Here is a 109,186-nt window from a genome sequence, read left to right on the forward strand (position 1 = left end):
ACCCGCAGCGGCCAGTTCTTGGTTAGATTGCGGGCGGCAAAGAAGCTCAGCGGCACCGCGAAGATGAAACCGATGATCGTCGAAACGAGCGCGACGTTGATCGTGATGATCATCAGCTCGAAATATTCAGGAATGTAATAGTCGCCGAAAACATAGACCCGGCCCTTGGCGAAGTTGAACTCCTCGCCGCCCTTGTCGTTCGGGCTCGCCAGATCGAACAGCGCGCGCCAGACGTCGTGCCAGTCCTTCGGGATCAGCCAGCTCAGGAAGTCGAAGAGATGCGGAAGGCGGTCGAAGAAGTGACCCGCATTGCTTTCGTCGGCGAAGCGCACCGAGCTGACGAAGGCGATCAGAAGCAGGATCAGGCCGATGCCGGTATAGAGGCGGCGGCGCGCCACCATGCGGCCCCAGGCATCGCCAATCTCTCGGCTGCTCTGCTGGGTTTCGTGCGCGTGGATCCGGGAATCGGCAAGGGTCATGGCGTGTCCGCTTCTTCGCAGGAAAAAGGGCGGCCAGTGACGGCCGCCCCCAATGAATGCCGGTCGATCAGCCGCCGATGGCAGCCTTACGAACGTCTACAACGGCGTTGTAGAATTCGTGCGTGACAGGCGCGTAGCCCTTGTAGTCGCCGCCTTCGATGGCGGTGAAGCACTTGTGGTCCTTCTCCGGCAGAGCCGTGAAGAAGGCAGCCAGCTTCTTCTGCCACTCTTCGCCGAGCTCGTTGCGAACGACGAGCGGGCCGTTCGGGATCAGCGGCGAGCGCCAGACTTCAACCAGCTTGTTCGGGTCGACAGCGCCCTTGTCGACTTCCTTGCGGAAAGTGCCCGAGGTGTAGCCGTCCTTGAAATCGCCGAGGCCCGAGGAGTCGTCGACAGCAACATCGACCTTGCCGTCATAGGCGGCGAGAAGGTTGTTCTCGTGGCCGCCGTTGAACTGCGTGGAGGCGAAGAACTGGTCGTTCGGCATGCCTGTGTCCTTCGGAATCTGCGTCAGCGGAACGAGGTAGCCCGAGGTGGAGTCCGGATCGGCGTAGCCGAGCTTCTTGCCCTTGGCGTCGGCGATTGTCTTGATGCCGGAGGACTTCAGGGCGAGACCGATCGAGTAGTAGCCGGTCGAGCCGTCCTTCTGCTGCGTGGTCAGGATCGGGGTAACGGCCTTTGCGTCCTTCAGGTAGACAGCTGCATAGCCGGAAGCGCCGAGTTCTGCGAAGTCGAGCGTGCCGCCGAGGAGACCCTGGATAACGCCGTCATAGTCGGCGGCCGGGAACAGCGAAACCTTTTCGAAGCCGAATTCGGTCTTCAGGTGGTCGGCGAGGCAGGCGTAGTTACGTAGGCGGTCGGTTTCGTTTTCGCCACCGAGAATGCCAACGCGGAATTCCTTGAGGTCTGCAGCATGCGAAACGCCGGAAAGCGCGAAAAGCGCCGTCGCGGCAAAGAGTGCTTTCTTCAACATGGTACTCTCCTGATTGACCGGTGTCCCCGGTGGTCTCTCTTGATACGAAGAACTGTGCCCTTGACGCGGGCTCTCGATCGCAGCCGTCTCGCTCAGAGACCGGCCAGCGCCAGCGGTTGCAGGCCGGCGGATTGATGGGCGGCAGCTGCCGCCGGAATGTTGATCGATGTCGACGTCATGGTTTCGTCGATACCGGCGCCGTCCTTGTCGGTGCCGTAGATTTCCTTGACTGCAGACGCATCGAGGTCGCCGGGCTTGCCGTCGAAGACCACGCGGCCGCCGGCCATGCCAACGATCCGTTCGCAATAGCTGCGGGCGGTGTCGAGCGTGTGCAGGTTGGTGATGACGGTGATGCCTTCGCGCTCGTTGATGTCGCGCAGCGCGTCCATGACGATCTTGGCGTTCAGCGGGTCGAGCGAGGCGATCGGCTCATCGGCGAGAACCATCTTCGGCTTCTGCATCAGCGCGCGGGCAATCGCCACGCGCTGCTGCTGGCCACCCGAAAGCGTGCCCGCAAGCTGCAGCGCCGTCTGCTCGATACCAAGGCGTTCCAGAGCGGCAATCGCATGAATGCGCTCTTCGCGGCTGAAGATGCTGAGCAGCGAGAGCATCGTCGGACGATGGTTCAGGCGGCCGAGCATCACGTTCGTCAGCACGTCGAGACGCGGCACCAGATTGAACTGCTGGAAGATCATCGCGCAGTCGCGCTGCCAGTTGCGAAGCGCCTCGCCGCGCAGCGACGAGACTTCCACGCCGCCGAAATGAATGGAGCCGGAGGTCGGCTCCTGCAGGCGGTTGATCATCCGAAGAAGAGTGGATTTGCCGGCGCCCGAGCGGCCGATAATGCCGACCATCTGTCCTTGCGGAATATCGAGCGTGACGGAATCCACTGCCAGCTTTTTGCCAAAACGGCGGGTGACATTCTTCAGCTCGAACATCATGCTCTTCCTTGCAATCCGGGACCTTCGTCTCGCAGTGCATTAGTCCCGCTTGATGAACCTCCAATGTCAGTTTTATGTAATGACTGTCACAAACGGCCCAGGCGATGGCGCTTCACGCGCCATGCCGGCTAAGGAAATCTTCCGCCGAAAGCGCGCGGAAATCGTCGAGTGCCGAACGCAGCTTCGAATGCTCCCAATCCCACCAGGCAAGCTTGTCCATGCGCTCGCCGACACCCTTGCCAAACCGCTCGCGGATGAGCTTTGCCGGAACGCCGCCGACGATCGTGTAGGGTACGACATCCTTGGAGACGACGGCACCCGCGCCGATCACGGCGCCGTTGCCGACCGTCACGCCGGGAAGGATCGTCGCGCCATGGCCGATCCAGACGTCATGGCCGATCGTGACGCGGTTGGACCGGCGCCACTCGAAGAAGTCGGTCTCCATGTCTGCATCCGGCCAGTAGTCGGTTGCGCGGTAGGTGAAGTGGTGCAGCGTCGCCCGCCATGTGGGATGGTTGGTGGCGTTGATGCGCACCGCGGCGGCGATATTGACGAACTTGCCGATCGTCGCGCACCATATCGAACCGTCCTGCATGATGTAGGAATAGTCGCCGAACTCCACTTCGCTGATCCGGCACCGTTCCGAGACCTCGGTATAGCGGCCAAGCGTGGTGTCGCTGACCGATGCTGTCTCGTGGATATAGGGCTTTTCGCCGATCTGCCGGGTCATGCCGCAATGGCCTTTCTGGGAGAGAATTTCTGGACGTCGAGAATGCGGTCGGCGGCGGCTTCGCGCACTTCCTCGTCATGGAAGATGCCAAGCAGGGCAACGCCTGCCTTCTTCTTGTCCGCGATCATGCCGACGACGACAGCGCGATTGGTGGCATCGAGCGATGCCGTCGGTTCGTCGAGCAGCAGGATGGTGTGGTCGGTGATGAAGCCGCGGGCGATGTTGACGCGCTGCTGCTCACCACCCGAGAAAGTCGCGGGCGGCAACTGCCAGAGTGCCTCAGGCAGGTTGAGCTTGGTCAGCAGGACGGCAGCCCGCTCACGTGCCTCGCTCGCCGCTACGCCGCGAGCGAGCAACGGCTCGGCAACGACGTCGAGGGCTGCAACGCGTGGCACGGTGCGCAGAAACTGGCTGACATAGCCGAGCGACCGCTTGCGCACCTCGATGATCGTGCGCGGATCGGCTGAGGCGAGATCGACGACCTTGCCCTGGTGATTGACGAGTATCTGGCCGGTATCGACGGCATAGTTGCCGTAGATCATCTTCAGGAGCGAGCTCTTGCCGATGCCCGAAGGGCCGCCGAGCACGACGCATTCGCCTGCGGCAACCGAGAAGGAGACATCCGAGACGACGGGCAGCTTGATGCCGTCGCGCAGATGCATGGTGAAGCTCTTTGCGACTTCCGAAACGACGAGTGGCGTTGCCATGGTCACACCTGCAGGATGGAGGAAACGAGAAGCTGGGTATAGGGCTCGCGCGGATCGTCGAGCACGCGGTCTGTGAGACCATGCTCGATGACATTGCCATCCTTCATCACCATCATCCGGTGAGACAGCAGGCGCGCGACCGCGAGATCGTGGGTGACGACGATCGCCGCAAGCCCGAGATCATTGACGAGACCACGGACGAGATCGAGCAGGCGGGCCTGCACCGAGACGTCCAGGCCGCCGGTCGGCTCGTCCATGAACACGAGGCGAGGGCCGGTCACCAGATTGCGGGCGATCTGCAGGCGCTGACGCATGCCGCCCGAGAAGGCGCGCGGCTGGTCGTCGATGCGCTCGGCATTTATCTCGACGCGCTCCAGCCAGTCGATGGCCGTCGAGCGGATCTTGCCGTAGTGCCGGTCGCCGATCGCCATCAGCCGCTCGCCGACATTGGCGCCGGCCGAAACCGTCATGCGCAGGCCATCGGCAGGGTTCTGGTGCACGAAGCCCCAGTCGGTGCGCATCAGGAAGCGGCGCTCGGCCTCGTTCATGCGGTAGAGATCACGGTAGCTGCCGTCGCGCATGTGATACTCGACGCTGCCGGTGGTCGGCATCAGGCGGGTCGAGATGCAGTTGAGCAGCGTCGTCTTGCCCGAACCGGATTCGCCGACGATGGCAAGCACTTCACCGGGCCAGAGATCGAAGGATACGTTCCGGCAGCCGATGCGATTGCCGTAGAATTTAGAGACGTCGTTGACTTTGAGAAGCGGTGTGTCGGTCATTCCGCAGCCTCCTTGGGCGCAAGCATTTCGCCGGCATGGCCGTGCTCGCGGCGGTCTTCGCAATGGTCGGTATCGGAGCAGACGAACATCCGCCCGCCCTTATCGTCGAGGATGACCTCGTCGAGATAGACTTCCTCGGCGCCGCAGAGCGCGCAGGGCTTGCCGAAGCGCTGGATCTCGAAGGGATAGTCCTCGAAGTCGAGGCTGACGACGTCGGTATAGGGCGGCACGGCGTAGATGCGCTTTTCGCGACCGGCGCCGAAGAGCTGCAGCGCATCCGACATGTGCATCTTCGGATTATCGAACTTCGGGGTCGGCGACGGGTCCATGACATAGCGCCCGGCAACCTTCACCGGATAGGCGTAGGTCTTCGAGATCCGGCCGTTATGGGCGATGTCCTCGTAAAGCTTCACATGCATGAGGCCGTATTCCTCCAGCGCATGCATCTTACGGGTCTCGGTCTCGCGCGGTTCGAGGAAACGCAGCGGCTCCGGGATCGGCACCTGATAGACCAGCACTTGATTGGCGCCGAGCTTCTCTTCCGGAATGCGGTGGCGCGTCTGGATGATCGTCGCATCCTTGGTATGCGTGGTGACCGCCACATTGGCGACCTTCTGGAAGAAGGCGCGGATCGAGACGGCATTGGTCGTGTCGTCGGCACCCTGGTCGATGACCTTGAGCACATCGTCAGGGCCGATGATAGAGGCCGTGACCTGCACGCCGCCGGTGCCCCAGCCATAGGGCATCGGCATTTCGCGGCTGGCGAAGGGCACCTGGTAGCCGGGTATCGCAATAGCCTTCAGGATCGCGCGGCGGATCATCCGCTTCGTTTGCTCGTCGAGATAGGCGAAGTTGTAGGTGGCGAGATCGGTCATTCGGCTGCTTCCTTCATTGCTTCGCCGTTGCGGCGGCTTGCCTCGAAGTCGCGGCGCATGCGGCGCACGAGATCGAGTTCGGCCTGGAAGTCGACGTAATGCGGCAATTTGAGATGCTCGACGAAGCCGGTCGACTGAACGTTGTCGGCATGCGAAATGACGAATTCCTCGTCCTGCGCCGGGGCAGTGACGTCTTCGCCGAGTTCGCCGGCGCGAAGCGCGCGGTCGACCAGCGACATCGACATCGCCTTTCGTTCGCTCTGGCCGAAGACCAGGCCGTAGCCACGGGTAAACTGCGGCGGCGCCTTGGCAGAGCCCTTGAACTGATTGACCATCTGGCACTCGGTTACCTGGATCGTGCCGAGCGAGACGGCAAAGCCGAGTTCGGGAACATCGAATTCGACTTCCACCTCGCCGATGCGGATTTCACCGGTGAAGGGATGGTTGCGACCGTAACCGCGCTGTGTCGAGTAGCCGAGCGCCAGGAGGAACCCTTCATCGCCCCGGGCCAGTGCCTGCAGCCGCAGATCCCGGCTCATCGGGAATTCCATCGGCTCGCGCGTCAGGTCGCCGATCTCGTGATCCTCGGGCATGTCCCCATCGCCCTCGATCAGACCTTCCTGGCCGAGGATCTCGGAAACGCGGATGACACGGCCGGTTTCGGCCTGACGCTGAGCCGGCTCTTCGACGGCTTCGTCGGTCAAAAGCGATGGGTCGAGCAGGCGGTGCGTGTAGTCGAAGGTCGGCCCGAGCAGCTGGCCGCCCGGCAGGTCCTTGTAGGTTGCCGAGATACGGCGCTCGATGGTCATGCGGCTGGTGTCGAGCGGCTGCGAATAGCCGAAGCGCGGCAGCGTCGTACGGTAGGCGCGCAGCAGGAAGATCGCCTCGATCATGTCACCGCGCGACTGGCGTACGGCGAGAGCCGCCAGCGTCCGATCGTAGAGCGAGGCCTCGGCCATGACGCGATCGACCGCGAGAGCCAGCTGGGCAACGATCTGCTCTATGCCGATGGCCGGAAGCGAGCGGTCGCCGCGGCGCCGGTCGGCGAGCAGGCGGTGAGCATTGGCGATGGCGGCTTCGCCACCTTTGACTGCAACATACATGGCTCACATCTCCGTTGCGGTAATTTTGGTGGTGCGCGGCAGGCAGAGGAAACTGCTGCCCGCCGTCAGAACGATGTCGATGCCCCTCGGGAAGAGGGTGCGGTTCTCGTTCCAGAGGCGGATGAACGTCTCCGGCAATCCCGAAGGCGCGATTTCCGTCACGGTCTTGATCCCCGGTCCCATCAGCGCCAGCGTCTTGCCGCCCTCGAGCGAAGCGATCTCGATAACAACCGTTGTCGAGCGGTCGGGATATTCCTGCGTGCCCGGTGCAAAGAGGCCGAAAGACGAAACTGCCATGCCGCTGTCGACGAAGGCGAAGCGCGCTTCGGCCTTCTCGGTCGTGACGGTCGCACCGGTATGAAAGCTCAGCCAGCCCGGCACCGCAGATTTGTTGAGCGCAGGCGAAAGCCAGACGGGCGTGTCGTGATCGCAGAGCGTCAATGCAATTGCACCGGCCGCTACGCCAAGCGGGGCCGGCGGCGCAGCATCGGGCGCCAGCGTCTGGACTGAGCCCGGGCGGGCCATCGCATCCATCATCGCCTTGAAGACGCTCTGGGCCTGGAAAACCGGCTCGGCAAAGCCGCCGGTCAATGTATCGGTCTTGAGTTCCATCAGTCTTCTCCCCGCACCATGGTGAAGAAATCGACGCGGGTCGCGGCCGTCTCGTCGGCCTTCTGCTGCGCCGCGGCGGCAATGTGCCGGGCGATCGGCTGAAGCAGCTTTTCCTCGACGAAAGCCCTGCTCGCTTCTTCCTGCCAAAGAGCATCGAAAATCGCGGCAAGCCGTGCCTTCTTGCGATCGGTGCCGAGCGACTGACCGTGACCGACGGTCCCGCTTGCCAGCCGGATCGTTGCACGGGTGACCGTCACTTCGCCGAGATTGAAGGGCGAGCCGCCGCCGCCAATACGGCCGCGAACCATCACCAGCCCAGTTTCGGGGCCGCGCACAGCCTGCACTTCCGGTTTGTCCGCAAGCGCCTCCCAGGCGTCATTCAATTCGGCAGGGTCGGAGCGGGCGAGAAGATCGACCACTCTTTTCCTGCTGTCGGCTGCCTCGATTTTCTCTGCTGCTCTCATCGCCACATCCTTCGAAATGTCTATTGATATAGACAACCATACAAGATATGGTTACGCTTAAATCGGGGACGTGACAAGCGTGTGACACGGCAGGGGTGAAATGGCTGGGCTGAAGCAGGTGCAAAGGCAGACGGGGGTGGCGCTATGGCGCCAGATAGCGGATCGAATCCGGGAGGCAATCACCCGCGGTGCCTATGATGAAACGGGCATGGTGCCACCGGAAACGATGCTCGCCGAGCAGTTCGGCGTCAATCGGCATACGGTTCGAAGCGCCCTTGCCGCTCTGGGACAGGAAGGGATCGTCCGCGCCGTGCAGGGCCGCGGCACGCTGATCGAGCGTCGGGAACGGCTGAACTTCCCGATCAGCAAGCGCACCCGTTTCACGACGGGTATCAGCGGCCAGGCAAGAGAAACGCGCGGTTTCCTGCTGGCGGCTGCCGAAGAATCTGCTGATGCGGAGGTCGCTCGCTGGCTGAAGATGCGCGTGGGCGACGCGGTCATCAGGCTGGAGACGACGAGGGAGGCCGACAAGCGCCCGGTTTCAAGGGCGACGAGCTGGTTTCCGGCCGCGCGCTTTGGCGATATCGCAGAAACCTATCGCAAGACGGAATCGATCACCAAGGCCTTCGCGCTGCTTGGCTTGCAGGACTATGTGCGCGCAACGACGGAGATTACCGCCGCGCATGCCGACGCCGGGGATATCGCCGATCTTGAGCTCACACCGGGCGCGATCCTGCTGATCACCAAGGCAATGAATACCGATCTCGACGGCGTTCCCGTTCAATATTCCATCACCCGCTTCGCTGCCGACCGGGTGCAGTTCACCATCGAAAACTAAAAAAAGCCGGGCGCTTGGCCCGGCTTAACTGATCGATGCGAATCCGGCTCAATGTGCGGCGGACATGTCGCCCAGCACTTCCTTGGAAGCGACGGTAGAGTCGGCCTTCAGCTTGTAGACCATTGGAACGCCGGTCGCGAGGTTGAGCTCCAGAACCTGTTCGCGGCTCAGGCGATCGAGAACCATGACCAGCGACCGCAGCGAGTTGCCGTGGGCCGCAACGAGAACCTTTTCGCCACGCAGAACGCGCGGCAGGATTTCCGTCAGATAGTAGGGCCAGACACGGGCACCCGTGTCGCGCAGGCTTTCGCCGCCCGGAGGCGGAACGTCGTAGGAGCGGCGCCAGATATGAACTTGCTCCTCGCCCCACTTGGCGCGGGCGTCGTCCTTGTTGAGACCGGAGAGATCGCCGTAGTCACGTTCGTTCAGCGCCTGATCCTTGATCGTCTGCAGGCCGGGCTGGCCGACCTTGTCGAGGATGAGCTTCAGCGTGTGCTGCGCGCGGGTAAGGGCCGAGGTGTAGGCGACATCGAACGTGATGCCGTAGTCGGCCAGCGCCTGGCCGCCGGTCGCGGCTTCCTGGATGCCGAGTTCGGTCAGGTCGGGGTCCTTCCAGCCGGTGAAGAGGTTCTTCAGGTTCCAGTCGCTCTGGCCATGCCGAACGAGAACGAGTGTGCCGCTCATAAAATCTGCCTCCGTCGTATTATTGTGAAGAGAGCCCGAGGACATCGAGCATGGAATAGAAACCCGGCTTCTTGTCGCGCGCCCAGAGCGCCGCCTTGATGGCCCCGCGGCCGAAGATCGAGCGGTCTGCTGCGCTATGCGACATCGAGACGGTCTCGCCTTCGCCGGCAAAGAGAACCGAATGTTCGCCGATCACGGACCCGCCGCGCAACGTCGCAAAGCCGATCGTACCCGCTTCGCGGGCGCCGGTATGACCGTCACGAACGCGGACAGACTGGGTCTTCAGGTCGACAGCGCGGCCCTTTGCAGCGGCTTCCCCGAGCAACAGCGCGGTGCCGGAGGGCGCATCGACCTTGCGCTTGTGGTGCATTTCGAGAACTTCGATATCCCAGTCTTCTGGCGAAAGCGCCCGGGCTGCCTGTTCGATGAAAACGCTGAGAAGATTGACGCCGAGGCTCATATTGCCCGACTTGACGATACGCGCATGGCGCCCAGCCGCCTGGATCTTGGCATCGTCGGCATCCGAGCATCCGGTCGTGCCGACCACATGGACGATCCGCGCCTGTGCGGCCAGTCCGGCAAATTCGACGCTCGCGGCCGGCGAGGTGAAATCGAGCACGCCCTCGGCATGGAGGAAGGCGGAAAGTGGATCATCACCGATGATCACGCCGTTCGGCCCAAGTCCGGCAAGCTCTCCCGCGTCGCGCCCGACGAAGGGCGAACCGGCGCGTTCGATGGCCGCATGAAATGTCACGCCGTCAATGGAATCGATCAGCCGGATCAGCGTCTGCCCCATGCGCCCCGCTGCCCCAACCACAACCAGTTTCATAGCAGCGTCGCTCATATCAGTCGTATTCCCGTATCAGATGGAATTCGAGGCCGCCGGCCTCTGGAGATTGTTGAGGCGAGCGTAAAGTCCGTCTTCGAGCTTCGCAAGCGTCTCGTGATTGCCTTCCTCGACAACGCGGCCCTGCTGCATGACGACGATCTTGTCGGCGCGCACCACGGTCGATAGCCGGTGCGCGATGACGACGACGGTACGGCCGGTCATTGCCTCGTCGAGTGCCTTCTGCACGGCCGCTTCCGATTCCGTATCGAGCGCTGAAGTCGCCTCGTCGAGAAGCAGGATCGGTGCATTGCGCACCAGCGCACGCGCGATCGAAAGGCGCTGCCGCTGACCACCGGAAAGCGTCACGCCATTCTCGCCGACGGCGGTATCGTAGCCGTCAGGCTGCGCCATGATGAAGTCATGGGCATAGGCGAGGCGGGCCGCTTCCTCGATCTCCGCATCCGTCGCATCCGGACGGCCATAGCGGATATTGTCGCGGATCGAGCCCTCGAACAGGTAGGGTTGTTGCGAGACATAGGCGAGCTGCTCGCGGAGCGACTGCTTGGTCACATGGGCGATGTCCTGCCCATCGACGATGATCTCACCGCTCTTCGGATCGTAGAAGCGCGGGATCAGATTGATGATAGTCGATTTGCCGGCACCCGATGGCCCCACAAGAGCCGTGGTCTTGCCGCCTTCTGCGACAAAGCTCACATCGCTCAGCACCGGGTCGTTGCCATAGGCAAAGGAAACATTGCGGAATTCGATGCGGGCCTCTGTCGCCGTCAGCGGTTTCGCATCCGGCAGATCGCGCTGCCGCGGCTCCATGTCGAGCAGTTCATAAATCATACGCGCGTTGACGGCGGCGCGCTCCATCTGCACCTGAAGCTTGGCGAGGCGGCGCAGCGGATCGTAGGCAAGCAGCAACGCGGTGATAAACGAGAAGAACGCGCCCGGAGGGACGTTGTAATAGATAGAGCGGTACGCGGCGTAGGCCAGGACACCGGCAACGGCCAGACCCGCAAAGCTCTCGGTCATCGGCGCATTGCGTTCGGAAAGGCGGGCGATCTTGTTGGCGCGCTGCTCGGCGACGCCGATGATCTGATTGACGCGTTTCTCAAGCTCGCGTTCCATGGTGAACGCCTTGACGATCGCAATGCCCTGGATCGATTCCTGCATTGCCCCGAAAGCACGGCTGTTCAGGTGAATCGATTCCTTGGTCACATCCCGAAGGCGCTTGGAAAGATAGCGAAGTCCTAGAAGCAACGGCGGCGCCATTACGAAAATGATGACGCTCAGGATCGGATCCTGATAAACCATGACCGCGACCAGCGAGACGAAGGAGAGCAGGTCGCGTGCCGTCGAGGTGATTGTCAGGTTCATTACATCGCGGATACCGCTGACGTTCTGGCTGACCTGGGCGGCGATCTGCGCCGAGCGCGTGTCGTTGTAGTAGCCGACCGACAGCGTCATCAGGTGCGCATAGATCCGTCGCTGGTAACGCGCGACGATATTATTGCCAACCTTCGACAACGCCACCGCCTGGCCATAACTGGCGAAACCGCGCGCCACGAAGGCGATGAAGATTGACAGACAGATGACCCACACGATGTCGGCCCGCCTGTTGGCAAAAGCCTCGTCGATGATCGCGCGCATGATCCAGGCGGTATAGGCCGTCGAGAGCGCGACGATGATCAGGCAGGCGATCGCGAAGACGTAGCCCATGACGTGCTCACGGCCGTTCTCGGCGATGATGCGCTTCAGTACGCTCGCGACCGTATCGCTATTCACGCTCTTGTTTGCGGGCGATTCCAAAAATTGCGCTTCCCGTTTCAGATCGTGTGCGTGGCAAGCCCGCGCACTCGCGGGGCTCTATAAAGATTTGCCAGCGGCTTGGCTAGACTGGCGCTAGCTCCGCCAGCGCCGCCCATCCGTCGAAACGCCGAAGGTCTCCGGTGCACGGGCGTAGAAGGAAAGGCCGGCGAGTGCCGCCAGCGGGTGCGTGACGACGAAGGTTGGGATGTCGCGCAGCCAGTGCGAGTGCGGCGCTTTGTCCTCGAAGGCGGCGCGGAATTCCGGTTTGCGGAGCGCCGGCAGGATTTTCTGCGAAATGCCGCCGGAGAGATAGACGCCGCCTTTCGCCATGAAAAGCATCGCGATATCGCCGGCCAGTCGGCCGAGATAGGTCGAAAACAGCGAAATGGTTTCGGCAGCAACGGGATCGGTTGCCGCAAGTGCGTGCGACGTCACATCGGCCGGATCGCCATATTTCGGCTCGATACCATCGGCAATGCAGATGGCGCGATAGAGATGCACGATCCCGCGGCCGCAAAGAATCTGCTCTGCCGAAACACGTCCCTCGATCTGTTCGATATAGGGGAAAATCTGCAGGTCGCGCTCCGAGCGCGGACCGAGATCGACATGGCCGCCTTCGCCGGGAACCGGGATCCACGAGCCGCGCGCATGAACCAGACCGCCAACGCCAAGACCCGTACCCGGCCCGAGAACGGCACGTGAAGCGATCAGGTCGCCCGAGGCGGGGCCGATCTGTTCGCGTTCATCCGGCGCGAGCGCCGAAATTGCCAGTGCCTGTGCCTCGAAGTCGTTGACGACGAGAACATCCTCGATGCCGAGGCCCGATATCATAGTATGCGGCCGCACCACCCAGTCACAGTTGGTCAGCGGAATCTCGTCGCCATTGATAGGACCGGCAACGGCAAGAATGGCCGAACGCGGCCGCAGGTCCGTCTTGGCAAAAACGCCAGCCTTGATAGCGTCGTCGATCGTCTCGAAATCCGCCGTCCGGACATTCGGAAAATTGATCGCTTCGGCCGATGCGTCGGCGAGGATCGAGAAGCGGGCATTGGTGCCGCCAATATCGCCGATCAGGATCGGGAAGGGCATCTGGGCATCGCTGGCATCAAGCATGGACATGGCCTTTTCCGCTCAAGCTTTAAGGGTCGGAATGAGTTTATCGGCGGTCGCTTCGTTCAGCGCCATCGGAATATCGTAGACAATCGCCAGCCGCATCAGCGCTTTCACATCGACATCATGCGGCATTGGCGTCAACGGATCGACGAAGAAGATCAGCGCACCGATCTCGCCCGTCGATATCAGCGCGCCGATCTGCTGGTCGCCGCCGAGCGGGCCGCTCTTCAGGCGCGTCACGTCGAGATCGGGCACGGCATCGAGAACACGGCCGCCTGTCGTGCCTGTCGCCACGATCTTCCATTGTGCGAGAAGGTCGCGGTTGCGGCGGGCAAATTCCGCCATGTCATCTTTCTTCTGGTCATGAGCAATCAATGCAAGGCACTTGCTGCCGGCCATGAGAAAGGACCTCCACCCCGGGTTTCAATCGATTTGGCCGTTTCTATACCAAGCCGGCGATTCGAAACACAAGCCTGCGCTGAGATCATTGCATCGGCTTGTCATCAGGAACCGGCCCGATCGCGGGAAGACCTTCGTCGGATACCGTGGGAGCAGCTGCCGGCGCCGTGGTCAGAGTGCTTGCCGCCGAGCCGCCGCCATAGGTTGCCGCGGCAACCGAGGAAACGGAGGGAGCAGCGAGAATAGCCGCACAGGCCTTCGGCAAGTCGGAAACCAAGCCTTCACGCGGCGGCTTCGGCGGCGGTGTGCCGGGCTTCGGCGGTGCGGGTTTTGCCCACGGTTCCTTGGTAAACCACCAGGCGAGCGACTTGTCGCAGCCGTCTCCGGCTGCAACAGGCGCCTGCGGCTTGCAGGCGGTGGCGCCCGGCGGGCACTTGATACGGATATGGAAATGCGAGTCGTGGCCATATTCCGGGCGCAGCTTGCCGAGATTGGTGCGGTCGCCGGTCCAGGTGTCGCACATCTTCTTCTTGATCGCCGGATTGACGAAAATCCGCTCGACCTGCGGGTAGCTGGCGGCAAGCATCAGAAGTTCGGCGTGCGACTGCGTCCAGATCTTCGGATCGACGGTCAGGAACTTGCCTTTCTGCAGCATCGTCGTGAACGGCAGATCTTCACGCTCCTGCGCGCTCATGCGCTGCGATGGCATCGGGGTGAGCCAGATATCGGCATCGAGGCCGACCTGATGGGAGGCGTGACCATTGAACATCGGCCCGCCGCGCGGCTGCGCGATATCGCCGACAAGCAGACCCGGCCAGCCGGCCTGCTGTTGCGCATCACGGGAGAGGCGCTCAAGAAGCGCAATCATTGCCGGATTGCCCCAGCGCCGGTTGCGCGAAAGTCGCATGGCCTGCCATGTCGGGCCGTCGGCCGGAAGGGCAACGGCACCGGACATGCAGCCCTTGGCATAGAAGCCGATCGGCTGCGCCGGCCCCTGAGAGGGAAGCGAAACCGACCCGAAGATCGCTTTTGCACTCCCCGGGCTCGGTTGCTTCTGTTGGGCACCGGCGTCAGCCGATATGAGGCCGGCGCCCAATGCGCCCGCCAAGGCGAGTTTGCCGAAAATCTTGGACGAAGCGAGGCGGAGCGTCATGCGGGTTCCCGAAATTGCCAGGTGATTTGCGGTTGAATTTACCGTGAAAAGCAATTCTGGTGAATCGATGTTTTCATCACGCTTCGCGCGAAGGCGGGCCGCTTCTGCTTAGAGATTGGCGAGGATATCGCCGGTCTTTCTGACGCGCGACAGCCGCGGCAGGATTTTCTCACACGCAAATCCGTGCATCTCCGCGGTGAAGCTCGTCATCGCGTCTTCGGCGGCAATGACCGCGTAGTTATGCGCATAGGCATCACGAATGGTCGACTCGACGCCGAAATTGGTTGCGATCCCCGCGAGGATGACGGTCCTGATACCGCGGCGGCGAAGCTGAAGATCGAGATCGGTGCCGTAGAAAGCGCTCCACTGACGCTTGACGATATGGATATCGACAGTCAGTGCCGCAATTTCCGGCGGCGCTTCGAGTGCGGCGGCGGGCAATCCGCCTTTTGGGAAGTTCGCCGGTTCGTCGGCCGGCTGATTGACGGCATCGGCATAGTCCGCAGAGAACCCGACGGTGACGAGTATGACGGTGCCGCCTTGTGATTTCAGCTGTCTGGCAATCGCCGCGGTGTTTTCAATGACCTGCTGAGCGCTGTGAGGAGCAACCGGACGGCTGGTGATAAAGGCCTGCAGGTCGATCGAGATAAGTGCGGTGGTCTTGGGATCGTAAAGGGACATGGGGGCTCCGAACGGCAGGTCAAAATTTCGCGAGATCGGCAAAAACCAAACTCTCTCCTGTTTTTCGCCGCCATTTTCCTTATTCTCGCCCGAACCGAAACAATAGGGGTTGGCGAATGGCGTTTGTGGGGTCGAAGAAAAGTCTGGTTGTTGCTCTCGTGGCACTGAGCGCGCTGGCCTTGCCCGTTAAAGCCCAGGAGCAGAACTTCCAGATCGGCACGTCGACTATCGGCGAACTCAAATACAAGCCGGGCTTCAAGCGCTTCGACTATGTCAATCCGGATGCGCCGAAGGGCGGCACGCTCAATCTGTCGACCACGGGTACCTTCGATACCTTCAATCCGCTGCTTTCGAAGGGGGAGCTGGCGGACGGTTCGCCGCTGGTGTTCGAGACGCTGACGAAATCGGCCGACGATGAGCTGCTCGCCAGCTACGGCTTGTTGGCGGAAGGCATTTCCTATCCCGCCGATTTTTCCAGCGCGACGTTCAGGCTGCATGCTGAAGCAAAATGGGCAGACGGTCAGCCGGTGACGCCTGATGATGTCATTTTCAGCCTGGACAAGGCAAAGGAGCTCAATCCACTCCTCTCGAATTACTACAAGCACGTGACGAAGGCCGAGAAGACCGGCGAACGCGATGTGACTTTCACGTTTGACGAGAAGGGCAACAAGGAGCTTCCGAATATTCTCGGCCAATTGTCGATCCTGCCGAAGCACTGGTGGGAAGGGACGGGTGCTGATGGCAAGCCGCGCGACATAGCCAAGACGACGCTTGAGCCGCCCATGGGCTCCGGGCCCTATAAGATCGCCGCCTTCACCGCCGGTTCCACAGTGCGCTATGAACTGCGCGACGACTATTGGGGCAAGGACGTCAACGTCAATGTCGGCCAGAACAATTTCCGCAACATCACCTATACGTTCTTCGGAGACCGCGACGTCGAGTTCGAGGCGTTCCGGGCAGGTAATGTGGATTACCGCCAGGAAAACCAGGCAAGCCGCTGGGCGACCGCCTATGATTTTCCGGCCGTCAAGGATGGCCGGGTAATCCGTGCTGAAGTACCGAACGCTCTGCGTTCCGTCGGCATCATGCAGGCGTTGACCCCCAATACGCGCCGCGACCAGTTCAAGGATCCGCGCGTCCGCGAGGCGCTCAATTACGCTTTCGACTTCGAGGATTTGAACAAGAACCTGGCCTATGGCGCCTTCAAGCGGATCGACAGCTACTTCTGGGGAACGGACCTTGCATCTTCGGCACTGCCGCAGGGGCGCGAGCTTGAAATCCTGCAGGGCCTAAAGGATCAGGTGCCGCCTGAGGTGTTCACCACGCCCTACACGAACCCCGTCGCAGGCGATCCGCAGAAGCTGCGCGACAACCTCAAGACGGCGATCGGGCTGTTCAAGGAAGCCGGTTACGAGCTGAAGGGCAACAAGATGGTCAACAGCAAGACCGGCCAGCCGATGAGCTTCGAGATCCTGCTCTCGAACTCGTCTTTCGAACGCTCGGTCATGCCCTTCGCCAACAATCTCAAGAAGATCGGTATCGACGCCCGCCTGCGCACGGTTGATGCCTCGCAATACACAAACCGCGTCCGAAGCTTCGACTACGACATGATCTGGTCGATCTGGGGCGAGACGATGAATCCGGGCAATGAGCAGATGGACTATTGGGGTTCCCAAGCCGCCGCCCAACAGGGCTCGCGCAATTATGCCGGTATCACCAATCCGGCGATCGACACGCTGATCAAGATGATCATTTTCGCGCCCAATCGCGACGAGCAGGTGGCGGCGATCAAGGCGATGGACCGGGTGCTGCTCGCCAACCATTATGTCGTGCCGCTCTTCTACAGCAACAACTCGCGTCTCGCCTATTGGGACAAGATCGCTCACCCGGCGGAGCTGCCGGAATATTCCATTGGCTTCCCCGATGTCTGGTGGTCGAAGGACGCGAAATAGCGGACTTGCATTGGCTGGGCCGCTGAGGTCCAAATGATCTATTCGAATCACCATGAAAAAGCCGGGCTAACCGGTGAAAGGCCTAGCGATTGACGACTTCTGACAGGATGCGCATCCCGGCGAAATTCAAGACCTGGAAGGCCGCGCGCTGATGGGAGCCTACATCCTTCGCCGCCTGCTTCTGATGATACCGACGATCATCGGCATCATGGCGATTTCGTTCACCGTCATCCAGTTCGCGCCGGGTGGTCCGGTCGAGCAGGTGATTGCGCAGCTTACCGGCCAGGCCGACAGCGCCGACCAGCGTCTTTCCGGCGGTGGCGGTGATCTTCTGGGGCAGGGTGGTGACGAGGGATCACGATATCGCGGCGCCCAGGGCCTCGACCCGGAGCTGATCGCCAAGCTCGAAAAGCAGTTCGGTTTCGACAAGCCGCCGCTCACCCGCTTCGGGGAGATGATGTGGAATTATATCCGCTTCGATTTCGGCGAGAGCTTCTTCCGCAACACTTCGGTTCTCGATCTGATCAAGGACAAGCTGCCGGTGTCGATCTCGCTCGGCGTCTGGATCATGATCTTCTCCTATACGATCTCCATCCCGCTCGGCATTCGCAAGGCGGTGAAGGACGGATCGACATTCGACGTCTGGACCTCGGGCGTGATCATCGTCGGCTATGCAGTGCCGAGCTTCCTCTTCGGCATCCTGTTGATCGTGCTCTTCGCCGGCGGATCCTTCTACGACTGGTTCCCGCTCCGTGGTCTGGTTTCCGACAATTTCGATCAACTTGCCTGGTGGCAGAAGCCGCTCGATTACTTCTGGCATCTGGCGCTGCCGCTGATCTCGCTATCGCTGGCCGCCTTCGCGACGACAACGCTGCTGACCAAGAACTCCTTCATCGAGGAGATCAAGAAGCAGTATGTCACGACCGCCCGCGCCAAGGGGCTCAATGAGCGCCAGGTTCTCTACGGGCATGTGTTCCGCAATGCCATGCTGATCGTCATCGCCGGTTTCCCCGGCGCCTTCATCTCGGCCTTCTTCACCGGCTCGCTGCTGATCGAGAACATCTTTTCGCTCGATGGTCTCGGCCGTCTCGGCTACCTCTCGGTGGTCAATCGTGACTACCCGATCGTCTTTGCAACGCTCTACATCTTCTCGCTTCTCGGCCTCTTCGTCGGCCTGGTCTCGGACCTTATCTATACCTGGATCGACCCGCGCATCGATTTCGAGCGGAGGGATGTCTGATGGATGCCGCCGCAAATCCCGCTACTGCCACACCCGTCAAACCGCCGCGCAAAGGCCTATTATCGCCGACCAATATCCGCCGCTGGCGGAATTTCCGCGCCAATGGCCGCGGCTACTGGTCCCTGTGGCTTTTCATGGTGCTGTTCATTCTCAGCCTGTTTGCCGAGTTCATCGCCAACGACAAGCCGATCATTGCCTCTTACAAGGGCGAGATCCTTTTCCCCGTCGTCGTCGATTATCCGGAAGAGAAGTTCGGCGGCTTCCTCGCCGAGACCGACTACCGCTCGGATGTCATCACTGATGAGATCAATGCCAATGGCTGGATGATCTGGCCGCCGATCCGCTATTCCTACCGCTCGGTCAATTCGAACATCCCGCATTCCGCCCCGACCGCCCCCTTCTGGCTGATGGGCGCCGAGGAACGCTGCGCCGGTTATCCTCAGGGCGTCAACGACCCGAACTGCAACTATGGCAATCTCAACTGGCTGGGCACCGACGATCAGGCGCGCGATGTGCTGGCCCGCGTCATCTACGGTTTCCGCATCTCGGTGCTCTTCGGCTTGGCGCTGACCATCTGCTCGGCCGTCGTCGGCGTCACCGCCGGCGCGGTACAGGGGTATTTCGGCGGCTGGACGGACCTGCTCCTGCAGCGCTTCATCGAGATATGGTCGTCGATGCCGGTGCTCTACATCCTGCTGATCATCGCCGCGATCCTGCCGCCCGGCTTCTTCGTGCTGCTCGGCATCATGCTGCTGTTCTCCTGGGTTGGTTTTGTCGGCATCGTCCGCGCCGAGTTCCTCCGCGCCCGAAACTTTGAATATGTGCGTGCCGCCCGCGCACTCGGCGTCAACAACCGCACCATCATGTGGCGGCACATGCTGCCGAACGCCATGGTCGCGACCCTGACCTTCCTGCCATTCATTCTCTCGGGCTCGATCACCACGCTGACCTCGCTGGACTTCCTCGGTTTCGGCATGCCGCCCGGCTCGCCGTCGCTGGGTGAGATGATCGCCCAAGGCAAGTCCAACCTGCAGGCGCCATGGCTGGGGCTCACCGCCTTCTTCGCCATGTCGATCATGCTCTCGCTGCTGATCTTCATCGGCGAGGCGGTCCGCGATGCCTTCGACCCAAGAAAGACTTTCCAATGAGCGAGAGCCCCGAAACCCTCCTCTCGGTCCGCGATCTCTCGGTTGCCTTTCATCAGGGCGGCGAAACATCGCTGGCTGTGGATCGCATTTCCTTCGATATCCGCAAGGGCGAAGTCGTGGCGCTGGTCGGTGAATCCGGCTCGGGCAAATCGGTCTCGGCCAATTCCGTCCTGCGGCTGCTTCCGTACCCCTCGGCAAGCCACCCGACGGGGCAGATCTTGTTCAAGGGCAGGGACCTGCTGAAGGCATCGGACAAGGAGCTGCGCCAAGTGCGCGGCAACGACATCACGATGATCTTCCAGGAGCCGATGACCTCGCTCAATCCGCTCCACTCGATCGAGAAGCAGATTGCCGAAATCCTCGACCTGCATCAGGGCGTCACAGGTGCTGCAGCGCGCAAGCGCGTGCTGGAGCTTCTCAACCAGGTCGGTATCCGCGAGCCGGAAAAGCGTCTCAAGGCCTATCCGCACGAGCTGTCGGGCGGCCAGCGCCAGCGCGTCATGATCGCCATGGCGCTCGCCAACCGGCCGGAACTGCTGATCGCCGACGAGCCGACGACGGCGCTCGACGTGACGGTGCAGGCGCAGATTCTTGAACTGCTGCGCAAGCTGAAGGGCGAGCATGGCATGTCCATGCTGTTCATCACCCATGACCTCGGCATTGTGCGCAAATTCGCCGACCGCGTCTGCGTCATGACCAAGGGCAAGATCGTCGAGACGGGTATGGTCGAGGAGGTCTTCACCCGGCCGCAGCACGAATATACCCGCCACCTCCTGGCCTCCGAACCGCGTGGCGAGCCGCCGCCGGCCGATCTGACGAAGCCTGTCGTCATGGAAGGCTCGGATATCCGCGTCTGGTTCCCGATCAAGGCAGGGCTGATGCGCAGCGTGGTCGATCACGTCAAGGCAGTCGACGGCATCGATCTGTCGTTGCGAGCTGGCCAGACGCTCGGCGTCGTCGGCGAATCCGGCTCGGGCAAGACAACGCTCGGTCTGGCGCTGACCCGGCTCATCTCGTCTAAGGGCCGCATCAGCTTCGTCGGCAAGGATATAGCCAGCTATTCGTTCACGCAGATGCGGCCGCTGCGCAACCAGCTGCAGGTCGTCTTCCAGGATCCCTATGGTTCGCTCAGCCCTCGCATGTCGGTTGGCGATATCATCGCCGAAGGCCTGAAGGTGCACGAGCGCTCGCTCTCGCACGAAGATCGCGACCAGCGCGTCTGCTGGGCGCTTGAAGAGGTCGGCCTCGATCCGCTGACCCGCTGGCGGTACCCGCACGAGTTCTCTGGCGGCCAGCGCCAGCGCATCGCCATTGCCCGCGCCATGGTGCTGAAGCCGCGCTTCGTCATGCTTGATGAGCCGACATCGGCGCTCGATATGAGCGTGCAGGCCCAGGTGGTCGATCTGCTGCGCGATCTCCAGAAAAAGCATGACCTCGCCTATCTCTTCATCAGCCACGACCTGAAGGTCGTCAAAGCGCTCGCCAACGATGTCATCGTCATGCGCTTCGGCAAGGTGGTGGAGCAGGGGCCGTCTGCCGAGATATTCCAAGCACCGAAGGACGATTACACCAAGGCGCTGATGGCCGCCGCGTTCAACATCGAGGCAGTGCCGACGCCTGCCGTCCAGCAGTAAAAGAAGACCATGTCCGCAAGACCGCCCGTTCTCGTCGATCTCAAATTCAATCCTGAAGGCATCGCCCGCATCCTGAAAACCGCCTTCGCGGATCGCGGCAGCATCAGCCTCGCCGATCCCACGAGCAAGGGCAGGGATCTCAGCGCCTGCGAATACGCGCTGCTCTGGAAGCCGGATGCCGATCTTTTCGACAGGGCGCCGAACCTGAAGATCATTTTCTCCGGCGGGGCCGGCGTCGACAGCATCATGACGCTGCCGGGCCTGCCCGACGTGCCGATCGTCCGCTTCGTCGATCGCAGCCTGACGGTGCGGATGAGCGAATGGGTGGTGATGCAGTGCCTGATGCATCTGCGCGATCAGCGCGGACACGACGAGCATCAGCGTGATCGTATCTGGGGCAAGATGGCGCCGCCCGAAGCTGCCGAAATTACCGTCGGCGTGATGGGCCTCGGCGTGCTCGGACAGGATGCCGTCCGCAAGCTCAAGGTCATGGGCTTCAACGTCATCGGCTGGTCGCGCACCAGAAAAGACCTCGATGGCGTCGATACATTCGATGCCGCCGAACTCGATGTCTTTCTGTCGAAGACCGACATTCTCGTCGGCCTTTTGCCGTTGACGCCTGAAACGACGGGTTTCTATAACGCCGGCCTGTTCAGGAAGCTGCGCCAGGGCGGCGCGCTCGGCAAACCTGTTTTCATCAATGCCGGGCGCGGCAAGAGCCAGGTCCAGAGCGATATCGTCGCGGCCATCGAAGGCGGTATCCTCGGCGGCGCATCGCTCGACGTCTTCGAAGTCGAGCCGCTGCCGGCTGACGATCCGCTCTGGGGTCTCGACAGCGTCTTCATCACGCCACACGACGCCGCAATCTCGGAAGAAAACGCGCTCTTCCGGCATGTCGAGCAGCAGATCGTCCGCTTCGAAAAGGGCGAGCCGCTGCAGTTTCTCGTCGATCGCGGCGCGGGATACTGACCGGCACGGCCGGGAACATTCGCCGTTTCTCTTCGTTGTTCTCACCGGAAGCTTTTGGGCAGGCCGCATTCCGGCTGTCCGCTGACCGGAAGGAGACAGGAATGGCGCATCAGATGGAAACCCGTTGGGAAAAATCGGATGGCAAGCTGCACGAGGAAGAACAGATTTCTCCGGTCAAGGCCAAACAGGGCCGGACTGGCCGCCGTGTTCTGACGGTGTTGATCGTCGCCCTTGTACTCGCCTTCATCGTCTGGATTCCAGTGGAGATCTGGGGCGGGCGTGAGGCAAACGAAGTAGCCCCTCAGCAGCCCGGCCAGCAGATGCAATCGGAACAGCCGGCAGCGCCGGCATCGCCATCGCTGCAGAACGGCACCGCGGTGCCGACGGAAACGCCCCCTGCAGGTAGCGCGCAGCCCAACGCACCGGCAACACCTTCCGCGCAATAACCGCGCATGGGTCCGGCGGTCATCGCAAGCCCTGCCGTCCAGGACGGCAGGGCTTTGTATTTGCACTGGACTTTAGCCGCTGATTTTTCGATAAGAAGGCGCACGAGCCGGTCGTCGTGTGCCGGCCGCAGAGGTGGCCCCCGACCGGATTGGTATGGGGTGGAGCATGGCCAAGACCGATATCGCAAGACGGGTTTATAACCACGCCTGGAAGCTGGACCCCATCGTCCGTAGTCTGATCGACACGGATTTCTACAAGCTTCTGATGCTGCAGATGATCTGGAAGCTCTATCCGGATGTGAATGCGACCTTCACGCTGATCAACCGCACGAAACGCGTGCATCTCGCCGAAGAGATCGACGAGGGCGAATTGCGCGAGCAGCTGGATCACGCGCGCACTTTGCGCCTTTCCAAGAAGGAGATGATCTGGCTGGCCGGCAACAGCTTCTATGGCCGCGCCCAGATCTTCGAGCCCGAGTTCCTTGCCTGGTTCTCGCATTTCCAGCTGCCGGAATATGAACTGTCGAAGAAAGACGGCCAGTATGTCCTGGATTTCCACGGCTCCTGGAAGGAAACCACGATGTGGGAAATCCCGGCGCTGGCGATCATCAACGAGCTGCGGTCGCGCTCGGCGATGAAGGCGCTCGGACCGTTCACGCTGGATGTTCTCTATGCTCGCGCCAAAGCGCGCATGTGGTCGAAGGTCGAGCGCCTGAAGGAATTACCCGGCTTGCGCATCTCCGACTTCGGCACGCGCCGCCGCCACAGCTTCCTGTGGCAGCGCTGGTGCGTTGAAGCCCTGAAGGAAGGCATCGGCCCTGCCTTTACCGGCACCAGCAACGTGCTGCTGGCGATGGACTCCGATCTCGAAGCCGTCGGCACCAACGCCCACGAGCTGCCGATGGTGGCCGCCGCCCTTGCGGAGACCGACGACGACCTGCGCAAGGCGCCCTACAAGGTTCTGCGCGATTGGAACCGGCTCTATGGCGGCAATCTTCTGATTGTTCTGCCGGACGCGTTCGGCACCGCCGCTTTCCTGCGTGATGCGCCAGAATGGGTTGCCGACTGGACGGGCTTCCGCCCGGATAGCGCGCCGCCGGTCGAAGGCGGCGAGAAGATCATCGAATGGTGGAAGAAGATGGGCCGCGATCCGCGCCAGAAGCTTCTGATTTTTTCGGATGGCATGGATGTCGATGCGATTATCGACACCTACAAGCATTTCGAGGGCCGTGTTCGCATGAGCTTCGGTTGGGGGACGAACCTCACCAACGATTTCGTGGGCTGCGCGCCCATCGATATGTCCGGCCTCGATCCGATCTCCATCGTCTGCAAGGTCAGCGACGCGAATGGCCGGCCGGCCGTCAAACTGTCCGACAATCCTCAAAAAGCCACGGGTGAACTGGGCGAGGTTGAGCGGTATCTCAAAATCTTCGGCAGCGAAGATCGAGTTGATCAGGCGGTCTTCGTTTAAGCCTGCGGCTTGCGGTTGTTCTCTTCGTCCTCGCGGATCGCATCCTGATGATACCAGCTGTCGAAAGCGGCATCGCAAATATCCGGATCGATATCCAGCGGCTGACGGGCGCCGAAGCGTTCGCCGGCGCGGCGCAATTTCACCGGAAACTGGTAGATCTTGGCGGTTTCGCCATGAACGTTTGTCGGCATCCTATTTGCCTTCCCTTATCGACATTCGTCGTTTAGTCGGACTGTCACAATAGCAGATTGCACATGAATTATGCAAATTGCACAAAATATCGTCAATTGCTGTGCTCTTCGTAAGCGATTGATAAAGTGCGCGAAATACGATGGTGCTCCTGCATCTTTTTCAGGCGTTTGCACTTTCAAAAGAAAAACGCGCCGTTATCGGCCCGGTTCCCGTCTAACCCCAAGCTTTTATTGAAAGTTAACGCCTTGTGCTGCGGTCTCCTTGCCTGCGCGTTTTGACGCACCCTCGGGCGCGTCCGCCAAACTGGCACGCCACGTGCTTGGTACTGTGCATCCGCTGGTGAAACGCACCCTCAGGATTTGTGACACGCACACGTTTGAGAGACTGGCCAATGACAAAGTATAAGCTCGAGTACATCTGGCTCGATGGGTACACTCCGGTACCGAATCTGCGCGGCAAAACGCAGGTCAAGGAATTTGCTGAATTTCCGACCCTGGAACAGCTTCCGCTCTGGGGCTTCGATGGCTCCTCGACGATGCAGGCTGAAGGCCGCAGCTCGGATTGCGTGCTGAAGCCAGTCGCTATTTATCCTGACCCGGCCCGTACCAATGGCGTCCTCGTCATGTGCGAAGTCATGATGCCCGACGGCGTCACCCCGCATCCTTCCAACAGCCGCGCAACCATCCTTGACGACGAAGATGCGTGGTTCGGTTTCGAGCAGGAATATTTCTTCTACGAGAACGGCCGTCCGCTCGGCTTCCCGGAACAGGGCTACCCGGCTCCGCAGGGTCCGTATTACTGCGGCGTCGGCTCCTCCAACGTTGGCCCGGTCGCTCGCGAAATCGTCGAAGAGCATCTCGACCAGTGCCTTGCTGCCGGCATCAACCATGAAGGCATCAACGCTGAAGTTGCCAAGGGCCAGTGGGAATTCCAGATTTTCGGTAAGGGCTCCAAGCGCGCTGCCGACCAGATTTGGATGGCTCGCTACCTGCTGCAGCGCCTGACAGAACAGTACGGCATCGATATTGAATATCACTGCAAGCCGCTCGGCGACACCGACTGGAACGGCTCGGGCATGCACTGCAACTTCTCGACCAAGTTCATGCGCGAAGTTGGCGGCAAGGCCTATTTCGAGGCTCTGATGGGTCAGTTCGAAAAGAACCTCGAAGCTCATATCGCCGTCTACGGTCCGGACAACGACAAGCGTCTGACCGGCAAGCACGAAACCGCTCCGTGGAACAAGTTCTCCTACGGCGTTGCTGACCGTGGCGCGTCGATCCGCGTTCCGCACTCCTTCGTCAAGAACGACTACAAAGGCTACCTGGAAGATCGCCGCCCGAACTCGCAGGGCTGCCCTTACCAGATCGCCTCCCAGGTTCTGAAGACGATTTCGGAAGTGCCGACCGAAAGCTACGCTTCGGCTGCTGCATAATCCAAAGAGGTTTTCCTCCCAAGGGCGCCGGCTGCTTGCAGCCGGCGTTTTCTTTTTGAAGGACCGGTTTCCTTCGGCCGCGCGACGCAGCTATAATTGCGTCCATGGCTCAAAGAGCAGGCAGCGCCGATCTTCCCCTGCATGGCGGCAGGGTTCCCAAATGGCTGGGCGACCGGATGACGAAGCTCGGTGCGGTGATCACCGAAGCGATCGTGCATCACTACGGGCGCGATGAATTCCTGCGCCGCCTCGCACATCCTTTCTGGTTCCAGTCCTTCGGCGCCGTCATGGGCATGGACTGGCATTCGTCTGGCATCACCACCAGTGTGCTCGGCGCGCTGAAACGCGGGCTGACGCCGCTCTCCGGTGAGCTCGGCCTGCATGTCTGCGGCGGTCGTGGCGCGCAATCGCGGCGCACACCGGATGAGCTTGCCGCGATCGGCAATCGCGTCGGTATCGACGGGATCTCGCTGGCGCGGACAAGCCGCCTTGTCGCCAAGGTCGATAGCGCCGCCCTGCAGGATGGTTTCGATCTCTATCTGCACGGCTTCATCGTCGCCGACGACGGCAAGTGGGTGGTCGTTCAGCAGGGCATGAACGGCGACAACAGGCAGGCCCGCCGCTATCACTGGCTATCCGAGGGGCTGGAAAGCTTCGTCAACTCGCCGCACGCGGCGATCGAGGGCCGCAGCCAGGGCAATATCGTCAATCTCGCCGACAAGCGGGCGGAACGCTCGCGTGCCGGACAGCTCGATCTCCTCGCAACGCTCGGCCCCGACCGCATCGTCCGCGAAGCCGTCGCGCTGGCGTTCAGCCCGGCAAAGCCTACCCCGTTGCCCGACCAGATGCTCTTACCGCACCTGATCATGCCCGCGCATCACGATGTCCGCGAAAAGGACGTCAACATGAAGCGGCTGCACGGCAATCTGGCCGCCGCCGCCGATCGTGGCCCTGAGGATTTCGAACAGCTTCTCCTCGTTCCCGGCGTCGGCGCCCGCACCGTCCAGGCGCTCGCTATGGTCGCCGAAGTGGTGCACGGGGCTCCCTACCGCTTTTCAGACCCCGCCCGCTTCTCGATCGCCCACGGTGGCAAGGACCGACATCCGTTCCCGGTGCCGCTGAAGGTCTATGACGAAACGATCAAGGTCATGAAATCGGCGGTTCACAAGGGCCGCCTCGGGCGCGAGGAAGAGCTTGAGGCCCTCAAGCGCCTTGACGACCAGTCCCGCCAGCTGGAGCGCTACGTGACCGGGCCTGATCTCAAGGAGATCGTTGCAGGAGAATTTAGGAACTCGCCGGAATGGGGCGGCCGCAGTGTGTTCGGCTGGGAGGGTGAGGAGAGGTAATCTGCCTCTCTGCCTCTCATGCCCCTTCATCGGGAATGTTCAGGATATGGCCGCAGGCCTTGCAATGCACTGCATCGGCATCATGGCGCTGCAACCCGCATTGCGGGCAGGGGAACGTCACTTTGAACGGACGTACGACAGCCTGAGCCAGGCGTACGAACAGCGAAATGCCGATAATCATCGTCACGATCGATGTCAGCTTGCCGAGTGTTCCCGGCAGGGTGATGTCCCCGAAACCCGTTGTCGTCACTGTCGCAACCGTAAAATAAAGAGCGTCCACGAGGCCAGCGATGCCGGGAAGGCCGCGGAAAAAGAACGTGTAGACGAAGCCTGTGACGAGAAACAGAAAGACGATGACGTTGATCGAAGCCCGCATCACATCTTCCAGATGCCGCAAACCGCAATAGCGAAGCAGAACTTTGAGAAGCGCGCTCTGGCCGATCGTCCAGATGCGGATTGCCCGCAGAAAGGCGAAGTTGAACAGCAACTCCGGCAACAGCAGCGTCAGCAGCACGAATATGTCGATCCAGGTAATCGGCCTCTTCAGCCAGTCGCCGAGATTGCGTTCGATCAGCGCCCGCGCGCAAAGCTCGAGCCCGATCCAGACCGCAATCGAATAGTCGATGATCAGGTAGGATGGGCCTGAGCGCAGATAAGGACCTAGAACGAAGAAGGCGAGAATTGCGAGATCGACGACAGCCAGAACGGCCTGAAAAGTGATCGCCTTCTTTTCGCGCCCCAGATAGAGCACGCGCAGTCTCTGGCGAAGGCTGGCAAGCCCTGATGTCTCAGGCGTTAGCGTCTCGTCATTCATCCGCAGGAACATATGCGGCGCAGCACCTGCTTCAAGCACACGTCGAGGAAACGAAAAGGAAAATGGCGGACAAGGTGGGATTCGAACCCACGGTACGCTTTCACGCACACACGCGTTCCAGGCGTGCGCCTTAAACCACTCGGCCACCTGTCCTGCTATTTCGATCTGCGTCGTCAAACACAAATCGTTGGAACGGCGCGATATATACCGATGAATTTTCGGGGATCAACCTAAATCTAACAGTTTTTTGACTTCTTCGGATAAAACTCCGCTCGCGTCATCCATTGCACTTTAGAAGGCTCGGATTTATCCTGCCTCTGAGGGTGGAAAATGGCGTGGCTGGCCGGGGTTTTCGGCATGAGTGCGCCGGAGGGTTTTATGCGTTTCTTGTTGCGTTTGAGTAGTCTTGTCGCGCTTGCCGTTGCGGTGATCGCGGGGACCGTCGATTCCATCCAGTCGGTCGCGGCCTCGGCTGTGGTGATGACGCCCATGGGGGATGCCTGGCAGGATGTCAGCCCCGCTTCGCTGGTGGCGCTGCAATCGTCGATCGCCTATTATGTTCATCCGCGCTTCTACACCTTCATTTTCCAGTGGCTGATGTTGCAGCCCGCTTTCGGCGTGTTTCTGGTGCTGGCGCTGCTGCTCTGGATGGTCGGATATAAGAAGCCCCCGGTTGCAGGCCGGTTCACGGCCTGATCACCGAAAAAGCAGTTTGTTGGCGGCTTTTGCGCAGAAATCAGCCTGATTGAACTGTTTTTCGGCATCCCCGGCAAATTTTTACCACCCGAAAAATTTCTCGTGAAATTTTCATTCAGCCATGCAAGGATGCGCGAAGCCAGGTCTCCGGGGGGAGGCCGGTGGTTCCGCAGACATGCCTCGAAGAAGGCTTGCGGGAGGACCCCAAACAAATAGCAACAACAGGGCTGCAACTCATGAAAAAAACCCTCCTTTCGCTTTTGGCCGTGGCCGCGATGTCCACGACGGCGCTCGCCGCCGACGTCAAGCCGGCTCTGGTTTACGGCACCGGCGGAAAGTTCGACAAGTCCTTCAACGAAGCTGCCTATAATGGCGCTGAGAAGTTCAAGAAGGAAACCGGTATCGCTTACCGCGACTTCGAGCCGACAGGTGATACGCAGGGCGAGCAGGCAATCCGCAACTTCGCAAGCCGCGGCTTCAATCCGGTTGTCGCCGTTTCCTTCGCCTGGACCTCGGCAATCGAAAAGGTCGCTGCAGAATTCCCGGACACCAAGTTCATCATCGTTGACGCCGTCGTCGACAAGCCGAACGTCCGTTCGGTCGTCTACAAGGAAGAAGAAGGCTCCTTCCTCGTTGGCGTTCTCGCCGGCCTGGCATCGAAGACCGGCAAGGTCGGCTTCGTTGGCGGCATGGACATCCCGCTGATCCGCAAGTTCGAATGCGGCTATGAGCAGGGCGCACGCTCGGTCAAGGCTGACGTAGAAGTGTTCCAGAACATGACCGGCACCACGGGTGCTGCATGGAACGATCCGGTTCGCGGTGGTGAGCTCACCAAGAACCAGATCGACCAGGGCGCTGACGTCGTTTACGCGGCAGCTGGCGCAACCGGTCTCGGCGTTCTCCAGACGGCTGCCGACAACAAGAAGCTGTCGATCGGCGTCGACTCCAACCAGAACTACCTGCACCCGGGCTCCGTCCTGACCTCGATGGTCAAGCGCGTCGACCTGGCTGTCTACAACGCTTATGCCGACACCAAGGCTGACAAGTTCACCGGTGGCGTTCAGGCTCTCGGCGTCAAGGAAGACGGCGTTGCGGCTGCAATCGACGACAACAACAAGGCGTTGATCACCCCGGAAATGCAGGCTGCTGTCGACAAGGCAAAGGCTGACATCATCGCAGGAACCATCAAGGTTCACGACTACACCACGGACAACGCTTGCCCGAAGTGATCCGCGATTGAGATGGGCGTATGGCGTGTTGATTTTACCGCCATACGCCCTTTTCTTATTTGGAGCCTGCTGTGACAGACACGCCCGCAATCGAACTCGTGGGCATCGATAAGAAATTCGGTGCCGTCCACGCGAACAAGGACATCAATCTTACCGTTGCCAAGGGGTCTATCCATGGCATCATCGGCGAAAACGGTGCCGGTAAGTCGACATTGATGTCGATTATCTACGGTTTCTATCATGCCGACGCCGGTGAAATCCGCGTCAATGGCACGCCGATCTCGATCCGCGACAGCCAGACGGCGATCGCGGCGGGTATCGGCATGGTGCACCAGCACTTCATGCTGGTCGATAATTTCACGGTGCTCGAGAACATCATGCTCGGCGCTGAAGGCGGAGCGCTGCTCGCCCGTGGCGTTGCTGCGGCGCGCGCCGAGCTGAAGCGGCTGGAAAAGGAATACGGCCTGGAGGTCAACCCGGATGCGCTGATCGAGCAGCTTCCCGTCGGCCTGCAGCAGCGCGTCGAAATCCTGAAAGCGATGTATAGAGGCGCCGAGATCCTGATCCTCGATGAGCCGACGGGCGTTCTGACGCCTGCCGAGGCCGATCACCTCTTCCGCATCCTCAAGGTGCTGCGCGATCAGGGCAAGACCGTTATTCTCATCACCCATAAGCTGCGCGAGATCATGGCGATCACCGATACGGTGTCGGTCATGCGCCGCGGCGAGATGGTGGCGACCCGTAAGACCTCGGAAACGACGGTCGAGGAACTCGCCGAGCTGATGGTCGGACGCCGTGTCCTGCTGCGCGTCCAGAAGGGCGAGGCCAATCCGGGCAAGGTCATCCTGTCGGTCAAGAACCTGACGGTGAAGGACAACCGAGGCGTCACCATGGTCGATAACGTCTCCTTCGACGTCCGCGCCGGAGAAATCGTCGGCATCGCCGGCGTTGCCGGCAATGGCCAGTCGGAGTTGCTGGAAGCGATCGCCGGTATCCGCAAGCCCGCCTCGGGAGAAATCCTGCTCGATGGCCAGTCCATCGAAAAGGCAGATCCCGCGCGTCTGCGCGAACTCGGTCTCGCCCATATTCCCGAAGACCGTCATCACATGGGTCTGGTTCTCAAGTTCGAGGAATATGAGAATTCGGTCCTCGGCTATCACCGCAATCCGGCCTACAGCAAAGGCCCGATTCTCGATCTCGATGCGATCCGCAAGGACGCTATGGAGAAGATCGAAAAATACGACATTCGCCCGCCGAACCCGCGGCTGAAGACCGCGAACTTTTCCGGCGGCAACCAGCAGAAGATCGTCGTTGCCCGTGAAATCGAACGTGATCCGACGGTCCTGATCATCGGTCAGCCGACCCGCGGCGTCGATATCGGCGCAATCGAGTTCATCCACCGCCGGATCATCGAGATGCGCGACGCGGGCAAGGCGATCCTGCTCGTCTCCGTCGAGCTCGATGAAATTCGCTCCCTTTCAGACCGTATCCTTGTCATGTTTGCCGGCCATGTCGTCGGCGAGAAGACGCCCGATGCCGGTGAACAGACCCTCGGCCTGATGATGGCCGGCATTGCCGCGTGAGGCCTTTATGAGCACTGCTTCAGTCCCACTGCCCAAATGGATCAATTACGGCCTGATCCCGATTCTGAATCTCCTCGTCGCCTTCCTGATCTCCGGCTTCGTTGTCTGGCTGATCGGCGAGAGCCCGCTCGACGCGCTGTCGCTGCTGATCGAGGGCGCGCTCGGGAGTGGCGAAGGCATCGGCTTCACGCTGTTCTACGCGACGAGCTTCATCTTCACCGGTCTTTCTGTCGCCGTCGCCATCCATGCGGGCCTCTTCAATATCGGCTCCGAAGGACAGGCCTATCTCGGCGGTCTCGGCTGTGCGCTGGTGGCACTCGCCCTCGATAAGTACGTGCCTTGGTACGTGACGATGCCGCTCGCCGTCATCGGCGCCGGTATTTTCGGTGCTGCATGGGCCTTCATTCCGGCCTATCTGCAGGCCAAGCGCGGCAGCCACATCGTCATCACCACCATCATGTTCAACTATATCGGCGCCGCGCTGATGGTGTACCTGCTGGTGCATGTGTTGATCGTGCCTGGCAAGATGGCGCCTGAAACCCGCACTTTCCTCGATGGTGGCCAGCTGCCTAAGCTCGGCTGGGTCATGGAAATGTTCGGCGGCAAGCTCGGCGCGGCCCCATTCAACGTCTCCTTCGTTATCGCGCTTGTCGTTGCCTGGCTGGTCTGGCTGCTGATCTGGCGCACCAAGCTCGGCTTCGAGATGCGCACGCTTGGCGTCAGTCCGACGGCTGCCGCCTACGCCGGTATTCCCTACGCACGGACCGTCATGATCGCCATGCTGCTCTCGGGTGCCTTGGCAGGCATGATGGCGCTGAACCCGGTGATGGGCGCGTCCGCGCGCCTGCAGGTCGAATTCGTGGGCGGCGCGGGCTTCGTCGGTATCGCTGTATCGCTGATGGGGCGAAACCACCCTGTCGGCATCATTCTGGCGGCAATCCTCTTTGGCATCCTCTATCAGGGCGGCGACTGGATCTCCTTCGAGATGCCGAACATCACCCGCGAGATGATCCTGGTCATCCAGGGTCTCGTCATCCTGTTTGCCGGTGCGCTCGAATACATGTTCCGCCCGGCGCTGGTCCGCATCTATCAGCAGTTCAAGGGCAAGTGAGGGCGCACGATGGATTACTATGACATCTTCATCAGCGTTCTCAGCTCGACGATCCGCCTGTCGATCCCGCTGATCTTTACCGCACTCGCCGGCCTCTTTTCCGAACGCGCCGGCGTCTTCGATATCGGCCTCGAAGGCAAGATGCTGGGCTCGGCCTTTGCCGCTGCCTGCGTCGCCTATATTACGGACTCGGCGTGGCTCGGTCTCGTGGCGGGCGTGCTCTGCTCCGTGGCGCTCAGCCTCGTCCACGGCTTTGCCTCGATCACCAATCGCGGCAACCAGATCATTTCTGGCGTCGCCATCAACTTCTTCGTCGCCGGTATCACCATCGTGCTGGGTCAGGCCTGGTTCGGGCAGGGCGGACGTACGCCGCAGCTGGCGGGCGATGCGCGCTTCACGCCGATCACGCTGCCCGGCGCCGATGCGATGCGCGAAATACCGGTCATCGGTCCGCTCTATGCCAATGTCATCTCCGGCAACAACGTCCTGACCTATTTGGCTTTCGTCGCCGTGCCGCTGTCCTGGTGGATCCTCTACCGCACGCGTTTCGGCCTTCGCCTTCGTGCTGTCGGTGAAAACCCGGGTGCGGTCGATACCGCCGGCATTTCGGTCACCTGGCTGCGCTACCGCGCCGTGATGTGCGCCGGTATTCTCTGCGGCTTCTCCGGCACCTATCTGGCCATCGCCCAGTCGGCGGCCTTCATCAAGGACATGTCGGCCGGCAAGGGCTATATCGCCCTGGCAGCACTTGTCTTCGCCAAGTGGAAGCCGGTCCCGGTCATGTTCGCCTGCCTGCTCTTCGGCTTCCTCGATGCGCTGGCAAACTTCATGCAGGGCAAGGAAGTGCCGCTGATCGGCGAAGTGCCGGTGCAGATTTTCCAGGCACTGCCCTATATCCTCACCTGCGTGCTGCTGGCCGGTTTCATCGGTGTCGCAACCCCGCCGAAGGCCGGCGGCGTGCCCTATACGAAGGAACGTTAAACCATGTCCCACGATCTGTTCGAAGCCGCACGCGGCGCCATGGCCTTCGCCCACGCCCCCTATTCGAAATTTCCCGTCGGCGCGGCAATCCGCGCCGAGGACGGCAAGGTCTATACCGGCGCCAACATCGAGAACCTGTCCTTCCCGCAGGGCTGGTGCGCCGAACCGACGGCAATCAGCGCCATGATCATGGGCGGCGCCAAGAAGATCGTCGAAATGGCCGTCATTGCCGAGAAGCTGCCGCTCTGCCCGCCCTGCGGCGGCTGCCGCCAGAAGATCTCGGAATTTGCCTCGAAGGACACGAAGATCTACCTCTGCGACGAGGTGGGCGTGAAGAAGACCATGACCATGGAGGAGCTTCTGCCCTTCAGCTTCGAGACCGAACTCGGATGAACGCGGCGATCGACCAGCTCGCCGGCAAGCTCGGCGGGCTCGTGCCGCGGCACGGGATCATTCTCGGTTCCGGCCTCGGTTCGCTCGTCGGTGAGCTGGAGAACCCGGTTCGCATTGCCTACAAGGATCTGCCCGGTTTCCCAGTGAGCGCCGTATCCGGCCATGCAGGCGAGGTTGTTGCCGGCCGCCTCGGCGGCGTCCCCGTCATCATGCTGTCCGGCCGTGTGCACTTCTATGAGAAGGGCGATGCCAATGCCATGCGGCTGCCGATCGAGGTGCTGAAAGGCCTCGGCGTCCAGTCGCTGTTTCTGACCAACTCTGCCGGTTCGCTGCGCGAGGACATGCCGCCAGGATCAGTGATGCAGATCACCGACCACATCAACTATTCCGGCATGAATCCGCTGATCGGCGAGGAGAGCGATCACCGCTTCGTCGGCATGACCAATGCCTATGATGCGGAACTCTCCATCTCGATGCGCAAGGCCGCCGAAAAGCTCGGCATCGCGCTGTCGCAGGGCGTCTATATGTGGTTCTCCGGCCCGAGCTTCGAGACGCCGGCGGAAATCCGCATGGCCCGCATTCTCGGCGCCGATGCTGTCGGCATGTCGACCGTGCCGGAAGTGATCATCGCCCGAATGTTGGGCCTCAGGGTTGCGGCAGCTTCGGTAATCACCAATTATGGGGCCGGCATGACCGGTGCCGAACTCAGCCACGACGAAACGAAAGACATGGCGCCCGTTGGCGGCGCGCGTCTCGCAGCCATCCTCAAGGAAATGGTCGCGGGTGGAGGAAGCAGCAATGACTAATCATACGCATAAGGAAACGGCCGCCGTTGCGCTGTCGCTTCTTGACCTGACGAACCTGAAGGACGACTGCACGGAAGCGCAGATCGATGCGCTTTGCGAGCGGGCGCAGACGCCGTATGGCAACAGCGCCGCGATCTGCATCTGGCCGCGTTTCGTTGCGCGTGCCCGCACCGTGCTTGGCAAGGGTCACAAGGTCAGGATCGCGACGGTCGTCAACTTCCCTTCTGGCGACATGGAAATTGCCGATGTTGCGGCCGAAACGCGCGAAGCGATCGCCGACGGCGCCGACGAGATCGATCTGGTCATCCCTTACAAGAAGTTCCTCGCGGGCAACGAAAAAGCCGTGACCGGCATGGTCGCGGCGATCCGCGCCGAATGCGGCAGCGCGCTGCTGAAGGTGATCCTCGAGACCGGTGAGATCAAGGATCCGGCGCTGATCCGCCGCGCCTCTGAGCTGGCGATCGAAGCTGGAGCGGATTTCATCAAGACATCGACCGGGAAGGTCGCCGTCAATGCGACCCTGGAAGCGGCCGATATCATGCTTCGCGCCATTCGCCAGAGCGGCCGGAAGATCGGTTTCAAGCCTGCCGGCGGTATCGGCTCCGTCGCGGATGCAGCACTCTATCTGAGCCTGGCTGAAACGATTATGACGCCCGACTGGCCGATGCCGTCGACCTTCCGGTTCGGCGCTTCTGGCGTTCTCGACGATATCCTGGCGGTGCTTGGTGGTACGCAGCCGGCGCCCGCCAAGGCCTCGAGCTACTGAGCATGATTCCGCAGGAGATCATCCGGCGCAAGCGAAACGGCGAGACGCTCTCTACCGAAGAGATCGAGGCATTCATTGCGGCCCTCGCGGCCGGACGTCTATCGGAAGGCCAGATCGGCGCTTTTGCCATGGCCGTCTGGTTCAAGGGCATGACCCGCGCCGAGACGGTGGCGCTGACGCTCTCCATGGCGCGGTCGGGCGATATGCTCGACTGGAGAGACATCGACCGGCCGATCGCCGACAAGCATTCCACAGGCGGTGTCGGCGATAACGTCTCGCTGATGCTGGCACCGATCGCTGCCGCCTGCGGTCTCGCCGTTCCAATGATATCGGGCCGCGGTCTCGGCCATACCGGCGGAACGCTCGACAAGCTGGAATCCATTCCCGGCTATGGAATTACGCCTGACGCAGCCTTGTTCCGAAAAGCCGTCAAGGATGTCGGTTGCGCGATCATCGGCCAGACCGGATCCTTGGCGCCTGCGGATGGCAGGCTTTATGCCGTGCGCGACGTAACGGCGACCGTCGATTCTGTTCCCCTGATTACCGCGTCCATCCTCTCCAAGAAGCTGGCGGCTGGACTGCAGACCCTGGTGCTCGACGTCAAGACCGGAAACGGCGCCTTCATGACCGATCATGAGGAAGCGATGATCCTCGCCGCCGCGCTGGTCGAAGTTGCCAACGGCGCCGGGGTCAAGACATCGGCGCTGATCACCGACATGAACCAGCCTCTGGCCGATGCCGCCGGTAATGCCGTCGAAATCTGGAATTGCCTCGATTTTCTCGCTGGCAAGAAGTCCGGCACGCGGTTGGAAGAGATCGTGCTTGCTTTTGCCGCAGAGATCTTGGTGAGCAGCGGCGTTTCAACCTCGTTGCCGGAAGGCGAGGCAATGGCGCGCAGCGCGCTCTCCTCGGGACGCGCCGCCGAAATATTTGGGCGCATGGTGAGCGTGCTCGGCGGCCCAGCTGACTTCGTCGAGAAACCATCCAAATATCTGAAGGCCGCCGCTGTCCAGAAAACGGTCCTGGCGCCCGAGAGCGGCTGGCTTTCCAGTTGCAACGCCAGAGACGTTGGAATTGCCGTCATCGATCTCGGAGGCGGGCGCAGACACCCTTCGGACAAGATCGACCACAGTGTCGGCTTCTCCGATCTCCTGCCGCTCGGAACACAGGTCGAGAAGGGTCAACCGATCGCCACGGTTCACGCAGCAGATGAAACCGCGGCCGCCAGGGCGGCAGCCGGTATTCTCGCCACCTATCGCATAGCCAGCGGCAAACCGGACCTGCCCACCGTCATCTCCGGCCGCGTCTGATTATTGCTTGAGGCTCAGCGAGCCGTCGGCGACCGAGTAGGACTGCAGCTTCTTCAGGAAGCTCATGCCGACAAGCGTCTGGGACAGCGCATCGTCCTTCAGCACGAAGGCTTCGACGCCCTGAACGCGAATGCCGCCGATTTCGACGCGGTCGAGCGTTACATGCGCTGCCTTCGTCTGGCCGTTGGCAGTATTGACCGCATAGCGGAAATCGAGCTGGTTGCCGCCGTAGCCGAGGCGGCGCGCCAAGCTCTCGTTCAGCGCCACATAGGTGGCGCCTGTATCGATCATACCCTGCACCGGCTTGCCATTGATCTTGAAGTCGCCATTGAAATGGCCCTGCGCGTCAGCCGGAAGGCGCATGGTGCCGCTGCCGTAAGCGGGCGCAGCAGGGGACGCGGCATCAGGCGCGGCTGAAACGTAATTGGCTGAAATGGGCTGGTTCGCAGGTTCCGGGCTCGTCGCCGTAAACAACGATGGCACCTGGGTCGCCAGCGCCGCAGCAATGCTCGCGAAAATGACCGTACGCATGAGCATGAAACAGAAATCCTTCCTGTATAAACCGCGCATCATGCGAGGCCTCATGCTTCAAGCAGCTACGCCATAATTGCTGACAAGTTGCTAACGCCTGATATCAAAAGGCCCGGATCGACTATCCGGGCCTTGTTTCTGCACTGATTTGGTAAATTCGGCGTTGAAATCACTTCGTTCCGTACATGCGGTCGCCGGCATCGCCGAGGCCAGGCATGATGTAGCCCTGCTCATTGAGATGGCTGTCGATCGAAGCGGTGAAGACCGGCACATCGGGATGCTCATCGCGGAAATTCTTCAGGCCCTCGGGGGCAGCCAGCAGGCAGAGGAAGCGGATGTTGCGCGCACCGCGTTCCTTCAGCTTGTCGATCGCCGCGATTGCCGAATTGCCGGTGGCCAACATCGGATCGACAACGATGATCAGGCGCTCGGAAATGTCTTCGGGTGCCTTGAAGAAATACTCGACCGGCTGCAGCGTTTCGTGATCGCGATAAACGCCGATATGCGAGACGCGGGCCGAGGGCACCAGGTCGAGCATGCCTTCGAGCAGGCCGTTGCCGGCGCGCAGGATCGAGGCGAAAACCAGCTTCTTGCCCTCAAGCACCGGAGACTCGATCGTCTGCAGCGGTGTCTCGATGGTTTCCATCGTCAGCTCGAGATCGCGCGTGACCTCGTAGCAGAGCAGGGTGGAAATTTCGCGCAGCAACCGGCGGAAGCTGCCCGTCGATGTCTCCTTGCGCCGCATGATGGTCAGTTTGTGCTGAACAAGCGGGTGATCGATGACGGTGACGCCTTCCATGGCCAAGCCTTCCTCTGATTATCGTTATCGGACGTTTCTTCCATGGAAATCGCCCGGACTGCAAGAGTGCATGCGATTTTCAGGGGATGATCCCCAGTCCGGCAGGCTCAGAGCCGGGCAAGTAGTGCGTGCCGCGTCTCCTCATCGACAAACGCCGCCTCGATACCCGTACGGGTCAGATCATTGATTTCACCGTTGCTAAAGCCGAAGGCCTCCGAGGCCAGCTCGTATTCCCGCTTCAGTGACGTGTGGAAGAACGGCGGATCGTCGGAGCTGATGGTCACGCGTACGCCTGCTTCCTTCAGCTTCCGCAGAGGATGCGCCGCGAAATCGGGGAAAACCTTGAGCGCGATGTTCGATCCGGGGCAGACTTCCAGAACAGTGCCTTGATCGGCAAGCCGCTTGACGAGGTCGGGGTTCTCGATTGCGCGAACGCCATGGCCGATCCGCGAGGGGCGCACATGATTGAGTGCATCCTCGACGCTGAAGGCGCCGCAGACTTCACCGGCATGTATCGTCAGGCCAAGACCGGCATCGCGCGCAATATCAAAGGCCCGAGCATAATCCGCAACGCGGCCCATCCGCTCTTCGCCGGCGAGGTTGAAGCCTGTAATCAGCGGGTTCTTCGCTTTGGCGGCATACTCCGCTGCTCCGATCACGCTCTCCGGACCGAAATGGCGCTCGCCGGTGACGATCAGCCGTGCCTCGATGCCGTGAGCAGTTTTCGCCCGCCGGATACCTTCGCAAACACCGGCAATATAAGCGTCGGCTCCGAGGCCGATGCGCTTGCCATGATCGGGCGACACGATCAGCTCGCTATAGATCGTGCCGATACCGGCAAGCTCTTCGAGGTAGGTTTCGGTCAGAAGCGCGTAGTCTTCCTCGGTCTTGTAGACCTCGGAGACCTTGTCATAGCACTCAAGGAAGCTGGCAAAATCATGCCAGACATAGGTGCCGTCGCGCAGATAAGGCGAGATATCGATATTGTATTTGCGCGCCTGCGCCAGCGTCAGCGCCGGTGGTGCCGCCCCTTCCAGGTGGCAGTGCAGTTCGACCTTCTTCAAATGCGATGTCATAGAAAACTTCTCCCATGCGGCCCGGCGGCAATACCGAGATGCCGGGCAACCGTCTCGCCGATATCGGCATATGTTCTGCGGATCCCGATATCGCGCGAGCGCAGACCGGGGCCGTAGGCAAGGATCGGCACGCGTTCGCGAGTATGGTCGGTTCCCCGCCAGGTCGGATCGCAGCCATGATCGGCCGTCAGGATCACGAGATCGCCAGGCGCCAGCTTGCGATGCACATCTGGAAGGCGGGCGTCGAAAGCCTCGAGCGCGGCGGCATAACCCGGCACGTCGCGGCGGTGACCATAGACCATGTCGAAATCGACGAAATTGGTGAACACCAGATCGCCGTCCTTCGCCTCGTCCATCGCGGCCAATGACGCGTCCATCAACGCGTCGTTGCCATTCGCCTTGATGACGCGGGAAATGCCTTGGTGGGCGAAGATGTCGCCGATCTTGCCGACGGCGTGCACCTTGCGCTCGGCCTTCACCAGCCGGTCGAGCAGCGTCGGCTCCGGCGGCGGCACCGAGAAATCGCGGCGATTGCCGGTACGCTCGAATCTCGCGACGGTTTCACCGATGAATGGGCGGGCGATGACGCGTCCGATATTGTAGCTGTCGAGCAGAGCCCGCGCGATGCGACAGAAGCCAAGCAGGCGCTCGAGCCCGAAATGCTTCTCGTGCGCGGCAACCTGAAACACCGAATCTGCCGACGTGTAGCAGATCGGTTTGCCGCTACGGATATGCTCTTCGCCATACCGCGCGATGATGTCTGTGCCGGACGCATGGCAATTTCCGAGAATACCGGGCACATCAGCGGCGGCGCAAAGAGCCTCAACGAGATGCGGCGGAAAGGCATCGCCCTCTGTTGGAAAGTAACCCCAGTCGAAAGTGACGGGCGTTCCAGCGATTTCCCAATGACCTGACGGCGTATCCTTGCCGCGGGAGACTTCGTTGGCGCAGCCGTGAATACCATAAACCTTTTCCGGCATCGGCATGCCGGCCGGCAGGCGTCCCGTGGCGGTCTTGGCGATATCGAGCAGACCGAGCGCCGACATGTTTGGCAGAAGCAGCGGCCCTGACCGCAAACCGGCGCGATCTGCAGCACCTGCCGCGCAGAATTCCGCGATATGGCCAAGCGTATCGGCACCCTCGTCGCCATAGCTGGCAGCATCAGGGGCGCCGCCGACACCGAAGGAATCAAGTACGAAGAGAAATGCACGTGCCATCATCAAACCAATCGCTATGCGGCCCGCGGGCCGTGATGGCGCTCAGGCATATAACGGCGTGGCGAGCTTGGCAAATTGCGAAAACAACGGGCTCAGCAGTCGCTGCAGGCGATGCTGTCGTTCTGACGCTGGCGATAATAATAGGTTCGCTGGATTGTCAGCGTCTGCAGATTGCCGGGCAGGAAAGCGGGGCTAAAGGCAAAGAGCTGGTATGGTATGCTCAACTCGGCGCGAACAAGAAAACTGCTGGCCTTTTGCATATCGGCAGGAACGCCCGTAACGGCCGAGTTCGTTGCATAAGGTGCCGATGTTGTCGAATTTCCCCATGACCAGAGCACTTTCGCGTTGGCGCTGGCGTCCATCGTGATGCCGGTCAGCTTGACCTGCATCTGAGACGTGTTGTACGGCGCGAAGATCGCGTTGGCGACAGTAGTGATCTGCTGAAGCGAGGTCTTCGTGACACCCTGCTGCTGAGTAACGATGTCGGCGACAGAACCCGCGGCGCGCGCTGCCCGTTTGCTCACGCTCAGCCCGACCGTGATCTCGAAGGCACCGATATAGAGCATCACGAGAATCGGAAAGAGGATTGCGAATTCAATAGCGCCAACACCGCTGCGATCGCCGAAAAGCCCGGCCAACTTGGACTTGATTCTGAATTGGAGCGCGCTGGCCATCACGGGTATTGCTCGTTTTGGAAAGCTGCGGTGGCAACGATCAGGAATTCATTGAGGTGGGCGCCGGTCGAACTGCGATAGGGCGTAATATAGGGGCGGACCAGATCGGTAATGACCTGCCATTTGTAATAGGCACGTATCATATTCTTCGTACCTGAGCCGCCAGGGCTATACTGGATCCCGGTTGTATCGAGGCCCGTTGCGTTCATCGGAATGGTTACCGGCATGTCCGAAAAATTCGTGAATGTCCGGACGTCGAGCCAGAGCTTGTTCGGCGTTGCCACCTCGGCAGCGGAGCAATTGATGAGGATGGAAACCTCATTGCAGAACCGCTGCCTGAAGTCCTTCACGTCAGCCACGTCCGTGGCCCGGCCCAAGCTGAATGTGATCTGGCCGGTGCGCATGCGGCGGGCCATCGTATCGACGCCGTTGGATACCAGCTCTTCGGCCGCGAAGGCGACGAAGGTTTCGATGATCGCGAAGATCACCATGAAATAGGGAATGGCGAGCAGTGCAAATTCGATCGCTGCAGAGCCGTCCTTGGAACGCGCGAACGCTCTAAACCGCCCGCGCTTCTTCGTGCCGGGCATGGCAGGCTGGTCCTGCGGGCAGGGAATTGCGCTTTGGGGCGAGTTTGTCATGCACCGATCCTAGGGAGCGATCGTTGATTTTCCGTTTCAGAGCGAAGCAACAATTTAACGGATGGCGACCGAGGCCGATATGCTAGCCGCCTGTTGCTTCGGTCGCGGCCTGTTGCGTGTGCTGTTCGCAGGCCGGTGAGCAGGACAGAACCGAGCGATCGGTCTGGCGATAAACCCGGACGGTGTTACCTTCGTCGATCGACACCAGAATCGTCTGGTCGAGGATAGCGTTTCCATCGATGTCCAGCAGAACGATGTTGGTCGTTCCGAAGCTACGCCCCGTCAGCACGATCGTCTTGGAATCGGCGACCGTCGCATCGGCAACCTTGGCATTGCCAACGATGACCTTGCTGACCGCCCGGTCGAGCTTCAGCACGCGCGCGTGATCCATGTAAACCCGCAGCATGTCTTCTTCCGCTGACGCGGGTTGCAAAAGAGCGAACCACGGCAAGGCAGCGATGCAGGCGACCAATACACTCTTGCCGCGTGATGACATGGAACTCTCTCTTGAATTTCTGCAGAATTTCTCAACAGCATGGAAAAAATTGGTGAATGAAGACTTAAAAGTCTCTGATTTCGCCAAATTGCGGCTCGCAGCATCCCGAAATAGGACGTTCCCGCCGGCATCAGCGGGGAGCGTGCCATTCCGGGACTGGCTGTTGTATTGAAATGTAACGCCGTGAATGCTTGGCGGTGAACGTCTTTCATGCATAGATAAAATGATAATATATCCGCTAAGAAACTGATTACCATGAGCGGCTCTACTTTAGCATTAACAGTCTGGTAACCCTCTTCTTTAAGCCGATTGAAACAGCGCCTCGCTAGGTTGAGCCAATCCGATCAACGGCAAACAGTTGGCGGACGTGCTGAACATCAACTGGAGTAGGAGTTAGACATGACCAAGCTTGTAAGCCGTTTCCTGAAGGACGAATCTGGTGCGACCGCAATCGAATACGGCCTGATCGCAGCGCTCATCTCTGTAGCGCTCATCGCCGGTGCAACCAGCCTCGGTACCAACATCAACAACGTGTTCCAGAACCTGAGCACGAAGATGAGCAACGCCGCTACGGCCGCTTCCAAGTAAGCAGCTTGATAGGCGATCTTCAAAAGATATGCCGTGCGAAGGCTCACCTGAGACGTGAGCCTTTTCCTTTTCGGGGGTGAGACATGATTGCTGCAGCCGTGTTCGTGATTTTTCCATTCTGCCTGGCAGTGGCCGCGCTCTCCGATCTGTTTACGATGACGATCCCGAACCGGGTGTCGCTCGTTCTCGTTGGCAGTTTCCTGATCGCTGCACCGCTGACCGGTATGCCCTTTGATGCAATCGGGCTTTCACTGCTTGCCGGTGCCGCTGTGTTTCTCGCCTGTTTTGCGCTGTTCGCCATGAACGTCATGGGTGGAGGCGATGCGAAGCTTCTTTCTGCCGCCGCATTGTGGTTCGGCTTCACGCCCTCGCTTGTCATGTTCATCGCCGCTGTTGGCCTGTTCGGCGGACTGCTAACCTTCGCCATCCTCTTGCTGAGAACGCAGTCTAACACCATCCTGGCGATCGGTGTGCCGGTCCCGAATTCGCTGATTCTCGCCAAGAAGATTCCATATGGTATTGCGATCGCAGCGGGAGGTTTTATTGCATTCCCGTCTTCGCCAATCTTTGTGGCAACCCTGGAAGCCCTGAAATAGCGGCGTTTTAATCGCCCGTTAACTTAAAATGTAAGGCTTCCGTTAACTATAATTATACCAATTCCTGACCATTCTGCGGGACGAATATGCATCGTTTCGAGGAATGATCGATGAAGCCCGCGCGTCTTCTCATACTTTCAGTGGCCGTTGTCGCCGCCGGCCTGGCCGGCCTTTTGGCGATGAAGCTCGCTGGACGCGGTGGTGTCGTCACCCAGGTTCAGTCGGTCGTTGAGAAAGAGCCGACGGTCAATGTCCTCGTCTCCAGCTCAAATCTTCCCGTTGGCGCCCGCATCGATGACAAGGCCGTGCACTGGATGTCCTGGCCACAGGGCGGCGTCGTGCAGGGCTTCATCACAGAAACGGACAAGCCCGATGCTCTGAAGGAGCTGCAGGGCGCCGTCGTCCGTCTGCCGATATTCGAAGGCGAACCGATCCGGCCTGAAAAGGTCGCCGATTCCAACAGCCGCATTCTCTCGGCTCTTCTGCCTGCCGGCAAGCGCGCCGTTGCAACTGAAATCTCGGTTGCAACAGGAGCGGGCGGCTTCATCCTCCCCAATGACCGCGTCGACGTGATCATGGTCCGCAAGGGCACGGGTACCGAGAAGTTCATCACTGAGACGGTTCTGAGCAATGTTCGGGTTCTTGCGATCGACCAGCAGATTCAGGAGAAGGACGATGGCTCAAAGGCCGTCGTTGGTACGACTGCCACACTTGAGCTCACCCCTGATCAGACGAAGGTCCTCGTCGTTGCGCAGCAGATGGCGGACCGGCTGTCGCTGGCGTTGCGCTCGATTGCCGACGCGCAGGATCAGGATACGAGCGCCGCTGACTATCTCCTGAGCGGCGACAACGGAAACGCCTTGGTTCAGGTCATCAAGTCTGGATCGATCGTTACCGACAGCAGTGGGCCCAAGGCAGAATGAGGACGTTGAGATGACCAAGACAATGCGGCGCACCAGACTTCTGCTCACCGGCTTCCTGTCGCTGACCACAGCCGTCACGGGCCTGACGCCAGGTTTCATGGCACCAATTCTTGGCGCTTCAAGCGCATTTGCTGATTCCGATGGTATTGTCCGTATCTCGCAAACGGGGCCCGGCGCACATCGCCGTCTCAAGATCGGCCTCAACAAGGCGGTCGTCATCGACCTGCCGGAGGATGCGCACGATATCCTCGTCTCCGATCCCTCGATGGCCGATGCCGTGACGCGGACGTCGCGCCGTATCTATCTGTTCGGCAAGAAGGTTGGCCAGACCAATATCTTCATTTTCGGCGGCGACGGTCAGGAAGTCGTCAGCCTCGACATCGAGATCGAGCGCGATGTCTCCGGTCTTGAAGCCAATCTCAAGCGCTTCATTCAGGACTCGAATATCAATGTCGAGATCGTCTCGGACAACATCGTCCTGACGGGAACGGTCCGTACGCCGCAGGACGCGACCCAGGCTGCCGATCTGGCGCAGGCCTTCCTGAAGGGCGGTGAAGCGACCACGCGCACGGAAACCGCCTCCAGTACCGCACAGCAGGGCGACGTCGCATTGTTCGCTGAAGCCCGGCAGCAGTCGCAAGTGGTCAACCTGCTGCAGATCCAGGGTGAGGATCAAGTCACGCTGAAGGTGACGATTGCCGAAGTGCGCCGTGAGATCCTAAAGCAGATCGGCTTTGACAATCTCATCTCGAACTCTTCGGGGCTCAACGTCGCACAATTGGGTTCGCCGACTGCCAATTCGTCCGCAGCTACGCTCGGCGGCGGCCTCGCGGCTCTCTTCAAGTCGTCGATCGGCCGCTATGATATTTCGACCTATCTGAGCGCGCTAGAGCAGGCCAAGGTGGTTCGCACGCTGGCGGAGCCGACATTGACCGCGATCTCGGGTCAGGCGGCAACCTTCAACTCCGGCGGCCAGGTTCTGTACTCGACGACAGACAATGACGGAAATACCACTGTCGTTCCGTATAACTACGGCATCAGTCTGGCGTTCAAGCCTGTCGTGCTTTCCTCTGGCCGTATCAGCCTGGAAATCAAGACGAACGTTTCCGAACCAGCACCGTCCGCCACCGGATCTGCTCCGACCTATCAGCGCCGCTCTGCCGAAACGTCAGTCGAACTGCCTTCGGGCGGCTCCATCGCGCTTGCCGGCCTGATACGCGATAACGTCGCGCAGACGTCGAATGGCACGCCGGGGGTCAACAAGATCCCGCTGCTCGGCACGTTGTTCCGCCAGCGCAGCGTCCAGCGTGAGGAAACCGAGCTTGTCATTATCGCGACGCCCTATCTCGTGCGTCCGGTCGCTCGCAATCTGCTCAACCGTCCCGACGACAATTTCAGCCCGGAAAATGATGGCCAGGCGTTCTTCATGAACCGGGTGAACAAGGTCTACGGCGGCCGCGAGGCGCCGGTTGCCGACGCTCAGTTCCACGGCTCCATCGGGTTTATCTACAAATGAAAACGATGCGGTGGGACACAATCATGACGAAGCCCAATCAGGCGGTGGCCGATATGACGAAGATCAAAAGAAGCGCATCGAAATTACTGACGGCGGCCGGTCTGCTCGCTGCGGCCGCGCTGACAAGCTGCGCTGCTCCGCGTGACAATCTCACCACCGGCGGCATCCCAGATGACTATCGTCAGCGTCATCCCATCGTCGTTACCGAAGCCGAACAGGCCGTAGATATTCCTGTCGCAACCACGGACCGCCGTCTGACGATTGCTCAGCGAGATCTGATCCGGGGCTTTGCGGCAACCTATACTTCGCGCGCATCCGGTCCTGTCTATCTGATGTCACCGCAGGGCTCGGCAAATGCGTTTGCCGTCAGCCAGGTTCGCGGGCAGGTGCGCGCCGAACTCGCCTCGCGCGGTATCCCCACATCAAAGATCGTTTATGCGTCCTATGCGGCCGCAGGCGGCGGCGATGCAGCCCCGATCCGTCTGACCTTCACCGGGACCACGGCCGTAACGACCCAATGCGGCCAGTGGCCAAAGGATATCGGAGGCGGCTTCGACAACCAGAATTATTACAATTTCGGTTGCGCCTATCAGAACAATCTGGCTGCCCAGGTCGCCAATCCGGAAGATTTCATCGCGCCCCGCGGCATGACGCCGATCGACGCGGCACGGCGTAACGACGCCATCACCGAATATCGCACCTATCGCACGACCATCGAGACGAACGGTAGCTCCGACTTCTAATGCGGAATTGAACGAATGAGCGCAGTCGATTACGAGATCAAGAACACGACCGAACTTCGCAATGCCGAAGAAGCGGTTCGCATGGCCGAGCTCGAGAATATGCGGCCACTTCCGCGTATCTCGGTTCACGCCTTTTGCGAGAGCGAAGGTCTTCAGGAAACGATGGAACGCTGCGGCAACGATCGCCGCATGTCGAAGGTCAGCCTGCGCATAACGAGCGGCGGCATTGCGGCCGCTGCGAATATGTTTCAGACCACTCCGACACCGAATCTGATCATTCTGGAAACAAAGGCGAATGCTGCGAGCCTCATGGCTGAGCTCGCGCCGCTGGCAAGTGTCTGCGATCCCTCGACCAAGGTCGTCGTTGTCGGCTACTACAACGACATCTCCCTCTATCGCGATCTGATCCGCAACGGGATTTCCGAATATATCGTCCAGCCGGTCGCCATGCCGGATCTGATGACGGCTATGGCGGCAATCTTTGTCGATCCTGACGCCGAGCCGCTCGGCAAGAGCATTGCCTTCATTGGCGCCAAGGGTGGTGTCGGAGCCTCGACGATCGCCCATAACTGCGCCTTCGGCATCTCCAACCTGTTCTCGACGGAAACGATCCTCGCCGATCTCGATCTTCCCTATGGAACGGCCAACATCAACTTCGACCAGGATCCAACGGTGGGCATTGCCGAAGCGGTCTTCGCGCCTGAAAGGCTCGACGAAGTTTTCCTGGACCGGCTGTTGACGAAGTGCTCCGAACACCTGTCGATGCTTGCGGCTCCATCTCTCCTCGACCGGGTCTATGATTTCGACGGTCAGGCCTTCCAGCCTGTCCTCGATGTGCTGCAGCGCAATGCACCTATAACCGTGCTCGATGTTCCGCATACGTGGTCCGAGTGGACGCGCTCCGTCCTTGGCTCGGTCGACGAGGTGGTGATTTGCGCCGCACCAGACCTGGCTAACCTGCGCAACACCAAGAATATGCTCGACGCCCTGCGCAAGGTGCGGCCAAACGACAAGGCACCGCATCTCATTCTCAATCAGGTCGGCATGCCCAAACGTCCGGAAATTACCCCGGGTGACTTCTGCGAGCCTTTGGAGATCGACCCGATCGCGATCATTCCATTCGATATCAATCTGTTTGGAAACGCTGCAAACAGCGGCCGGATGATCTCCGAAATGGATGCGAAATCACCCACGGCGGAAACCTTCTCGCAGGTTGCCCACATCGTCACCGGCCGGGTTGCCCTCAAGAAGGCCAAACGCGGCAGCCTTCTCGGGCTTTTGAAGCGCGGCAAGTGACAGACGTAAAAGTGTAGATTGGAATCTGGCATGTTCGGAAAACGCGGAAATGAGGGTTTCGGAAAGGCCGGCGGCGTTGCAGCCCCGCCGCCGCCGGCTGCCGCTGCTGTTTCGCCGTCGGCCTCTCCGAGCGTCATCGTCGAACCGAACCGCGAACCCGCACGCTCCCAGGTAACGCCGCCGCCGATGCAGACACCGCAGCGTCGCCGCCCGGCGCGCACGGATGAATATTACGACACCAAAGCGCAGGTCTTCTCCGCGCTGATCGATACGATCGACCTGTCTCAGCTTGCCAAACTCGATGCCGAAAGTGCCCGCGAAGAAATTCGCGATATCGTCAACGACATCATCACGATAAAGAATTTCGCGATGTCGATCTCGGAGCAGGAAGAGCTGCTCGAGGACATCTGCAACGACGTCCTGGGTTACGGCCCGCTGGAGCCGTTGCTGGCACGCGACGATATTGCCGACATCATGGTCAATGGCGCCGGGAAGACCTTCATCGAAGTCGGCGGCAAGACTATCGAATCGGAAATCCGATTCCGCGATAATGGCCAATTGCTGTCGATCTGCCAGCGCATCGTCAGCCAAGTCGGCCGCCGCGTCGATGAATCGAGCCCGATCTGCGATGCGCGCCTTCCTGATGGTTCGCGTGTGAACGTCATCGCGCCGCCGTTGGCAATCGATGGCCCGGCACTGACGATTCGTAAGTTCAAGAAAGACAAGCTGACGCTCGATCAGCTGGTTCGCTTCGGCGCAATCACGCCCGAGGGCGCAACTCTGCTGCAGATCATCGGCCGCGTCCGGTGCAATGTCGTCATTTCGGGCGGTACCGGCTCCGGCAAGACCACACTTCTCAATTGTTTGACGAACTATATCGACCGCGATGAGCGTGTCATCACTTGCGAAGACACGGCCGAATTGCAGCTTCAGCAGCCGCATGTCGTGCGTCTCGAAACCCGCCCGCCTAATATCGAAGGCGAAGGCGAGATCACCATGCGCGACCTGGTCAAGAACTGCCTGCGTATGCGCCCTGAACGCATCATCGTCGGCGAAGTGCGTGGACCTGAAGTGTTCGACCTTCTGCAGGCGATGAACACTGGCCACGACGGCTCGATGGGAACGATCCACTCAAACTCGCCGCGTGAATGCCTGAGCCGTATCGAATCGATGATCGCCATGGGCGGCTTCAGCCTGCCGGCAAAGACCGTCCGCGAAATCATCGCCGGATCGATCGATGTCATCGTTCAGGCGGCCCGCCTTCGCGATGGTTCGCGCCGCATCACGGCGATCACCGAGGTGATCGGCATGGAAGGCGATGTGATCATCACTCAGGACCTGATGCGCTACGAGATCGATGGCGAAGATGCTGCAGGCCGGTTGATTGGCCGTCACATGTCCACGGGCATCGGCAAGCCGAATTTCTGGGATCGCGCCCGCTACTACAACGAAGAGAAGCGGCTTGCCGCAGCCCTTGATGAAATGGAAACGAAGTCGAAGGGGGCGTGATGTTTGGTTTTGATCCCATCGTCCTTGGCATAATTCTCCTCGTGGCTATCGCCGCGGGGGCCGTTTGCTACAGCTTTCTCTTCACCCGCATGGAGACCGAGAAAAAGGCCGCGAGCCGCGTTAGCCGCGTCGGTTCGGCCGAAGCAGACCGGTCGAACGTCAAGGCGGCGCGCGATCGCGTTCAGGAAATGTCCAAACGCCGCAAGTCGGTGCAGGACAACCTGAAGGATCTCGAGAAGCGGCAGCAGGAGAACCACAAGCGCAAGCTCTCTCTGAAATCGCGTCTGACGCAGGCTGGATTTGCTATCACCCCGGCGAAATTCTACATGTTCAGCGCAGGCTTCGGCTTTTTCCTGATGCTGATTGCCTTCCTGGCGGGCGCTCCCACACTGATGGTCCTGGCTGTGCCCGTCATTGCGGGCCTCGGTCTGCCGCGCTGGATACTGAGCTTCTTGATCAAGCGCCGTCAGAACAACTTTCTGACCGAGTTTCCGAATGCGCTCGATGTCATCGTCCGCTCGATCAAGTCCGGCCTGCCGCTCAACGATGCCATCAGACTGATCGCCAACGAAGGCCGCGATCCGGTCAAGACTGAGTTCCGCCGCGTCGTGGAATCGCAGCAGCTCGGTCTCAGCGTGCCCGATGCCTGCGCCCGTATGACAAATTATATGCCGTTACAGGAAGTCAGTTTCTTTGCCATTGTCATTGCCATTCAGTCTCAGGCCGGTGGTAACCTTTCGGAGGCGATCGGCAATCTTTCCAAGGTCCTTCGGGATCGCAAGAAGATGAAGGCAAAGGTCTCGGCTCTGTCAATGGAAGCGAAGGCCTCAGCCTGCATCATTGGCGCTCTGCCGTTCATCGTCGCGACGCTCGTCTATCTGAGCTCCCCGCAATATATGATGATCCTTTTTACTGATCCGCGCGGCCATCTGATCATGGGTCTGTCGGCCTTCTGGATGTCTATCGGCATCTTCGTGATGAAGAAAATGGTCAGTTTTGATATCTGACGGAGAGGGAAGCAAGCCATGTCTTCAGATCTTGCATCACGTTTGACAGATCCGTCCATGCTGGTCGCGCTGTTCGTCGCGATCGCCGTTTTCGCAACGTTTTATACGATTGCAGTCCCTTTCTTCGAGCGCGGCGATCTCAATAAGCGCATGCGCGCTGTTTCGACCGAACGCGATCAGATCCGGGCACGTGAACGCGCGCGAATGAACTCCGATACCACGTCGAGCAAGGCCTCGCTGAGAACGCAGAACAATCGTTCCGTTCGCCAGATCGTCGAGCGTTTCAATCTGCGCGAAGCGCTGGTCGACGAAAATACCATGAACAAACTGAAGGCCGCAGGCTTCCGGTCTGAAAATGCGCTGAATACCTTTCTCGTGGCGCGTTTCCTTTTGCCGTTTGTGTTTCTTGCGGGCGCCGCATTCTACATCTTCGGCCTTGGCCACATGATCGAAAAGCCTTTCCCGATCAGGCTTCTCGTGGTCATCGGAACCGCCTATCTGGGCTTCTACGCTCCGAATATTTTCATCTCCAACCGTATGGGCAAGCGTCAGCACTCGATCAAGCGCGCTTGGCCGGATGCACTCGATCTGATGCTGATCTGCGTTGAATCGGGTATCTCGATCGAAGCTGCGATGCGCCGTGTCTCGGAAGAACTGGGAGAACAATCGCCAGCGCTCGCCGAGGAAATGGTCCTGACGACCGCAGAGCTGTCCTTCCTGCCCGATCGCCGTCAGGCGCTCGAAAACCTCGGCACCCGAACGCAGATCGATATCGTCCGTTCGGTCACGGCGGCCCTAATCCAGGCCGACCGTTACGGCACGCCGATCTCGCAGGCGCTTCGTGTTCTTGCCCAGGAAGGCCGAGACGAGCGTATGAACGAGGCGGAAAAGAAGGCGGCCGCTCTGCCGCCGAAGCTGACGGTGCCGATGATCCTGTTCTTCCTGCCGGTCCTGGTCGCCGTCATCCTCGGTCCAGCCGGTATCCAGGTCGCCGATCGCTTCTGAGGTGCTTGAAGAGCGCGGCCAACCCGTCTAGCCATGGAGCCTGATCGACCGGAAGAGCAGCTGTTGCGCTCTTCGGTGACCAAGGAGCTCCCATGTCACCTGCTGCCATTCTCGCCAGTATTTTCGCGGCCATGCTTATCGGGGCAATGAGCCCCGGTCCGAGTTTTGTCGTCGTTTCCCGGATCGCCATTTCCCGATCGCGCCTCGACGGCCTCTGCGCCGCCCTGGGCATGGGCATCGGCGGCGTCATCTTCAGCGCGCTTGCGCTTGCCGGATTGACCGCGCTGCTGACGCAATTCTCGTGGCTTTATCTCGTGTTGAAGATCGCGGGCGGCGCGTATCTCGTCTACATCGCCTATCGCATCTGGCAGGGAGCCACGGAGCCTCTTGAGGTGACAGGTGTTGCCGAGGGACGATCATCGCTGCGGCGCAGTTTCTCGACAGCACTTCTGACGCAGCTCAGCAACCCGAAGACCATTGTTGTCTATGCCAGCATTTTCGCAGCTTTTCTGCCGAAATCCGTTCCGCTCGCCGTCGTCGTCGGCTTGCCGATCGGAATTTTCGCCATCGAGACGGGCTGGTACACCGTGGTCGCGCTGGCCTTTTCGGCCCGCGGACCGCGGCAGGCCTATCTGGCGGCAAAGGCATGGATCGACCGTGCCGCCGGCGTCGTCATGGGTGGACTTGGCCTGCGCCTGATCTATGCGGGGGTGACCCTGCGATAGAGAATCGCCGGATCAGTTGGTGTTGTTCGCCGCCTGGCTATCCTTCGAAGCAAGCTTTTGCCAGGAATTCTGCTGCGAAAGCATCGAGCGCAGATAGGCGACATTGGCGTCGGCTTGCTGAGGGGAGAGTTCGCGCCTAGCAATCTGCTCGGCTTCCGGGAAGCGTCCTTGCAGGCCGACGACGAGCGCCAGGTTCTGGCGGACGCGGCTGTCGGCGCTAGGCTGGCCTGCCGCCTGCCGCATATAGGTTTCCGCCGTGCGAAGATCGCCCGTCAGTACATAGGACATGCCGAGATTGGAAAGAACCGAGGGTTCATTCGGCATGATATCCAGCGCGTCGCGATAGCGCGCCCGTGCTTCGCTGGCCTTGCCCATCTGGTCGAGGATTGCGCCTTGGGCTGAAACCAGCTTCCAGTCGGGCCGGTCGGGCGTCTGCGCGCGGCTGATGGTGTCGAGCGCCTGCTGAAGCTGTCCGGCCGCCGCCTGCGCCTTGCCGTAGGCGGCCAGAACGTTGCGGTCGCTCGGATTGGAAATCGCCACCTGCTGCATGACGGCCAGCGCCTGAGCGTCACGTCCGGCTGAGCGCAGCAAGCTCGCATAATAGACGCCATTGGTTGGATCGCGCGGGTTTTTCTCGTATATCTGTCCGGCACGCTCGGTGGCAGACCGCATTTCGTTGACGTCCATCGTCTCGACCGGCTTCGCAGAAGCGGGGATCGATCCGGTGGTCATCTTGTCTTTGGTTGTTGTGCAGCCGGCGAGCGTCAGGCCGACCAGCGCCACAACGGCACCCTGCAGGAGACGGGTCTTGAGCGAAGTGGTGGCCAAACGAGGCATCGCGCTTTCCTGAATTCAGAAACAGGCGCCTGACCTCTAATCGGAACAGGGAAAGGTGTGACGCAATCTTCGCTCCAGCAATAGTCTGTTAACCCTAACAGACCGTTAAGAAACGATTCCGGATACCGCCGAAGGACTCCAATGGCCCCCTATCAATTTATCGAGAGACCGACGCCTTTCAACAACAAGGGCGGCTCGACACTCCCGATTTTCGCAGTGACGCCTGCCCATATCGAAACCGGCACCATCGATCCGATCGCTCTCGATTGGGCAAAGAAGGCCGGCTATCGTGCCGAAAGCGGCTCTCTGCTATTGATCCCGACGGCCGAAGGCCATCTCGGCGGCGCGCTCTTCGGTCTCGGCACGAATCCTTCCGAACAGCCCTACATCACCGGAAAGCTGGCACGCTCGCTGCCGGCTGGCGACTGGCATATCGAAACCGCGCCGCTGACGGCCAACCGTCTGGCGCTCGGCTTCGGCCTCGGCAGCTACCGCTTCGATCGTTACCGCTCCGAAAAGCCGGCCGCCGCGACACTGATGATCCCGCGCGATGCCGATGCCGCCGATATCAAGCGTCAGCTTGCCGGCGTGTTCCTCGCCCGCGACCTGATCAACACGCCGACCAACGACATGGGACCGGAGCAGCTTGAGGCAGCTTTCCGCGGCCTTGCCGAGCACTACAAGGCGGAAATGTCCGTCATCATCGGCGATGACCTGCTGAAGGAGAATTTTCCGCTGGTTCACACTGTCGGCCGCGCCAGCGCCGATGCGCCGCGCCTGCTGGAGCTGCGCTGGGGCAAGAAGGGCCATCGCAAGGTCACGCTGGTCGGCAAGGGCGTCTGCTTCGATACCGGCGGCCTCGACATCAAGCCATCTTCCTCCATGCTGCTGATGAAGAAGGACATGGGCGGCGCTGCAAACGTCATGGGTCTGGCGCTGATGATCATGGACGCCAAGCTGAAGGTCGATCTGCGCGTCATCATTCCTGTTGTCGAAAACTCGATCTCCGCCAACGCCTTCCGCCCTGGCGATATCTACAAGAGCCGCAAGGGCCTGACCGTCCAGATCGACAATACCGATGCGGAAGGCCGCCTGATTCTCGCCGACGCGCTGACCTATGCTGACGAAGAATCTCCTGATCTGCTGATCGACATGGCAACGCTGACGGGTGCCGCCCGTGTCGCCCTCGGCCCCGATCTGCCGCCTTTCTTCACGGATGATGCGAGCCTGGCGCACGACCTGACCGAAGCGAGCTTGGAGACGGACGACCCGCTTTGGCGTCTGCCGCTCTATATGGGCTATGACAAGGACATCCGCTCGAAGCTCGCCGACATCACCAACGCGCCGGCCGGCGGGATGGCAGGTGCCATCACCGCGGCACTCTTCCTGAAACGTTTCGTCAGCAAGACGAAGAGCTGGGCCCATTTCGACATCTACGGCTGGGCGCCATCGGAACGGGCGCATTCCCCGGGCGGCGGCGAGGCGCAGGCGATCCGCGCGCTCTATCACCATATCCGCCAGAGCCTCTGAGGCGATCGTTAAAATTTTATTCACCCTGAGAGGCGGCAGATTTTGCCGCCTCTTGCGTATGCGCCCGCGCTGCGGACAATAGGAACGTTAGCGTAACGATCTCCGGAGGGCCTGTGCCGATCGAACTGACTGCCTCGCAGGCATTGGGGCTTTGGCATGGCGTCGCCCTCGATCAGGTGCGCCATGATAATCGCGACCTGACGCTTCGGCAGATGGCCATCCTTCTGCACATCTACCTCGTGCCGCCGCCACACACCGTTCGCGGTCTTGCTGCCACGCTTGAGGTGACCAAGCCGGTCATCACCCGCGCCCTGGATACGATGGGTGAAATGGGGCTGGTCGACAGGGTGCGCGACGACGCGGATCGGCGTAATGTCATCATCAAGCGCACCGTCGGCGGTGCGCTCTATCTTGAAAAGCTAGGCGATCTCGTGCGCGAGCAGGGCCGCAAGCTTTCGCCTTGAAGGGACTGTCATGACCATGCTCGACCGGCGTCTCAATGCCCACAGGCCGGATCTCGCCGATGCCTCGCTTGAGGGCAAGGTCGAGGCCGCGCGCTTCGTCTCAGGCTCTCCGGCACGTGTCGCCGTTCCGGTCGCGCCGCTTCGCCCGGTTGCCGATCTCGCGCGCGGTATCGATACCGAACTGCTGATGGGCGAAGACGTGACGATCTTCGAGCGCTCCGGCGGCTGGTGCTGGCTGAAGGCGGCGTCCGATGGCTATGTCGGCTACATGCCGGAAGAGATGCTGACAACGGCGGCTTCCGAGCCCACGCATGTGGTCAACGTCCAGCGGACCTTCGTCTATCAGGAGCCTGAGCTTCGCAAACCCTACCGGTCGGTCCTGTCCATGGGCAGCCGCGTGCACATTACCGGCGGGGCGGAAGCCAGGGGAAATCACTATCACCTGCTTGCCGATGGCACGGCTATCTTCTCGAAGCATCTGCAGCCGATCGGCTCGGGCAAGGATGCAGATTACGTGGAGATCGCCCTGCAGTTCCTGAACACGCCATATCTCTGGGGCGGGCGCTCCGGCCTCGGGATCGATTGTTCCGGCCTCGTCCAGCTGTCGCTGCTGATGACCGGCCGCGCCGCGCCGCGCGATACCGACATGCAGGCAGCAGGCCTCGGCACACCGATCGACCGCTCCGAGCTTCGCCGCGGCGATCTGGCGTTCTGGAAGGGGCATGTGGCTGTCATGGAGGATGCGGAAACCATCATCCATGCCAATGGTCACACCATGACCGTCGCCCGCGAGAATTTCGAGGAAGCGGTCGAGCGCATCGGCTGGCTCTATGAGCAGCCAAACGGCTACCGCCGGCCGTTCTAACGCTGCCGCGGGTCCAGCCAGTCCCTGAGGCCGTCGCCGAGTAGGTTGAAGCCGAGAACAGCGAGCGCAATGGCCAGGCCGGGCAGGATTGCCAGCCACGGTGCCGCCCCCATGAAGGTCTGCGAATCCGCCAGCATGCGCCCCCAGGTCGGCGCAGGCGGCGCCATGCCGAGGCCAAGAAAGCTGAGGCCCGCCTCTGTCAGGATCGCCAGCCCCAGCTGGGTGGTCGCCTGCACGATGATCTGGCTCATGATGTTGGGCGCCACGTGCCGCAAGGAGATCGTCAGGCGGCTGTTGCCGATCGCCTGTGCCGCCAACACATAATCGCGGCTCCAGGCCTGCAGCGCGGTCGCCAGCGTCACGCGCGCGAAAACCGGGATCATGAAGACGGCAATCGCGATGATCGCCGTGAAGCGCCCGGTTCCGAGAAACGCGCCGAGGATCATCGCCGAAAGGATCGGGGGCAGGGCGAAAATCACGTCGCAGGCCCGCATCAGCAGGGCTTCGAAAATGCCCCTGATCGCTGCGGCGGAAATGCCGATGATCGAGCCGATCGCGCCGCCGATAGCAACGGAAGTGAGGGCGATCGATAAAGAATTCCAGCACCCGGCCATCAGCATCGACGACACGTCGCGCCCGAACTGGTCCGTGCCAAGCAAACCATAGGCGAGCGGCGGCTGAAGCTTGTGGACGATCTGCATTTTCGCCGGCGGCAGCGGCGTCCAGAACAGGGACAGGACCGCGACCGTCACCAGCGCGCCAACGATCAATATGCCAGCAGGCAATGTAATTTGCCGGCTAATTTTTCTGACCGGCAGCATGGTGCCCGCAGAGATGTTTGCCATCACGCCGCCCTCCGCAGCCGCGGGTCGATGGCCAGATAGGACATGTCGACGACAAAATTCATGACGATCACCAGCGCCGCAAAGAACAGCACGACGTCCTGCATGACGATGATGTCGCGCTGCGCCAGCGCCTGCAGCGCCAGGCGTCCGAGACCGGGAAGATTGAAGACGTTCTCAACCAGCACTGCCCCCGCGACCAGAAAGGTAAACTGCAGCCCGAGGATCGTCATGACGGGCACCAGCGCATTCGGCACCGCATGCCGCCAGAGCACGGCGGCGGATGAAAGCCCCTTGGCCGTTGCCGTGCGCGCAAAGTCTTCGTGCAGCACCTCGAGCACCGCCGACCGTGTTACCCGTGTCAGCACGCCGGCCTGCGGCAAGGCGAGTGCCACGGCGGGCATCACGAGCGCGTGCAGTGCCGCCCAGATGCCATTTCCCCATCCCGGGAAACCACCGGCCGGCATCAGCCCGAGCGACGTCGAAAACAGAATGATCATCAGCAGGGCGACCCAGAAAGCGGGAACGGCGATGCTGATCTGCGAAAACAGGGTTGCGACGAGGTCGGCGATCCCGCCGCGCCGGGCCGCGGCAAAACTGCCGAGCGGCAGTGCAATCGTCACCGAGAGAGCGATCGCGAAGATCGCCAGCGGCAGGGTGACAGCCAGCCGCTCGGCAATCAGCCCGGCAACGCGAACGCCATAGGTATAGGATTGGCCGAGATCGCCGCTGAGAACGCCGGCGACCCAATGCCCGTAGCGGAGGATCAGCGGCTGATCGAGCCCGAGTTCATGGCGCAAGGCTGCAAGCGTGTCAGGCGCTGCCGACGTGCCCAGCATGATCGATGCGGGATCACCCGGCAGCAGATCCATCACCGCGAAGATCAGGAAGGAGACGATAGCCAGCGTGAGCAGCAGACCGGCGATGCGGCGGGCAAGCAGATGCATCATGCGATCGCCGCCCTGGCAAGGGCTAGGTGGGTTCTCCACGCTCCCTCATCCCTTTGCTTGTCACAGCGATCCAGCCACCGCGCGTCGCCGCGGTCTCTCGCGCCCCAGGACTGGAGCGCACTGGATTTCTGTGACAAGCACAGGAGTGAGGAAAGATGAAGGGCGCAAACAAGTTCCGGCATCTAACCAACCCAAGATCGTCTGTACCGCTGCTAACCGACAATACCGATTATTCCGTCCATGAAACATTCGTCAGAACGTTCGAAGGAATAGGCTCGTTCTCCCAAAGGCCCGTCAGCTTCTTGTTCCACACGCCAAGCTTGGGCATCACGAAGAGATAAAGCGCCGGCACGTCCTCTGCCAGGATTTTCTGGGCCTCGCCGTAGATCCGGTTCTGCTCGGCCGGGTCCGCCGTTTGCTGCACCTTTGTCATCAGGGCGTTGAAGCCGGGGTTCTTGTAGTTGAAGTAGTAGGGATCGCGCGAATAGATGTCGATATCCATCGGTTCGGCGTGAGCCACGATGGTCATGTCGAAGGCGCGGTCCTTCATGACGTCCTGCACCCACTTCGCGGGAAATTCCGTCGGCTCGATGTTCATCGTCACGCCGATTTCGGCAAACATCGCTTGCATCACCTGCGCGCTGCGCGGCGCATAGGCCATTTGCGGCACCTTGACGGTGAAGCTGAAACCTTCGGGATAGCCGGCTTCGGCAAGCAGTGCTTTGGCCTTCTCCGGATTATAGGCCAGCACGCCCGTCGTGTCCTGATAGCCGGGATCATTCGGCGTGTAATGGCTGCCGATCGCCGTTCCCAGACCGGACCACGCGCCCTCGATTACCGTCTGCCGGTCGATCGCCATCATCAGCGCCTGGCGGACCCGCTTGTCGTCAAAGGGCTTCCTGGTGTTGTTCATGCCGGCGACGACCTTGAGTTCGGTGTTGCCGATTTTTGTCGTCAGCCGCGGGTCGCCATCGAATGAGCTCATCAGCTCCGGTGCCGCGAATTCCGGGATCGCATCGATATCGCCGGCCTTGAGGGCTGCTGCCTGCGCCTGCGGATCGGCGATGAAGCGGAAGGTCACCGTGTCGAGCTTCACCGAAACCTGCTTGTTCCAGTAGGTCTCGTTCTTCGCCAGCTCGACCTTGTCGCCTTTCGCCCAATTGACGAATTTGAACGGCCCGGTCCCCACAGGCACGGTCTTGTCGTTGTCGGCCGATTTCGGGCCGACCATCACCGATGCCGGCCAGCCGAGCCAGTAGAGCAGGCTGCCGGTGGGTGCAGACAGATGCAGGACGAGCGTTTCGGCATCCGGCGTATCGATCGACGCGATCGAGGCGAAGAATCGCTTCTGCGGATTGACTGAGTCCTTGCCACGGGCACGATCGAGCGCAAATTTCGCCGCGGTCGCGTCGAAGATTTCACCATCGTGGAAGGTAACGCCGCTCTGCAGCTTGAATGTGTATGTCAGGCCATCTGCAGACACGTTCCAGCTCCTGGCGAGCTGCGGCCGCACCTTGCCGCTCTCGTCGATCGAGACGAGGCCTTCGAAGACGTTCTGCCACGTCACCTGGCCGATTGCCACAGGCGCCGCGATGGTGGGGTCGAGCCCGGTCGGTTCCACGCCCATGCCGAGATTGAGTGTCGTCTTCGGCGCTGCATCGGCAGGGATGATTGCGCCGGGAGCCGCAGCGTAAAGAACGGCGATAATGGGAATAAGGCGGACAGAGGGGGCAAGGCGGATCATCGATATCCCGTCAGTTTCGGCGAACACAAATTGTGTTCTCTGTGTATCGAAAAGCGATACACACTAAAACGGCGGGCAACGCAAGAGGCCCACTTGCCGCGGCATCAGCGCGCCTTTAGTTGGCTGCGCATGAAATCCTCGATAAAGCCGCTAAGTTTCGCTGCGGCAAAGGAAAGCTGCCGGTCCGGCGCGATCGAGAGTTCGGCATGAGTGCGGATCGCGCTTTCGGCAGCGAGCTTTATGGCAGTCAGCGCCCCGGCCTCGATCTCGCGCCGCACGGAAAGCTGCGGCAGCAGCGTCACCGCCATGTCGCTCAGCACCAGTTCCTTCAGCATCTCAAGCGCGCTGACGGTGAATGCCGGCTCGATGGCCAGGCCCTGCCGCCCGGCGGCGGCATCGAAGCTCTGCCGGAAACCGAAAGATTTTTCGGGAAGCGCCAGCGTGTGGCGGGCAAGCTCGCGCAGCGTCACCTCCTTGAGACCGGCAAGCGCATGCCGGCTGGAGGCGATAACGTCATAGGCGATTTCCGAGCGGGCGATGACTTTGGCCTCTGTCGTCGCGGGCGCAAAGAGCGTCAATGCCATGTCGGCCTGAGCGGAATTGACCGCCTCGATCGCCTGGCGCGCGCTGGTGATGATCACCTCGAAGCGGATATTCGGATAGCTTCGCCCGAATTCGGCCAGCGCCGGGGTCAGCAGGCTGGCGACGATGGCGCCGTTTGCAAAGATCGTTACCCGGCCACGCTCCAACCCTTTCAGGTCCTCGATCAGCTGCTGAACATGCTCGAGCTCCCGCAGCGTCCGCCCGGCGCGGGTGGCCAGCAATTCGCCGGCGGCCGTCAGCGTCACCCCGCGGGCGCTGCGTTCGACGAGCGGCGTGCCGAAGAATTCCTCAAGGTTTTCGATCTGGCGGCTGACGGCTGTCGGTGCAACGTTCAGGTTCTCCGCCGCCTGGCGCATCGAGCTGGTTCTGACCAGTTCGTCGAAATACATCAGCGCCCGGATCTGCATGCGTCTCTCCCGCCTTCTGCTCTGCGCTTCTCTTTAGGCAATCGCGCCGAACGAGGCTAGAGGTCGCGCCAGGCGCGCTGCGCTCCTTCGTGCGGCAGCGCTGTCGCTTCGTGGACGCCGCGGGCAATCGCCCTGGCCATGACGATACCGGCAAGGTGGCAAAGCTCCATGAAGGTCCCGGGCGTTTCGATCGGCTTGGCGCCTGTCGCTGCGGCAAAGACGGTATCGCCGTCGAGCGGCAGATGGGCGGGGAGCAGGGCCCGCGCCAGTCCGTCATGCGCGGCGATCGACAGGCGATGCGCCTCCGCCTTGGTCAGCACGGCGTCGGTCATGATCGCGCCGATGGTCGTCGCCGGCGCATTCATGCCCTTGAGACGCATCCGGTGGTCGATGGACGGAGGCATTCCGAGACGGCCGAACTCGCCATCCTGCTCGAAAGGCGCGGCCCAAAAATGCTTGCCGCTGCCGATCGTCGCCGAGCCAAGCGCATTGACCGCGACGATGGCAGCAATCACGTGCCCGCCGCTGCCGAGCGCGCTGGCCGAACCGAGCCCGCCCTTGAACGTCGCGGTCGTTGCACCGGTTCCCGCGCCGACCGTGCCAAGATCGAAAACGCCTTTGGCGGCATTCCGGCAGGCCTCGTAGCCCATGTCGCGATAGGGCGCGTGCAGCCCCCAATCCTTGTCGCCGCCATTCAGCAGGTCGAACAGGATCGCCTGCGGCACGATCGGCACGCGGATGTCTCCGACGGCAAAACCGCGCCCGGCCTGGCGCAGCCAGGATTGAATGCCACCCGCAGCATCCAGCCCGAAGGCCGAACCGCCTGACAGCACGAAGGCATCGACCCTTTCGACCGTCATCGACGGATCGAGCAGTGCCGTGTCCCGTCCGCCGGGCGCACCACCGAGGACGCTGCCCGACGCCACGGCCGGTTCGTCGAAAAGGATGGCGGTTACGCCCGACCCAAGTGTCAGGTCGGTGGCATGGCCGATGGAAATTCCGGCAATATCGGTGATGAGATTGAGCAAGATCGGTCCCCGGTGTGTGCGGCGATTAGGAGCGCAACAACGGGCAAAAAACAAGACCGGCCCCAAGTAACGGGGCCGGTCAGAATTCTTCCGAAGAAACGAATTGGGGAAGCCTGTGCCTGCGATCAGGCATGCAGCGGCTTCGGATGACGGCGGGTCATCAGGTCGTGGATCGCGAGCTTCACCTCGTCGGGCGAGCGGAAACGCTGCTCGTCGAGGTCGTGCACGTGAAACTTCACGGCGATGAATTTCAGCCGGTCTTCATCCGGAATGACGATCCCGACGGGAACGCCTGCATATTCTATAACTTGCTTTTTCATGCGTAGAACTCCTGCTGCGCGGACTGCGCGAGCGACGGCCAATTGACTTGTCTTGTACCGTTGAAAGGGGGACGAACGTCACATTCGACAGTTCGGGCGGGAGAGGGCGCCCGGACGGTCATTGCCGAGCACAGGGCGCCCAAGGAGATAGGCGAGAATATCGATTTCAATCATGTCTCGTTCCTTGCGTTAGCGTTGCACTCGTGATGATCCCGTAGAGCCGGGACCGGCGATGACTGACTTCCAATAATCTACTTACTTAGTAGAGAATAGCGGATCGTCAGTCAGAAACATATTCCGAAACGTGTCAAAATGTCGGCGATCGGAACAATTTCATTCCATCATATCCGAATTGGCAGAAAGAACTTATCAAGACTTTGTGCAATTCACGTGACGGTCGAACAGCTCCTTCGATCACCGCAGCAGACATAGGAAGCCTGTCTGATTCCGGCAATGGTGCAATTCATTAAAAAGCGGTATGCCGCGAAATGACCGAATTCGTTAATGCTCGGCGGCTTTATCACCAGCCTTCAGAAAGCACCTTTTCCAGCATGTCTGCAAAGAAATCGGCGCTCTCGATCGTCAGGCACAGCGGCGGTTTGATCTTCAACACGTTCAGGTGATCGCCGGTCGGCTGCATGAGAACACCGAGTTCCAGCAGGCGTTCGCAAATTGCCGCGGTCTCTCCTGTTGCTGGTTCCAGCGCCTCCCTGTCGCGAACGAATTCGAGGCCGAGATAGAGACCCATGCCATGGACGGCACCGGCGATCGGAAACCGTTCGATCAAGTTCACAAGCCGCGCCTTCAGATGATCGCCGACCTCGCGGGCGTTCTCCTGCAGGTTTTCCTCGCGCATGATGTCGAGCACCGTCATGCCGGCGACGCAGCTGACCGGGCTGCCGCCGGACGAAGAGAAGAAATATCCCTCGCGCTCCAGCGAATCGGCGATTGCCTGCGTGGTGATCACGGCGCCGAGCGGGTGGCCGTTGCCCATGCTCTTGGCGATGGTGATGATATCGGGAACGACGCCCTGCTGCTCGAAGCCCCAGAAGTGGTGGCCAAGCCTGCCATAGCCGACCTGTACCTCGTCGGCGATGCACACGCCGCCGCGGGCGCGAACTTCCGCGTAGAGACCGGCGAGATAGCCCTCGGGCAGCGGAATGCCGCCGGCGTTGCCATAGACAGGCTCGGCGATGACGCCCGCCAGCCCCTGGCCGCTGTTGTCGATCGCCTGCAGCACCGGAATGGCGGCGGCCAGATAATCGCGCGCTGATTCCGGCCCGCGGAATTCGCCGCGATAGGTATTCGGCGCCGCGAGCGGATGAACCCAGGCAGGCCGTGTCGACAGCGCCTGCGGATTGTCGGCCACCGACGTGGAGACCGCATCGCTCGCCACCGACCAGCCATGATAGCCTTCAAGCAGGCAAAGCGTGTTGCGCGCGCCGCTATGCGCCCAGGCAAGCCTCAGAGCCAGATCGTTGGCTTCCGAACCGCTGTTGACAAGGAAGACCCGGTCCAACCCTTCGGGCGCGAGTGCCGCGAGACGCTCGGAGAAGTCGGCAAGCGCCTCGTAGTGAAAGCGCGAATTGGTGTTGAGCTTCAGCCACTGGTCGGCGATCGCGTCGGCGAGATGCGTGTGGCCATGACCGAGAATCGTTACGTTGTTGACCATGTCGAGATAGGCGCGTCCCTCGACATCGAACATGTGCTCCTTCCAGCCGCGCTCCATCTGTGGCGGCCGGTCGTAATAATTCTTCTGCGGTTTGGCGAAATGCGCCTGCCGTTTGGAAAGCAAGCCCTCTGTATCGGGCTTCGGCGCATTGCAGCCATCGCCGAGTAGCAGCGAAGGCGAGGGGCAAAGGGCTGCCCAGGCGCCGGCATCGCCTGCCGTGGCAAAGAGCGGCGGCTCCAGGCCGGCAACGGTGCAAAGCTGGATGCGCAGGCCACCGAGCGAGGCGCTGTCACCCGAAACCGTGCCGATCACCTGCCCGGCCTCGATCTCGGCACCGTCCTCCACCGTGGGCTCGATGCCGTCGAGATGCAGGCTGACACCTGTGCCCGCGAGCACCAGATGATGGTTTTTCAGATCGATCCGCCCGGCAAAGGGAGCCGCGACCGGGTTGCCGCCGGAAAGGCAGATATCGCTATGCAGCGCAAAGGTGGAGTGCGGCCTGGCGCTCAGCGTGCTGGCGCGCGACAGCCGGTATTCGCCGTATCGCGTTGCCGCAGCGCCGCTGTCATTGGCGACGCGGGCAAGCAGCCGCCAGTCCATCTCCGCATTCAGCCAGTTGCCACCGGCGAAATGGCGGCTCTGCACGCCGAGGTCGAGATAGGTGATGTCGGCCGTGTTGATATCGGGCAGAAGCGGCAGCCAGGATGCATTGTCGGGAAGCGTGGGCTCGATCCCGCCAACTTTCAGGATTGCCGATTCCATCAACTCGAACGGCACCGACATCGCCGTGTCGAAGATGATGCGTTCATGCTCCAGATTGCCGCGGGCATAGTCATTGTCGGGGTCAACAGAAATCTGCTGCTCGCCGCTGGCAACCAGGATCACGGCGCGCGCCACGACCAGCGGCCAGAGCGCCTTCAACTCCTCCGCCGTCAGCGGGTAGATCTCATGATAGGCCTTGACGGCCGGCAAGATGTAGAGCGGATCGCCATCGGCGTGATGCAGCAGCGAAGCGCATGTCACGGCCAGATCGCCGACCAGCCAGCCGCGGATGATGTCGCCGAAATCGATCACCCCGTCGGGGATCAGCCGGCCATGGGCATCGGGAAGGCTGACGACATTGTCGTCGGTCACGTCATGATGGACGGCTTGAACGCGGAGCGCCGAGGCCAGTGGCTGGATGCGGCGGACGGCAAGCACCATCGTCTTGGCAATCCGGTCGCGGGCCGCGCTGTCGGTGATCGCCGACAGAAGCTGGACGGCGACAGGTCCGGCCCGTCGCAGATCCCACTGAAGACTGCGCTCAAGACCCGGATGATCGAAATCAGCGAGCGCCTGCGCCAAACGGGCGCAGAGGGCGCCGAGAGCCGTCACCGAACTCTTCGGCAGATACTTGCGATGGGTGAGGCTTTCGCCTTCCAGATATTCGAGCACGCGAACCTGATAGGTCTGCTCGCGAACGGTCACGGCAATGATTTCCTGCCCGTCGGTCGATGTCAGCAGCCGCGGCACGCGCGGCGCGCCTTCGATCGTGGTCAGGTGGTGGATGGCGGCATTCTGCGCCTCAAGCTCCAAAGTCTCGTAGGCCATGTGGCAGATCTTCAGGACGAAGCGGCCGTTGCCGGTGTCGAGCCGGTAGTTCCGGTCCTGCTGGCTGCCGAGCTCGATGATCGTACCCGACAGTCCGTAGCGGGTTTCGAGGATGCTTAAGGCTTCATCCGGCGTCACGTCCGGTCGCGGCAGCTCCATACGATCGGTGAGCGCTTCGTCGGTCATCGCATCCCCCAGGGCATGATTCGATTGTTCACACTAAGCAGATAATCGAATGCATGCTATGGGCAAGCGTCTGGCAGCACGCCTTTCGGGCGCAATCAGCCCATACGTTCGGATGCGTAGGAGCCCGGGCTTGCCGGGAAGACGACCGTGCGGTTGCCGTTCAGGAAGACGCGGTGGTGGATATGGGCATGGATGGCGCGGGCCAGAACCTGACTCTCGACATCGCGGCCGATCGAGACATAGTCGTCTGCTGACTGCGCGTGTGTGATGCGGGCCGTGTCCTGCTCGATGATCGGGCCTTCGTCGAGATCGGCGGTGACATAATGCGCCGTTGCGCCGATCAGCTTCACGCCACGCTCATAGGCCTGCTTGTAGGGGTTGGCGCCCTTGAAGCTCGGCAGGAAGGAGTGATGGATGTTGATGATCTTGCCGGACATCTTCTTGCACATTGCATCGGAGAGGACCTGCATGTAGCGGGCCAGCACAATCAGCTCGGTGCCGGTCTGCTCGACGATCTCGAGGATCTGCGCCTCGGCTTGCGGCTTGTTTTCTTTGGTCACCTTGATGTGGTGGAAAGGGATGTCGTGATTGACCACGACCTTCTGGTATTCGAAATGGTTGGAGACCACGCCGACGATGTCGATCGGCAGGGCGCCGATCTTCCAGCGGTAGAGCAGGTCGTTCAGACAATGGCCGAAGCGCGACACCATCAGCAGCACCTTCATGCGGCTCTGGCCGTCGTGGATCTCGGCGTCCATTTCGAACTTCTCGGCGATCGGCTTGAAGCCTTCGATGAGAGCCGGCAGCTTGACGCCCTCTTCGGAAATGAAGGAAACGCGGGTAAAGAACTTGCCGGTGTCGAGGTCGTCGAACTGGCTGGAATCGACGATGTTGCAGCCCTTGTCGGCAAGGTAGTTGGAAATCGCCGCAACGATCCCGCGCGTCGATTTGCACGTCACCGTCAAAACATAGTTGGTCATGTCCGTCTTCCCTCTCGCGGCTTCGCCGGCAGGCTGCTTAGATCAAACGTCGCCCGTCGAATAGGCCACGGCTCTTTCATTCGTGCAACATTTTGCAAGGCAAGCTATCAGGCGCTTGCAAGCTCCCGCATTCTGTCGATGCATCTATCAATGACCGCTGACTTGAGGAAAGTCCGTTCCGCTTGCGGCGTCGCATATCCCCGCCGCGCAGCTATCTGACGGCAGCGGTCACCACGGCGGGGCCGGCCGCGAGAGGCGCCGCCCGGCGTGTTCCCTCGTTGACCTTCAGGAAGCCGACAAGCAGCCATGCCACCCCTGCGGTCTTCATCGAGAAGATCGCCGTCGAGCCGATCATCAGATTGAGGAACATGAAGAGCGACAGCGAATGGCTGAGACGCTTCTGGTTCGGCGTCTCTCCCGCCGGGAAAAAGGAAACGAACAGCCAGAAAAGAAGGAGCCCGAAGATCGTCGCGCTGTAGGTGATGAAGACATAGCCGCTATCGACGTAGCCCAGTCCTTTTTCGAGCTCCAGCCCCAACGTCGCCGGGAGGTCCATGGCGATGATGTTGCGCACCGTGCCGCTGATGCGGCCGACGAAGTCGTCGTCATGAGCGTTCGGCTTGAAAGCGTGGATGATGAAGCCGACGACGATGATCCCGGGCATCATGAAGAAGTCGAGGATCTTCGGCAGCCAGGGATAGATGACATAGCCGCCAAGGCAGACGACGCTGAAGATCAGCATGGTGCGGGTGTCGTTGGTGAGCAGGATAAGGACGACAGTCGCCACGAAGATCATGCGATCGAAGAACGTCAGCCGGTTCGAGAAGCTGACGAGATAGATCACCATCACACCGCAGAAATTTGCCAGCGAAACCTGTTCCAGGAAGATCGATGACGAGCGGTGGTCGATGATGCCGAAGGAGAAGCGATCGGGAAAGCCAAGCGCGCCGCGAAACAGGCCGAGATCGCTATAAGTCGCTCGCGGCACGCCGCGCGTATTCTCGAAATATTCCGCGGGATGGAAGAGCGCCACATAGGCCGTCACCGAAACGATTTCACAGATCAGCACCGAAAGAACCGCCAGGCAGCAGATCTTGAAGACCAGCTTCAGCGTCCGCTCGTTTGTCCAGCGTCCCATAACGACGAAGGCGAAGACGATCAGGATATTGCGCAGATGGTCGATATAGGCCGACTTGCTGATCGCCATCACGTAAACAGTCAGCACGATCGTCGCCAGCAGGTAGCCAAGCGGGACGAGATCTTCCTCGAAAATGCCTTTTCGCAGGATGAACGCAAAGCTGTAGCCGAGGATCAGCATTTCGCTCATCACGACATAGGCCGGCGAAAGCGGCATGATGTTGTGATTGATGAAGGCGAGGATGGCGTTATAGGTCACCGACAGCACACCAGCGGCGAGAATGCCCCACTGTATCGGTTCGACCGTTTCTGTGCCTGCCGCCTTCATCGCGTCACTTGCCCATCAGCACGCATGCGTCTTTGGCGGCTGCGGGCGCCTTGGCGGCGGCTTGCAAGGCTGCCAGCTGCTTGCGGTCCTTGGCGTCATGCGGCTGTACGTTGAGCGGTTCGGTCTCCGGCCACCAGTCGCCCGCCACCCAATAAGTCCAGCCGAGCCACACGTCGGCATTGTCTTGCATGGCGGAGAGCACATCCTTCAGCCCTGCAACGCATTCCGGTGCCTGGGACACGCCGAATTCGCCAAGCAGCACTCGGGTGTCGTTCTTGCGAGCCCAGTCGGACATGTCGAGAATGGCCTGTTTGGCGCTGGCGTTGCCGCTGCATTCGTCCTTGGTGCCTGAGGAGTCGCTGTCGAAATACTGATGAACCTCGTAGCCGAAATTCTTGCGCGGATCCTTGATGCCGAGCATCACGGTGCCGTTGGCATCGTCATCGCCGCTCTGCCAGGAATGCGCGCCGGTCCAGCGTGTTCCAGGCACGAGGATGTAGTTCCTGGCGCCGACTGCGCGGATACCGCGAATGGCGGTATTGGCGGCCTCGAGCCATTTGGCTGCAGAAATGTCGTGCGGTTCGTTCATCAGCCCGAAGACCACGTCGTCCTGATCGGAAAATTCGGCAGCCAGCCGCGTCCAGAAATCGGCGAAGGCGAGCGTCGTCACCGGCGCGTTGCCGATCTGCGTCTTCTTGTATTCGGCATAGTTATGCGGGTCGAGGATAATGGTCATCTTGTGCTTGCGCAGCAGCGCCACCGCATCCTTCAGTCTTTGAAGCTCGTCTTCGTTCAGGGATTGGCCGAGTTCAGGCTGCAGCCGCTCCCAGAGAAACGGCAGGCGCACCGTGTTCATGCCCTTCTTCTGGAAATAGGCAACGGTTTCCTCGGACGGATAGGCATAGTCCTTGAAAACCGTGCCATCGGGGTTGCCGAATTCGGCGCCGGAGAGATTGACTCCTCGGAGGCATGGGCCCGCAGTGCCGGCAGCACTCGCCTGCAGCGGCAGAAGTGCTGCGGCGATCGTCAGCAGGCGGCGCCAGTGGCAGGAGGTGACTCTCATGGTTTTCCCAGGTTTCAGAAGTAGCCGCTAATATCGGTGGGCGCATCTTAACGGTCCGTTAGCTAAGGATTTCTAAAATTAACCTACCTCCGCTGCAGTCTGCCGGCGGGCCACGAGAGCGCTGATGAGCCAATTCGACAGGAACAGGGTGAGCCGGTTGCCGGGCTGGCGGAGCTTCGAGCCCGCGCAGGCTGCATCCGAACCCGTGCTTCCGCGTTCGCCCGTGCTGCGCCCCTCTGATTTTGCCAAGGTAACTGCCGAACTGCCGCAGGAGCCCGAGGCAGCGCGTATCGAGCCCGCGGCTCCGCAGCCTGCACCGCCGCCCGCTCCGGCAGTGGTTGAAGCGTCGGTCGTCCGTCCTGAGCCCGTCATCCGTGCCGATGAACCGCTGCTCGATGTCCGCTCGGCGATCTTCGCCATCTGGAACCGCAAACTGCTCATTGCCGCACTCGCCGCACTCGGCGCGGTCGCAGGCGCTGCCGTTTTGCCGATGCTGCCGCAGAAATTCACGGCAACGGCCAGCCTTTATTTTGATCCCCGGCAGATCGGGCTTGCAGACCCTTCCACGCAGCAATCGACGATCTCGCCCGAAATGATTTCGTCGATGATCGACAGCCAGGTGCAGATCCTGACCTCGGGCAATGTGCTGAAGCGCGTTGCCGACACTATGAAGCTCAACGAGGATCCCGATTTCAACGGCGGGCGGACGGATGACGCGGCTGTCATCAGCGCACTTCAGAAGTCGCTAACCATTGCCCGCCAGACCGGCACCTACGTGGTTTCTCTGACGGCGGTCACCCATGACCCCGAAAAGTCGGCCAAACTGGCAAACCAGGTCGTTGCCTCCTTCATGCAGGAGGAAAGCAGTGCCTCGACCGGGCTTTACGAAAACACCACCGCGACCCTCGATGGGCGGCTCGCCGATCTTCGCAAGCAGGTTCAGGATGCCGAACAGGCGGTCGAAAGCTTCCGCTCCGACAACGACATGTCGGAAACCGACGGCAAGCTGATCTCCGACCAGCGCCTTGGTTCGCTGAATACGCTGCTCGTCACCGCTCAGGACAAGACGATCCAGGCCAAGACACGTGCCGATGCCGCCGCCAGCATGAGTTTCGAAGCGGTCGTCGCCAGCGGCCAGACAGAGAGCGGCAGCTCTTCGGTCAACTCGGCGCTCGGAAGCCTGAGGCAGCAATATGCGACGCAGGCAGCCATCGTCGGCAGCCTCGAAAGCCAGATGGGCGCCCGCCATCCGCGCCTTCAGGCCGCGCGCTCGTCCCTGCAAAGCACCCGCGACGAGATCAAGGGCGAACTGCAGCGCATGGTGACTTCGGCCAAGGCCGAATATGATCAGGCCAAGAAGGCAGAAGACGCAGTTGCCAAGGAACTGAATATCCAGAAGGCGCTGCAGGCCACCGCATCCGACAAGCAGGTGGAACTCAACGAGTTGCAGCGCAAGGCGACCGCTGTGCGCAACATCTACGAGACGTTGCTGAAGCGCTCCAGCCAGACGGCGGAAGAACAGAACCTGCCGCAGAGTAACATTCGTGTGATTTCCGAAGCCGAGCCGCCGGTAAAGCCGGACGGTCCCGGCAAGAAGACATTGATGATCGCAGGCCTGCTCGGCGGGCTGTTCGGCGGTTTCGCGCTGGGTGCGGCGGTTGCCATTCTGGCCAGCCTTTGCGCCCATCCGGTGGTACGCGGATATTTCCGCCGCGCTTGATGCGGTGGCACTCTCATCCTACATCAGGAAAAGAGTTCCGGGGCATCGTGCCGAGGGAGATGACAATGCGTTCCTTGTTACTGATCCTGGCAGCTGCCCTTGCCGGCCTGTTGCCGCTGCAGGCTTCCGCAACGGATTGGAGCGCCGCCGGCACATCCGGCGTCCAAAGGCTCTATCCCTATACCGATCTGCCGGGCGTCAAGGCGCAAGCGGACAAGAAGGATGAGGAACAATACGCCTGCCACACCGAGACCGGCCATATTCGCCGGCAGGGTGACTGGATCTTCCGCTCCGGCGGTATGCCGACCATCGTCTATGTCTGCGATCGCGATGGACTCGTCACTCAGGGCACGCAGGTCCCTCTGCGTGGCCACTATCAGCCGGTTCGCTGATCAGCCTTTGCGAGCAAAATAGCGCGATATCAGATAATCTAGCGACAGACGCCCCGGCCCTCTGGCGATAATGATCAGGAAGCAAACGGCCCATGTCCCGTGCGTCGGCCATGCATCGGGATAGACGAAGATCTCGATCACCAACGTCATCGCAAGCAGGGCCAGCGCCGACAGGCGGCTTGCCAGTCCCAACGCCAGCAATAGCGGGAAGAAGTGCTCGGCAAAGGCTGCGAGATGGGCGGCAAGCCAGGGGTCGAGGAGAGGCAGCTTGTATTCGGTCTGGAACAGATAGACCGCATTGTCCGTCACCTGCCAGCCATCGACCTTTGTCTGCCCCGATTGCCAGAAAACCGCGGCAATCGACAGCCGGGAAATGGTCGCGATCAGATCATGCGGGATGCGGTCGAGAAGCGCGGCGGCGCTCTTGAATGTATGGGCAAAGCCGCGGCCATCAGGTGCTGAAAGTGTCATGTTCTCATTCATCGTCGGCTCCTGTGGATAGGCCGGTGAATGCGCCTGCCTTCAGCGCTCCGGCAAGATTGGCGGAAAGGTCGAAATCGGCGGCAAGCGAAAGGGCTTCACCTGCGGCTTCGGCAAGCGTGGTGCCTTGCACAAGCGCAGCGAGGAAGACGGCACCGCCCGGGGGCAGCCGGTGAACCTCGACGATCATCTCAGGGCGGACGACCAGCGCATCCTCACCCCGCCAATCCTCGATGGGGCCAAATGCCATCTCTCCGGCGTTCATCGCCCATATAGTCACGGCAGGGTGTTCCGACCGGAGGACGGATAGTGAGGGGTGAGGGGAGAAGGTCAGCCCGGCCGTCTGCTCCGCGGATACCGAAGCCAGCATCTCTGCCACCATCGGCGCGGCATCGGCGGCGTGATAGGCCTTGCCGCGCGCCGCCTCCAGCCGGATCACGTCAGGCAGATAGGGGATCTCCTGCGCCGGTTCGAAGCTCTCGACGAAATCCGCGAAATCATTGCCGTAGGAGAGAAGCAACGGCGAGCGCGGCGGATGGAGGAGCACGAACTCATGCGCCATCGCAGCGAAGAACTCCGCGCCGGTGATCCTTTCCGCCACCGGAAATCGCGAGACAATCGCGCCGATCAGACCCGAAAGCACATTATTGCGGTAGACGCCGAAGCGGCGCGGCGGCTGTGCAGTATTCCAGGAGACAAGCCCTGCGGGTACCGGCAAATCGCCGTCTCTCAGGGCAGACGCAAAGCGTCTCTGTGTGGTGATCGACATGGTCTGACCTCACGCCGCGCGCCGCTTGGCGGCCCGCGTCAGGATTTCGCCTGCGGCTTCCGCCTCGGCCCTCAGAACCGGCCAGTCAGGAACATCGTTGTCCCACTCGACGAGGCTCGCGATGGGGCCGGTGCGAGCAATCAGCTCTTCGTAGAGCGCCCAGACGGGATCCTTGACCGGCGTATCGTGCGAATCGATCAGCAGCGGCGCGCCGTCGTCATCCACCGTTTCGGAATGGCCACTGAGATGGATCTCGCGCACGGACTGAACCGGAAAGCGGGAAAGATACGCCCGCGGATCGATATTGTGGTTCGTCGCGGCAACGAAGACGTTGTTGACATCCAGCAGCAACCCGCAGCCGGTGCGCTTGACGATCTCACTCAGAAACTCGGTCTCCTCAAGCGTGCTTTCGGTAAACAGCAGGTAGGTGGCCGGGTTTTCCAGCAGCATCTGCCGCTGCAGCACATCCTGCACCTGCGAGATATGATCGGAAACACGCGACAATGTTTCCCGCGTATAGGGAAGGGGCAGCAGATCGTTGAGGAAAACCGTGTCATGCGAGGACCAGGCGAGATGCTCCGAGAAGCTCTCCGGCTCATAGCGGTCGCAGACGGTTTTCAGCCTTCGCAGATGGTGGGTATCGAGCGGCTGCATCGAGCCGATCGACAGGCCGACCCCGTGGATCGACAGCGCATAGTCCTCGCGCAGCTTGCCGAGCTGGGCGTGCGGCGGCCCGCCATCGCCCATGTAGTTCTCGGCATGAACCTCGAAGAAGCCGACCGGCTGGCGGGCAGCGATGATGCTGGCAAAATGCTCGGGCTTGAAGCCCACGCCGGGACGGCCGGCAAGTGCGGAGGGTTTCATTCCATTTCTCTCCGGTTGGTCCGGCGGCGCCGTCGGTGGCGCCGCCTCTTGTCGACGGAAGCGGATCAGACCGGGGCCGGCCCCTGTGTCAGCGATCCGGTGCCATCAGGCGTCTTCATCGACATGCAGGTGCCCGCGGGTACCAGCTTCCAGGCGTTCTTCTGGTAGTCGATCTTGGCCGTTCCGGCGCAGGTCGTGCCCGGGCCTGCGGCGCAGTCGTTCTGCCCCTTGAGCGCGATGCCGTAGCACTTCTCTTTCGCGGCATCCTGAGCGGAAGCGGTTGCTGCGCTGCCGATCAGCGAGAGCGCTGTGGCGACCGAGGCCGCAAGCACGGTGACAGGTAGTTTTGTCATGAGTCTTCTCCGGTGTGGTGAGTTTCTGGGGGCGTTCGGAGCGGTCAGGCCGGGGTCAGCGAACCATGGCCCTTGGGCGTCTTCATCGAGACGCAGGTGCCGGCCGGAACGAGCTTGAAGGACATCTTGTCGTAGCTGACCGTCGATTTGCCGGCGCAATCATGCTTGCCGGCCGCGCAATCGTTCTGCCCCTTCATGGCGACGCCGTAGCATTTTTCCTTGTTGTCGGCGGCGGATGCTGCCGGCGCTGCAATGGTTGCGAGCGCCGAAGCGATGGAGCCTGCCAGTGCAAGCGTGACGATGCTGTTCTTCATGGTTTCATCTCCGTAAGATTGCCGAGCCGTGATTGGCTTGCATGGTGGGCTACGGAGCGGTGGCAGGCGTTGTTACAGCGCCATCCTGGATTTTTTGCGCCGGACGCTCTTGCCGTTTACGGGATGGCAAGCGAAAACCCTGAAAACAAAGGCATCCGCGTCTGTTCGAAATATTTGAGATGCGGCAGTAACAAAAATGTGTGCCCATCCGTAGAGGACTATGTCGGGTGAAATATTCGGCGCGTGAAGAGGAATGGGCAGGCTGGATGCGCAGCGCCATCGAGGGCGATACGCAGGCCTACCACCGCTTCCTGTCGGCCGTAACGCCTCACTTGCGCGCAATGGCGCGCCGGCGCTGCGACCAGTTCGGCGCTCCGGCAAGCGAAGCGGAGGACGTGGTGCAGGAAGTGCTGCTTGCCGTCCACCTGAAGCGCGGCACGTGGGATCCGGCGCGCCCGATCGGGCCATGGCTGTCGACGATCGTGCGCAACAAGCTGATCGACAGCTTGCGCCGCCGCGGCCGCCACATCGACGTTCCGATCGACGACGTCATGGCGACACTCGAGGCGGAAGAGCAGGCAGGCAACCTGGACCGGCTCGACGCCGAGCATATGCTGGAGCGGCTGAAAGATCCGCAGCGCGATATCGTCCGCTCCATTTCGATAGAGGGAGCGGGCATACGGGAAACGGCCGAGAGGCTGAAGATGACGGAAGGAGCGGTGCGCGTCGCGCTGCATCGCGCCCTGAAGTCGCTGGCAGCCTTATACCGGAGTGAGACGAGTGAAGACCGATGACCTGATCAGCATGCTTTCCGAGGACGCGCCGGTGCGGACCCGCCTGGGGCCGATGCTGCTTGGCGCGCTTCTCGGCGGCGTCGTCATCTCCGCCGCCCTGCTGCTGGCAACCATCGGCATTCGCCACGACATGGCAAGCGCCATCGAGACGGCACGCGTCCTCTTCAAGATCGTCACGACGCTGACACTTGCTGTCACCGCCTGCGGACTCGTCTTCCGCATCGGCCGCCCCGGCATTCCACTCAAGATATCGGCTCTCAGCCTGCTCATCCCGCTGGCCATGGTGATCGCGGGCGTCGCAACCGAATTGACGACCATTCCTGAGGACACCTGGCGTACGGCGCTGATGGGCCGCAACGCGACCTTATGCGTCTTCTTCATTCCTGTCCTGTCGCTAGCGCCGCTGGCGGGCTTTCTCTGGGCGCTGAAAAGCGCCGCACCGGCAAACCCGACCCTCGGCGGTGCCGTCGCAGGCCTCGCCTCCGCCGGGCTCGCAGCCGCGCTTTACGCCTGGCATTGCCCCGACGACAGCCCGCTGTTTCTGGCGACCTGGTACACAGCGGCCGCCACGGCCGTCACCGCGCTCGGGGCGCTGATCGGCTCGCGATATCTGCGGTGGTGAAGAGAAAAATAGCGAGCTTACGGAAGCGGTTGCTACCGGCCTAAGCTGCTATTTTTAAATGGGAATGGTGCCCAGAAGAGGACTCGAACCTCCACACCCTTTCGGGTACCAGCACCTGAAGCTGGCGCGTCTACCAATTCCGCCATCTGGGCGACGGAGAGCCATGTACGGGGGTGGCCCTTTGCTGTCAACAGGGTTTTTGAAGTTTTCCTGACAGTATGTAAAAAAGAATTGCCGGGACGGGGCGAAAGGCCGCGTTCACGGGGAACTGAACGTTTGGCTTGCCTCTACCGATGTTCGAACGGATGCCGTGACCTATATGGAAAGCATCGGAAAGGAATCACTGATGTCCGCTTTACGCAGCACCTTCTTCGGCCTGGTTGCCGGTTTTCTGCCACTGGCCGCGCAGGCGGCGCCCGTGCCTGCGCTGTTCCAGGTCCGCAATCCGGATATTATCAATGTGCAATCGACGATGTGCGATTATCGCGGCTGCTTCGGTTTCGGACCGCAGCAATGGCATCGTCCTGCCTATGTGCAGCCGAACTACCGGCCGCGCGGCGTGACCGGGCCGACCTATTATCAGCCGAGAGCGCAAGCGCCACGCACAGGGCGGCCGGTGCTCTCCTACGACCCGGCGCCGATCCGCAGGGTTCAGCCGGCGGCCAAGGGTCAGGGCATGCATGGAGAATGGTGCCGCAACCAGTACCGGTCCTACAATCCAAAGACCGACCGCTTCGTCACCTACGAGGGCGTCTACAAGACCTGCAATTCGCCATTCGACTGAGCGTCAGCTTTCGAGCGAGGTACGATCGGTATGGCCGAGATCGCGGCCTGGCTCGATGATGTCCCGCACCCGCTGTTTCAGCTCCTTCGGTCCGGGAAAGCCGCCATCGCGCTTGCGCTCCCAGATCAGGCCGCCATTCACCCTTATCTCGAAATTGCCGCCGGTGCCCGGAATGAGCGCCACTTCGCCCAGACTGTCGGTGAAGGTCTGCAGCAGTTCCTGAGCCATCCAGCCGGCGCGCAGCAGCCAGTTGCACTGGGTGCAGTAGAGAATGGTCACACGGGCTTTGTCGGTCATGCAGCGTTCCTTTCGATCTCTCTCCGATTTAGAAGTTTAGCCCGGTTCGCGCAATCTGGCTGCTTGCATGTCACTGCCGCTCATGATCACTTCCAGGTACGAAGCAGGAGATGGAAATGCGGGTCGCCGTCGTTGAAAACATGCCGAACACGCATATCGGCGCGCTGGGTAATGCCCTACATGAGGCCGGTGCCGTGCTTGACTGGTTTCGTCCATGGAAAGACCATGCGCTGCCTGAAGGCTTCGACCGCTACGACGCGCTTGTCGTACTCGGCGGTGAGCAGAGCGCTGTCGATGATGAGGATCATCCCTATCTGCCGGCGCTCGCCTCTCTGATGCGCGAATTCGGCGATGCCGGGAAATCCGTGCTCGGCATCTGCCTCGGCAGCCAGATCCTTGCCCGTGCCTATGGTGCCGAGAATATTCTGGACGCGACGCGCGAATTCGGCTGGACGCCCGTCGATGTGACGGCGGACGGGCTTGCCGATCCGCTCTTTGGCGAGTTCCGCGATCGCTTCCCGATCTTCGAATGGCACTCCGATACCTTCACGCTGCCGCCCGGCGCCATCCGTCTCGCGTCGACGGCGGCTGTCCCCAACCAATGTTTCCGCATCGGCAGGGCCGTCTATGGCACGCAGTTTCATTTCGAAGCCAATTTGGAAGTCGTGACCAAATGGAATGCCGAGTTCCGTGATCTGCTCGAGAACATCGAGCCCGGCTGGCACGAACGGTTTCCGCAAGCCGCGGCAACACATGCCGCCGATGCCGATCAGGCTGGTCTGGCGATCGCGCGTGCCTTCGTCCGTACCATCAGGCCGTCGGTCGCCTCGGAAGGCGCTGCAGACAGCCGCCTGAGCGCCTGAGGCAGCCATGGCCAGCGACTACGAAAAGATGACGGCAGGTGAGTGGTACTGCTGTCTCGACGCCGAACTCGATCGTCTCCGCATCGCGGCACGCCGTGCGGTGCATCAGCATAATACGATGGCGCCCGATGCGCGCGGCATGATCGCTCCAGCGCTGAAGGCCTTGTTTCGCGACGTGGCGGATGAGGTTTTCATCGAGGCGCCATTCCATTGTTCCTATGGCATCAATCTGAGCTTCGGCGAGCGCGTCTATCTGAATGCCGGCTGCACGATCCTCGATTCCGGACGCGTGCATATTGGCAGCCGCTCGATGCTAGGACCCGGCGTTCAGATCTATTGCGCCGAGCATCACAAGGACCCCGACTTACGTCGCCAGGGCATCGAGATCGCCCGTGCTGTCGTGATCGGCGAAGACGTCTGGATCGGCGGCGGCGCAATCATTCTCGGCGGGGTGACGATCGGCGATGGCGCGATCCTCGGCGCGGGCTCCGTGGTGACAAGAGATGTTGCTGCCGGCGAAACTGTGGTCGGCAATCCGGCCCGGCCGGTCAAGCGAGACTAGTGCTGGAAGCACCGCACAGGTGTCCTAGATCAGCAAGAGATAACAGGAGGAGAGAATGAGCGAGAACGCGTTGCCCTTGGAGGCTGGTTGCCGTTGCGGTCAGGTTCGGCTGAAGATCAGCGCCAAGCCGCTGTTGACCATGGCCTGCCACTGCACGGGCTGCCAGAAGATGTCGTCGAGCGCCTATTCATTGAGTGCTGCCATTCCGGCCGAGGGCTTCGAAGTCACCAGGGGCGAGCCCGTGATCGGCGGCCTTCACGGCCCCGAGGCGCATCATTATTTCTGCCCCTATTGCATGACCTGGATGTTCACCAAGCCAGAGGGCATGGACTGGTTCGTCAATGTCCGTGCCACGATGTTCGACAATACCAGCTGGTTCGCGCCCTTCATCGAGACCTGGACAAGCGAGAAGCTGGCTTTTGCTGCAACGGGAGCAAGACACAGCTATCCGGCATTGCCTGAAATGGATGCGTATGAGGGCCTGGTGAAGGAATATATGGCTCAGCCGGCTTAGAAGCCTTGGAAGAGGAAGTCTAAGGCCGCTGTTATGCCGTCCGCCTCGACTTCCAGGCTGACAACCGAATCGCCGATCTCGGAGATTGGAATAGCCGCCATTCGTTGGGTGGCCAGCACATGCGCTTCGCCGCCGATCATGAAGCGCGGGTTAAGCCGAGAGATCGACCAGGACATGTTGCTTGCGCTATAAAGCGGCGCCATCATGCGTGATGGAAGGGCCTCAAGCACGTTGCTTTGAAGATCGATTGCCAGTTGGCCGTCAGATCGCATCCGGTAGACCATGAAGCGTGTCATTAGAACTGCCTATATTTTGCAAAAGGCAGTCCGTGTTTCTCGACATACTCGTTTTCCAGGCGGATCGCTTCGGCATTCTCGTCCAGCCAGCGGCGCTCCTGCTCGGCCTTGATGGCGCGGGTCAGCCCGTCTTCAGCTGCGCGGGAGATGTTGATGTCGAGTTCACGCGCAGACGCTACCAAATTGGCGTCGAGCGAAAGGTTGGCAGCCTTTCGGGCTGATCGTGGCATGACTAACCTCCCCGTTTCGTGCGCAAATTATATGCGCACGAAACGGGGATGAAAAGATACCTATTCGTCCTTCATCTTCAACGCAGCGATAAACGCTTCCTGCGGGATATCGACCTTGCCGAACTGGCGCATGCGCTTCTTGCCTTCCTTCTGCTTGTCCAGAAGTTTGCGCTTGCGGGTGGCGTCGCCGCCGTAGCACTTGGCGGTCACGTCCTTGCGCATGGCGGAGATCGTTTCGCGGGCGATGACGTTGCCGCCAATCGCCGCCTGGATCGGGATCTTGAACATGTGCCGCGGGATCAGGTCCTTCAGCTTTTCGCACATGTCGCGGCCGCGCTTTTCGGCCGCCGAACGGTGGACAAGCATGGAGAGCGCGTCGACCGGCTCGCCGTTGACCATGATCGACATCTTCACGAGGTTGCCCTCGCGATACCCGTGCAGATGGTAGTCGAACGAGGCATAGCCCTTGGAGATCGACTTCAGGCGGTCGTAGAAATCGAACACCACTTCGTTGAGCGGCAGCTCGTAGGAGAGCATGGCGCGCTTGCCGACATAGGTGAGTTCGGTCTGGATGCCGCGGCGATCCTGGCAGAGTTTCAGGATGCCGCCGAGATAATCGTCCGGGGTCAGGATCGTCGCCTTAATCCAGGGTTCCTCGATCTCGGAAATCTTCACGACGTCAGGCATGTCCGCCGGGTTGTGCAGCTCGCGCGTCGAACCGTCGGTCATCGACAGGTGGTAGACGACCGAAGGCGCCGTTGCGATCAGGTCGAGATCGAATTCGCGCTCCAGTCGTTCCTGGATGATTTCCAGATGCAGCAGGCCGAGGAAGCCGCAGCGGAAACCGAAGCCGAGGGCGGCGGACGATTCCATTTCGAAGGAGAAGGAGGCGTCGTTGAGGCGCAGCTTGCCCATGGCAGCGCGCAGGTCCTCGAAATCGGCCGCATCGACCGGGAAGAGGCCGCAGAACACCACCGGCTGGGCAGGCTTGAAGCCCGGCAGTGCTTGGGCCGTCGGTTTCTTGTCTTCGGTGATCGTGTCGCCGACGCGGGTATCGGCCACTTCCTTGATCGAGCCGGTGAAGAAGCCGATCTCGCCGGGGCCGAGGCTGTCGACTGCCAGCATCTTCGGGGTCAGCACGCCGACGCGCTCGACCTGATACTTGGCGTCGGTGCCCATCATGCGAATGGTCTGGCCCTTGGTCAGCACGCCGTCGAGAATGCGCACCAGAACCATGACGCCGAGATAGGTGTCGTACCAGCTGTCGACCAGCAGCGCTTTCAACGGCGCCTTGTCGCCGCCTTCGCTTTTCGGCGCCGGCAGCTGGTGAACGATGGCTTCCAGAACATCAGGAATGCCGAGCCCCGTCTTGGCGGAAATCAGCACGGCCTGGGATGCGTCGATGCCGATCACTTCCTCGATCTGCTCGCGGATGCGGTCGGGTTCTGCGGCCGGCAGGTCGATCTTGTTGAGGACAGTGACGATCTCGTGGTTGTTGTCGATCGCCTGATAGACGTTGGCGAGCGTCTGCGCCTCGACGCCTTGGGAAGCATCGACGACAAGCAGCGAACCTTCGCAGGCCGACAGCGACCGCGAGACTTCGTAGGCGAAGTCGACGTGGCCGGGCGTGTCGATGAGGTTCAGGATATAGGTTTCGCCGTTGTTCGCCTTGTAATGCAGGCGAACCGTCTGGGCCTTGATGGTGATGCCGCGCTCGCGCTCGATATCCATCGAATCCAGCACCTGTTCCGACATGTCGCGCTCGGCCAGGCCGCCGGTCGTCTGGATCAGACGGTCGGCCAGCGTCGACTTGCCGTGGTCGATATGGGCCACGATCGAGAAGTTGCGGATATGGTCAAGCGGAGTGCGGGTAGAATTGGTGCTCATGCGCGCCATATAGCAGCGCCTTCCCTTGACGCATAGGGGAAAAGCAGGAGTTTGTTTAGGATAAATGGCGGCGCCAGGCGCCACTTGATTCCATCATCGGATCATGTATTTCTCGTATAGTAGAAATATGGAGCGGGCTGTTGGAGCAAGAACTGGAAGCGGCGATCGGTGCGAGGATCCGCAGTCTGCGGCTGGAAAAAGGTCTGACGCTGGATGATCTCGCCAGCAATTCGGGCGTCAGCCGGGCGATGATCTCGCGCATCGAGCGCGCCGAGGCAAGCCCGACGGCATCGCTGCTGGCGCGTGTCTGCGCAGCACTTGGCCTGTCCCTCTCGACCTTCTTTGCGGAAGAAGAAAGCGCGGCGTCACCGCTTGCCCGGCGTCACGAGCAACAGGTGTGGCGGGATCCGGAGACCGGTTATATCAGACGCGCCGTCTCCCCGCCCGGCACCACGTCGGACGTCGATATCGTCGATGTCGAGTTTCCGGCCGGCGCCCGTGTCAGCTTTCCGCCGCATGCGGCGAGCCACGGCATGACCCAGCATATCTGGGTTTTCGAAGGCGAGATGGAGATGACGGCCGGGGACAAGGTTCACCGTCTCTTTCCCGGCGATTGCCTCTTCATGCCTGTCGGCGAGGGGCATGTCTTCCACAATCCGTCGAGCAAGCCCGCCCGTTACTGCGTCGTGCTGAGCCGCAGTTCACGATGATATCCAGGAGATACTTGATGACTTCGATACGCCTTTTGACCGCCGACGAAGCCCGCGCTGCCATTCCAGAGCTCTGCGATGTGCTGGCGGATTGCGTCGCGGGCGGCGCCTCCGTCGGCTTCATGCAGCCCTATACGGCCGAGGATGCCGAGCCCTACTGGCAGGGTGTCGCCGAGAGCGTCGAAGCCGGGGTCAATCTGCTAGCGGTGGCTGTCATCGATGGCCGGATCCTCGGTACCGTTCAGGTTGGTTTTGCCACGATGCCGAACCAGCCGCATCGCGGCGACCTGAAGAAACTGCTCGTTCACCGCTCGGCGCGTGGTCATGGGCTCGGACGTCTCCTGATGGAGGCGATCGAGAAGGAGGCTGCCCGTCACGGCAAGCATCTTCTGGTTCTGGATACGGCGACCGGCAGCGACGCGGAAGCGATCTATCCACGCTTCGGCTGGGAACGCGCCGGCGTGATTCCTGACTACGCGATGTGGCCGGATGGCGGCTATTGCTCGACGACGCTGTTCTACAAGCGGCTGGCTGTCTGAGCTGCTCCGCACCCATTGACAAATCGGCGCCTCACCGCGCCTTATCCGCGATATAACGAGGGGCATGCGCCATGCGCGTCATCTATTCCGAAGACCATAAGCTGCGTGACGCGAAGACCGAGTTGCACAACGGCCAGCTGGTCACGCCCTTTGAAGGTCCCTTCCGCGCCGAATGGATTCTGGATGCCGTCAAGGATGCCGGGTTCAGAGATGTTGCCGCGCCGGTCCGCCATGGTCTGGAAACGGCCCGCAAGGTGCATGATGCCGGTTATCTCGATTTCCTGTCAAAGGCCTGGGACATGTGGGCGGCGACAGGCGCTGAAGGCGAGGCGATCCCGGCGTCCTTTCCCGTGCGCCGCTCGACCTTGCGGGTGCCGACCGACATCGGCGCGCTTCTCGGCTATTATGCCAATGCGGCGGAGACCGCGATTACCAATGGCACCTATGAGGCGGCGATCGCCTCGATGCAATGCGCGATGTCGGGTGCCGACTGGCTGAATTCAGGCAATCGCTTCGCCTTTTCGCTCTGCCGCCCGCCCGGTCACCATGCAGGCATCGATCTCTTCGGCGGCTATTGCTTTATCAACAATGCTGCCGTCGCCGCGCAGCGCCTTCTCGATCTCGGCGCCAGGAAGGTTGCGATCCTCGATGTCGATTTTCATCATGGCAACGGCACGCAGGATATCACCTATCGCCGCGGCGACATCTTCTTCGCCTCGCTGCATGGCGAGCCCGCCAACGCCTTTCCGTATTTCTGGGGCTATGCGGACGAGACGGGTGAAGGCGAAGGCGAGGGCAGTAATGCCAACTATCCGCTGCCGCGCGGAACTGCCTGGCAAGAATGGTCTGCGGCGCTTGCCGATTCGCTCAGTCGCATCAAGGCGTTCGGCGCCGAAGCAATCGTCGTCTCGCTCGGCGTCGATACATTCGAGCGTGATCCGATCTCCTTCTTCAAGCTCACTTCGGACGATTTCATCCGCATGGGAGCGATGATTGCGTCAACGGGGCTGCCGGTGTTGACCTGCATGGAAGGTGGTTACGGCGTGCCGGAAATCGGCTTGAATGTCGCCAATGTCCTCAAGGGTCTGGAGGCTTAAGCGGCTTGGAAGAGGAAACGCCGCCATCCGACGTGCCGACGCCGCGCATGTTCTCATGGGCGCGCAATTCGGCGATCTACCGCCTGGAGCGGCGGATGCATACGGAGAAGCAGCTGTTCGATGCCATCGCCCGCAAGGCGCGGCAGAAGTTCGAGGACATCAGCGAGGCGCAGGTCAAGGCGCTTGCCGATTCCGCCGTGAAGTTTGCTTATGACAACAAGGCGCTCGACGACACAGCCTATGCCGAAATCGGCACGCGCTCGGGCATGCGCAACGGCAAGTCGAAGCGCGCGATCGCCCAGAAGCTATCACAAAAGGGCGTAGCCAAGTCGACGGTTGCGGCCGCCGTCGCCGAAGCGGACGACCTTTACGCAGCCGTCGTTCTGGCCCGCAAGCGCGCCTTCGGCCCGTTCCGCAAGAGCGAGCTCGATGAGAAGCGCAAGGCCAAGGAACTGTCGGCTTTTGCCCGGGCCGGCTTCAGCTTCGATATCGGCAAGAAGGTTTTTGAGATGTCGCTTGATGATGCCGAAGAAGCGCTGGATACCGGGCGCAATCGCTAGCCATCAATAGAGCTTCTCCTCGCATCAGAAGTTTGAATTTGCCCCCGTCGCTTCGCAGCCTTATTCAGGGCGGCAAATCGGGAGGAAGCAATGGGCGCACAGCCTGAGAATGCGGCATTGAATGTGGACGGCTCGGCAGCAGCCGTGCCATCGAGTGGCGTTGCAGCAGGCGCCCTGATGTGCCTTCTTTCGATGTCGTCGATCCAGTTCGGCGCGGCACTTTCCTCGCATGCGATCGCGTCCTATGGACCCGCAGGCGCTTCCTGGCTCCGCCTGGTCTTCGCGGCGCTGATCCTTGCAGTCATCGTTCGTCCGCCGGTTCTGCGCTATAGCCGAGATCAATGGGTCAGTGCTCTCGTGCTTGGCACGATCACGGCATTGATGACCATCTGCTTCTTCGCGGCGATCCAGCATATTCCGCTCGGCCTTGCCGTCGCCATCGACTTTCTGGGGCCGCTGTCGGTTGCGACATTCGGCTATGGATTGACGCGCCGTCTGATCTGGCCCGTCGTCGCAGCCGCCGGCGTGCTGTTCCTTGCCTATGATGGCGAAGGCTGGGTCGGCAACCTGCCGGGTGTACTGTTCGCTGCCGGTGCCGGAACCGGCTGGGCCATCTATATCCTGCTGACGAAGAAGGTCGGCGCAACCTTCAAGGGCTTCGAAGGCCTGTCGATGTCGCTGCTCGTTGCCGCCGTCGTCGCCACGCCTTTCGGCTTCATGGGTGCCGTACCCCACCTTGATGGCTCCGGCTTGATCGAGATGGCGGGACTGGCCGTTCTCGTGCCGCTTCTGCCCTATGCCCTGGAAATGACGGCGCTCCGGCGCATGCCCACGGCGTCTTTCGGCATTCTGATGAGTCTGGAACCGGCGATCGGCGCCGCTGCCGGTTTCGTCATTCTGATGCAGCCGATGACGCTGCTACAGATGGCCGGAACGGCACTCGTGGTGCTGGCAAGTGCCGGCGCCACCTTCTTCGCCGGCAAGGCGTGACGGTCAGGCGCGCTGGCGCGCCGGATCGTCCAGGGCCGGATTGTAGAACAGCGAGAGGGTCAGGCTCCGGGCAATGCGCTCCGCGGTTGCCATGAACCAGGCCTTGGCCTCCGGGGTCGGAGCGATATCGTCAAGCGTCGCTGCAAACAGCGCCAGCCATTTTGGAAACAGCTCCGGCGTCATGTTGGCGACGCCGGTATGGGCCTGAACGGGCTTTCCGCCATAGGCCCCGCTGCGAAAGGCAACGGAAGACCAGAAGCTTTTCATCTTTTCCATATGCTCCGGCCACCGCCCCGAAAGCCGCGCATCGAAGACCGGCCCGAGTTCGGGATGTAAAAGCACGCGGCTGTAGAATGTCTCGACCAGCGTCCCGATAAAGGCATCGTCGATGCCGATCGACTTCATCTCGGCTTCCGCGCGCTCGCGGATCGCCGCAACATGGGCAGCGCGGCCCTGCAATTCGTTGTTCATTTTTAAAACCACCCCGGCTTTGCCATATGCTACGGCGCTTTTCATATAGGCGTTGCGGGCGCGCGGCCAAAGGCGGAACTGAAGATTGCGGCAATCTGTCAAATCAGGCGTGTTCGATCTTGACCGTCGCCGCGGGGCTATTTAGATTAGAATAATTCTAAATTATTGGAGCATGCCTATGTTGGCGCGTCTTTTCAGGTCGCAGAAGCGATCCTTCAAATCATTGTCTGAACAGGAAATCTTGGCACTTGCAATCGCCTCGGAAGAGGATGATGCGCGCATCTATCTCGCCTATGCGGATCAGCTGAAGCGCGACTATCCTGCGAGCGCGCAGGTGTTTGAAGACATGGCCGAGGTAGAAAGTACCCATCGGCGGTCGCTGATCGAAATCCATCGCCAGCGCTTCGGCGAGCGCATCCCGCTGATCCGCCGCGAGCATGTGCAGGGCTTCTACGATCGCAAGCCGGACTGGCTGCGCAAGAACCTGTCGCTCGACGCCATGCGGCGCGAGACGGAGGCCATGGAAGAGCAGGCCTACCGCTTCTATGTCGAGGCGGCCAAGCAGACGACTGACGCCTCGACCCGTCAGCTTCTTGGCGATCTGGCGCTGGCCGAACAGGGGCATGAGGATATCGCCCGCATGCTCGGAGAAAAGCACACACCGGAGACCGTCAAGGAAGAAGAGAACGAAGGCGTCCGCCGCCAGTTCGTGTTGACCTATGTCCAGCCCGGCCTGGCCGGTCTGATGGATGGTTCGGTCTCGACGCTGGCGCCGATCTTCGCCGCCGCCTTCGCCACGCAGGATACCTGGCAAACCTTCCTCGTCGGCCTTTCCGCTTCTGTAGGCGCCGGTATCTCCATGGGCTTTACCGAGGCGGCGCATGACGACGGCAAGATTTCCGGTCGTGGATCGCCGATCAAGCGCGGCCTTGCCTGCGGCATCATGACGGCGCTCGGAGGCCTCGGGCACGCGCTGCCTTATCTGATCCCGCATTTCTGGACGGCAACGATCACCGCGGCCGTGGTCGTCTTCTTCGAACTCTGGGCAATCGCCTTCATTCAGAACAAGTATATGGAAACGCCGTTCCTGCGCGCCGCCTTCCAGGTGGTCGTCGGCGGCGGACTTGTGCTCGGTGCGGGCATCCTGATCGGCAACGGCTGAGGGCTTTCAGGCACAAAAAAAGGCCTCCCGAAGCAAGCTTCGGAAGGCCACCCAAGAACCGGTAGATGTAATTATTGCAGGGCGCCGACCAGAACGTCGCGGCCATTCTCGACGGTGACCCAGCGCCCGGCATTATAGCTCGACTGGCGCTTGATGAAGGAATAGTTCGTGTCGAACCATGGCTTCACGTTGGTCGAGAGATTGTCGAGAATGAAATCGCCATCCGTGGTGCGCAGGGTCAGAACCGCATGCCCCTCACCGTCAGGCTTGCGTACAACCGTCATCAAAAGGTTTGCCGGCGAAAAGCCGCGCTGAATGAGGATGCGGCGCTTCAGAAGCGCATAGTCTTCGCAGTCGCCTGCTGTCGTCGGATAGGCCCAGACCTCGTCCTTGCCGTAGATTTCCTTGTCGGTCATCGGCTTGATCGTGGTGTTGACTGTCGTGTTGACCGAACGCACCAGCGTCCACTGGTCGGGGGTCATCTGCATGTTCGCAGTATTGCGGTTCGGGCCGCATTCGTCGCGGTGGATCTGGCAGAAATCGTAATGGCCGATCGGCTGCGATGTCGCTCCGCCGGTAACCATGGAGAGGTTGGATGTCGAAGCCGGCAAGGCAGCCGAAGACATCGCTAGCATGGCCATCATGGCCACGAGGTAACCCTTGATCCGCACGCCCGTATTCCCTGCATCGCCCTTGTATTTATTAACAAAGAGTTAACGGGGAGGGGCGTTCGGAGTCAATCGTTACTTCTTGGTAGGGAGTTACAACTCTCGGACATGGTTAAAATGCCACAGAAGGTGGGCTTGCGCGGTATCCTCTCAACCGGAGATACTATTCGTGCATCCGAATTCGCTTATTGACGGACAAGCGCGCTGACCGCAGAAAGCATGCGCTCGATATCCTGCGGCCGCGAAAGCCGGTGGTCGCCGTCGCGTACGAAGGTCAGCACCAAGTCGTCGGACGGCAGATGCTCGATCAGCTTCATGGCATGTGCATAGGGCACGTCCGGATCTTTCATGCCCTGCAGGATATGAACCGGGCATCCCGTCTGGATCATCCCGGTCAGCACTCTGTTGGCGCGGCCGTCCTCGATCAGGGCCCGGGTATAGATATTGGGCTCAGGGCTGTATTCCGACTTTTCTTCGAAATAGCCGCGCTCTTCCAGAGAGGCGCGTTCCTTCTTGGTCAGATGCGGTTCGATCAGATCCGAGGTGAAATCCGGCGCGGGCGCGATCAGCACCATGCCCTCAAGCTTCGGTCCATCGGCGATCTTGCCCAGTTCCTGGGCCAGGCGCAGCGCGATCCACCCTCCCATCGACGATCCGACGGCAATGACGTGCTTCGGATTGACATGCATGAGAACCGCGAGCGTCTCCTCAAGCCAGCGCGAGATCGTCCCGTCGGTAAACTTGCCGCCGGAAAGCCCGTGGCCCGAATAGTCGAGACGAAGGCAGGCAAGACCGGTTTCCGCCGCCAGCCTGTCGAGCTCGACGGCCTTGGTGCCGCTCATGTCCGAGCGATATCCCGAAAGCCAGAGCAGCACAGGGGCGTCCGGTCCAGCATTCGCCTGACGCAGAATGAAGGCGATCTGGCGGGCGTCGTTACCCTCTCCGGCGGTGATAAACTTCGGCTGAGGGGCGATGGATGTCTCGGACACGGCTGAACTCCTGTTGTTCCTGCCTATAAAACAGATTCTTGACAGGCTGACAGCGGGTGATTTTTCCGCTAAAGCGTGCTACTGACTCCGTTGCAGCGATAACGAGACCCCGTTTGTGCCCCCGTGGGAGTACGAGCTGCAGCATTCAACAACTCGAGGAGAGTACGACCATTCGCAGACCTTTTAAAACCGACGCGCCCGTTAAGGAAGGGCCGCGTTCGAACCGGGAAATTCGCATACCCCGTGTTCAGCTGATTGACGCAGAGGGACAGAACCTGGGCATCGTTGCCACCGATCAGGCGTTGAAAATGGCTGAGGAAGCCGGTCTCGACCTGGTGGAAATTTCCCCCAATGCCGAGCCGCCTGTGTGCAAGATTCTCGATTTGGGCAAGCTGAAATATGCCAACCAGAAGAAGGCTGCCGAAGCGCGCAAGAAGCAGAAGATCGTCGAAGTCAAAGAAATCAAGATGCGCCCGAACATCGACACGCATGACTATGACGTGAAGATGAAGGCGATGGGCCGCTTCTTCGAAGAAGGCGACAAGGTAAAGGTAACGCTGAAGTTCCGTGGCCGTGAAATGGCTCACCAGGAACTGGGCATGAAGCTGCTTCAGCAGGTCAAGGCCGACACGACCGAATATGCAAAGGTCGAAGCCGAGCCGAAGCTTGAAGGCCGACAGATGATGATGGTGCTCGCGCCCAAGTGAGCGCGGTCCATCAAGATGCATCGAAGCCGTCCGCAAGGGCGGCTTTTGTGTTTTCTGGGGCCGCTTTCTGACAGTCTGCTGACAGAGCCGCTCAGCGGCCTGTCAGCCAGGAGATGTCATGCTCCTTCCATCGAAACACGGATGGAAAGGAAACGACCATGCCCCCCCGTCTTCAAAGGATCACGCTGGCCTCGGCCGCCGCGCTTGCGCTGGCCGCTGCTCTACCCGCCCTTCAGCCTTCGGGATATTCCCTCCTTTCCTCGGCTGCCTATGCCCGTGGCGGTCATGACGGCGGCAGCGGCAGTTCGGGCGGCGGCGGCAGCGACGATGCCGCCGGCGACGACCATGGCGGCGGCCACGACAGTGGCAGCAACAGTGGCCGCGGCCGGAGTGGCGGCAACTCCAGCGATGACGACAATGGCGGCGATCGCCATGGCGGCCGGACGGTTGCTGCGGGGGCGGATGATAGTGGACGCCGCGGCCGCGAGAATGACCGCAGCGATCGTCCCCGCGTTCCGCTCTCGGTTTCCGCGGCAAGTCTTCAAGGCCTGCTCAACGGTTCCCTTATCGCTGTCGATCAGCTGGGCCGCAGGCTGGAAGTCGAGGTCGAATTGGAGCACGGCGTCCAGACCGTCGAAGTGAAGCCGCACCGCTCCGATGCCGTCCGTAACCCCGGCCCAATCACCAATGTTTCCATCAGGCCTGCGGCAGCGCCGTAATCGCCTGGTTCTTCCGCCCGCCCCGGAAGATCGATGCTCCGCCGTTTGCCGGCGGAGCATCTGCCGTTTCAAGTCCACTTTCCTGTGCCTCTTGTGCGGGTGCATGTAAGCGTTCAGTTTATCAGCCGTATATGAGGTCCGGATCAGGCATGTCTTTCACCCGCAGATCGACCGCTCTCCTGTTGTCAGCCGCCATCGTTGCGGCCGCACTGTCTGCGTCTCCGGCAGCGGCAAAAGATGGCGGCGGCAGTAGTGGCAGTTCCGGCAGCAGCGGTTCGAGCGGCTCCGGCTCATCCGGTTCAGGCTCGAACTCGGGATCGGGAGGCTCAGGCCACGATGGCGGAGACGACCATGGCGGCCATGGCGGCGGTAATGACGACGGCGAAGGCGATGATCACGGTGGCCGCGGAACCAGCAGCGGAAGCGGCTCCGGTCGCGCTGATTACGACCGCGCACGCGATGCTGTGCGAGAAGGCCGCATCCTGCCGCTGAAATCGCTGCTGCAGAAGATCGATTCCCGCCGTTACGGCCGGGTGATCGACGTCAGTCTCAGCCGCTCGCTGTTCAGCGATGTCTATCAGCTCAAGCTTCGGGATGGAAAAGGCACCATACGCACGCTGAGCGTCGATGCCCGCAGTGGCGAAGTGATCGGGGACAAGTGACCGATGAAGATCCTGCTCGCCGAAGACGACGCCAATATATCAGTGCACCTTGCCGAGACGTTGGGACGCGAAGGCTATCTCGTCGAAACCCTGAGCTCCGGTCCCGAAATTTGGGAGCAGGGAGAAACGGGTGATTACGCTGCCATCGTCCTCGATCTCGGTCTTCCCGGCATGGATGGCCTGTCGATCCTCAAGCGCTGGCGGGCCAATGGTCTCGAAACGCCGGTCCTCGTACTGACGGCCCGCGGCTCCTGGATGGAACGCGTCGATGGTTTCGACGCCGGGGCCGACGATTACCTGCCAAAGCCCTTCCGCAGCGAGGAATTGCTGGCACGCCTTCGCGCTCTGCTTCGCCGATCAGGCAGGATGCAGCAGCGGGTGAAATCGGCCGACCGCTTCACGCTGGATGAACAGGCCCGCCGTGTGACCTTCGATGGCCGCGAACTTGATCTGAGCCCTCTCGAATACCGGATGATCTCCGTGTTCATCGATCGTCCGGGCGCCGTGCTGACGCCCGCGGAACTTGCGAGCCAGGTCCAGGGCCGCGATGACGATGCCGCCAAGAATGCCGTCGAGGCTATGGTGGCGCGACTGCGCAAGAAGACCGATAGCGGCGCGATAGAAACGCGCCGCGGCTTCGGATACCTGCTGCCGGGCAAGACACGATGACGAAGTCATTGCGCTTCCGTCTGGCTGCTGGCGCCCTTGTTGCGATTGCCGTCGCTCTCGCGCTGGTCTGGTTCGTCCTCGGTCATCTGTTCGAAGACTATCTGGCCGACCAATATGCGAACGAGATGACCGCGGTATCGGATGCTCTGGGCGCCCGTCTGGCAATCGAAAACGGCGGGCTTTCGCTGATCAGCGAACCGTCCGATCCGCGGTTCCAGACACCGGCCGGCGGACGCTATTGGCAGATAACGCCCGACGACCCCACTCAGCCGCCGCTCCGCTCGCGATCGTTCTGGGACGAGGAACTGACCAGGGATAGCCTCTCCAGGGATCTCTATTGCGGGTTTCACGAGGCCGAAGGGCCGGATGGGACGACGATCCTGGTCACAGTGAGGGCGATGTCCGTCGGTGAGGGTGATGCGCGCAAACACTTCACGATCTACACGGCCTTCTCCAAGGACGAGATGGAAGGCGCGCTGTCGAATTATCATCGGCCGCTGCAGCTAATGTTGGCCGCAACCGGCCTGCTTCTGCTTGCCGCCGCTTTTCTGCAGGGGCTGATCGGGCTGAAGCCGCTGGTGCGTCTGCGCAACGAGGTGGCGAATATCCGCGCCGGCCGCAGCGCCCATATCGGCGCCGAAGGACCGAGCGAGGTCCGCCCGCTGGTCAACGAGATCAATCTTCTGCTGGCGGAGCGCGAAACCGCCGTGGAACGGGCACGATCGCGGGCGAGCGATCTGGCGCACGGATTGAAGACGCCGCTAACGGTTCTGTCCCATCTCGTCGAAAGCCTGCCGGATCACAAGCGCGATACCGCCCTGCAGCAGATCGAACTCGTGCGCCAGCGGGCCGACCGGCAATTGCAGGCCGCGAGGATGGGTGTCGAACGCATGGCGACGACGTCGCTTCTCGGCATATCGGGCAAGCTGGTCAGTGTTCTCTCACCGGTCACCGACGGCAAGGGCGTTGGCTGGAAAGTCGATATCGATCCGGCGCTGACCATCGAAGCCGATCCCGCCGATGTCGCCGAGGCCATGGGCAATATTCTCGACAATGCAGTGCGCTTTGCCCGCTCCCGCATCGACGTCTCGGCGTTGAGGGAAGGCGAGGCCGTTATCCTCCGGGTCGGCGATGATGGCCCTGGCGTGCCTCCCGAAAACTATGCGATGATGTTGAAGCGCGGCGTCAGCGCTGACGATGCGCATGCAGGTTCCGGTCTCGGGCTTGCCATTTCCGGCGACATCGCCGAGGCTTACGGCGGCAAGATTGTCCTTTCGCGCTCGGATCTCGGCGGCCTGGAAGTCACCTTGGCCTTGCCCGCGCCGAAGAATCTGATGCCCGCGGCCTGAGTGCCAAGATTCCGCCGGCCGCCCCGTTGCACTTTCATGACACTGCGGTTATAAGCGCGCGTCCGAACTGACCGGCAGGGCATGCCGTGGCAGTTTCGAATGCTTGCGGGCAGGTTTCGTCACCGGGCCCGCAGATCAACAACAAACGCTCCCGCACCTGGTTGCGACGGCCGGTTTTCCGGACATCGCTCGAGGGTTTCTTTGAAACATGCAGGGAGGACAGAAACGGAGTAGCAAAATGCCCAAGATGAAGACGAAGTCCTCTGCCAAGAAGCGGTTCAAGATCACCGCAACCGGCAAGGTCAAGGCTGCAGCTGCTGGCAAGCGCCACGGCATGATCAAGCGTAGCAACAAGTTCATTCGCGATGCACGTGGCACGATGGTTCTGGCTGAACCCGATGGCCGCAAGGTTGTGAAGAACTATCTGCCGAACGGTCTCTAAGACTCTTCCGCGAACGTTGTAGATTAAGGAGATCATGAAATGGCACGTGTAAAAAGAGGCGTTACCGCCCACGCCAAGCACAAGAAGGTTCTGAAGGCCGCAAAGGGCTTTTACGGCCGCCGCAAGAACACCATCCGTACGGCTAAGGCAGCGGTTGACCGCTCCAAGCAGTACGCTTACCGCGACCGCAAGGTCAACAAGCGCAATTTCCGCGCGCTCTGGATCCAGCGTATCAACGCTGCTGTCCGCGAATTCGGCCTGACCTACGGCCGCTTCATCGACGGCCTGAACAAGGCTGGCATCGAAGTCGACCGTAAGGTTCTCTCCGACATGGCGATCCATGAGCCTGCAGCATTCGGCGCTCTCGTCGATGCTTCCAAGAAGGCCCTTGAGTACCTCAAGGACGCCGGCACGAAGAACGAGTTTGAAGCAGCGGTTAACTAAGCCGGCGCTATCGAACTTCAGTTTCGATGTTTTTAAACCCGCGCTGGCTAGCTGGCGCGGGTTTTTGTTTGCGATTTGAAATGGGAGTCACGGGAACGTGGCGGACGCTATCGACAATCTGGAAGCCGGACGCGGCCTGAGCGAGGAGGACATTCCGGTTCTTCTCACTGCGCTGCTGTCGGGTTCGCACAGGGTTGAGTGTGTGCCGCTGTCGCAGGGTGCTGTCTGGATCAAGCGCTATGGCACGGAGTGCACCTCGCGCTGGGTCTTTCTGCAGCGCATGATCGCCAATCTGGTTGGTGCGCCGTTTCTCCGGCCGTCACCGGCGCTGGATGACGAAGGCATGGCACAACGCGAAATCCGGCGTATCACCATGTTCGCATCCAAGGACGTACCGACCGCGCGCGTTGTCTATTCGTCCGGCAGCGCCGTCGTTTTCAGTGATGTCGGCTTGACTGTCGGACAGCAGCTGCGCGCCATGGCTGCCAGCGATCCGGTAGCCCATGATGATCTGCTCGTCCTCTGCGCTCGCGAGCTCGGCCGGCTTCACGCCAAGGGTCTGTGCCATGGGCGCCCGTTTCCGCGCGACATGTTCGTCAAGGATGGCCGCATCGGCTTCATGGATTTCGAAGAAGAACCTGACACCGTCATGCCGCTGGCTACGGCGCAGGCGCGCGACATATGGCTGCTCTTCCTGCAGATCGCAGGCCGCGCCCGGCTGGGCAGTCAAACCCATGACCGGGCCTATAAAGCGTGGTGCGAGGCAGCACCGGCCGGCGCCATTGACGAACTGCACAAACTCACCGGCTTTCTGGGCGCCTTTTTGTGGTTTGCCCGGTTGATTGGCCGCGTTCACATGGGTAGTGATCTGCGGCAGTTCATCATGGCCACCAGTTACTTGAAACACGCTTCCTGAAGCACATTGACGCCCGCAAGGCAGGAAAAAGATGACCGAACTCGAAACTCTGGAAAAGCAACTGCTGGCCGATGTCGCGGCCGCCGCCGACGAGCCTGCGATCGAAGCGGTGCGGGTTGGCGCACTCGGCAAGAAGGGATCCGTTTCCGAGCTGCTGAAGACGCTCGGCGCGATGTCGCCGGAAGAGCGCCAGACGCGCGGTGCGGCGATCAATGCGCTGAAGACTGTGGTGACCGATGCCATCAACCTGCGCAAGAGCGATCTGAAGCGGGCGGCCATCGATGCGCGCCTGAAGGCGGAGACCGTCGATGTCAGCCTGCCGGTCCGCTCGTCTCCGGCAGAGCGCGGCCGCATCCACCCGATCAGCCAGATCGTCGATGAGATCACCGCGATCTTCGGCGACATGGGCTTCTCGATCGCCGAGGGTCCTGACGTCGAAACCGACTATTACAATTTCACGGCCCTGAATTTCCCCGAGGGACACCCGGCCCGTGAGATGCACGACACCTTCTTCTTCAATCCGGACGAGAACGGTGAGCGCAAGGTTCTGCGCACGCACACCTCGCCGGTGCAGGTGCGCACGATGGAAGCGCAGAAGCCGCCGATCCGCATCATCATCCCCGGCAAGACCTATCGCCAGGATAGCGACGCGACGCATTCGCCGATGTTCCATCAGGTCGAGGGCCTCGTTGTCGACAAGAAGGCCAACGTCGCCAATATCCGCTGGGTGCTGGAAGAGTTCTGCAAGACCTTCTTCGAAGTCGACAGCGTGACGATGCGCTTCCGCCCGTCCTTCTTCCCATTCACGGAACCGTCCTTCGAGGTCGATATCCAGTGCGACCGCTCCGGCCCGATCGTCAAGTTTGGTGAAGGCGCCGACTGGATGGAAATCCTCGGCTGCGGCATGGTCCACCCGAACGTGCTGCGCGCCGGCGGCCTCGATCCGGACGAATATCAGGGCTTTGCCTGGGGCATGGGCCTCGACCGCATCGCCATGCTGAAATACGGCATGCCCGACCTGCGGGACTTCTTCAACGCCGACGTCCGCTGGATGAACCACTATGGCTTCCGCCCGCTCGACATGCCGACGCTGTTCGGCGGCCTGAGCGCGTAAGGGAGGATTGGACCTATGAAATTCACACTCTCCTGGCTCAAGGATCATCTGGAAACGGATGCCTCGCTCGATGAAATTTGCACCCGCCTGACGGAAATCGGCCTCGAGGTCGAGGATGTCGATGATAAGGCTGCGTATAAGCCCTTCGTCATCGCCAAGGTACTGTCGGCTGAAAAGCATCCGGAAGCCGATCGTCTGAAGGTGCTGTCGGTCGATGCCGGCCCTGACGTCAATGGCGGCAAGCCGTTGCAGATCGTCTGCGGTGCACCGAATGCCCGCGCCGGCCTCGTCGGCGCGCTGGCGCAACCGGGCGACTATGTGCCCGGGATCGACGTGACGCTTGGCGTCGGCAAGATTCGCGGCGTCGAAAGCCACGGCATGATGTGCTCCGAAAAGGAGCTGAACATGTCGGATAATCACGACGGCATCATCGACCTGCCTGCCGATGCGCCTGTCGGCACGTCCTTCGCTGCCTATGCTCATCTCGACGATCCCATGATCGAGATCAACCTGACGCCGAACCGTCCGGACTGCACCTCGATCTACGGCATCGCCCGCGATCTGGCCGCTTCCGGCCTCGGCACGCTGAAGACCCGTCCTGCGCCGTCCTTCGCTGTCGAAGGCGAGACGCCGGTGAAGGTGACGCTCGATCTCGATGACGAGAAGCTTTGCCCGGGCTTTGGCCTGCGCGTCGTGCGCGGCATCAAGAACGGCCCGAGCCCCAAGTGGATGCAGCAGCGCCTGCTGGCAATCGGCCTGCGCCCGATCAACGCGCTGGTCGATATCACCAATTACATGACCTTCGATCAGGGCCGCCCGATGCACGTCTTCGACGCAGCCAAGGTGAAGGGTAGCCTGACGGTTCGCCGCGCCAGGGATGGCGAGACGGTGCTGGCGCTCGACCAGCGCGAATACAAGCTCGGCGCCAACAACGTCGTCATCGCTGACGACAACGGCGTCGAGTCGATCGGCGGCATCATGGGTGGTGAGCATTCCGGCTGTGACGAGAATACCGTCGATGTCCTGATCGAGTCCGCCCTCTGGGATCCGATGAACATCGCCAAGTCGGGCCGCGGCCTCGGCATCATCACCGATGCCCGTTACCGTTTCGAGCGCGGCGTCGATCCGGAATACATGATCCCGGGCCTCGAGCGCACCACAGAACTGGTTCTGGAACTTTGCGGCGGCAAGTCTGCCAAGGCTGAGGTTGTCGGCTACAAGGGCTATCAAGCCAAGATCGTCGATTTCCCCTATTCCGAAGTCAAGCGCCTGACCGGCCTTGAAGTCTCGACCGAGGAGAGCAATGCGATACTTGGCCGCCTCGGCTTCAAGGTCTCCGGCTCCGGCGAGCGTGTTTCGGTCGCCGTTCCGTCCTGGCGTCCCGATGTCGATGGCAAGGCCGATCTCGTTGAGGAAATCATGCGCATCCACGGCGTCGACAAGATCAAGCCGGCGCCGCTCGAAAGTCACGCTGCCGTCAATGGCAAGATCCTGACGACGCTGCAGATCCGCACGCGCACGGCAAAGCGGGCGCTCGCCTCGCGCGGCATGCTGGAAGCCGTCACCTGGTCCTTTATTCCGGAAGATCAGGCAAAGCTTTTTGGCGGCGGTTCTCCGGCCCTGAAGCTTGCCAATCCGATTGCAGCGGAAATGTCGGACATGCGTCCGTCGCTGCTGCCCGGCCTGCTGACCGCTGCCCAGCGCAACGCCGACAAGGGCTATGGCGACGTCGCAATTTTCGAAGTCTCAGGCACCTACGAAAGCGACCGGCCGGAAGGCCAGCGCCGCGTTGCTGGCGGCATCCGCCGCGGAACGGCAACGATGGCCGGTGCCGGCCGTATGTGGTCGAACGCGGCGAAGGGCGGCGGCAAGCCCGCTGATGTCTTCGATGCCAAGGCCGACGCGCTTGCCGTGATCGAAGCCTGCGGTCTGCCGATGGGCAATATCCAGATCGAGCAGGGCGGTCCCGAATGGTATCATCCGGGCCGCTCCGGCACGATCAAGATGGGTCCGAAGGTCGTCCTCGGCTATTTCGGCGAATTCCATCCCTCGACGCTGGAAGCGCTCGACGTCTCCGGCGCCCTCTGCGGCTTCGAGGTCTATGTCGATGCCATGCCTGAGCCGAAGAAGAAGGCGACGCGCACAAAGCCGGCGCTGGAGCTTTCGGCTTTCCAGGCCGTCAAGCGCGACTTCGCTTTCGTTGTAGACAAGTCCGTTGAAGCAGGTGCCATCCTCAAGGCTGCCAGCGGCGTCGACCGCAAGCTGATAACCGGCGTCAACGTCTTCGATATCTTCGAAGGCGCATCGCTTGGTGAGGGCAAGAAGTCTGTGGCCATCGAAGTTCAGATCCAGCCAGTCGAGCGGACGCTGACGGACGAAGATTTCGAAGTGCTGACGCAGAAGATCATCGCCAGCGTGACGAAATTCACCGGCGGCGTGCTGCGAAGCTAGGTTCAGAAAATCGAAGGAGAAACCGGCGGAAGCCGGTTTTTCTTTATCCCTAGTGTTTTTCCGGAAAGAGCGAATGCATCGCTGTCTGGAGAAGCTCCTCCACATACACTTGCGCCGTATCCGTCGCCTCTTCGGACAGGTTCATTTCCTCACACTTTTTCTCCACCGCCTCGCGGATGAGATAGAGCACGCCTCGACCGATTTTGGCATTCTCGGGATCGGATGTATCAAGCACCATGGCGAGCGATGTCATCGCCACGATTTCCAGCACGAGCATACGGCCTTCGATATCGGACAGATTGCTTGATGTCGCTTTGGCACTGTCCTTCTTGGCATCCGGCATGATTTGTCCCCCATTTCCGGTCACGCCTTCTAACTAGTGCCGGTCGATGCAAAAAGAAGGCTAGGTTGTGCGAAAGCCGCAATACCTTTGGTATTATAAGTTGCGAGCCGTTTTATTCGCCGGATCCGCTGCCTTTATTGATCCGTGACGCGTGCGGGGTTTCGATTTTCTGCCGTTTCGCTTTTCTGGCGCACGCGAGCGCTCGAATTACTTTGCGGGGCCAGCGCCGCGCTACCAACCCCGGGATCGCGACCGTTTTGCCGAAACCGGGTGGAAACACGCAGCGAATTCGCCGATGCTCTGCGTGGTAAGAGGAGGGCGCTGATGAAAAAGCCGGGATCGATGAAGTCTTTGGAAGACATGGGACGTGCGCGCCTGTCGAAGAATTTTTTCTTCCGCGACTTCCTGCATTCCGAGATAGCCGATTTCTATCGCATTCCGAATATTCCCGACGATCCGGAATTCGCGATCGAGGCGGGCAGGCGGCTTTGCGAGGAGCTTCTGGAACCACTGCAGGCGACGTTCGGCCGCCTTCACATCCGGTCGGGATACCGGTCCGCCGAAGTGAACGGCTTCGGCAACAGGAACAAGCTGAACTGCTCGTCAAATGCGGCGACGGCAGCCGATCATATCTGGGATATGCGGGATCTCGACGGTTGCATGGGAGCAACAGCCTGCGTTGTGGTCCCTTGGCTCGTCGACACCTACCGCGACGAACAGGATTGGCAGCGGCTTGCCTGGTGGATCCACGACAAGCTTCCCTACGCGGCGCTCTGCTTCTTCCCGAAACTGTGGGCTTTCAACATTCAATGGCATGAGCGTCCGCGCCGCATCATCCAGAGCTACGTGCGCCCGCGAGGTATCCTGACCAAGTCAGGCATGGCCAACTGGGAAGGCGATCATTTCGAATTCTACCAGGGCTTTCCGCCGCTCAGATATTGATACGATACCGGATATGTCCGTCGCTCTCGACATAGCTGTCGTAGAGTGCCCGTGCCCGCCCGTTGCTCTCGCTCGTATGCCAGTAGAGCCGCGACCAGCCGTTCGTCCTGCAGAGATCAACGAGATCGTCGAGCAGGGCGCGCCCGATGCCTTTGCCACGGATCGATTGATCGACGAAGAGATCCTCGAGATAGCAGTCCTTGCCATGAATCCAGGTCCCTTCATGCGTCAGCGACAGGCTGAAGCCGGCGACAGCTCCGTCTACCTCGGCAACACGCATGAAGATTGCCGACGCCGGATCGAAAACCCGGCGCCAGGTGGAATCGGTGATGCTTTCATCGACTGTGACGCCATAGAATTCGAGATAGTCTTTCCAGAGGCTCCGCCAGCGGCTTTCGTCCTCAGGTCTCGCATCCCGGATCGTCACGGTCATCGATCGTCTCCTCAGGCGCCTGCCTTGTCGAGCAGCGCCATAGCTTCGCTGGAAAGCTGCAGCCTCGCGGCCTTCGCCATGCTTTCGAGCTGCGAAAGGCTGGTAGCACTGGCGATCGGCGCCGTCACGCCTTTCTTGTTCAGCAGCCAGGCGAGCGAAATCTCTGCAGGCTTGGCGCCTGTTTCAGCGGCAACCTTGTCGAGCGCGTCGAGGATGCGCATGCCCTTGGCGTCGAGATACTGGGAAACACGCCCCTCGCGCGCCCGGCCCTCCGTATCGGCCTTGGTGCGGTATTTGCCGGAGAGGAAGCCGGCGGCCAGACTGAAATAGGTGATCACGCCGATATCTTCCTTGACGCAAAGATCGGCAAGCGGTCCCTCGAAGCTTGAGCGCTCGTAGAGATTATATTCCGGCTGCAGCACATCGTAGCGCGGCAGCCCGGCCTTGTCGGCCGCGTCCAGGGATGCCTGCAGCAGCGGCGCATCGTAGTTCGAGCAGCCGAAGGAGCGGATCTTGCCCTGCTGCCTCAGCTTGGCATAGGCGGTCAGGCTTTCCTCGTGCGGCGTATCGGCGTCCGGCCAATGGGAGAGATAGACGTCAATGTAATCCGTCTGCAGACGGCGCAGGGAGTCTTCCACTGCTTTGAGGATATACTTTTCCTTCAGTGTCTTACCCTGACCCATGTCGGAACCGACCTTGGTGATGATGACAGCCTTGTCGCGCGCCACCTTCCCCTTCTTCAACCAGCGGCCGATGATCTCCTCGGAATCGCCACCCTTGTTGCCCGGAACCCAGGCCGAATAGACGTCTGCGGTGTCGATCGTGTTGAGACCGGCGTCGAAGAAGCCATCGAGAATCTCGAAGGATGTCTTTTCGTCGGCAGTCCAGCCGAAAACGTTGCCGCCGAAAACGATCGGGGAAATTGAAAGACCTGTTTTTCCAAGCCGGCGCATTTCCATGGCGCTCTCCTAAAGTGCTGATTTAATTGAAAGTGCAGACACGGCAGAACGCCGCCGGGGAATAACCTAGTGCAGCCCGGCTTCGAAGGAAACCAAACTTTCGTGATCTGCAGCCGCGCCATTGCCTGCCTGCCGCCCGGTGAATAAGGTGCGCGCAATCAACCCTTGGGAGGCCTATCCATGCTGCGTTTCGGTATCATTTCCACCGCGAAGATCGGTCGCGAGGCTGTCGTGCCCGCCATTCAGGATGCCGAAAATTGCGTCGTCAGCGCCGTCGCCAGCCGTGATCTCGCCCGCGCCCGTGAGATGGCGGACCGTTTCTCTGCCCCGCATGCCTTCGGCTCCTACGAAGAAATGCTGGCATCCGACAAGATCGACGCCGTCTACATCCCGCTGCCGACGTCGCAGCATATCGAATGGGCGATCAAGGCGGCGGATGCCGGCAAGCACGTCCTCTGCGAAAAGCCGATCGCGCTGAAGGCTGCGGAGATCGACAAGCTGATCGCGGCGCGGGACCGCAACAAGGTGCTGATCTCGGAAGCTTTTATGGTCACCTATGCACCGGTCTGGCGGAAAGTCCGCTCGCTGATAACCGAAGGCGCAATCGGCAAGCTGCGCCACGTCCAGGGCGTCTTTACCTATTTCAACCGCGATCCCGGCAACATGCGCAACATCCCCGAGCTTGGCGGCGGCGGTCTGCCTGATATCGGTGTGTACCCGACGATCAGCACGCGCTTATCGACCGGCAAAGAGCCGCTGCGCATCCAAGCCGTTACCGAGCGCGATCCGGAATTCGGCACCGATATCTATTCGAGCGTGAAAGCCGACTTCGGCGACTTTGAGCTGAGCTTCTATATCTCGACGCAGATGGCCAACCGCCAGTTGATGGTGTTCCACGGCACCGAGGGCTTCATCGAGGTGAAATCTCCTTTCAACGCTGATCGCTGGGGCCCTGAAGAGATCGAGCTCAGCAACCGCGGCCATAACCAGTCGACCATCTTCCGCTTCCAGGACAGCCGCCAGTATCGCAAGCAGGCGGAAGCCTTCGCCCGCGCCGCCAAGGGCGAGCAGGAAGAGATCGTCACGTTGGAAAATTCGAAGCTGAACCAGAAGGTGATCGACGCGATCTATCGCGCCAGCGAGAAGGACGGCTGGGAGCCGGTCTGATCACTCGCTGCGGAAAACGAAGCGGGAATAGCCGAAGAAGCTGAAGAACATCGAGGCGGCGGTGGCAAGCACCAGCGCCGCCAGTGGCTGCAGCGCGGGCATCGTCAACAGCAGGGCGGCGTAGAGGCCGTAATTGACGAGCGCAGACGTGATCCCGACGGATCCGTAACGGAAACCTTCGACGGCAAGCGAATGCGGCGAGCGGTCGAAGGTGAATGTCCGATTGAAGATCCAGGTGACGACCATCGCCAGCGCGATCGCAATCAGCCGGGCGATGAACGGGCCGAGCGATGTAAAATGCAGCAACAGCGTTAGCAATCCGGCGTCGACAACGAAGCCAATCCCGCCGGCGATGCCGAAGCGCAGCAGCTTTTTCACGCGGCACCTGCCTTGCGGGCCGCGACAGGCTTGCGCGCCGGCTCGGCAATATTCTCGGAAAGCTCTGTGCGCTGCCGCTCGCGTCGGCTTGCGGCACCAGCTGCCATATAGTGGATGCGCAGCTGCTCCGCCCGTGAGCGCGCAACGGAATCAAGGATTGTGCCCGCGGTGAAAAGCATGAACGAGATCATCATCAGTGCCATGGACAGAACCCAGGTAGGCATGCGGCTGACGAGACCGGTCGCGAAATATTCCGCCAGCACCGGCGTCATGAACCCAAGGCTTGCCAGCATGAATGTTGCGCTGATGATGCCGAAGAAGGCGAAAGGCCGTGTTTCCTTCATCAGCATGGCAAACATCCAGAGGATCTTGCCGCCGTCCCTGAAAGTGGAGAGCTTGGAATGCGAGCCTTCCGGCCGGCGGCCGTAGTCGAGCTCGAGCTCGCTGACCGGCAGCTTCAGGCGCGAGGCATGGACCGACATTTCGGTCTCGATTTCGAAGCCGCCCGATACCGCCGGAAAACTCTTGACGAAACGGCGCGAGAAGGCGCGATAGCCGGAAAAGATATCGGTGAAATCAGGGCCGAAGATAGTCCGGTAGAGGACGTTGAAAATCCGGTTGCCGAAGGCGTGGCCCTGACGGCCTGCGTCGGCGCGGACGTTCCGGCGGGTGCCGACCACCATGTCGGCGCGCTCCGTCAGAAGCGTGCGGATCAGGTCTTCGCCGTCTTCCGGTGCATAGGTGCCGTCGCCATCGGCCATCAGGTAGATATCGGCATCGATATCGGCAAACATCCGGCGCACGACATGGCCCTTGCCCTGACGCCGCTCGCGCACGACATTTGCGCCGGCCAGCATTGCATGCAGCGCGGTGCCGTCGGTGGAATTGTTGTCGTAGACGTAGATCTGGGCCTCGGGAAGCGCTGCCTTGAACCCGCGAACCACGGCGCCGATCGTTGCTGCCTCGTTGTAGCAGGGGAGGAGCACGGCAATGGATGGAGTATCGTTCTGCGATCGGTTCATGATCTTGCTCACCGGGTTTGGCCGGGGCGCAGTATAAGTCAGCCAATGTTAATAAGACGCTATGACGCAGGCGGCCACTTGCGTCCAACTGGCACGTTTTACTCTTTCTTGATCGCCTGCTGATAAACCAGTTGGAACTGGCAACGAGTTCCCGAAATGACGAACGCTGTAGAGATGACCGCCATTTCCCCTTCAAGCAGCAGGCTTGCACGATTTCAGGCGCTGTTCTCGCGGCTTTGGCCCTCTGTATTCGCCTATGGCGCAGTCTTGCTCATAGCGATCCTGCTTATCAAGCTGCCGCATGCAAAGGACTACGTCGGTCCGGACAATGACGACGGCATGCGGCTTGTCGAGGTTCGTGATCTGCTGGCCGGTCAGGGCTGGTTCGATCTTATGCAGTATCGTCTCGGCGTCGGCGGGACATTGATGCATTGGTCGCGCCTGATCGATTTGCCGATTGCCGCGCTGATCAAGTTTTTCGGACTGTTCTTTTCCGGAGAGCGAACGGAAGCGCTGGCGCTGGCTGTCTGGCCGATTTCGCTCGTCCTGCCCTTGATGCTTGCAATGGCGATCGCCGGCCGCCGTATCGGCGGCGCGCTGGCAATGCACATCTCGCTCGCATTGACATTCTTGATGATCTTGACGAGCGGACGGTTCTTGCCCGGCGCGATCGATCATCACAATGCGCAGATGGGCCTCGTCGCGATGATGGTGGCAATGCTGCTCGACGACAAATATCGCGGATGGAGTTTCGCCGTCGCGGGGTTTTGTGCCGCAGTCGCGATCGCGATCGGCGCCGAAACAACGCCGGCAGTCGCCTCCATCTGCCTCATCGTTGCGATTGCCTGGGCGTGGCATGGCGATGTTTATGCGAGTGCCGCAAAGGCCTTCGGCCTGTCGCTTGCCGTCTTCATCAGTATCCTCTTCTTTGGCACCGTCCCGCCACGGCTTTATTCGGCCGTAACCTGTGACAATCTCTCGCTTGGTTTCTATAGCCTGTCAGCGATCGGTGGTGGTTTGCTTTTCGTTGCTGCCGCCTTTGCGAGCAGGGCGCCACGCCTCGGCCGTTTTGCCGTACTCGCCGGTGTTGGCCTTTGCATCGCGATCTCCGCGCTGCTTATCGCGCCGCAATGCCTGCAGAATCCGCTGAGCAATCTTGATCCGATGCTTGTCGAGCTTTGGTTGGATAGCATCTCTGAGGCACGATCCTTCGTAGAGATGGCACGTACCGAAACGTATATTCTGGGTGCCTTCTATGCGACCGGCCTTTTCGGTGTCGCCATATGCGTGTTCCGCATCATGCAACGCGACCGCGTGGAAGTTCACCTGACGCTTCTTTTCCTGCTGGGGGTTAGCTTTGCTATCGCCCTGGTGCAGGTGCGGGGTGCGACGTTCTCGAACATGTTGGCGATCCTGCCTCTGACCCTTCTGATCATTGATGTGCGCAAGGTTTCCAATGCAGACCGGGAAAATATTGCAGCGGCACTCTGCTACATCCTCGTGGTGATCGGCAGCGTTCCGGCAGCTTGGGGCGTCGCCGGCGATCTTGTTGCCATGCAGGTGAACCCGGCGGCCAGCGCCGTTGCAAGCGAAGACGAACCCGAATCCGCCTGCAAATCGCGTCAGGCAATAGCGCCGCTCGACAACATGCCACAAGGCATGATCGTCGCGCCGTGGGAAATGGGCGTGCCGATCCTCCGGTTCAGCGCCCAGCATGTGCTGACGGCCCCCTATCACCGCAACCCGAGAGGCATGCTCACGGAATTGCATATCGGCCTGGCCGAGCCCAAGGAGGCAGAGGCGTTCCTGCGTGGCGTGGGGGCGACTGCACTGGCTTATTGCCAGGAGGATGTGTCGTCGGCGCAGCTCGCAAAACTCAAGCCAGACGGCCTCTACGCCCAGCTCTCCAAAGGCAATGTGCCGGATTATCTTCAGCCCTATGCCAAGGCTGAAGGCGTCCAGTATTTCCTCTTCAAGCCGGTGGATTGACGCCGCAGACCGGCGATCTTCCGGCTGATCTTTCGCCGCACTTCGGATAGAACGAAGACATGAGCAATGTCTTCGACGGCGATTCGCCGACAAACCTCACGGAATATTCGGTTTCCGAACTATCGGGATCGATCAAGCGCACGGTCGAGACCGCATTCGATCAGGTCCGCGTGCGCGGCGAGATCTCCGGTTATCGCGGGCCGCATTCGTCCGGCCACGCTTATTTTTCGATGAAGGATGACCGCGCACGCATCGATGCCGTCATCTGGAAGGGTGTTTTCTCGCGTCTCCGCTTCCGGCCTGAGGAAGGCATGGAGGTTATCGCCACCGGCAAGATCACGACGTTCCCGGGATCGTCCAAATACCAGATCGTCATCGAAACGCTGGAGCCGGCCGGTGCCGGCGCGCTGATGGCGCTGATCGAGGAGCGGAAGCGCAAGCTCGGTGCCGAGGGGCTTTTCGATCCGGCGCGCAAGCGCCGCCTTCCCTACATGCCGAAGGTAATTGGTGTGGTCACCTCGCCCACGGGCGCCGTCATCCGCGATATTCTTCACCGCATCTCCGATCGCTTTCCCGTTCATGTGCTTGTCTGGCCGGTGAAGGTGCAGGGCGAGGGATCCGGCGAAGAGGTTGCCAATGCCATCCGCGGCTTCAACGCTTTCGAGCATGCGGGCGAGATGCCAAGGCCCGATGTGCTGATCGTTGCCCGCGGCGGCGGCAGTCTTGAGGATCTGTGGAGCTTCAACGACGAGATCGTTGTTCGTGCCGCGGCCGAAAGTGCCATCCCGCTGATTTCGGCCGTCGGGCACGAAACGGACTGGACCCTGATCGATTACGCGGCCGATGTCAGGGCGCCGACGCCGACGGGTGCGGCTGAAATGGCGGTGCCGGTCAAGGCGGAACTCGAAGCGCAGATCGCCGGCCTTTCCGCCCGTCTTCAGGGCTGTATCACACGGCAGATGGATCATCGTCGCCAGTCCGTGCGGGCGCTGATGCGCGCGCTGCCATCGCTCGATCAGCTGCTGGCCCTGCCGCGCCGCCGGTTCGACGAAGCGGCCTCCGGTCTCGGGCGTGGTTTGGAACTCAACACCATCAACAAGCGCCGCAGTTTCGAGCGCGTGGCATCGCATCTGCGCCCAGATGTGCTGTCCAACAGGATCACCGAGCGGCGGCAGATGCTGGCCGAGCGGATGACGCGGGCCGAGCGCATCGTCGAGCGCCGTATCGACGCCTTGAAAGGCCGGGTCGAGCGTTTCGGCGTGACGCTGTCGTCTGTCCCTGCGCGCCTCACGACGCAGACCGCCCGCATGCGCGATCACCTTGCCAATCTTTCCCGCCATGGCGACACGGCCGTGCGCCACCAGCTGACGCGGGCGCGGGGAGAGCTGGCCGCTCAGGATCGCGTGCTGCAGTCGCTTTCCTACAAGAACGTGCTAAAGCGCGGCTATGCCGTTATCAGGGATGATGAGGACCGGCCGGTCTCGCAGGCCGCCATGCTGACGGCAGGTGCCGGGATCTCGATCGAATTCTCGGATGGCCGCATCGGTGCCGTAACCACCGAGGGCGGAGCGCCGCCAGCGACGAAGAAGCGTGCGCCCAAGCCCGGCGAACAGGCGCCCCCTCCGAAGCAGGGAAGCCTCTTCTAGGGCGCCCGGAGAGCCGGCGCTCGATGGTATCGTGCGCCAGCCTGGATTGCCGTTACGCCCACTCGCCCTGGCGCATGACCGGCACCCGCGATCCATCTGGCTTGATGCCGTCGATATCGACCTTGTTGGAACCGATCATCCAGTCGATATGGATCAGGCTCGAATTGCCGCCCTGCGCCTTGATCTGGTCCTGGCTGAGCGTTGCTCCTTCCACAAAGCACTTCGAATAGCACTGGCCGAGCGCGATGTGGCAGGAGGCATTCTCGTCGAACAGCGTGTTGTAGAACAGGATGCCGCTGGCAGAGATCGGCGAGGAATGCGGCACCAGCGCCACTTCGCCCAGGCGGCGTGCGCCCTCGTCGGTATCCAGCACCTTGTTCAGCACTTCGGCCCCGCGCGACGCCTTGGCCTCGACGATGCGGCCGCCTTCGAAGCGCACCTGAATATTGTCGATCAGCGTGCCCTGATGCGAGAGCGGCTTGGTGCTCGACACATGGCCTTCGACACGCAGCGCATGCGGCGTGGTGAAGACCTCTTCGGTCGGGATGTTCGGGTTGCAGGTGATGCCGTTCTTCGCCGTCGATGCGCCGCCATGCCATTCGTGGCCATCGGCAAGCCCGACCGTCAGATCCGTGCCCGGTCCGGTGAAGTGCAGGGAGGCGAAGCGCTGGCCGTTCAGCCATGCCGAACGCTTGGCGAGGTTGCCGTTGTGCTCTGCCCAAGCGGCAATCGGATCATCGAGATCGACGCGCGACGCGGCAAAGATCGCCTTGGCGAGCTTGGCGACGGCAATCGCTTCGGGATCATTGGGGAAAACGAGCTTGGCCCAGGAAGGGTTTGGATAGGAAACGATGTTCCAGTTGATGTCGAAATTCGATATCTTCTCGAGCGCCGGTTTGTATGCGCTCGAGTTGGCGCGGTTGGCGCGGCTGACCTTGCCCGGATCCTGGTCCGAAAGCAGCATCGGATTGTCGCCAGCGATGGCAAGCCGGGCGGCATTGTTGGCATAGGCCTTGGCCATGCCATCGTAGAGCCAGCCGGAGGCGCGATCGAAGCTCTCGTCGCTCGCATACTGATAGCGGGCGAGCGTCGATTCCTCGTCGGAATAGAAGGCATTCACCAGGCCGGCGCCGGCCTGATAGGCATGCTTGATGATCAGGCGGACGAGCGGAATGGCAACGACTGGCGCCGTGATGACCAGATCCTGGCCCTTCCGCAGCTGCAGGCCCACCTTCACCGCGACCTCGGCAAGCTTATCCAGCTTGACCGGGTCGATCGAATGGTTCTGGGGCATGAAGTTCATGGTCGCGACCTCCTGATAAATTGCAGGCAGCAGACTTAGACCCGTTTGCGGCGAAAATGAAGCTCGGTGCATCGAATTCGCCGCTTGAGGATGTGGCCCTAGGCAGCCGCCTGCCGAAGCAGTGCCGACTGATGCTTTTCAAGAAATGCCATCAACCTTTCCGGATAATCGGGTGCGGCCGCCGCGCACACGCTGTGGCGTTTCGCAAGTTCGCTGCGCCATACCTGCACCTTTGGCAGCCCGTCGAAGATATTGCTTTCGCTTAGCGTATCGAAGACGTCGAAATACCGGAAAATCGGCGCGAAGACGGCATCGACCAGGCTGAAATTATCGCCAGCGAAAAACGGGCCGGCCGAGAGTTCCGCCTCGATGGTTCTGAATTTTCCGGCAATCACATTGCGCTTGTCATCCAGCTGCCGTGCATCGCCTGTCGTCTCATAGGTCCAGAGATCGGAGAGGATGGACGAGCCGAACTCCATCCAGCCGCGATGCCGCGCCCGCAGCAACGCATCGCCAGGATGCAGTCTCGGCCCCGGCTGTGTTTCGTCCAGATATTCGCAGATTGCCGCGCTTTCGAAGATCGCTGTCTGTTCGCCACCGTCTTCGATGAGCAGCAGCGGAACCTTGCCGAGCGGCGAGATTTTCGAAAACCACTCGGGCTTGTTGTCGAGGTCGATGACAACACGCTCGAAGGGGACGCCCTTTTCGCCGAGCGCGATCGCGGCGCGCTGCACGTAAGGGCAGAGATGGTGCGAGATGAGGGTCAGCTTGAGCATCGGTATCTCCATGATAGATGCAATTGCATATAAATACGCTTGCGGCATCCGTCAAGATAGATGTAATTGCATGCATGCCGGAGAGAACCACCCCATCAGATGCCGTTACCGAAGCGTGGATCGGTATCATGCGTGCGCAGCAGAAGTTGCTTCTGGCAATCGAGGCCGACCTGAAACAGGCGGGCATGCCGCCGCTCGGCTGGTACGATGTCTTGTGGGAACTGGTCCGCGCGCCCGATAGCCGTTTGCGGCCCTTCGAGATCGAGGAGCGCACGCTGCTGGCGCAATACAATCTCTCGCGCCTGATCGACCGGCTCGAACGTGAGGGGCTGGTCGGCCGCGAGACATTTGCGGAGGATGGCCGTGGCCGATGGGTGGTCGTGACCGATGCGGGCCGGGCGCTTCGCGAGCGGATGTGGGTGGTCTATTCGAAGGCGATCGAAAGGCATGTCGGCTCGAAGCTCGACGATACGTCCGCAAAAGCGCTCGCAGGCCTTTTGAAGAACCTGTCGGCCTAGGCGATCAGCGATGCCGCCTTTGCGTTCAGCGCCTTGAGCGCATCTCCAGGCACGAGCCTAACCTGCAGCCCGCGCTGCCCGCCGTTCATATAGACCAGGGCTTCTGTCAGCGCTGCTTCCTCAAGGGCCGTCGGCACAAGCTTCTTCTGGCCGAAGGGGCTGATGCCGCCGACATGATAGCCGGTCAGGCGTTCGGCATCGGCAGGCTTCATCATGTTCGCGGACTTGCCGCCAAAGGCTGCGGCCAGCTTCTTCATGCTCACTTCACGGTCGGATGGGACGACGACGCAGACCGCTTTGCCATCGACTTCGGCCATCAGTGTCTTCAGAACCCGGCGCGGCTCCTCGCCGAGCGCTTCCGCCGCCTGCAGGCCGACGCGTTCGGCGTTCGGATCGTAGTCATAGGTATGGACCGTGAATTCGACGCCCGATTTGGCAAGGACCTGCGTGGCACGCGTCGTCTTCGACATGATCACTTTCCGAATTCGGCAGCGTAGAGATCAGGCTTGAAGCCGACAAGCAGCTTGCCGTCATGCTCCAGCACCGGGCGCTTGATCATCGAAGGCTGCTCCAGCATCAGCGCGATCGCTTTGTCGCGCGTCAGGTTCTCGCGATCGGCATCGGGCAGCTTACGGAAGGTTGTTCCTGCACGGTTCAGCACCGTTTCCCATCCGGCCTTGCCGACCCAGTCTTCCAGATGTGCCCGGTCGATGCCCGAGGCCTTGTAG

Annotated in this window: 120 protein-coding genes and 2 tRNA genes (2 of these 122 running past the window's edge); 62 read left to right on the forward strand and 60 right to left on the reverse strand. The window is 61.0% G+C overall.

The window, feature by feature from the left end; all coding sequences use genetic code 11:
• The 10 genes from phnE to phnG all read right to left on the reverse strand — a co-directional run.
• Nucleotides 1–479 carry the beginning of a phosphonate ABC transporter, permease protein PhnE gene (phnE, locus tag AB4Z25_RS06390; RefSeq protein ID WP_112539943.1) on the reverse strand. The gene continues 493 nt to the left of window position 1, outside the view, so only the first 479 of its 972 coding nucleotides appear in the window; its start codon is at nucleotides 477–479; its stop codon lies off the left edge, out of view.
• A gap of 67 nt (nucleotides 480–546) precedes the next feature.
• Nucleotides 547–1,452 (reverse strand): phosphonate ABC transporter substrate-binding protein, encoded by a 906-nt coding sequence (gene phnD / locus AB4Z25_RS06395; RefSeq protein WP_112385052.1) that lies wholly within the window; start codon nucleotides 1,450–1,452, stop codon nucleotides 547–549.
• A gap of 92 nt (nucleotides 1,453–1,544) precedes the next feature.
• Entirely contained in the window at nucleotides 1,545–2,390 is an 846-nt protein-coding gene (phnC, locus tag AB4Z25_RS06400) for a phosphonate ABC transporter ATP-binding protein (RefSeq protein WP_310293605.1), read from the reverse strand.
• Between the two features lie 115 nt (nucleotides 2,391–2,505).
• Complete coding sequence (locus tag AB4Z25_RS06405; RefSeq protein WP_112539945.1) at nucleotides 2,506–3,123, reverse strand: DapH/DapD/GlmU-related protein; 618 nt, start codon at nucleotides 3,121–3,123, stop codon at nucleotides 2,506–2,508.
• Nucleotides 3,120–3,830: a phosphonate C-P lyase system protein PhnL gene (gene phnL, locus AB4Z25_RS06410; protein WP_112539947.1), complete on the reverse strand. Its 711-nt coding sequence runs from the start codon at nucleotides 3,828–3,830 to the stop codon at nucleotides 3,120–3,122. The genes AB4Z25_RS06405 and phnL overlap by 4 nt, the downstream gene beginning before the upstream one ends.
• A gap of 2 nt (nucleotides 3,831–3,832) precedes the next feature.
• Nucleotides 3,833–4,609, reverse strand: a complete 777-nt coding sequence (gene phnK, locus AB4Z25_RS06415; RefSeq protein WP_112385056.1) for a phosphonate C-P lyase system protein PhnK — start codon at nucleotides 4,607–4,609, stop codon at nucleotides 3,833–3,835.
• Nucleotides 4,606–5,484 carry an alpha-D-ribose 1-methylphosphonate 5-phosphate C-P-lyase PhnJ gene (locus tag AB4Z25_RS06420; protein WP_112539950.1) on the reverse strand — a complete coding sequence of 293 codons (879 nt, stop codon included), beginning with the start codon at nucleotides 5,482–5,484 and terminating at the stop codon, nucleotides 4,606–4,608. Before AB4Z25_RS06420 ends, phnK begins: the two co-directional genes overlap by 4 nt.
• Entirely contained in the window at nucleotides 5,481–6,587 is a 1,107-nt protein-coding gene (locus AB4Z25_RS06425; RefSeq protein WP_112385058.1) for a carbon-phosphorus lyase complex subunit PhnI, read from the reverse strand. Before AB4Z25_RS06425 ends, AB4Z25_RS06420 begins: the two co-directional genes overlap by 4 nt.
• A 3-nt stretch (nucleotides 6,588–6,590) precedes the next feature.
• The gene (gene phnH / locus AB4Z25_RS06430) at nucleotides 6,591–7,199 is read right to left on the reverse strand and encodes a phosphonate C-P lyase system protein PhnH (RefSeq protein ID WP_112539952.1); all 609 of its coding nucleotides are present in this window, start codon (nucleotides 7,197–7,199) and stop codon (nucleotides 6,591–6,593) included.
• Nucleotides 7,199–7,663, reverse strand: a complete 465-nt coding sequence (phnG, locus tag AB4Z25_RS06435) for a phosphonate C-P lyase system protein PhnG (RefSeq protein ID WP_112539954.1) — start codon at nucleotides 7,661–7,663, stop codon at nucleotides 7,199–7,201. The genes phnH and phnG overlap by 1 nt, the downstream gene beginning before the upstream one ends.
• Before the next feature lie 100 nt (nucleotides 7,664–7,763).
• On the opposite strand from phnG, the gene phnF reads away from it, so the two are divergent.
• Complete coding sequence (phnF, locus tag AB4Z25_RS06440) at nucleotides 7,764–8,501, forward strand: phosphonate metabolism transcriptional regulator PhnF (RefSeq protein WP_112539956.1); 738 nt, start codon at nucleotides 7,764–7,766, stop codon at nucleotides 8,499–8,501.
• A gap of 48 nt (nucleotides 8,502–8,549) precedes the next feature.
• On the opposite strand, the gene AB4Z25_RS06445 is transcribed toward phnF, so the two are convergent.
• From AB4Z25_RS06445 to AB4Z25_RS06475, 7 genes are all read right to left on the reverse strand, one after another.
• Complete coding sequence (locus AB4Z25_RS06445) at nucleotides 8,550–9,185, reverse strand: 2,3-bisphosphoglycerate-dependent phosphoglycerate mutase (RefSeq protein WP_112539958.1); 636 nt, start codon at nucleotides 9,183–9,185, stop codon at nucleotides 8,550–8,552.
• A 19-nt stretch (nucleotides 9,186–9,204) separates the two neighbouring features.
• Nucleotides 9,205–10,029, reverse strand: coding sequence for a 4-hydroxy-tetrahydrodipicolinate reductase (gene dapB, locus AB4Z25_RS06450; RefSeq protein ID WP_112539961.1), 825 nt, complete (start codon nucleotides 10,027–10,029; stop codon nucleotides 9,205–9,207).
• An 18-nt stretch (nucleotides 10,030–10,047) separates the two neighbouring features.
• Nucleotides 10,048–11,829, reverse strand: coding sequence for an ABC transporter ATP-binding protein (locus tag AB4Z25_RS06455; RefSeq protein ID WP_112539963.1), 1,782 nt, complete (start codon nucleotides 11,827–11,829; stop codon nucleotides 10,048–10,050).
• A 93-nt stretch (nucleotides 11,830–11,922) separates the two neighbouring features.
• Nucleotides 11,923–12,948: a glucokinase gene (locus AB4Z25_RS06460; RefSeq protein ID WP_112539965.1), complete on the reverse strand. Its 1,026-nt coding sequence runs from the start codon at nucleotides 12,946–12,948 to the stop codon at nucleotides 11,923–11,925.
• 12 nt (nucleotides 12,949–12,960) lie between these two features.
• Nucleotides 12,961–13,341, reverse strand: coding sequence for a methylglyoxal synthase (locus AB4Z25_RS06465; RefSeq protein WP_112539967.1), 381 nt, complete (start codon nucleotides 13,339–13,341; stop codon nucleotides 12,961–12,963).
• 85 nt (nucleotides 13,342–13,426) lie between these two features.
• On the reverse strand, nucleotides 13,427–14,494 hold the full coding sequence (gene mepA / locus AB4Z25_RS06470) for a penicillin-insensitive murein endopeptidase (RefSeq protein WP_112539969.1): 1,068 nt from the start codon (nucleotides 14,492–14,494) through the stop codon (nucleotides 13,427–13,429).
• Nucleotides 14,495–14,602: 108 nt separating this feature from the next.
• Complete coding sequence (locus AB4Z25_RS06475) at nucleotides 14,603–15,175, reverse strand: hydrolase (RefSeq protein WP_112540064.1); 573 nt, start codon at nucleotides 15,173–15,175, stop codon at nucleotides 14,603–14,605.
• A 116-nt stretch (nucleotides 15,176–15,291) separates the two neighbouring features.
• Here AB4Z25_RS06475 and AB4Z25_RS06480 point away from each other — a divergent pair, with 116 nt between their 5' ends.
• The 7 genes from AB4Z25_RS06480 (at nucleotide 15,292) to pncB (ending at nucleotide 24,035) form a co-directional block, all read left to right on the forward strand.
• Nucleotides 15,292–17,127, forward strand: a complete 1,836-nt coding sequence (locus AB4Z25_RS06480) for an extracellular solute-binding protein (RefSeq protein WP_112539971.1) — start codon at nucleotides 15,292–15,294, stop codon at nucleotides 17,125–17,127.
• A gap of 151 nt (nucleotides 17,128–17,278) precedes the next feature.
• Nucleotides 17,279–18,367, forward strand: a complete 1,089-nt coding sequence (locus AB4Z25_RS06485; protein WP_112539973.1) for a microcin C ABC transporter permease YejB — start codon at nucleotides 17,279–17,281, stop codon at nucleotides 18,365–18,367.
• Nucleotides 18,367–19,515 carry an ABC transporter permease gene (locus AB4Z25_RS06490; RefSeq protein WP_112539975.1) on the forward strand — a complete coding sequence of 383 codons (1,149 nt, stop codon included), beginning with the start codon at nucleotides 18,367–18,369 and terminating at the stop codon, nucleotides 19,513–19,515. Before AB4Z25_RS06485 ends, AB4Z25_RS06490 begins: the two co-directional genes overlap by 1 nt.
• Nucleotides 19,512–21,149: an ABC transporter ATP-binding protein gene (locus AB4Z25_RS06495; RefSeq protein ID WP_112539977.1), complete on the forward strand. Its 1,638-nt coding sequence runs from the start codon at nucleotides 19,512–19,514 to the stop codon at nucleotides 21,147–21,149. The genes AB4Z25_RS06490 and AB4Z25_RS06495 overlap by 4 nt, the downstream gene beginning before the upstream one ends.
• A 9-nt stretch (nucleotides 21,150–21,158) precedes the next feature.
• Nucleotides 21,159–22,118 carry a 2-hydroxyacid dehydrogenase gene (locus AB4Z25_RS06500; protein ID WP_112539979.1) on the forward strand — a complete coding sequence of 320 codons (960 nt, stop codon included), beginning with the start codon at nucleotides 21,159–21,161 and terminating at the stop codon, nucleotides 22,116–22,118.
• 101 nt (nucleotides 22,119–22,219) lie between these two features.
• A complete protein-coding gene (locus AB4Z25_RS06505) occupies nucleotides 22,220–22,564 on the forward strand; it encodes a hypothetical protein (RefSeq protein ID WP_112539981.1) in 345 nt (114 codons plus the stop codon).
• A gap of 166 nt (nucleotides 22,565–22,730) precedes the next feature.
• Nucleotides 22,731–24,035 carry a nicotinate phosphoribosyltransferase gene (gene pncB, locus AB4Z25_RS06510; protein WP_112539983.1) on the forward strand — a complete coding sequence of 435 codons (1,305 nt, stop codon included), beginning with the start codon at nucleotides 22,731–22,733 and terminating at the stop codon, nucleotides 24,033–24,035.
• Here pncB and AB4Z25_RS06515 read toward each other — a convergent pair.
• Nucleotides 24,032–24,226, reverse strand: a complete 195-nt coding sequence (locus AB4Z25_RS06515) for a DUF2735 domain-containing protein (RefSeq protein ID WP_112514244.1) — start codon at nucleotides 24,224–24,226, stop codon at nucleotides 24,032–24,034. The two genes, pncB and AB4Z25_RS06515, sit on opposite strands and share 4 nt — an antisense overlap.
• A 392-nt stretch (nucleotides 24,227–24,618) precedes the next feature.
• Here AB4Z25_RS06515 and AB4Z25_RS06520 point away from each other — a divergent pair, with 392 nt between their 5' ends.
• Together AB4Z25_RS06520 and AB4Z25_RS06525 are read left to right on the forward strand one after the other, a co-directional pair.
• Nucleotides 24,619–25,659, forward strand: a complete 1,041-nt coding sequence (locus tag AB4Z25_RS06520) for a glutamine synthetase beta-grasp domain-containing protein (RefSeq protein ID WP_112385077.1) — start codon at nucleotides 24,619–24,621, stop codon at nucleotides 25,657–25,659.
• 104 nt (nucleotides 25,660–25,763) lie between these two features.
• Nucleotides 25,764–27,005 (forward strand): DUF763 domain-containing protein, encoded by a 1,242-nt coding sequence (locus AB4Z25_RS06525; RefSeq protein ID WP_112539985.1) that lies wholly within the window; start codon nucleotides 25,764–25,766, stop codon nucleotides 27,003–27,005.
• 16 nt (nucleotides 27,006–27,021) lie between these two features.
• Here AB4Z25_RS06525 and AB4Z25_RS06530 read toward each other — a convergent pair whose 3' ends face one another.
• Together AB4Z25_RS06530 and AB4Z25_RS06535 are read right to left on the reverse strand one after the other, a co-directional pair.
• A complete protein-coding gene (locus AB4Z25_RS06530) occupies nucleotides 27,022–27,831 on the reverse strand; it encodes a potassium channel family protein (protein ID WP_112539988.1) in 810 nt (269 codons plus the stop codon).
• Nucleotides 27,832–27,882: 51 nt separating this feature from the next.
• Nucleotides 27,883–27,972: transfer RNA gene (locus AB4Z25_RS06535), tRNA-Ser, on the reverse strand.
• 225 nt (nucleotides 27,973–28,197) lie between these two features.
• Here AB4Z25_RS06535 and AB4Z25_RS06540 point away from each other — a divergent pair.
• The 9 genes from AB4Z25_RS06540 to deoA all read left to right on the forward strand — a co-directional run bounded on the left by AB4Z25_RS06540 (nucleotide 28,198) and on the right by deoA (nucleotide 36,694).
• On the forward strand, nucleotides 28,198–28,515 hold the full coding sequence (locus tag AB4Z25_RS06540; protein WP_112540066.1) for a hypothetical protein: 318 nt from the start codon (nucleotides 28,198–28,200) through the stop codon (nucleotides 28,513–28,515).
• 236 nt (nucleotides 28,516–28,751) lie between these two features.
• Nucleotides 28,752–29,744 carry a BMP family ABC transporter substrate-binding protein gene (locus AB4Z25_RS06545; protein WP_112385080.1) on the forward strand — a complete coding sequence of 331 codons (993 nt, stop codon included), beginning with the start codon at nucleotides 28,752–28,754 and terminating at the stop codon, nucleotides 29,742–29,744.
• Between the two features lie 71 nt (nucleotides 29,745–29,815).
• Complete coding sequence (locus AB4Z25_RS06550; protein ID WP_112539990.1) at nucleotides 29,816–31,327, forward strand: ABC transporter ATP-binding protein; 1,512 nt, start codon at nucleotides 29,816–29,818, stop codon at nucleotides 31,325–31,327.
• Nucleotides 31,328–31,334: 7 nt separating this feature from the next.
• On the forward strand, nucleotides 31,335–32,438 hold the full coding sequence (locus AB4Z25_RS06555; RefSeq protein WP_112385082.1) for an ABC transporter permease: 1,104 nt from the start codon (nucleotides 31,335–31,337) through the stop codon (nucleotides 32,436–32,438).
• Nucleotides 32,439–32,447: 9 nt separating this feature from the next.
• Nucleotides 32,448–33,419 (forward strand): ABC transporter permease, encoded by a 972-nt coding sequence (locus tag AB4Z25_RS06560; protein ID WP_112539992.1) that lies wholly within the window; start codon nucleotides 32,448–32,450, stop codon nucleotides 33,417–33,419.
• A 3-nt stretch (nucleotides 33,420–33,422) separates the two neighbouring features.
• Nucleotides 33,423–33,812, forward strand: coding sequence for a cytidine deaminase (locus AB4Z25_RS06565; protein WP_037130908.1), 390 nt, complete (start codon nucleotides 33,423–33,425; stop codon nucleotides 33,810–33,812).
• Nucleotides 33,809–34,618 (forward strand): purine-nucleoside phosphorylase, encoded by an 810-nt coding sequence (locus tag AB4Z25_RS06570; RefSeq protein WP_112539994.1) that lies wholly within the window; start codon nucleotides 33,809–33,811, stop codon nucleotides 34,616–34,618. The genes AB4Z25_RS06565 and AB4Z25_RS06570 overlap by 4 nt, the downstream gene beginning before the upstream one ends.
• A complete protein-coding gene (gene deoC / locus AB4Z25_RS06575) occupies nucleotides 34,611–35,384 on the forward strand; it encodes a deoxyribose-phosphate aldolase (RefSeq protein WP_112539996.1) in 774 nt (257 codons plus the stop codon). The genes AB4Z25_RS06570 and deoC overlap by 8 nt, the downstream gene beginning before the upstream one ends.
• A 2-nt stretch (nucleotides 35,385–35,386) precedes the next feature.
• Nucleotides 35,387–36,694, forward strand: coding sequence for a thymidine phosphorylase (deoA, locus tag AB4Z25_RS06580; protein ID WP_112539998.1), 1,308 nt, complete (start codon nucleotides 35,387–35,389; stop codon nucleotides 36,692–36,694).
• Here the strand turns inward: deoA and AB4Z25_RS06585 are convergent, their stop codons facing one another.
• From AB4Z25_RS06585 to AB4Z25_RS06615, 7 genes are all read right to left on the reverse strand, one after another.
• Complete coding sequence (locus AB4Z25_RS06585; protein ID WP_112540000.1) at nucleotides 36,695–37,267, reverse strand: TIGR02281 family clan AA aspartic protease; 573 nt, start codon at nucleotides 37,265–37,267, stop codon at nucleotides 36,695–36,697.
• A gap of 127 nt (nucleotides 37,268–37,394) precedes the next feature.
• Nucleotides 37,395–38,024, reverse strand: coding sequence for a uracil phosphoribosyltransferase (upp, locus tag AB4Z25_RS06590; protein ID WP_112385089.1), 630 nt, complete (start codon nucleotides 38,022–38,024; stop codon nucleotides 37,395–37,397).
• 107 nt (nucleotides 38,025–38,131) lie between these two features.
• Nucleotides 38,132–39,100 (reverse strand): adenosine deaminase, encoded by a 969-nt coding sequence (locus tag AB4Z25_RS06595; protein WP_112540002.1) that lies wholly within the window; start codon nucleotides 39,098–39,100, stop codon nucleotides 38,132–38,134.
• The gene (locus AB4Z25_RS06600; protein ID WP_112540068.1) at nucleotides 39,097–40,317 is read right to left on the reverse strand and encodes a phosphopentomutase; all 1,221 of its coding nucleotides are present in this window, start codon (nucleotides 40,315–40,317) and stop codon (nucleotides 39,097–39,099) included. Before AB4Z25_RS06600 ends, AB4Z25_RS06595 begins: the two co-directional genes overlap by 4 nt.
• A gap of 92 nt (nucleotides 40,318–40,409) precedes the next feature.
• The gene (locus AB4Z25_RS06605; RefSeq protein ID WP_112514237.1) at nucleotides 40,410–40,991 is read right to left on the reverse strand and encodes a TadE/TadG family type IV pilus assembly protein; all 582 of its coding nucleotides are present in this window, start codon (nucleotides 40,989–40,991) and stop codon (nucleotides 40,410–40,412) included.
• Nucleotides 40,991–41,581: a TadE/TadG family type IV pilus assembly protein gene (locus AB4Z25_RS06610; protein WP_112514236.1), complete on the reverse strand. Its 591-nt coding sequence runs from the start codon at nucleotides 41,579–41,581 to the stop codon at nucleotides 40,991–40,993. The genes AB4Z25_RS06605 and AB4Z25_RS06610 overlap by 1 nt, the downstream gene beginning before the upstream one ends.
• Nucleotides 41,582–41,714: 133 nt before the next feature.
• On the reverse strand, nucleotides 41,715–42,128 hold the full coding sequence (locus AB4Z25_RS06615; RefSeq protein WP_112514235.1) for a pilus assembly protein N-terminal domain-containing protein: 414 nt from the start codon (nucleotides 42,126–42,128) through the stop codon (nucleotides 41,715–41,717).
• Between AB4Z25_RS06615 and AB4Z25_RS06620 the strand changes: the two genes are divergently transcribed.
• The 11 genes from AB4Z25_RS06620 to AB4Z25_RS06670 all read left to right on the forward strand — a co-directional run bounded on the left by AB4Z25_RS06620 (nucleotide 42,091) and on the right by AB4Z25_RS06670 (nucleotide 52,036).
• Nucleotides 42,091–42,300, forward strand: a complete 210-nt coding sequence (locus AB4Z25_RS06620) for a hypothetical protein (protein WP_162698795.1) — start codon at nucleotides 42,091–42,093, stop codon at nucleotides 42,298–42,300. The two genes, AB4Z25_RS06615 and AB4Z25_RS06620, sit on opposite strands and share 38 nt — an antisense overlap.
• Before the next feature lie 227 nt (nucleotides 42,301–42,527).
• A complete protein-coding gene (locus AB4Z25_RS06625) occupies nucleotides 42,528–42,716 on the forward strand; it encodes a Flp family type IVb pilin (RefSeq protein WP_112514234.1) in 189 nt (62 codons plus the stop codon).
• Nucleotides 42,717–42,799: 83 nt separating this feature from the next.
• Entirely contained in the window at nucleotides 42,800–43,312 is a 513-nt protein-coding gene (locus AB4Z25_RS06630; RefSeq protein ID WP_112514233.1) for an A24 family peptidase, read from the forward strand.
• Between the two features lie 110 nt (nucleotides 43,313–43,422).
• The gene (cpaB, locus tag AB4Z25_RS06635) at nucleotides 43,423–44,235 is read left to right on the forward strand and encodes a Flp pilus assembly protein CpaB (RefSeq protein ID WP_112540004.1); all 813 of its coding nucleotides are present in this window, start codon (nucleotides 43,423–43,425) and stop codon (nucleotides 44,233–44,235) included.
• A 10-nt stretch (nucleotides 44,236–44,245) separates the two neighbouring features.
• Nucleotides 44,246–45,751 (forward strand): type II and III secretion system protein family protein, encoded by a 1,506-nt coding sequence (locus AB4Z25_RS06640; RefSeq protein WP_112514231.1) that lies wholly within the window; start codon nucleotides 44,246–44,248, stop codon nucleotides 45,749–45,751.
• A 23-nt stretch (nucleotides 45,752–45,774) separates the two neighbouring features.
• Entirely contained in the window at nucleotides 45,775–46,494 is a 720-nt protein-coding gene (locus AB4Z25_RS06645; RefSeq protein ID WP_112540006.1) for a CpaD family pilus assembly protein, read from the forward strand.
• Nucleotides 46,495–46,509: 15 nt separating this feature from the next.
• Nucleotides 46,510–47,790, forward strand: coding sequence for an AAA family ATPase (locus AB4Z25_RS06650; protein ID WP_112514230.1), 1,281 nt, complete (start codon nucleotides 46,510–46,512; stop codon nucleotides 47,788–47,790).
• Between the two features lie 30 nt (nucleotides 47,791–47,820).
• Entirely contained in the window at nucleotides 47,821–49,299 is a 1,479-nt protein-coding gene (locus AB4Z25_RS06655) for a CpaF family protein (RefSeq protein WP_112540008.1), read from the forward strand.
• On the forward strand, nucleotides 49,299–50,306 hold the full coding sequence (locus tag AB4Z25_RS06660; RefSeq protein WP_112540010.1) for a type II secretion system F family protein: 1,008 nt from the start codon (nucleotides 49,299–49,301) through the stop codon (nucleotides 50,304–50,306). The genes AB4Z25_RS06655 and AB4Z25_RS06660 overlap by 1 nt, the downstream gene beginning before the upstream one ends.
• Nucleotides 50,307–50,324: 18 nt before the next feature.
• Nucleotides 50,325–51,311 carry a type II secretion system F family protein gene (locus AB4Z25_RS06665; protein ID WP_112514227.1) on the forward strand — a complete coding sequence of 329 codons (987 nt, stop codon included), beginning with the start codon at nucleotides 50,325–50,327 and terminating at the stop codon, nucleotides 51,309–51,311.
• A gap of 92 nt (nucleotides 51,312–51,403) precedes the next feature.
• A complete protein-coding gene (locus tag AB4Z25_RS06670) occupies nucleotides 51,404–52,036 on the forward strand; it encodes a LysE family translocator (RefSeq protein WP_112540012.1) in 633 nt (210 codons plus the stop codon).
• A 12-nt stretch (nucleotides 52,037–52,048) separates the two neighbouring features.
• On the opposite strand, the gene AB4Z25_RS06675 is transcribed toward AB4Z25_RS06670, so the two are convergent.
• Entirely contained in the window at nucleotides 52,049–52,873 is an 825-nt protein-coding gene (locus tag AB4Z25_RS06675) for a tetratricopeptide repeat protein (protein WP_112540014.1), read from the reverse strand.
• A gap of 141 nt (nucleotides 52,874–53,014) precedes the next feature.
• On the opposite strand from AB4Z25_RS06675, the gene AB4Z25_RS06680 reads away from it, so the two are divergent.
• The 3 genes from AB4Z25_RS06680 to AB4Z25_RS06690 all read left to right on the forward strand — a co-directional run bounded on the left by AB4Z25_RS06680 (nucleotide 53,015) and on the right by AB4Z25_RS06690 (nucleotide 55,732).
• The gene (locus tag AB4Z25_RS06680; RefSeq protein WP_112514224.1) at nucleotides 53,015–54,403 is read left to right on the forward strand and encodes a leucyl aminopeptidase family protein; all 1,389 of its coding nucleotides are present in this window, start codon (nucleotides 53,015–53,017) and stop codon (nucleotides 54,401–54,403) included.
• Between the two features lie 113 nt (nucleotides 54,404–54,516).
• Nucleotides 54,517–54,867 carry a MarR family transcriptional regulator gene (locus AB4Z25_RS06685; RefSeq protein WP_112385105.1) on the forward strand — a complete coding sequence of 117 codons (351 nt, stop codon included), beginning with the start codon at nucleotides 54,517–54,519 and terminating at the stop codon, nucleotides 54,865–54,867.
• A 10-nt stretch (nucleotides 54,868–54,877) separates the two neighbouring features.
• Nucleotides 54,878–55,732: a C40 family peptidase gene (locus AB4Z25_RS06690; protein WP_112540016.1), complete on the forward strand. Its 855-nt coding sequence runs from the start codon at nucleotides 54,878–54,880 to the stop codon at nucleotides 55,730–55,732.
• Here AB4Z25_RS06690 and AB4Z25_RS06695 read toward each other — a convergent pair.
• From AB4Z25_RS06695 to AB4Z25_RS06740, 10 genes are all read right to left on the reverse strand, one after another.
• On the reverse strand, nucleotides 55,729–56,577 hold the full coding sequence (locus AB4Z25_RS06695; protein ID WP_112540018.1) for an ABC transporter permease: 849 nt from the start codon (nucleotides 56,575–56,577) through the stop codon (nucleotides 55,729–55,731). The genes AB4Z25_RS06690 and AB4Z25_RS06695 overlap by 4 nt on opposite strands.
• Entirely contained in the window at nucleotides 56,577–57,524 is a 948-nt protein-coding gene (locus AB4Z25_RS06700; protein WP_442207912.1) for an ABC transporter permease, read from the reverse strand. Before AB4Z25_RS06700 ends, AB4Z25_RS06695 begins: the two co-directional genes overlap by 1 nt.
• A gap of 229 nt (nucleotides 57,525–57,753) precedes the next feature.
• Entirely contained in the window at nucleotides 57,754–59,268 is a 1,515-nt protein-coding gene (locus AB4Z25_RS06705) for an ABC transporter substrate-binding protein (protein ID WP_442207991.1), read from the reverse strand.
• A gap of 104 nt (nucleotides 59,269–59,372) precedes the next feature.
• Nucleotides 59,373–60,278, reverse strand: coding sequence for a LysR family transcriptional regulator (locus tag AB4Z25_RS06710; RefSeq protein WP_112540027.1), 906 nt, complete (start codon nucleotides 60,276–60,278; stop codon nucleotides 59,373–59,375).
• 56 nt (nucleotides 60,279–60,334) lie between these two features.
• A complete protein-coding gene (locus tag AB4Z25_RS06715) occupies nucleotides 60,335–61,309 on the reverse strand; it encodes a P1 family peptidase (RefSeq protein WP_112540070.1) in 975 nt (324 codons plus the stop codon).
• 122 nt (nucleotides 61,310–61,431) lie between these two features.
• Complete coding sequence (locus AB4Z25_RS06720; protein ID WP_112385111.1) at nucleotides 61,432–61,626, reverse strand: hypothetical protein; 195 nt, start codon at nucleotides 61,624–61,626, stop codon at nucleotides 61,432–61,434.
• Nucleotides 61,627–62,146: 520 nt separating this feature from the next.
• A complete protein-coding gene (locus AB4Z25_RS06725; protein ID WP_112540029.1) occupies nucleotides 62,147–65,074 on the reverse strand; it encodes an aminotransferase in 2,928 nt (975 codons plus the stop codon).
• 95 nt (nucleotides 65,075–65,169) lie between these two features.
• Nucleotides 65,170–66,054 carry a formyltetrahydrofolate deformylase gene (gene purU, locus AB4Z25_RS06730; protein WP_112540031.1) on the reverse strand — a complete coding sequence of 295 codons (885 nt, stop codon included), beginning with the start codon at nucleotides 66,052–66,054 and terminating at the stop codon, nucleotides 65,170–65,172.
• A gap of 211 nt (nucleotides 66,055–66,265) precedes the next feature.
• Nucleotides 66,266–67,519 carry a hypothetical protein gene (locus AB4Z25_RS06735; protein WP_112540033.1) on the reverse strand — a complete coding sequence of 418 codons (1,254 nt, stop codon included), beginning with the start codon at nucleotides 67,517–67,519 and terminating at the stop codon, nucleotides 66,266–66,268.
• A gap of 4 nt (nucleotides 67,520–67,523) precedes the next feature.
• A complete protein-coding gene (locus AB4Z25_RS06740; protein ID WP_112540035.1) occupies nucleotides 67,524–68,582 on the reverse strand; it encodes a glycoside hydrolase family 5 protein in 1,059 nt (352 codons plus the stop codon).
• Nucleotides 68,583–68,706: 124 nt separating this feature from the next.
• Between AB4Z25_RS06740 and AB4Z25_RS06745 the strand changes: the two genes are divergently transcribed.
• Both AB4Z25_RS06745 and AB4Z25_RS06750 read left to right on the forward strand, forming a co-directional pair.
• On the forward strand, nucleotides 68,707–70,302 hold the full coding sequence (locus AB4Z25_RS06745; RefSeq protein WP_112540037.1) for a GumC family protein: 1,596 nt from the start codon (nucleotides 68,707–68,709) through the stop codon (nucleotides 70,300–70,302).
• A 59-nt stretch (nucleotides 70,303–70,361) separates the two neighbouring features.
• Nucleotides 70,362–70,694 carry a hypothetical protein gene (locus AB4Z25_RS06750; RefSeq protein ID WP_112540039.1) on the forward strand — a complete coding sequence of 111 codons (333 nt, stop codon included), beginning with the start codon at nucleotides 70,362–70,364 and terminating at the stop codon, nucleotides 70,692–70,694.
• Here the strand turns inward: AB4Z25_RS06750 and AB4Z25_RS06755 are convergent, their stop codons facing one another.
• The 5 genes from AB4Z25_RS06755 to AB4Z25_RS06775 all read right to left on the reverse strand — a co-directional run bounded on the left by AB4Z25_RS06755 (nucleotide 70,695) and on the right by AB4Z25_RS06775 (nucleotide 73,474).
• Nucleotides 70,695–71,165, reverse strand: a complete 471-nt coding sequence (locus AB4Z25_RS06755) for a DoxX family protein (protein WP_442207992.1) — start codon at nucleotides 71,163–71,165, stop codon at nucleotides 70,695–70,697.
• A 4-nt stretch (nucleotides 71,166–71,169) separates the two neighbouring features.
• Nucleotides 71,170–71,943, reverse strand: coding sequence for an HvfC/BufC N-terminal domain-containing protein (locus tag AB4Z25_RS06760; protein WP_112540043.1), 774 nt, complete (start codon nucleotides 71,941–71,943; stop codon nucleotides 71,170–71,172).
• A gap of 9 nt (nucleotides 71,944–71,952) precedes the next feature.
• Complete coding sequence (bufB, locus tag AB4Z25_RS06765; protein ID WP_112540045.1) at nucleotides 71,953–72,807, reverse strand: MNIO family bufferin maturase; 855 nt, start codon at nucleotides 72,805–72,807, stop codon at nucleotides 71,953–71,955.
• A gap of 65 nt (nucleotides 72,808–72,872) precedes the next feature.
• A complete protein-coding gene (locus AB4Z25_RS06770; RefSeq protein ID WP_112540047.1) occupies nucleotides 72,873–73,160 on the reverse strand; it encodes a BufA1 family periplasmic bufferin-type metallophore in 288 nt (95 codons plus the stop codon).
• Nucleotides 73,161–73,204: 44 nt separating this feature from the next.
• Nucleotides 73,205–73,474: a BufA1 family periplasmic bufferin-type metallophore gene (locus tag AB4Z25_RS06775; protein ID WP_112385122.1), complete on the reverse strand. Its 270-nt coding sequence runs from the start codon at nucleotides 73,472–73,474 to the stop codon at nucleotides 73,205–73,207.
• A 227-nt stretch (nucleotides 73,475–73,701) separates the two neighbouring features.
• Between AB4Z25_RS06775 and AB4Z25_RS06780 the strand changes: the two genes are divergently transcribed.
• Together AB4Z25_RS06780 and AB4Z25_RS06785 are read left to right on the forward strand one after the other, a co-directional pair.
• The gene (locus tag AB4Z25_RS06780) at nucleotides 73,702–74,268 is read left to right on the forward strand and encodes a sigma-70 family RNA polymerase sigma factor (protein WP_112540050.1); all 567 of its coding nucleotides are present in this window, start codon (nucleotides 73,702–73,704) and stop codon (nucleotides 74,266–74,268) included.
• A complete protein-coding gene (locus AB4Z25_RS06785) occupies nucleotides 74,255–74,890 on the forward strand; it encodes an NrsF family protein (RefSeq protein ID WP_442207913.1) in 636 nt (211 codons plus the stop codon). The genes AB4Z25_RS06780 and AB4Z25_RS06785 overlap by 14 nt, the downstream gene beginning before the upstream one ends.
• 65 nt (nucleotides 74,891–74,955) lie before the next feature.
• On the opposite strand, the gene AB4Z25_RS06790 is transcribed toward AB4Z25_RS06785, so the two are convergent.
• A tRNA-Leu gene (locus tag AB4Z25_RS06790) sits at nucleotides 74,956–75,042 on the reverse strand.
• A gap of 194 nt (nucleotides 75,043–75,236) precedes the next feature.
• On the opposite strand from AB4Z25_RS06790, the gene AB4Z25_RS06795 reads away from it, so the two are divergent.
• Nucleotides 75,237–75,674, forward strand: a complete 438-nt coding sequence (locus AB4Z25_RS06795; protein ID WP_112538625.1) for a BA14K family protein — start codon at nucleotides 75,237–75,239, stop codon at nucleotides 75,672–75,674.
• Nucleotides 75,675–75,677: 3 nt separating this feature from the next.
• Here the strand turns inward: AB4Z25_RS06795 and AB4Z25_RS06800 are convergent, their stop codons facing one another.
• The gene (locus AB4Z25_RS06800; protein ID WP_112538326.1) at nucleotides 75,678–75,971 is read right to left on the reverse strand and encodes a SelT/SelW/SelH family protein; all 294 of its coding nucleotides are present in this window, start codon (nucleotides 75,969–75,971) and stop codon (nucleotides 75,678–75,680) included.
• 116 nt (nucleotides 75,972–76,087) lie between these two features.
• Between AB4Z25_RS06800 and AB4Z25_RS06805 the strand changes: the two genes are divergently transcribed.
• Genes AB4Z25_RS06805 through AB4Z25_RS06815 form a run of 3 tightly spaced genes read left to right on the forward strand, consistent with a single transcriptional unit; the run spans nucleotide 76,088 to nucleotide 77,910 of the window.
• Nucleotides 76,088–76,834 carry a type 1 glutamine amidotransferase gene (locus AB4Z25_RS06805; RefSeq protein WP_112538327.1) on the forward strand — a complete coding sequence of 249 codons (747 nt, stop codon included), beginning with the start codon at nucleotides 76,088–76,090 and terminating at the stop codon, nucleotides 76,832–76,834.
• Between the two features lie 7 nt (nucleotides 76,835–76,841).
• On the forward strand, nucleotides 76,842–77,396 hold the full coding sequence (locus AB4Z25_RS06810; RefSeq protein ID WP_112538328.1) for a sugar O-acetyltransferase: 555 nt from the start codon (nucleotides 76,842–76,844) through the stop codon (nucleotides 77,394–77,396).
• 55 nt (nucleotides 77,397–77,451) lie between these two features.
• Nucleotides 77,452–77,910, forward strand: a complete 459-nt coding sequence (locus AB4Z25_RS06815; RefSeq protein ID WP_112538329.1) for a GFA family protein — start codon at nucleotides 77,452–77,454, stop codon at nucleotides 77,908–77,910.
• Here AB4Z25_RS06815 and AB4Z25_RS06820 read toward each other — a convergent pair.
• The 3 genes from AB4Z25_RS06820 to lepA are packed head-to-tail and all read right to left on the reverse strand — an operon-like array spanning nucleotide 77,907 to nucleotide 80,332.
• Nucleotides 77,907–78,206: a CcdB family protein gene (locus tag AB4Z25_RS06820; RefSeq protein ID WP_112538330.1), complete on the reverse strand. Its 300-nt coding sequence runs from the start codon at nucleotides 78,204–78,206 to the stop codon at nucleotides 77,907–77,909. The genes AB4Z25_RS06815 and AB4Z25_RS06820 overlap by 4 nt on opposite strands.
• Complete coding sequence (locus tag AB4Z25_RS06825) at nucleotides 78,206–78,436, reverse strand: type II toxin-antitoxin system CcdA family antitoxin (RefSeq protein ID WP_112514199.1); 231 nt, start codon at nucleotides 78,434–78,436, stop codon at nucleotides 78,206–78,208. Before AB4Z25_RS06825 ends, AB4Z25_RS06820 begins: the two co-directional genes overlap by 1 nt.
• 60 nt (nucleotides 78,437–78,496) lie before the next feature.
• A complete protein-coding gene (lepA, locus tag AB4Z25_RS06830) occupies nucleotides 78,497–80,332 on the reverse strand; it encodes a translation elongation factor 4 (protein ID WP_112385130.1) in 1,836 nt (611 codons plus the stop codon).
• 131 nt (nucleotides 80,333–80,463) lie between these two features.
• On the opposite strand from lepA, the gene AB4Z25_RS06835 reads away from it, so the two are divergent.
• From AB4Z25_RS06835 to AB4Z25_RS06855, 5 genes are all read left to right on the forward strand, one after another.
• Nucleotides 80,464–81,033 carry a helix-turn-helix domain-containing protein gene (locus tag AB4Z25_RS06835; RefSeq protein WP_112538331.1) on the forward strand — a complete coding sequence of 190 codons (570 nt, stop codon included), beginning with the start codon at nucleotides 80,464–80,466 and terminating at the stop codon, nucleotides 81,031–81,033.
• Nucleotides 81,034–81,050: 17 nt separating this feature from the next.
• Entirely contained in the window at nucleotides 81,051–81,572 is a 522-nt protein-coding gene (locus AB4Z25_RS06840; RefSeq protein WP_112538332.1) for a GNAT family N-acetyltransferase, read from the forward strand.
• Between the two features lie 71 nt (nucleotides 81,573–81,643).
• Nucleotides 81,644–82,669 (forward strand): histone deacetylase family protein, encoded by a 1,026-nt coding sequence (locus AB4Z25_RS06845; RefSeq protein ID WP_112538333.1) that lies wholly within the window; start codon nucleotides 81,644–81,646, stop codon nucleotides 82,667–82,669.
• A 5-nt stretch (nucleotides 82,670–82,674) separates the two neighbouring features.
• Nucleotides 82,675–83,229 carry a recombination regulator RecX gene (recX, locus tag AB4Z25_RS06850; protein WP_112538334.1) on the forward strand — a complete coding sequence of 185 codons (555 nt, stop codon included), beginning with the start codon at nucleotides 82,675–82,677 and terminating at the stop codon, nucleotides 83,227–83,229.
• 90 nt (nucleotides 83,230–83,319) lie between these two features.
• The gene (locus AB4Z25_RS06855; RefSeq protein WP_112538335.1) at nucleotides 83,320–84,219 is read left to right on the forward strand and encodes an EamA family transporter; all 900 of its coding nucleotides are present in this window, start codon (nucleotides 83,320–83,322) and stop codon (nucleotides 84,217–84,219) included.
• Nucleotides 84,220–84,222: 3 nt separating this feature from the next.
• Here the strand turns inward: AB4Z25_RS06855 and AB4Z25_RS06860 are convergent, their stop codons facing one another.
• Nucleotides 84,223–84,690, reverse strand: coding sequence for a truncated hemoglobin (locus AB4Z25_RS06860; RefSeq protein WP_112538336.1), 468 nt, complete (start codon nucleotides 84,688–84,690; stop codon nucleotides 84,223–84,225).
• 178 nt (nucleotides 84,691–84,868) lie between these two features.
• On the opposite strand from AB4Z25_RS06860, the gene mbfA reads away from it, so the two are divergent.
• Nucleotides 84,869–85,852: an iron exporter MbfA gene (gene mbfA, locus AB4Z25_RS06865; protein ID WP_112538337.1), complete on the forward strand. Its 984-nt coding sequence runs from the start codon at nucleotides 84,869–84,871 to the stop codon at nucleotides 85,850–85,852.
• Nucleotides 85,853–85,923: 71 nt separating this feature from the next.
• Here mbfA and AB4Z25_RS06870 read toward each other — a convergent pair whose 3' ends face one another.
• Nucleotides 85,924–86,523, reverse strand: a complete 600-nt coding sequence (locus tag AB4Z25_RS06870; protein ID WP_112538338.1) for a transglutaminase-like cysteine peptidase — start codon at nucleotides 86,521–86,523, stop codon at nucleotides 85,924–85,926.
• 182 nt (nucleotides 86,524–86,705) lie between these two features.
• Nucleotides 86,706–87,509, reverse strand: a complete 804-nt coding sequence (locus tag AB4Z25_RS06875; protein WP_112538339.1) for an alpha/beta fold hydrolase — start codon at nucleotides 87,507–87,509, stop codon at nucleotides 86,706–86,708.
• A 170-nt stretch (nucleotides 87,510–87,679) separates the two neighbouring features.
• Here AB4Z25_RS06875 and infC point away from each other — a divergent pair, with 170 nt between their 5' ends.
• The 10 genes from infC (at nucleotide 87,680) to pheT (ending at nucleotide 96,982) form a co-directional block, all read left to right on the forward strand.
• Nucleotides 87,680–88,216 carry a translation initiation factor IF-3 gene (infC, locus tag AB4Z25_RS06880; RefSeq protein ID WP_112385381.1) on the forward strand — a complete coding sequence of 179 codons (537 nt, stop codon included), beginning with the start codon at nucleotides 87,680–87,682 and terminating at the stop codon, nucleotides 88,214–88,216.
• A gap of 158 nt (nucleotides 88,217–88,374) precedes the next feature.
• A complete protein-coding gene (locus AB4Z25_RS06885) occupies nucleotides 88,375–88,935 on the forward strand; it encodes a hypothetical protein (protein WP_112538340.1) in 561 nt (186 codons plus the stop codon).
• A gap of 149 nt (nucleotides 88,936–89,084) precedes the next feature.
• The gene (locus tag AB4Z25_RS06890; protein ID WP_112538341.1) at nucleotides 89,085–89,597 is read left to right on the forward strand and encodes a hypothetical protein; all 513 of its coding nucleotides are present in this window, start codon (nucleotides 89,085–89,087) and stop codon (nucleotides 89,595–89,597) included.
• Between the two features lie 3 nt (nucleotides 89,598–89,600).
• Entirely contained in the window at nucleotides 89,601–90,266 is a 666-nt protein-coding gene (locus tag AB4Z25_RS06895; RefSeq protein WP_112538342.1) for a response regulator transcription factor, read from the forward strand.
• Entirely contained in the window at nucleotides 90,263–91,615 is a 1,353-nt protein-coding gene (locus AB4Z25_RS06900) for a sensor histidine kinase (protein ID WP_112538343.1), read from the forward strand. The genes AB4Z25_RS06895 and AB4Z25_RS06900 overlap by 4 nt, the downstream gene beginning before the upstream one ends.
• Nucleotides 91,616–91,853: 238 nt before the next feature.
• Nucleotides 91,854–92,057 carry a 50S ribosomal protein L35 gene (gene rpmI, locus AB4Z25_RS06905; RefSeq protein WP_007813308.1) on the forward strand — a complete coding sequence of 68 codons (204 nt, stop codon included), beginning with the start codon at nucleotides 91,854–91,856 and terminating at the stop codon, nucleotides 92,055–92,057.
• Between the two features lie 39 nt (nucleotides 92,058–92,096).
• The gene (gene rplT, locus AB4Z25_RS06910) at nucleotides 92,097–92,501 is read left to right on the forward strand and encodes a 50S ribosomal protein L20 (RefSeq protein WP_112385144.1); all 405 of its coding nucleotides are present in this window, start codon (nucleotides 92,097–92,099) and stop codon (nucleotides 92,499–92,501) included.
• Between the two features lie 97 nt (nucleotides 92,502–92,598).
• Nucleotides 92,599–93,417 (forward strand): serine/threonine protein phosphatase, encoded by an 819-nt coding sequence (locus AB4Z25_RS06915; RefSeq protein ID WP_112538344.1) that lies wholly within the window; start codon nucleotides 92,599–92,601, stop codon nucleotides 93,415–93,417.
• Between the two features lie 31 nt (nucleotides 93,418–93,448).
• Nucleotides 93,449–94,531 carry a phenylalanine--tRNA ligase subunit alpha gene (pheS, locus tag AB4Z25_RS06920; RefSeq protein ID WP_112538345.1) on the forward strand — a complete coding sequence of 361 codons (1,083 nt, stop codon included), beginning with the start codon at nucleotides 93,449–93,451 and terminating at the stop codon, nucleotides 94,529–94,531.
• Nucleotides 94,532–94,546: 15 nt separating this feature from the next.
• Nucleotides 94,547–96,982 carry a phenylalanine--tRNA ligase subunit beta gene (gene pheT / locus AB4Z25_RS06925; protein ID WP_112538346.1) on the forward strand — a complete coding sequence of 812 codons (2,436 nt, stop codon included), beginning with the start codon at nucleotides 94,547–94,549 and terminating at the stop codon, nucleotides 96,980–96,982.
• 49 nt (nucleotides 96,983–97,031) lie between these two features.
• Here the strand turns inward: pheT and AB4Z25_RS06930 are convergent, their stop codons facing one another.
• Nucleotides 97,032–97,325 (reverse strand): hypothetical protein, encoded by a 294-nt coding sequence (locus tag AB4Z25_RS06930; RefSeq protein ID WP_112538347.1) that lies wholly within the window; start codon nucleotides 97,323–97,325, stop codon nucleotides 97,032–97,034.
• A gap of 324 nt (nucleotides 97,326–97,649) precedes the next feature.
• Here AB4Z25_RS06930 and AB4Z25_RS06935 point away from each other — a divergent pair, with 324 nt between their 5' ends.
• Nucleotides 97,650–98,267, forward strand: coding sequence for a hypothetical protein (locus AB4Z25_RS06935; RefSeq protein WP_112538348.1), 618 nt, complete (start codon nucleotides 97,650–97,652; stop codon nucleotides 98,265–98,267).
• Here AB4Z25_RS06935 and AB4Z25_RS06940 read toward each other — a convergent pair.
• Entirely contained in the window at nucleotides 98,257–98,700 is a 444-nt protein-coding gene (locus tag AB4Z25_RS06940) for a GNAT family N-acetyltransferase (RefSeq protein ID WP_112538349.1), read from the reverse strand. The two genes, AB4Z25_RS06935 and AB4Z25_RS06940, sit on opposite strands and share 11 nt — an antisense overlap.
• Before the next feature lie 11 nt (nucleotides 98,701–98,711).
• The gene (locus tag AB4Z25_RS06945; protein WP_112538350.1) at nucleotides 98,712–99,659 is read right to left on the reverse strand and encodes an aldo/keto reductase; all 948 of its coding nucleotides are present in this window, start codon (nucleotides 99,657–99,659) and stop codon (nucleotides 98,712–98,714) included.
• Nucleotides 99,660–99,839: 180 nt separating this feature from the next.
• On the opposite strand from AB4Z25_RS06945, the gene AB4Z25_RS06950 reads away from it, so the two are divergent.
• Nucleotides 99,840–100,826, forward strand: coding sequence for a Gfo/Idh/MocA family protein (locus AB4Z25_RS06950; RefSeq protein WP_112538351.1), 987 nt, complete (start codon nucleotides 99,840–99,842; stop codon nucleotides 100,824–100,826).
• Here the strand turns inward: AB4Z25_RS06950 and AB4Z25_RS06955 are convergent, their stop codons facing one another.
• Nucleotides 100,827–101,204, reverse strand: coding sequence for a GtrA family protein (locus tag AB4Z25_RS06955; RefSeq protein ID WP_112538352.1), 378 nt, complete (start codon nucleotides 101,202–101,204; stop codon nucleotides 100,827–100,829).
• Nucleotides 101,201–102,226 (reverse strand): glycosyltransferase, encoded by a 1,026-nt coding sequence (locus AB4Z25_RS06960; protein ID WP_112514361.1) that lies wholly within the window; start codon nucleotides 102,224–102,226, stop codon nucleotides 101,201–101,203. The genes AB4Z25_RS06955 and AB4Z25_RS06960 overlap by 4 nt, the downstream gene beginning before the upstream one ends.
• 174 nt (nucleotides 102,227–102,400) lie before the next feature.
• Between AB4Z25_RS06960 and AB4Z25_RS06965 the strand changes: the two genes are divergently transcribed.
• Nucleotides 102,401–104,215: a hypothetical protein gene (locus tag AB4Z25_RS06965; RefSeq protein ID WP_442207993.1), complete on the forward strand. Its 1,815-nt coding sequence runs from the start codon at nucleotides 102,401–102,403 to the stop codon at nucleotides 104,213–104,215.
• 59 nt (nucleotides 104,216–104,274) lie between these two features.
• Nucleotides 104,275–105,861, forward strand: a complete 1,587-nt coding sequence (xseA, locus tag AB4Z25_RS06970) for an exodeoxyribonuclease VII large subunit (protein WP_112538354.1) — start codon at nucleotides 104,275–104,277, stop codon at nucleotides 105,859–105,861.
• A gap of 52 nt (nucleotides 105,862–105,913) precedes the next feature.
• Here the strand turns inward: xseA and AB4Z25_RS06975 are convergent, their stop codons facing one another.
• Both AB4Z25_RS06975 and AB4Z25_RS06980 read right to left on the reverse strand, forming a co-directional pair.
• Entirely contained in the window at nucleotides 105,914–107,164 is a 1,251-nt protein-coding gene (locus tag AB4Z25_RS06975; protein WP_112538355.1) for an aminopeptidase, read from the reverse strand.
• 98 nt (nucleotides 107,165–107,262) lie between these two features.
• Nucleotides 107,263–107,940: a glutathione S-transferase family protein gene (locus tag AB4Z25_RS06980; RefSeq protein WP_112538356.1), complete on the reverse strand. Its 678-nt coding sequence runs from the start codon at nucleotides 107,938–107,940 to the stop codon at nucleotides 107,263–107,265.
• 74 nt (nucleotides 107,941–108,014) lie between these two features.
• On the opposite strand from AB4Z25_RS06980, the gene AB4Z25_RS06985 reads away from it, so the two are divergent.
• Nucleotides 108,015–108,458, forward strand: a complete 444-nt coding sequence (locus AB4Z25_RS06985) for a MarR family winged helix-turn-helix transcriptional regulator (RefSeq protein ID WP_112538357.1) — start codon at nucleotides 108,015–108,017, stop codon at nucleotides 108,456–108,458.
• Here the strand turns inward: AB4Z25_RS06985 and ybaK are convergent.
• Complete coding sequence (ybaK, locus tag AB4Z25_RS06990; RefSeq protein ID WP_112538358.1) at nucleotides 108,455–108,928, reverse strand: Cys-tRNA(Pro) deacylase; 474 nt, start codon at nucleotides 108,926–108,928, stop codon at nucleotides 108,455–108,457. The genes AB4Z25_RS06985 and ybaK overlap by 4 nt on opposite strands.
• Nucleotides 108,929–108,930: 2 nt before the next feature.
• Nucleotides 108,931–109,186, reverse strand: the 3' portion of a protein-coding gene (locus tag AB4Z25_RS06995; RefSeq protein WP_112385160.1) for an ArsC family reductase. It continues 95 nt past the right edge of the window; 256 of the gene's 351 nt are visible here — the last part of the coding sequence; its start codon lies off the right edge, out of view; it ends in the stop codon at nucleotides 108,931–108,933.

The organism is Rhizobium sp. RAF36 (assembly GCF_052114105.1).
Lineage (GTDB): Bacteria > Pseudomonadota > Alphaproteobacteria > Rhizobiales > Rhizobiaceae > Rhizobium.

Coding starts and splice junctions, on each gene's coding strand:
- pheS (WP_112538345.1), top strand. CDS start 93,449: ATGACCGAACTCGAAACTCTGGAAAAGCAACTGCTGGCCGATGTCGCG.
- AB4Z25_RS06935 (WP_112538348.1), top strand. CDS start 97,650: ATGAAAAAGCCGGGATCGATGAAGTCTTTGGAAGACATGGGACGTGCG.
- AB4Z25_RS06625 (WP_112514234.1), top strand. CDS start 42,528: ATGACCAAGCTTGTAAGCCGTTTCCTGAAGGACGAATCTGGTGCGACC.
- AB4Z25_RS06885 (WP_112538340.1), top strand. CDS start 88,375: ATGCCCCCCCGTCTTCAAAGGATCACGCTGGCCTCGGCCGCCGCGCTT.
- AB4Z25_RS06775 (WP_112385122.1), bottom strand. CDS start 73,474: ATGAAGAACAGCATCGTCACGCTTGCACTGGCAGGCTCCATCGCTTCG.
- AB4Z25_RS06620 (WP_162698795.1), top strand. CDS start 42,091: ATGCAGGCGACCAATACACTCTTGCCGCGTGATGACATGGAACTCTCT.
- AB4Z25_RS06795 (WP_112538625.1), top strand. CDS start 75,237: ATGTCCGCTTTACGCAGCACCTTCTTCGGCCTGGTTGCCGGTTTTCTG.
- rplT (WP_112385144.1), top strand. CDS start 92,097: ATGGCACGTGTAAAAAGAGGCGTTACCGCCCACGCCAAGCACAAGAAG.
- dapB (WP_112539961.1), bottom strand. CDS start 10,029: ATGAGCGACGCTGCTATGAAACTGGTTGTGGTTGGGGCAGCGGGGCGC.
- AB4Z25_RS06600 (WP_112540068.1), bottom strand. CDS start 40,317: ATGGCACGTGCATTTCTCTTCGTACTTGATTCCTTCGGTGTCGGCGGC.
- AB4Z25_RS06975 (WP_112538355.1), bottom strand. CDS start 107,164: ATGAACTTCATGCCCCAGAACCATTCGATCGACCCGGTCAAGCTGGAT.
- lepA (WP_112385130.1), bottom strand. CDS start 80,332: ATGGCGCGCATGAGCACCAATTCTACCCGCACTCCGCTTGACCATATC.
- deoC (WP_112539996.1), top strand. CDS start 34,611: ATGACTAATCATACGCATAAGGAAACGGCCGCCGTTGCGCTGTCGCTT.
- AB4Z25_RS06670 (WP_112540012.1), top strand. CDS start 51,404: ATGTCACCTGCTGCCATTCTCGCCAGTATTTTCGCGGCCATGCTTATC.
- phnL (WP_112539947.1), bottom strand. CDS start 3,830: ATGGCAACGCCACTCGTCGTTTCGGAAGTCGCAAAGAGCTTCACCATG.
- AB4Z25_RS06980 (WP_112538356.1), bottom strand. CDS start 107,940: ATGCTCAAGCTGACCCTCATCTCGCACCATCTCTGCCCTTACGTGCAG.
- AB4Z25_RS06810 (WP_112538328.1), top strand. CDS start 76,842: ATGGCCAGCGACTACGAAAAGATGACGGCAGGTGAGTGGTACTGCTGT.
- AB4Z25_RS06745 (WP_112540037.1), top strand. CDS start 68,707: ATGAGCCAATTCGACAGGAACAGGGTGAGCCGGTTGCCGGGCTGGCGG.
- phnD (WP_112385052.1), bottom strand. CDS start 1,452: ATGTTGAAGAAAGCACTCTTTGCCGCGACGGCGCTTTTCGCGCTTTCC.
- pheT (WP_112538346.1), top strand. CDS start 94,547: ATGAAATTCACACTCTCCTGGCTCAAGGATCATCTGGAAACGGATGCC.
- AB4Z25_RS06895 (WP_112538342.1), top strand. CDS start 89,601: ATGAAGATCCTGCTCGCCGAAGACGACGCCAATATATCAGTGCACCTT.
- mepA (WP_112539969.1), bottom strand. CDS start 14,494: ATGACGCTCCGCCTCGCTTCGTCCAAGATTTTCGGCAAACTCGCCTTG.
- mbfA (WP_112538337.1), top strand. CDS start 84,869: ATGTTGGCGCGTCTTTTCAGGTCGCAGAAGCGATCCTTCAAATCATTG.
- AB4Z25_RS06820 (WP_112538330.1), bottom strand. CDS start 78,206: ATGACACGCTTCATGGTCTACCGGATGCGATCTGACGGCCAACTGGCA.
- AB4Z25_RS06725 (WP_112540029.1), bottom strand. CDS start 65,074: ATGACCGACGAAGCGCTCACCGATCGTATGGAGCTGCCGCGACCGGAC.
- AB4Z25_RS06505 (WP_112539981.1), top strand. CDS start 22,220: ATGGCGCATCAGATGGAAACCCGTTGGGAAAAATCGGATGGCAAGCTG.
- AB4Z25_RS06485 (WP_112539973.1), top strand. CDS start 17,279: ATGGGAGCCTACATCCTTCGCCGCCTGCTTCTGATGATACCGACGATC.
- upp (WP_112385089.1), bottom strand. CDS start 38,024: ATGGAAGGCGTCACCGTCATCGATCACCCGCTTGTTCAGCACAAACTG.
- AB4Z25_RS06445 (WP_112539958.1), bottom strand. CDS start 9,185: ATGAGCGGCACACTCGTTCTCGTTCGGCATGGCCAGAGCGACTGGAAC.
- AB4Z25_RS06740 (WP_112540035.1), bottom strand. CDS start 68,582: ATGAGAGTCACCTCCTGCCACTGGCGCCGCCTGCTGACGATCGCCGCA.
- AB4Z25_RS06700 (WP_442207912.1), bottom strand. CDS start 57,524: ATGATGCATCTGCTTGCCCGCCGCATCGCCGGTCTGCTGCTCACGCTG.
- AB4Z25_RS06525 (WP_112539985.1), top strand. CDS start 25,764: ATGGCTCAAAGAGCAGGCAGCGCCGATCTTCCCCTGCATGGCGGCAGG.
- phnG (WP_112539954.1), bottom strand. CDS start 7,663: ATGAGAGCAGCAGAGAAAATCGAGGCAGCCGACAGCAGGAAAAGAGTG.
- AB4Z25_RS06645 (WP_112540006.1), top strand. CDS start 45,775: ATGACGAAGCCCAATCAGGCGGTGGCCGATATGACGAAGATCAAAAGA.
- AB4Z25_RS06595 (WP_112540002.1), bottom strand. CDS start 39,100: ATGACATCGCATTTGAAGAAGGTCGAACTGCACTGCCACCTGGAAGGG.
- AB4Z25_RS06710 (WP_112540027.1), bottom strand. CDS start 60,278: ATGCAGATCCGGGCGCTGATGTATTTCGACGAACTGGTCAGAACCAGC.
- xseA (WP_112538354.1), top strand. CDS start 104,275: ATGAGCAATGTCTTCGACGGCGATTCGCCGACAAACCTCACGGAATAT.
- AB4Z25_RS06585 (WP_112540000.1), bottom strand. CDS start 37,267: ATGATGCGCGGTTTATACAGGAAGGATTTCTGTTTCATGCTCATGCGT.
- AB4Z25_RS06825 (WP_112514199.1), bottom strand. CDS start 78,436: ATGCCACGATCAGCCCGAAAGGCTGCCAACCTTTCGCTCGACGCCAAT.
- AB4Z25_RS06655 (WP_112540008.1), top strand. CDS start 47,821: ATGTTCGGAAAACGCGGAAATGAGGGTTTCGGAAAGGCCGGCGGCGTT.
- phnK (WP_112385056.1), bottom strand. CDS start 4,609: ATGACCGACACACCGCTTCTCAAAGTCAACGACGTCTCTAAATTCTAC.
- AB4Z25_RS06945 (WP_112538350.1), bottom strand. CDS start 99,659: ATGGAAATGCGCCGGCTTGGAAAAACAGGTCTTTCAATTTCCCCGATC.
- AB4Z25_RS06815 (WP_112538329.1), top strand. CDS start 77,452: ATGAGCGAGAACGCGTTGCCCTTGGAGGCTGGTTGCCGTTGCGGTCAG.
- AB4Z25_RS06560 (WP_112539992.1), top strand. CDS start 32,448: ATGGATTACTATGACATCTTCATCAGCGTTCTCAGCTCGACGATCCGC.
- rpmI (WP_007813308.1), top strand. CDS start 91,854: ATGCCCAAGATGAAGACGAAGTCCTCTGCCAAGAAGCGGTTCAAGATC.
- ybaK (WP_112538358.1), bottom strand. CDS start 108,928: ATGTCGAAGACGACGCGTGCCACGCAGGTCCTTGCCAAATCGGGCGTC.
- AB4Z25_RS06530 (WP_112539988.1), bottom strand. CDS start 27,831: ATGTTCCTGCGGATGAATGACGAGACGCTAACGCCTGAGACATCAGGG.
- AB4Z25_RS06695 (WP_112540018.1), bottom strand. CDS start 56,577: ATGGCAAACATCTCTGCGGGCACCATGCTGCCGGTCAGAAAAATTAGC.
- AB4Z25_RS06555 (WP_112385082.1), top strand. CDS start 31,335: ATGAGCACTGCTTCAGTCCCACTGCCCAAATGGATCAATTACGGCCTG.
- AB4Z25_RS06500 (WP_112539979.1), top strand. CDS start 21,159: ATGTCCGCAAGACCGCCCGTTCTCGTCGATCTCAAATTCAATCCTGAA.
- AB4Z25_RS06570 (WP_112539994.1), top strand. CDS start 33,809: ATGAACGCGGCGATCGACCAGCTCGCCGGCAAGCTCGGCGGGCTCGTG.
- AB4Z25_RS06675 (WP_112540014.1), bottom strand. CDS start 52,873: ATGCCTCGTTTGGCCACCACTTCGCTCAAGACCCGTCTCCTGCAGGGT.
- pncB (WP_112539983.1), top strand. CDS start 22,731: ATGGCCAAGACCGATATCGCAAGACGGGTTTATAACCACGCCTGGAAG.
- AB4Z25_RS06405 (WP_112539945.1), bottom strand. CDS start 3,123: ATGACCCGGCAGATCGGCGAAAAGCCCTATATCCACGAGACAGCATCG.
- AB4Z25_RS06665 (WP_112514227.1), top strand. CDS start 50,325: ATGTCTTCAGATCTTGCATCACGTTTGACAGATCCGTCCATGCTGGTC.
- AB4Z25_RS06930 (WP_112538347.1), bottom strand. CDS start 97,325: ATGCCGGATGCCAAGAAGGACAGTGCCAAAGCGACATCAAGCAATCTG.
- AB4Z25_RS06610 (WP_112514236.1), bottom strand. CDS start 41,581: ATGCCCGGCACGAAGAAGCGCGGGCGGTTTAGAGCGTTCGCGCGTTCC.
- AB4Z25_RS06425 (WP_112385058.1), bottom strand. CDS start 6,587: ATGTATGTTGCAGTCAAAGGTGGCGAAGCCGCCATCGCCAATGCTCAC.
- AB4Z25_RS06770 (WP_112540047.1), bottom strand. CDS start 73,160: ATGACAAAACTACCTGTCACCGTGCTTGCGGCCTCGGTCGCCACAGCG.
- AB4Z25_RS06940 (WP_112538349.1), bottom strand. CDS start 98,700: ATGACCGTGACGATCCGGGATGCGAGACCTGAGGACGAAAGCCGCTGG.
- AB4Z25_RS06760 (WP_112540043.1), bottom strand. CDS start 71,943: ATGTCGATCACCACACAGAGACGCTTTGCGTCTGCCCTGAGAGACGGC.
- AB4Z25_RS06680 (WP_112514224.1), top strand. CDS start 53,015: ATGGCCCCCTATCAATTTATCGAGAGACCGACGCCTTTCAACAACAAG.
- AB4Z25_RS06755 (WP_442207992.1), bottom strand. CDS start 71,165: ATGACACTTTCAGCACCTGATGGCCGCGGCTTTGCCCATACATTCAAG.
- AB4Z25_RS06855 (WP_112538335.1), top strand. CDS start 83,320: ATGGGCGCACAGCCTGAGAATGCGGCATTGAATGTGGACGGCTCGGCA.
- AB4Z25_RS06750 (WP_112540039.1), top strand. CDS start 70,362: ATGACAATGCGTTCCTTGTTACTGATCCTGGCAGCTGCCCTTGCCGGC.
- AB4Z25_RS06965 (WP_442207993.1), top strand. CDS start 102,401: ATGACCGCCATTTCCCCTTCAAGCAGCAGGCTTGCACGATTTCAGGCG.
- AB4Z25_RS06900 (WP_112538343.1), top strand. CDS start 90,263: ATGACGAAGTCATTGCGCTTCCGTCTGGCTGCTGGCGCCCTTGTTGCG.
- AB4Z25_RS06540 (WP_112540066.1), top strand. CDS start 28,198: ATGCGTTTCTTGTTGCGTTTGAGTAGTCTTGTCGCGCTTGCCGTTGCG.
- AB4Z25_RS06705 (WP_442207991.1), bottom strand. CDS start 59,268: ATGATCCGCCTTGCCCCCTCTGTCCGCCTTATTCCCATTATCGCCGTT.
- AB4Z25_RS06660 (WP_112540010.1), top strand. CDS start 49,299: ATGTTTGGTTTTGATCCCATCGTCCTTGGCATAATTCTCCTCGTGGCT.
- AB4Z25_RS06805 (WP_112538327.1), top strand. CDS start 76,088: ATGCGGGTCGCCGTCGTTGAAAACATGCCGAACACGCATATCGGCGCG.
- AB4Z25_RS06840 (WP_112538332.1), top strand. CDS start 81,051: ATGACTTCGATACGCCTTTTGACCGCCGACGAAGCCCGCGCTGCCATT.
- phnF (WP_112539956.1), top strand. CDS start 7,764: ATGGCTGGGCTGAAGCAGGTGCAAAGGCAGACGGGGGTGGCGCTATGG.
- AB4Z25_RS06420 (WP_112539950.1), bottom strand. CDS start 5,484: ATGACCGATCTCGCCACCTACAACTTCGCCTATCTCGACGAGCAAACG.
- cpaB (WP_112540004.1), top strand. CDS start 43,423: ATGAAGCCCGCGCGTCTTCTCATACTTTCAGTGGCCGTTGTCGCCGCC.
- AB4Z25_RS06475 (WP_112540064.1), bottom strand. CDS start 15,175: ATGTCCCTTTACGATCCCAAGACCACCGCACTTATCTCGATCGACCTG.
- purU (WP_112540031.1), bottom strand. CDS start 66,054: ATGACCAACTATGTTTTGACGGTGACGTGCAAATCGACGCGCGGGATC.
- AB4Z25_RS06515 (WP_112514244.1), bottom strand. CDS start 24,226: ATGCCGACAAACGTTCATGGCGAAACCGCCAAGATCTACCAGTTTCCG.
- AB4Z25_RS06460 (WP_112539965.1), bottom strand. CDS start 12,948: ATGTCCATGCTTGATGCCAGCGATGCCCAGATGCCCTTCCCGATCCTG.
- phnC (WP_310293605.1), bottom strand. CDS start 2,390: ATGTTCGAGCTGAAGAATGTCACCCGCCGTTTTGGCAAAAAGCTGGCA.
- AB4Z25_RS06950 (WP_112538351.1), top strand. CDS start 99,840: ATGCTGCGTTTCGGTATCATTTCCACCGCGAAGATCGGTCGCGAGGCT.
- AB4Z25_RS06465 (WP_112539967.1), bottom strand. CDS start 13,341: ATGGCCGGCAGCAAGTGCCTTGCATTGATTGCTCATGACCAGAAGAAA.
- AB4Z25_RS06860 (WP_112538336.1), bottom strand. CDS start 84,690: ATGAACAACGAATTGCAGGGCCGCGCTGCCCATGTTGCGGCGATCCGC.
- AB4Z25_RS06545 (WP_112385080.1), top strand. CDS start 28,752: ATGAAAAAAACCCTCCTTTCGCTTTTGGCCGTGGCCGCGATGTCCACG.
- AB4Z25_RS06490 (WP_112539975.1), top strand. CDS start 18,367: ATGGATGCCGCCGCAAATCCCGCTACTGCCACACCCGTCAAACCGCCG.
- AB4Z25_RS06800 (WP_112538326.1), bottom strand. CDS start 75,971: ATGACCGACAAAGCCCGTGTGACCATTCTCTACTGCACCCAGTGCAAC.
- AB4Z25_RS06845 (WP_112538333.1), top strand. CDS start 81,644: ATGCGCGTCATCTATTCCGAAGACCATAAGCTGCGTGACGCGAAGACC.
- AB4Z25_RS06960 (WP_112514361.1), bottom strand. CDS start 102,226: ATGAACCGATCGCAGAACGATACTCCATCCATTGCCGTGCTCCTCCCC.
- AB4Z25_RS06495 (WP_112539977.1), top strand. CDS start 19,512: ATGAGCGAGAGCCCCGAAACCCTCCTCTCGGTCCGCGATCTCTCGGTT.
- AB4Z25_RS06565 (WP_037130908.1), top strand. CDS start 33,423: ATGTCCCACGATCTGTTCGAAGCCGCACGCGGCGCCATGGCCTTCGCC.
- bufB (WP_112540045.1), bottom strand. CDS start 72,807: ATGAAACCCTCCGCACTTGCCGGCCGTCCCGGCGTGGGCTTCAAGCCC.
- AB4Z25_RS06480 (WP_112539971.1), top strand. CDS start 15,292: ATGGCGTTTGTGGGGTCGAAGAAAAGTCTGGTTGTTGCTCTCGTGGCA.
- AB4Z25_RS06605 (WP_112514237.1), bottom strand. CDS start 40,991: ATGGCCAGCGCGCTCCAATTCAGAATCAAGTCCAAGTTGGCCGGGCTT.
- AB4Z25_RS06735 (WP_112540033.1), bottom strand. CDS start 67,519: ATGAAGGCGGCAGGCACAGAAACGGTCGAACCGATACAGTGGGGCATT.
- AB4Z25_RS06985 (WP_112538357.1), top strand. CDS start 108,015: ATGCCGGAGAGAACCACCCCATCAGATGCCGTTACCGAAGCGTGGATC.
- deoA (WP_112539998.1), top strand. CDS start 35,387: ATGATTCCGCAGGAGATCATCCGGCGCAAGCGAAACGGCGAGACGCTC.
- AB4Z25_RS06640 (WP_112514231.1), top strand. CDS start 44,246: ATGACCAAGACAATGCGGCGCACCAGACTTCTGCTCACCGGCTTCCTG.
- AB4Z25_RS06890 (WP_112538341.1), top strand. CDS start 89,085: ATGTCTTTCACCCGCAGATCGACCGCTCTCCTGTTGTCAGCCGCCATC.
- AB4Z25_RS06690 (WP_112540016.1), top strand. CDS start 54,878: ATGACCATGCTCGACCGGCGTCTCAATGCCCACAGGCCGGATCTCGCC.
- AB4Z25_RS06720 (WP_112385111.1), bottom strand. CDS start 61,626: ATGAAAAAGCAAGTTATAGAATATGCAGGCGTTCCCGTCGGGATCGTC.
- AB4Z25_RS06630 (WP_112514233.1), top strand. CDS start 42,800: ATGATTGCTGCAGCCGTGTTCGTGATTTTTCCATTCTGCCTGGCAGTG.
- AB4Z25_RS06520 (WP_112385077.1), top strand. CDS start 24,619: ATGACAAAGTATAAGCTCGAGTACATCTGGCTCGATGGGTACACTCCG.
- AB4Z25_RS06615 (WP_112514235.1), bottom strand. CDS start 42,128: ATGTCATCACGCGGCAAGAGTGTATTGGTCGCCTGCATCGCTGCCTTG.
- phnH (WP_112539952.1), bottom strand. CDS start 7,199: ATGGAACTCAAGACCGATACATTGACCGGCGGCTTTGCCGAGCCGGTT.
- AB4Z25_RS06650 (WP_112514230.1), top strand. CDS start 46,510: ATGAGCGCAGTCGATTACGAGATCAAGAACACGACCGAACTTCGCAAT.